Here is a 115343-nt window from a genome sequence, read left to right as displayed (position 1 = left end):
CTGGTTTTCGGGAATGAAGTCAGCGGTGTAGATGCAGAAGTAATGAAACTGGCAGACGGCTGTATCGAAATCCCCCAACTGGGTATGAAACACTCCCTGAATATTTCGGTGACGACCGGTATTGTGGTTTGGGATATCTTTGTAAAGCTGTTAGCTATTAGCCGTTAGCTTTTAGCGATCAGCAGGAAGTATTTACTATTAATAATCAGTTATCAGCATTTTAAGCTAAAAGCTAATAGCTAAAACCTAAAAGCTAGTATGATTTCTACGGTTAATAAATATCTGTCGCTCGTAAAGTTCAGCCATACCATCTTTGCCATGCCTTTTGCATTGACCGGCTTTTTCATGGCTACCACCAAAGGAGGCGGACATTTCAGCTGGGCCACCTTTGGCCTGGTGGTATTATGTATGGTGTTTGCACGGAGTGCCGCCATGGCGTTCAACCGCTGGCTCGATGTGGATATCGACAAATTGAACCCACGTACGGCGAAAAGAGAAATACCGGCAGGTATCATATCTCCTAAAAATGCCATGTTCTTTATTATAGCCAATGTGGTACTGTTTATTATTACTACCTGGTTTATTAACCGCATTTGTTTCTTCCTGTCGCCGGTAGCGTTGCTGGTAGTATTGGGATATAGCTATACCAAGCGTTTTACGGCCTTTTGCCACCTCGTACTAGGCGTGGGACTATCACTGGCTCCCATAGGGGCTTACCTGGCTGTAACAGGCCAGTTTGCCGTATTGCCGGTATTGGTGTCTGTACTGGTACTTTGCTGGGTATCCGGATTTGATATTATTTATTCCTTACAGGACGAAGATTTTGATAAGTCGCAACAGTTGAACTCCATTCCGGCCTGGCTGGGACTTTCCGGTGCGCTTCGTTTTTCAGAACTGTTACACGTAATAGCAGCGGCCCTGGTAGTTACCATTGGTCTTACCGGTGGTTTCCACTGGCTGTTCTGGATAGGCGCAGCCGTATTTGTGGTGATGCTGGTATCCCAGCACCTGCTGGTAAAACCCGATGACCTGAGTAAGGTAAATATTATGTTTATGACCACCAATGGTATTGCCAGCGTAGTATTTGCGGTATTTACCATTGCTGATATGCTCATTTTTATATAAGCTTTTAGCCATTGGCATTAGCTGTTGGCAATGACTAACAGCTAACGCCAATGGCTAAAAACTAACTGCTAACTGCTAAAAGCTTTCTCATGCCCCGTTTAATGGCGATTGATTACGGAAAAAAAAGAACAGGACTGGCCGTAACAGATCCGATGCAATTGATTGCGAGTGGGCTGACTACCATCCCTACACACGAACTGATTCCTTTTCTCAAGAAATATTTTGCCACAGAACCGGTAGAAACAATTGTGATCGGAGAACCGAAAAACCTGGATGGTAATGCTACAGATGCTACGCCATTGGTGATAGAATGTATCCGGATTATTAAAAAGAATTTCCCCGATATCCCGGTGGTAAAGGTAGATGAGCGCTTTACTTCCAAGATGGCCTTCCAGACGATGATTGATAGCGGCCTGAAGAAAAAGGACCGCCGTAATAAAGCCCTGGTTGATGAAATCAGCGCGACTATTATATTACAGGAGTATCTGCAAAATAAAATATAATAAAAAATCAGTATAACGAAGCTGTTTCACGCTTTACAAAGAAGCTTAAAATGTCTATCTTTGCGGATTAAACCAATATTTGAACATGATTTTGCCAATAGTAGCTTACGGGCACCCGGTTTTGAGGAAAGTAGCAGAAGATATCACACCAGAATATCCAAACCTGAAGGAATTAATTGCTAATATGTGGGAAACCATGTATGGTTCAAACGGTGTGGGCATTGCTGCTCCACAGATAAACAAAGCGATCCGCCTGTTTGTAGTAGATAGCGCACAAATTATAGATAACCTGGAAGAAGATGAGAAAAACGATTACCCGGGAGATACCGGCGTGAAAGGCGTTTTTATCAATGCTCATATCGTAGAAACCGGTGGTGAAGATTGGGCGTACAATGAAGGTTGCCTGAGCATCCCTAAGGTACGGGAAGATGTAAGCCGCGCAGAAACCGTTACACTTCGTTATGTGGACGAGAATTTCACCCCACATGAAAGAACTTTTACAGGTGTGACAGCCCGCGTAATCCTGCATGAATATGATCACATCGATGGCATTTTATTTATCGATCACCTGAAACCGCTGAAGCGCAGAATGTTGAAAAGTAAGCTCGACGATATAACCAAAGGTAAAATCAGAGTGGATTACAAAATGACCTTCCCTAAATAGGAAATAATTTTGTAATGTAAAGAAAACCCGTTATTTTGGTATCATAAAGTAAACATCCATATCCTCAAACTTGGGAGCGACCTTAACATACACTGAAGTTGAATTGATTCAGGGCCTTACGGCCAGGGATGAGAAAATATTTACTTACTTGTATGACCATTACTCACCGGCATTATATGGCGTAGCCCTCAAGGTAGTAGGAGAAGAAGCCGCAGCAGGAGACGTTTTACAGGAAGTTTTTGTAAAAATATGGCGTAATATAGATCGTTACGATGCCTCAAAAGGACGTTTGTTTACGTGGATGCTCAATATAACACGTAATACTGCTATTGATAGTCTCCGCTCAAAAAATCACAAACTGGATCAACGGGTACAGGATGTTAACAGCGTGGCGCTGATGTATGAACCACAACTGGCAGTACATCTGTCAGTGGATCATCTTGGCCTCAGCAAGGTGATAGAACGTTTGCAAAAAGATCAACGCATTATAATAGACATGGCTTATTTCAAGGGACATACCCAGGAAGAAATAGCCAAGTCCCTTGAAATACCATTGGGCACCGTGAAAACGCGCATGCGCAATGCCATTATACAATTGAGAACACTCTTAAAACAATTGTAATCACATAACTGTGGACGTCCAACGCTACATATCATCAGGAATTCTTGAAAGCTACGTATTTGGCATGCTACCAGAAACGGAGCAGAGCGAGGTGGAAAAACTTGTCTCCCAATATCCTGATGTAAAAGCGGCATTAGACTCGCTGCAGCAGGACAAGGAACGGTTTGTACAGCTTTATGCAGTAGCACCTCCTACTGCCATTAAGGTCCGGTTAACAGAAATCATCCGTCATGAAAATACGGAAGATGGTAACAATTTACTGCCAGAAGAACTGCGCTCACCTGTTAATGGTGCAAAACTCAACGGGAAAAAAGCAGCAGCTAAACAAACTGCTGTCCATAAAGAAACACCTGTCAAACAATTACCCACTACCAAATCCTCTTCAGACCGCTTCTGGAAATACCTGACAGCGGCGATTGTTATTTTGTTGGTAGGCAGCGTTGTGATGAATTTCTTTTTCTTTAAGAAATCTACTGATTACCAGGGTCGTTATAAATCGCTAATCGCCACCAAAGAAAAACTCGATGCACAGAAAGAACATCAGGCACTTACCAGCTCCAAAGAAAGGGTTCCTGATCCTGTAGATCCTGATCCTTTGAGTAACCCTGATTTTAAATGGATCCAATTGCAAGGTGGTGGTGCATATGCCGGTAAGTCCGTGTCTGTAGGCTGGAATGCCCAAACACAGGCCGTTTACCTGCAGGCAAAGATAATGCCCCTGCCGCCAGCCGGTAAGCAATTCCAGTTGTGGGCCATCGTTAATAAGAAATTGATAGATGCAGGTGTTTTTGACACCGGTGCAGCACTGACGCAACAATTACAGCATATGAAAGCAGTGGCAGTAGCGCAGGGTTTTGCAATTACACTGGAACAAAAGGGCGGCAGCACCGAACCCTCTATGAACCAGGTGTGTATGTCAGCCAAAGTGACAAAGTAATGTGTTGTTAACACACCAATAAAAATCGTTGATCGTTAAGAGTTAGTATATTGCTTATATCATAAGCCCCCGTTAGTTATTAAGACATTTAGAACGTTGTGAAGCAAGTATCCTGAAAGGCCGATGTCATGAAGAGCATGTTCCGTCTTGTCGTGTGTGAAAATCAGTTCCAATATTAAACACCATTAAATCATATCCGGTCCGTTTTGGAATACGCTCCAACATATACAGAAGCAGAGCTGGTACAAGGCCTGAAAGCCCGTGACCAGAAGGTGTTTAGCTACTTATATGACCAGTATTCACCCGCGCTTTACGGGGTGATCGTAAAAGTACTGAACAACGACAGTTCCGCAGGGGATGTGTTGCAGGACGTGTTTTTGAAAATCTGGCGCCACCTCGACCGTTACGACGAGGAAAAAGGCCGGCTCTTTACCTGGATGCTCAATATTGCCCGTAATACCGCCATTGACGTATTACGCTCCAAATCACACAAGCTGGAACAGCGAATCCAAAATATCACGGACAACGTACATGATGTCAACGGGCCATTATCCGTTCATCTGTCGACCGACTACGTAGGCTTCTCCAAAATACTGGAGAAACTCACCAAAGAACAGCGTACCCTTATTGATCTGGCTTATTATAAAGGCTGTACCCAGGAAGAAATATCCCGGGTACTGGAAATTCCGTTGGGTACGGTGAAAACAAGAATGCGCAATGCAATTATTCAATTAAGAACCATTTTAAACAAGTAAATATTTATTGCAATAGTGGACTCACAACATTTCATATCGTCCGGAATTATTGAGCTTTATATGGCAGGCATTGCTACCGAAGAAGAGGTACGCGAGCTGGAAGCCGCTATGGCACAATTCCCGGCAGTGGCGGCCCAGGTAGAAGCCTACCGTCGCAATATGGAAGCGTACATCGAGATGCAGGGGATAGATCCGCAACCGGATATTAAAGCAAGTTTATTCTCTAAAATCAATAATGAACCCAATTTGCAGGAGGAGGTGCCTGTCTCCGATAAAGACCTGCAACAACCAAAAGTAGTGTCCATGCAAGAAACTAAAAGCCTATCCTGGAAATGGATTGCCACAACTGCCGCAGTATTACTGATCGGCAGCCTCATTTTGAACTATGTGTTCTTTAACCGGTACAAGCTATTCAGAGAGTACAAAGACAAGTATGAATCTTTGTTGCTGTCTCAGAATTCCATTTTGTCCAAAAGCAATTTGTACAAAACCCGTTTAGAACAGATGCAGGAATCTATGGAAATTATCCAGGATCCTAAAGTATTGAAAGTGCCAATGCCAGGTACAAAAGCATTCCCTGAAGCATTAGCCACTGTATTCTGGAACCCATCCAGCCAGCAGGTGTATCTGAAAGTAAACAAACTGCCAGAACCATCCGCCGATAAACAATATCAACTGTGGGCTATCGTAGATGGCAAACCAGTAGATATGGGTGTGTTCGAAATGGGTGATACCGCCAGTCTCCTCCAGAAAATGAAAGTAACCGGTAAAGCACAAATGTTTGCCGTTACCCTGGAGAAAAAAGGTGGTGCGGTTTCTCCAACAATGGAACAAATGTATGTGGCTGGGAAAATTCCCGGATGATTTTTGAAGAGCTGAAAGCGTAAAGCAGAAAGCATAAAGCGATTGTAGCGAAGATTTAAGCGACACTATTTAAAATAGCCGCTTTTATCTTCGCTACAATCGCTTTATGCTTTCTGCTTCCATGCAATCCTATAACTTTTTCCTAAATTGCACCCATGTCACATATATGGAAAAGTATAGCCGGAACCGTAGTGCTTTGTGGATTAACCTTCCTGCAACTGACCGCCCAGGATACCGCCCGTTATAAAGGAATGACGGTAAACCTGGATGAGGTGATTGTTGCTGCTAAGCGTATAGGCTTTGACGTTAATAGCTTTATCAAAAGAGTAGAAGAGGATACCACCTTTTATCGTGCATTCAAAAATTTGCACGTAGTAGGTTTCGATGCCGTAAATGATATACAAATACTGGATAAAAAAGCCGCTACACAAGCCTCCCTTTATAATGAAACCCACCAGGAGGTGAAAGGGAAATGCATGACCATGAAAGTGGCCAATGAAAAAGTAACCGGCGACTTCTACACCCGCAAAGGCAATTACAACTATTACACCGCCGAATTATATGCCAACCTGTTTTTTGTAAAAGGAACCGTCTGCGCAGATGATGCCGGCGAAACACCGGAACACTCCGGCGGTAGCCTGGCCCGGCATAAAGCACAACTGAAACAGCTGATTTTTAACCCGGGAAAACCTATCCGTGGCGTACCTATAGTAGGACAAAAAGTAGCCATCTTCAGTTATGAAGTGATGCGCTTTTACGACTTTTCTATTTCTGCACAAAACTATGTGGATGGAACCCCCTGTTACGTATTTACGGCGAAAGCTAAACCGGGACTGAGTCGTATTGACCGGGCGGATGTAGTGATTGATGAACTGATCACCTGGTTCAACAAAGAAAATTTTGAAATTGTAGGCCGCAAATATGCGCTCTCTTATAAAACAATGTTGTTCGACTTTAATGTGAAGATGAATGTACAGATGACCAAATTTAATGGCCTGCTCATCCCTTCACTGGTTACCTATAACGGTACCTGGAATGTACCCTTCAAAAAACGGGAAACAGCCGTTTTTGTGGCAAAATTCCTCAATTTTACAGCACCCCAATAAAAGAATTTAGTTAATTAACGTAATAGTACCGGTCTTATGTACCGGTATTTTTGTTTCTACTTCTTTGTAATCCACAATCCATACATAAGTAGCCACATCGGCGAGTTTGCCGTTCACGCGCCCCGTCCAGCCTATCTGCGGGTCCGTGGTGTAAAATACCCGTTCTCCCCAGCGGTTGTAAATACTGATGGTATAATCGTATATAGGACACCGGTATATTGGCCGGAAGTAATCATTTCGGCCATCACCATTGGGCGTAAAGGCAGTAGGGAAGTAAAGCTGACAGGCACAGTCGTGATATCTTACTACAATAGAGTCGGCTGTTTTACCACAACTATTATAGGCAACAATGGCGTATAAACCTGGCCTGGTAACGGTATACATGGGAGTACTGGTACTGTCCTGCCACTTGTAGTTACCACCACCTGCGCCAGTGGCACGTAGTACATATACTTCATTTTTGCAGAGCAGGGTGTCCGGTCCCAGGTTTACCCGCAGCGTATCATCGAAGGATACAGAAATACTGTCGGTGGATTCACAGCGGCCAATTTTGGCGTCTACATAGTAATAGCCCGGTTTGGTTACATAATAGGTGGCCTGGTCGGAGCCATCTTGCCAGCGGTAGGTGCCGTTGCCGAAGTCGGCGGTCAGTACCAGGAAATTGCCTTTACAGATGGTGGTATCATTACCCAGGTTCAGTTTCTTGAGCCGGTTGTAGTTAATGAAAATGGTATCCACCACACTACAGGTATGATTTATTTCCACTAATGCCCAGAGGTTGGTGGTTGCGTTAATAGTTACTGCCGGTGTAGTAGCGCCGGTACTCCATTCCCACTTGGTGGCCTCCGGAATATTGGGTGCAATCCGGATGCTTTCTCCCGGGCATAATAATGTATCGGGCCCTAAGGAAAAAGGATAGGGGGCACCGGTGAAAGTGATGGTGATCTCGTCGGATATAGGCGCGCAACCTCTTGGAAACACATCTACATGATAGGTGCCAGACGTGGTAACATCCTGTGTGGGCGATGTGTTACCGGTATTCCATTTGTAGGTGCAGTTCTGGGCGGTGGCATCCAGTGCAATGTGCTCCCCGGTGCACAAAATAAGATCCTTGCCCAGGGCTATTTTGGGAATCGGGGTATAAAATACGTTCACGGAGTCCGGGTTAGGACAGCCGTTGATTTTTACTTTATAGGTAGCAGAAGTATCTACGAGTATGCTGCTGCCAGTGGAACCGTCCTGCCAGAGATAGGTGGCGCCAGGTATAACGGGGGCGTTCAGTGTCATGGTAGACCCTTCACACAGGGTAACATCCTGTGGACCCAGGTCAAAAATGACCGGTGTTACAATAGTAATGGGCTGTATGGTGGTATCGGGTACCCCGCCGCGCCATGCTACCAGTGTATCTGAGTAAGTGCCGATGGTTTGATAGATGTGCCAGGCATTGCGGATGCTTTTGGAAGAATCTTTATCGGCCGATAACGGATCTCCAAAAAACCATTTCACAGAATCAATACCTGCTGGTTTATTAATCAGAAAAAACGAAGTATCATTTACACAGGTAGAAGACACCGTAAATGGCGTTTTACCTTGTGCTGTGGCCTTGTTGACGAACAGACTACCTACCAGTAACACTGGTAAAAGATATAGGATGCGAAAGGATTTTGGCAAGTGGCTTCTCATGTATTGACATGGTAATTGCCGCTAAGATAAATTAAAGTATGTAGAATATTTGTAATAATAAAAGGGAATTATTTGATTTTCCGGAAGAAGGAAACTGTAAGTAGTTGAAACTAAAAGGCGTCAGCCCGATAAAACCGCTGCTGACGCCTTTCTGAATTAACAGGAATATCATGTAGGGTCCTCTTCTTTCAGGGGCCTTGCAGCAATATATCTTTTCCATTTTTCCAGTACACTGGTGAAGTCGGCCGGCATAGCGCTTTCAAAATACATTTGCTCGCGGGTGCGGGGATGTATGAAACCCAGCTGCTGTGCATGCAGCGCATGGCGTGGCATAATAGAAAAACAGTTATCAATAAACTGTTTGTATTTAGTATACACGGTTCCCTTTACAATGCGGTTACCACCGTAGGTTTCATCATTAAAGAGGGAGTGGCCGATATGTTGCATATGTACGCGGATCTGGTGGGTACGGCCGGTTTCCAGGCGGCATTCTACCAGGCTTACGTAGTTAAAGCGCTCCAACACACGGTAATGGGTAATGGCTTCTTTACCATATTCTCCATCAGGATAGGCGTCCATGATTTTGCGCAAGCGCTGATGGCGGCCTACGTGGGCTATCACGGTACCTTCCTCTTCTTCAAAATCACCCCATACCAATGCGATATAACGGCGATGTACGGTATGATCAAAGAATTGTTTGGCCAGATCGTTCATGGCCTTGGGTGATTTGGCAATCACCAGCAGGCCGCTGGTATTTTTATCGATACGGTGTACCAGTCCAAATCTTGGTATTTCCGGTTCAATAGCCTGGGTTTTATCGCCCAGGTACCAGGCCAAACCGTTGACCAGGGTGCCATCACGGTTACCACAACCGGGATGTACCACCAGGCCGGCGGGTTTGTCGATGACCATCACGTCGTCGTCTTCAAATACAATATTCAGCGGTAGCTCTTGTGGAATAATGTCCGTGTTCTCCGGGTTCCGGTTGGAAAACACAACAATCCTGTCCAATGGTTTGATCTTGTAATTGGCCTTCACGGGCTTATCATTCACAATCACCATCTCCCCATCCAGGGCTTGCTGTATCTTATTGCGGGTAGCGCCTTCTATGCGGGCGGTAAGGAATTTATCAATACGGATGGGTTCCTGACCTTTGTCTACCACCATATTGATTTTCTCATATAATTCCTCGCTGCCATCACCGTTATCCAGCTCATCTTCCAGTTCCAGCAATTCTTCAGCCATTAATATAATTTTTTGCAAAGGTAAAGCTTAGTTGCCAGTTTAGCAGCCATCTGCGCAAATGTTCTGTATCACGGCGAATTGGCGTACCTTTGCGCAGCTGAAAAGACCAATAATGACCATGGAAAAAGTAAAGCAACAGATTGTAGTAAAAGACCTCGGCGTAATTGAATACCAGGCTGCCTGGGACTACCAGGAGCAGTTGTTGAAGGAAAATGTGCAGTTGAAGTCCCGCGCAGGTGACCAAGCGCCTAAGCCCACCACTAACTACCTGTTGTTTTGCGAACATCCCCCCGTGTATACCCTGGGTAAAAGCGGGCATATGGAAAACCTGCTGATTTCTGAGCAACAGCTGAAAGAGCAGGGTATTGGCTTTGTGCCTACCAATCGCGGTGGAGATATTACCTTCCACGGTCCGGGCCAGGTAGTGGGTTACCCGATTATAGACCTGGAGAATTTTTTTACAGATATCGGGAAATACCTGCGCTGCCTGGAAGAAGTGATTATCCGTACCCTGGCAGATTATGGCGTAACCGGCGACCGCTCCAAAGGAGAAACCGGTGTGTGGCTGGATCCGGATCAACCGGGTAAAGCACGTAAGATATGCGCCATGGGCGTACGTTGCAGCCGTTGGGTGACCATGCATGGCTTTGCATTGAACGTAAACACCCTCATGGACTATTTCAATAATATTATTGCCTGCGGGATTGCAGATAAACAAGTAGCCTCCCTCAACAGGGAACTGGGGCGTGAAGTGAGTATGGAAGAAGTGAAAGTCCGGCTGAGCAAGCACTTCGGCGAAGTGTTTGAAGCAGAAATGATGTAGCGCGAATTTTGTCTTTGTACAGGATTAGGCTGATTATACTGATTTTCTATATAAGACTTAAAAGATGAAGGGGAGATCTTAGCGAGTATATTCGCTTAGATCTCCCCTTCATCTTTCTGAAATCAAAAAAACAAAATCAGTATAATCAGCCTAATCCTGTACAAAGACAAAATTCGCGGCATTACATTTTATAATTTAATGGAATAAACAAATTCCATTTCTCTTTCAACTTACCGTCCTCAAATATTTCAAAGTTAAACCAGCCCGCATGGAGGAAAATTGCTTTCTCCAAAATCAGGAAGGGCGCCTTTACTTGTTCAATATCGAAGAGGAAAGTACCATTAGACTCAAAGAATTTAACGGCGTATTTTTTCTGCGGTGCTTCCGGCAATTTGATATTCACATTACCATCAGCTGTGGTATAAATATAGTTAGACGGATGCCACACCACTCTTTCTGGTTCTTTGTTTTCCTGCTCTTTGCCTCTGAGACCTTTGGCGGCATCTTTAATGTCGGCATATTGCAGCTTCTGGTCAGCGCGGATAGAACTGTCAGACAGGGCTAATACCGTTTTACTGTACATATATCTGCCATTGGTGAATAGAATGAACAAGCGGTAATAGTTGCTGCCAGGTAATGGTTTATTGTCCAGGTAAGCATTTCTTGTTTGGGTAGGATAGCTGGCGTAGCCAATGGTATTAAAGTTCAGTACACTGTCGAGCGACCGCTGTATACCAATTTCCTTTACCTGTGTAAAGCCGGAGATCCAGTCCAGCTGTATTTTGCCGGTTTTAATGGAGGCCGCGAAATTAGGCAGTACCGGTGGAGTATATTCCTGGGCCCGGCCTGTATATGCGGTCAATAAAAACATTCCAATAACAAAAGTTATACGCACAATTTGCTTCATACTGATTATTCCCTGAGCTCTTTAAGTTGGCAAAAATACACTACCGTTCAAATATAATGAACAGTTTTTAAAAGGATAGAACGCCGGGTGCCAGTGAAAGATTGCCCTGTAAGCCACCCGTATGTACCAGTAATACACGGCTGTTCTCCGGAAAATAGCCCTGCTGCACTAAATCACGGAAAGCCATCCCCAGTTTACCAGTATAAATAATATCCGTGGGAATGCCCGTGGCCGCATAAAAGGTATTGATAAAATCTATAAGTGCAGGCGTTTGCTTTGCGTAGCCACCTCCGTGATGATCATGTAGTAATTCCCAGTGGGTAGTAATACCGGGGTGTAGCAGGTCGCGGACTTCCTGTTCCAGGTAATGTGCCCCTTTTAAAACGGGGATGCCAATTACCTGCTGATGTGGTGATGCGCTGTTGATAAGGCCAGCCAGTGTAGTGCCGGTACCTACCGCACAGAGGATATGTGTAAAATGAGTAGTAGGGAAGACAGACAATATTTCTTCGCAGCCTTTGGCGCCCAGGGCATTGTGTCCGCCTTCCGGTACTACGAGGTATTGCGGATACCGGGCGGCCCATTGTGCCTTTATGGCGGAGTTGCGATAGGCTTCGCGGGTAACGAATAACAGTTCCATGCCCAGGTTGGCAGCTGTTTGGAGCGTATGATTCAACCGTGCTGCATTTTCTTCTCCCCGGATAATCCCGGTACAAGCCAGCCCTGCTTCTTTACAGGCCATAGCAGTGGCGGCAATGTGATTGGAGTAGGCACCCCCATAAGTAAGCAGGCCGGGATGGCCTTGTGCCATGGCTTCCCTTATATTCTCCTTTAGCTTAAACCATTTGTTACCGGATATCTCCGGATGAATCTTGTCCAAACGCAGCATGGCTGCCTGAATAGAAGCAGGCAGCCATGCGGTATGAAAGGAATCAAGTGTAATGGAATGGTAACGGAGCATTATTCATTCGTTAAAAAGCCACCCTGGCCTCTGTACAGCTTCACTGGCTTATCCAGCTTCACTTTCAGGACGGTGATGTATTTATCTTGTCCGGTGGCGGGTACATCAATGAATACCAGTCCGGGTACCGCACTCCAGGAGATTTTACCCACTACCTTGTGTTGCAGTGGTTGTCCGCTGCCCAACATGGTAATGCTTTCAATTTTATTGGACAGCCCTTTTACCATTACCTGGCCGCTGGTTTTAGCAGGGAGGAACAGGTAGAGGGTGGTAGAATCTTTGGAAAGGGTAGTAGGGCCATAGAAGTGTCCCTGTGGAATGCCCGCAATGGTATTGAAGATGGCTTCGCCATTGCGTTGGTTCCAGGCACCCAGTTCTTTCAGCATGGTTACTTCCTCTTCCGGGATGGTACCGTCAGCCTTGGGACCGATGTCTAGCAGGAGATTACCGCCGTTGCTGACAGCATCTACGAAGATGGTAATGATCTCGAACGGTGTTTTCCAGTTTTTGTCCTGTGGCTGCCATCCCCAGTTGTTGTTGATCGTCATGCAAAGCTCCCACCAGTGGAACTTCGGACGGGATACCGGGAAGTTTTGCTCAGGGGTTTCATAATCGCCATATCCCTGCAAACGTCCGTTGATAATGGTGTTGGGGTTATGGGTTGTCAGCATGGTACGCATTTTTTGTGCTTCCCATTCATCGGCAGAATGTTCCCAATCGCCGTCAAACCACCACAGATCGGGGTTGAATTGGTTCATGACTTCTGCCATCTGCCCTTCATAATATTTCAGAAAGCGCTGCCATCTTTCCGGTTGTGCTTTGAGCTCATAGCGGTTGCTGTCTTTCAAAAACTGCGGATAATCTTTATGACTCCAGTCAATCAAAGAAAAATAGGCACCACATTTGATGCTATCGCGCCGCAAAGCCGCATAGAAGGGCGTTAGCACGTCTCTTTTGGCGGGTGTACTGTTAGCAACATCCAGTTTACTGAATTTGCTGTCCCATAAAGCCACACCGTCGTGGTGTTTGGTGGTCATTACCGCATAGCGGGCGCCGGATTCCTTAATCAGGTCGGCCCATGCTTGTGGATCATAATTACTTGCAGTAAAGCCTTTCAGCTGCTGCATGTAATCAGGATAGGAGATTTTTTTGTTGTGGAATGACCAGGATTCATCGATCCCGTTGACAGAATAAATGCCCCAGTGGATGAATATGCCCAATTTCGCATCGGCAAACCACTGCATTTTTTTGCTAATTTCTTCTGGATTCGTTTTCTGTTGCGCACGTGTGTTAGTAAAAAACAACGTCGCAAAGGCTCCCAGCACTAAAAATCTCTTCATTGTTCCGTTTAATTAATCTTTAAAAAAGGTGTTCTCCACAAAAAGAAAGTGTGAAAATAGTTTTAATGATTAAATTTAACGCCGATATTTTTAGTAGATAATTGTAATTATAAAACTAATATCAACAAAATGCAACCGACTTTATTGATTTTGGCGGCCGGGATGGCCAGTCGTTATGGCAGTTTAAAGCAAATCCAGGAATTTGGCCCCAGCGGTGAAACTATCATTGATTACTCTATTTACGACGCTATCAGCGCCGGTTTTGGAAAAATAGTGTTCATCATCCGCGAGAATTTTGCAGCGGAGTTCAAAGAAATCTTTGAACCTAAGCTCAAAGGCCGCGTGGCTGTTGATTATGTATACCAGGAAATGAATGCATTTGTAGGGGACCATGCGGTTCCTGCCGACAGGACCAAGCCCTGGGGCACCGCCCATGCGATCCTTTGCGCTAAAAGCGCTATCAATGAGCCCTTTGCGGTAATTAACGCGGATGACTTCTATGGTACCGATTCTTTCGTGAAAATGGCAGCATTCCTGAATAATGACTGCAAACCAGATGTTTACAGCGTAGTAGGCTATGAGCTGGGCAAAACGGTGAGTGAACATGGTTCTGTATCCCGTGGTGTATGCGAAGTGAATACGGCGGGTAATCTGGCGGCCATTAATGAAAGAACAAAAATATACCCGGAAAATGGCCAGATCGTTTACGAAGAAGCCGATGGCAGCAAGCACCCATTGCCTGCTAACACACCGGTATCTATGAACTTCTGGGGATTCCATCCGAGTGTATTTGACCTGAGTCAAACCCTTTTCAACGAGTTCCTGGATAAAAACCTCAGCAACCCTAAATCTGAATTCTTTATTCCGATTGTAGCTGATGAATTTATCCGCCGTGGTAAAGGGGAAGTAAAAGTACTGCCTACCAGCGCTAAATGGTTTGGCGTTACTTACAAAGAAGATGCACCTGGCGTGCAGGCCAGCCTGTCAGCGCTGGTTGCCAATGGAGAATATCCAGACAATTTATGGAAATAAAGCCAAACACGAAGATCCTTCAGGCTTTCGGACTTGAGCCTGAAGGATTAAATGTCCGAAAATTTGGATCAGGACACATCAACAACACTTTTTTGCTGGAAAAAAAGCAGGACGGCAGTAGATACGTTTTACAAAAAATCAATGTAAACGTATTTAAGGAACCAGGAGTAATCGCCGCCAACCAAAGAATGGCAGCAGATTATCTGGCAGCACATCATCCCGGCTATCTGTTTATTACGCCGATCCCCACGGTTAACGGGGAAGAGCTCTTTGTAATTGACAATGAATACTGGAGAATGATCCCTTTTATTGCGGATTCCGTAACGGTAGATCAGGCCGACAACCCAAAGCAGGCGTATGAAGCAGCCAGACAGTTTGGCCGCCTCGCCAGTTACCTTTCGGGAATTGACCTGAAGCCGTTTAAAGCTTCTATTCCAAACTTTCACAACCTGACCTTACGGTACAGCGCCTTCCAGGATGCTATCCGTACAGCAAAGGAAGACAGGAAAGCTGCAGCAGAAGAGATGATTGAAGAATTCCTCCGCTATTCAGACATCGCTGTAACGTATGAACAACTGAAAACAAATCCCGAATTCAGGGACCATCTGATGCACCACGATACCAAAATCAATAACGTATTGCTGAACAAGGATACTTATGAAGGTATATGTGTTTGCGACCTGGATACCCTGATGCCCGGAAAAATCATCTCAGATCTCGGCGACATGGTACGCACCTATGTTTGCCCCGTTTCTGAAGAAGAAAAAGATTTCAGCCAGATCGTTATCCGCGATGAATACTACGAAGCCCTCATGCAGGGGTATCTCGCAGAGATTGGCGGTACTTTAACCAAAGTAGAAAAAGAACAACTGTTCTTTGCCGGGAAGTTCATGATCTACATGCAGGGAATCAGGTTCCTCACCGACTACCTTAACGGTGACGTATACTATCCCATCAAGTACCCAACTCACAACTACAACCGTGCTAAAAACCAATTGGTACTTTTGCAACGGCTAATGGAAAAAGAAACGGTGCTGCAGGAAATTATCGACAAATGCCTGCTCATCAGCGTACCAAGTGAACAGTAAATGAAATCATTTTTTAGAACGTGAACAGTAAATGAAATGAAATCATTTGATCCCGGTGCTTCCCTGCACCGGGATTTTTTTTGCCTGTTCCCTAACCTGCCCGGTGAAATATCAATGTATCACCCATACGCCACTGCACACTGTCCATACTAACCTCATAGGACATTTTAAAAGTGGCAGGCGACAACTTCCGGTAAATAAATTGCTGATAAACTTTTTTATGGTCCGGGTACACTTGTGTGCTCACCAATACCAGGGCATCGTTGGAGGTATAGTGCCCGGTGAATTGCCGGTGCCCGCCAAAGTTATCGAAGATATAAGCAAGCAAGGTACTGTCGTTTCCCACACCCCATAAGGCATGTGCCTTATATACGTTGGGAGCTACATCCACATGATCATATTGCAACCAGCTACTATCCAGCGATAAGGTAAAAGTAGCTGTCGCTGCGATGGGTTTACCATTTGCGAAGGTGCCTGCTCCCTTCCACTGGCCGGCAAAAAACTGTAAAAGATGGGATGGCAGCCTGGGTGGAGCTTGCTGGGCCGCACTGTGGAGAGATAGTCCCAGGCCCAGTAACACAAGGATAGGTTTCATAATGATGTGTTTAATAACAATGATATGTCAATGTAAGCTATTTTTTCCCTCCCGTGGTTCCTGCAAACCCATCGCATTTCCCTCAGAAATTGGCTGATCCGCGTCTTTTGTACACAAAATCAGTAGATTAATTTATAATGATCTGTTGAATTGTTTAGAAATACCGCAACTATTGATCTCTTTTTTTAAATATTTTCAAAAACACTTAATGTGATTAATTTTTTACGAAATATTGGGGAGGATATTGTTTTTTATTTTTTTCACGAATACTTTTGTAGAAACACTAAAGAAAATAAGTCCTCCCATGTGGGTAAATAAAGACAACATAAAACTTAATCACATCGTACCTCAGCTCAACTGGGCTATCACGAAGGTCGTGATTATCGTCGTTGTCATTATTAGCCACCAGTATGGAGGATAGGTAAACGTGCATATAATCACAAAATATAACGCCTTCCTCCGCAAAGAGGAAGGCTTTTTTTTGGACTGTATATTCCTTGTATAATTTCAATTTTATGTATAGCTATTACAACGACAACACCTTTCTTTACATCAACGGTGAGTACACCAAAGCAAACGCAGCAACGACTGACCTGTATGGCCAATCGCTCCACTACGGTTATGCAGTATTTGAAGGCATCCGCGCCTACAAAACAGCCAGTGGTGAAGTAAAAATCTTCAAAGCAAAAGAACACTTTGATCGCCTGAAGCGCTCTTGTGAACTGATCCACATCCCGTACAAATTTGATAACGAAGCGCTGATCGCCGCCTGTTACAAAGTGCTGGAGATGAACAACATGGAAGAAGCCTACATCAGACCCCTCGTTTTCTGTCCGCCTAACATGACACTGAAAGCCGCATCGGAATCTCAAATCCTGATCTGCGCATGGGAATGGGGAGCTTACCTGGGAGAAAAGCTGTTACGCGTAATGACTTCCTCTTACGAACGACCTAATCCCAAAGCGTTCAAGATAGAATCAAAATCAGCTGGTCTTTATGTAAACTCCATACTGGCCTCGCAGGAAGCAAAAGAAAAAGGATACGATGAAGCACTGTTGCTGGATATGAATGGATACGTTGCAGAAGGCCCCGGTGCTAACATCTTCTTTGAAAAAGACGGCAAAATCTACACTCCTCCTGCCGGTAACATCCTCCCAGGCATCACCCGCGCCACTGTTATCGAGCTTTGCCACGAACTGAATATCCCACTGGAAGAAAAATTATTCACCATTGCAGAACTGAAAGAAGCGGAAGCTGCCTTCTTCTGCGGTACCGCTGCAGAAGTGATCGGTCTCGATTCCCTCGATGGTCAGTCTTTCGGTAAACCATGGGCACAATCTCTCGGCAAACTGCTGCAACAAGCATACAAAGCCAGGGTATTGGAAAAAGAATTTCAACGCGAAGCCCAGCTAGCGTAAAGCATAAAGCGCAAAGCAAAAAGCTATTGAAGCGAGTGCTCTTAGCATAAAGTCTTAAGAGGCTGCATATTACACAATAGCTTTTTGCTTTCTGCCTTCAGCTTTCCGCTTTAAAACAAACAGTCTTCCGCATCAACCAAACGCTTTTTGCCCCCGGCTTTCTGCTTTCAGCCCTTTGAAGACTGTAAATCGAAAAACTTACAATCCTTTCCCATAAAGGGTTTGAGCGCTGAAAACGCAGATTTGAAGACCGGTAAATTGGAAATTGTTGGTTTGAATTTGAAGACACGACCCGGTAATTTAGTGGAGAAGTTTTAAAATAGGGTTACTATAAACAAATGGTAAACTCAGGTAATAACTACAAGCAATGGAATTAAATAAGTATAGCAAAACGATCACACAAGATCCTACACAACCTGCCGCACAAGCGCAGTTGTATGGAATTGGATTGACAGAGGAAGACCTGAAAAAAGCACAGGTAGGCATCGTCAGCATGGGCTACGATGGTAACACCTGCAATATGCACCTGAATGATCTGGCACAGGACGTGAAAAAAGGCGTCTGGGCAACTGATCTGGTCGGACTTATTTTCCATACCATTGGGGTCAGTGATGGTATGAGCAACGGTACCCCAGGTATGCGTTATTCGCTCGTTAGCCGTGATCTGATTGCTGATTCCATTGAAACAGTAGCCGGCGCTCAATATTACGATGCGCTCATTACCGTACCTGGCTGCGATAAAAATATGCCTGGTTCCCTGATGGCCATGGGTCGCCTCAATCGCCCATCTATCATGGTATACGGCGGAACAATCGCACCCGGAAAATACAAAGGCCAGGATCTCAACATCATCTCCGCGTTTGAAGCATTAGGTCAGAAAATGGCCGGCAAACTGGATGAAGGCGATTTCAAAGGCATCGTTCAAAATTCCTGCCCCGGTGCAGGTGCCTGTGGTGGTATGTATACCGCTAATACCATGTCTTCCGCTATCGAAGCACTCGGTATGAGCCTGCCCTACAGTTCCTCTAACCCCGCGTTGAGCAAGGAGAAAAAGGAAGAATGCCTCGCTGCAGGTAAATACATCCGCCTGCTCCTCGAAAAAGATATTAAACCAAGAGACATCATGACGAAAGAGGCATTCGAAAATGCACTCACCATCATCATGGCTTTAGGTGGCAGTACCAATGCTGTACTGCATTTCATCGCCATTGCAAAATCAGTTGGCGTTCCTATCAGACTGGAAGATTTCCAACGTATCAGCGACAAAACACCGCTGATCGCCGACCTCAAACCAAGTGGTAAATACCTGATGGAAGACCTGCACAACATCGGCGGCGTTCCTTTGGTGATGAAATACCTCCTGAAGAAAGGTTATATACACGGTCACTGTATGACAGTTACCGGTAAAACAATTGCAGAGAACCTGGAAGACGTAGCAGACATAGATTTCGACACACAAGACATCATTGTTCCGCTCGAAAATCCACTGAAACAAACTGCGCACATACAAATCCTCTACGGTAACCTCGCTACTGAAGGTTCCGTAGCTAAAATCACCGGTAAAGAAGGCGAACGCTTCAGAGGCCCGGCCCGCGTATTTGACGGCGAATTTGAACTGATTGCCGGCATTACTTCCGGTAAAGTGAAATCCGGTGATGTGGTAGTAATTCGCCAGGTTGGTCCTAAAGGTGCACCCGGTATGCCTGAAATGCTGAAACCCACCAGCGCCATCATGGGCGTAGGATTGGGCAAAAGCGTGGCACTGATCACCGATGGCCGCTTCTCTGGTGGTACCCACGGATTTGTAGTAGGTCATATTACCCCCGAAGCTTTTGAAGGTGGTAACATCGCCCTGGTAAAAGACGACGATATCATCGAAATAGATGCAACGAAGAATTATATCAATGTAGAGATCAGTGATGAAGAGCTGGCAGCCCGCAGGGCACAGTGGATACAGCCTGCATTGAAAGCATCCAATGGAATCTTATTTAAGTACGCAAAACTTGTAAAAAATGCAGCAGAAGGATGTGTTACAGATGAAGCCTGAGATAGCAGATGAGCAGTTAACTGCAAAACCTGTGATTACAGGGTCTGAAGCCGTGATCCGCTCCCTTATAGAAGAAGGAGTAGACACCATCTTCGGCTATCCCGGCGGGGCGATCATGCCTATTTATGATGCCCTCTACGATTTTCAGGATCAGGTTCGTCATATACTCGTCCGCCATGAGCAGGGTGCTACACACGCTGCTCAGGGATATGCGCGCAGTTCTGGCAAAGTAGGAGTGGCTTTCGCTACTTCTGGTCCCGGCGCTACCAACCTGGTAACAGGTTTGGCAGATGCATATATGGATAGTACCCCAATGGTATGCGTAACCGGCCAGGTGGCCGCTTCCTTACTGGGTACAGACGCTTTCCAGGAAACCGACGTGATTGGTATCACCATGCCTATCACTAAATGGAACATACAGGTAACCCGTCCGGAAGATATTCCTGCCGCCATGGCAAAAGCATTTTATATCGCCCGTAGCGGCCGCCCAGGCCCGGTACTGGTGGATATTACCAAAAATGCACAATTCGGCGAGTTTGAATATGCCTATAAAAAATGCGAATATATCCGTAGCTACCGCCCCGTTCCTGAATTAAACCAGGACGCTGTCACCGCAGCAGCAGCACTGATCAACAGCGCAAAGAAACCATTCATTCTCTGTGGTCACGGGGTATTATTATCCGGCGCAGAAAAAGAATTGATTGCACTGGCAGAAAAAGCACAGATCCCCGTGGGATCCACCCTGCTGGGCCTTTCCGCTGTACCGGTAGATCACCCGCTGTATGTAGGTTTGCTGGGTATGCACGGCAACTACGGTCCTAACATGCTCACCGGTGAAGCCGATGTTGTGATTGCCGTAGGGATGCGCTTCGACGACCGCGTAACCGGTGATGTAGGAAGCTATGTGCCTAACGCCAAAGTAATCCACATCGAAATCGATGCGGCCGAAATTCATAAAATCATCAAAGCGGATGTACCTGTGCACGCAGATGCCAAAGAAGCACTGGAAGCATTGCTGCCGCAGGTAAACCCTGCGGATCACGGTACATGGCTGCAGGAATTCCGCGATGCCGATAAAAAAGAATACGATAAAGTTCAACACGCTGAACTGTACCCAACGGAAGGTGAACTGAAAATGGCAGAAGTAATTCGCCTCATCTCAGAAAAAACCAACCGCGAAGCAGTATTGGTAACCGACGTAGGCCAGCACCAGATGGTAGCTTCCCGCTACTATCGCTTCAAGAACCCTAATACCAACATCACCTCCGGTGGTATGGGTACCATGGGCTTCTCCCTGCCAGCGGCAATGGGCGCCAAAACAGGTACGCCTGAGAAAGAAGTCGTAGCCATCATCGGCGACGGTTGCTTCCAGATGACCTTACAGGAACTGGGCACTATCCACCAATCACAGATCGGCGTGAAAATAGTGATCCTGAACAACAACTTCCTGGGAATGGTAAGGCAATGGCAGCAGCTGTTTTTCGACAAACGCTATTCCTCTACTGAAATGGTCAATCCCGACTTTGTACAGATTGCCAAAGGATTTTATATCCCTGGTCAAAAAGTAACTACGAGGGAAAATATATCTGCCGCTATCGACGAAATGCTGGCACACAAAGGTGCTTATCTGCTCGAAGTAGTAGTGGAAAAAGAAGATAACGTATTCCCTATGGTGCCTGCCGGCGCTCCTGTTAGCAGCATCCGGTTAGAGTAGTTCCCCGGAGGAAGGATTCATATTGATCATTTGTAATTCACAACAGGTATATGCAAAAAGAATATACAGTAACGGTATATACGGAAGATCGTATAGGTATAACCAACCGTATCACCATTATATTTACCCGACGGGGCATCAATATCACCAGCTTAACCACTGCTGAAACAGAAATTCCCGGCGTATATAAATTCATCATAACGGTGATGTCTACACGTGAGAAGCTGGATAAAGTAGTAGGCCAGATAGAAAGACTCATCGAAATACACCGCGCCTTCGTTCACGAGGAAGATGAAGTGGTGTACCAGGAACTGGCATTGTACAAGATCTCTACCAAATCTTTACATACCGGCGATATAGAAAAACTGATCCGCGAAAATAACGCGCGTATCCTGACTATCACCGCCGATTATTTTGTTATTGAAAAAACAGGTCACCAGGAAGAGTTAACAGATTTCATCAAGAAACTGGAACCATATGGCTTGATCGAGTATTCAAAAAGTGGACGGGTAGCCATTGTAAAATGGAGCCGTCGTTTCCACGAACACCTGAAAGAACTGCAGCAATCCGAAAGTATCAAACAAAAGGCAGAAAGCATTCACTAACAGGTAGCACGCGAGATGCAAACAGCATAAATTATAAATCATTATTCATTCAATCAATCCTCAGCTAATAGCTAACCGCTAATAGCTAACAGCTAAAAAAAACTACACATGGCAACCATCAATTTTGGAGGGGTACTCGAACAAGTAGTAACCAGAGAAGAATTCCCTATGGAAAAAGCAAGGGAAGTGCTGAAGAACGAAGTGATTGCAGTAATTGGCTACGGCGTTCAAGGTCCTGGTCAGGCACTGAACCTGAAAGACAATGGCTTTAACGTTATCGTAGGTCAACGCAAAAACTCTGCAACCTGGGATAAAGCAGTAGCTGATGGCTGGGTTCCTGGTGAAACTTTATTCGATATCGAAGAAGCCGCTCAGAAAGGTACTATCATCCAGTTCCTGTTATCTGATGCCGGTCAAATCACCCTGTGGCCTACCTTAAAGCAACACCTGACTCCTGGTAAAGCATTATACTTCTCCCATGGTTTCGGTATTACCTATAAAGAACAAACTGGTATTATTCCTCCGGCTGACGTAGATGTAATCCTGGTAGCACCAAAAGGTTCCGGTACTTCTCTCCGTCGCCTGTTCCTGGCTGGTCAGGGTCTGAACTCCAGCTTCGCTATCTTCCAGGATGCTACTGGCCGCGCTAAAGAACGCGTAGTAGCACTGGGTATCGGCGTTGGTTCCGGTTACCTGTTTGAAACAGATTTCAAAAAAGAAGTATTCTCCGACCTCACCGGCGAACGTGGTTCACTGATGGGTTGTATCCAGGGTATCTTCGCTGCTCAGTACGAAACACTGCGCAAAAATGGTCACTCTCCTTCTGAAGCATTCAACGAAACAGTAGAAGAACTGACACAATCCCTCATGCCACTGGTAGCAGAAAACGGTATGGACTGGATGTATGCTAACTGCTCTACTACTGCTCAGCGCGGTGCGCTCGACTGGTGGAAGAAATTCAAAACAGCTACCCAGCCAGTATTCGATGAACTGTACGCCAGCGTTGCTGCAGGTAAAGAAGCAGCCCGTTCTATCGCTTCCAACAGCACTCCTGACTATCGTGAAAAACTGAACGAAGAACTGAGAGAACTGCGCGAAAGCGAAATGTGGCAGGCTGGTGCGGCTGTACGTAAGCTGCGTCCTAACAACGCGTAATAGCTAATATTATAAATTACAATGGCAAAGCATTTTCGAATTATTGAAATTATTGGTGCTGGTATTTAGTACAGAAGATTACATTTCTTTCTGATACTGAGTACAGGTTCCATGATTTCGATAATACCGAAGATGCTTTGCCGTTTGTATTAATTACATTTTATGTCTGAAGTAATGAGTAGTGTCAATTCTCTGAATATCCTCGACGCCGCGGTGAAGCTGAAGTCGGTGGTCACGCGTACCCCGCTCATGTATAGCGCCAATCTCTCCCGGCGTTATAACTGTGATGTATATCTGAAAAGAGAGGACATGCAGATTGTACGCTCTTATAAATTAAGAGGCGCCTACAACCTGATCAGCAGCCTCCCCGCCGATATCCTCGCTAAAGGAGTTACCTGCGCCAGCGCTGGTAACCATGCCCAGGGCTTCGCCTACGCCTGTAAAGCCATGAACATTAAAGGCGTGGTATTTATGCCCGTTATTACACCGAAACAAAAAGTTAACCAGGTAAATATGTTCGGCGGCGATAATATCGAAATCTGCCTCGTAGGGGATACTTTCGACGACTGCTCCGCCGAAGCACAGGCTTTTACCAAAGCCAATGGCATGACCTTCATTCCTCCTTTCGATAATCCCAAAATTATAGAAGGACAAGGCACCGTAGCCGTGGAAATACTGGAAGACCAAACTGGTATCGACTACCTCTTTGTGCCCGTTGGCGGCGGCGGACTGGCAGCCGGCTTAGGCACTTACTTTAAAACCTATAGCCCTAAAACCCGCATCATTGGCGTTGAACCGGAAGGCGCTCCCTCTATGCTCCGCGCCCTGGAAAACGGCGGCCCCGTTACCCTCGACGAAATTGAACGCTTTGTAGATGGTGCCGCCGTGAAAAGAGTAGGTACACTCAACTACGATATCTGTAAAGATGTACTGGAAAAAATGCACCTCGTGCCGGAAGGAAAAGTATGCTCTACCATCCTGCGCTTATACAACGAAGACGCCATCGTGGTAGAACCCGCCGGCGCCCTGTCTATCGCAGCACTGGACGATTTCGCAGCAGAAATAAAAGGAAAGAAAGTAGTGTGCGTAATCAGCGGTAGCAATAATGATATTGACCGCATGCAGGAAATAAAAGAACGCTCCCTGCTCTACGAAGGACTAAAGCACTACTTTATTGTACGCTTTGCCCAACGCCCGGGTGCCCTGAAAGAATTCCTGAATCATATCCTCGGCCCCAACGACGATATCACCCGCTTTGAATACATACAAAAGCATAATAAAGAAATTGGGCCTGCACTGGTAGGAATAGAACTGAAGTACCGTGAAGATTATGATACACTAATGGCTAATTTCAAAAAGTATAACTTCCAGGTAACAGAGCTGAATAAAAATGATAGCCTCTTCGGATACCTGGTGTAAAGCGGAGTTTGTCTTTGTACAGGATTAGACTGATTATATTGATTTTTATTTTTTATGATTGTGGAAGATAAAAAAAAGGGAGATATAGGCATTTGCTTATATCTCCCTTCTTCTTTTAAAATCAAAAAATAAAAATCAGTATAATCAGTCTAATCCTGTACAAAGACAAAAAATCGCTATTTCTTCAAACTCGCGATATCAATCACAAACCGGTATTTCACATCACCTTTCAGCATTCTTTCATAGGCCGTGTTGATATCTTTTATATCAATCACTTCCACGTCACTGGTAATATTATGTGCGGCACAATAGTCCAGCATTTCCTGTGTTTCGCGGATGCCACCAATCAATGAACCTGCAATACTTCTGCGGCCCATAATCAGGTTGAAAGCAGGAACGGGAGAAGGTTCCGGAGGAACACCAAGGCAAATCATCACGCCATCCAAATTCAATAAATTCAGATAAGTAGTATAGTCATGTGGTGCGGAGATGGTGTTGATAATAAAGTCAAACTTATTCCGCAGTTTTTTTACCTGCTCTTTATCTGTCATCAATGCAAAATGATGTGCACCCAGTCTTTTCGCATCTGCTTCTTTGGAAGGAGAGGTACTCAGCATCGTCACTTCCGCACCCATGGAAGCCGCCAGCTTCACCGCCATATGCCCCAATCCGCCTAATCCTACTACGCCCACTTTATGTCCTTTTCCTACTTTCCAATGGCGCAGGGGAGAGTAAGTGGTAATGCCCGCACATAATAACGGCGCAACACCTTCTAACGGTAATTTATCAGAAACTTTCAGCGTGTATTTTTCATCTGTTACAATGTGTGTGGAGTAGCCACCATAGGTGGGCGTTTTACGATCCATTTCATACCCATTGTAGGTACTGGCGCCGCCGGTTACACAGTATTGTTCTTCGCCGGCTTTGCAGGGATCACATATCCGGCAGGAATCTACAAAACAACCAATGCCTGCGAGATCGCCTACTTTAAAACGGGTTACATGATCGCCTACTTTCGTAATGCGTCCTACTATTTCATGGCCAGGTACCATTGGGTAAATGGAACCTCCCCATTCATTCCGCACCTGGTGTATATCGGAATGGCATACACCGCAATATAAAATTTCAATCTGTACATCGTGCGGACCTGGTTCCCTGCGCTCAAAGTTCCATGGACCCAGCGGTGAAGCAGCATCCTGCACAGCATAAGCTTTTGTTGCAATCATGGTGTAAAATTTAGGACCCGAAGCTACGTAATTTGTGCAATTGACGATAAGTTCATGGATCGCCTCCCGTCTTTTTACCGTTTTTTCAATAACTTATACCAGGAATCTCCTCACCGTATCTTTTATTTTTGGTATCAAATCGTACAATCATGGAGCTTAACTTAAAAGGAAAGGTAGCCATCGTTACCGGTGGCAGCAAAGGCATCGGGAAAGGCATCGCTGCTGCGTTGGTGAAAGAAAACGCCACCGTGGTAATTACCGCCCGTAACGCCGATGAACTGGAGGATACCGCTGCCATGTTCCGCCTCGATGGAAAGGAGGTGCTGGCCGTGGTAGCCGATATGACTAAAGAAGTCGACCTGCAACATTTGGTCAACACCACCATTCAACATTACGGACATATTGATATCCTGGTCAACAATGCCGGTGGCATTGATACCTTCGGTCCGCTGGAAACCATTACCCTGGATCAATGGCGACAAATTTTCGAAGTCAACTTCTTCGGCCTGGTGGCCCTTACCAACCTGGTGATTCCTCATTTTAAAAAGCAGGGTGGGGGAAGGATTATCAATATCTCCTCAGAAAATGCAGAGCAGCCCGATCCCAATATGGGACATTATAACGCCACCAAAGCTGCGTTGAATAACTATTCCAAAACCTTGTCGCAAAACTATGGTAAGGATAACATACTGGTCAACACCGTATCACCGGCTTTTATTAAAACACCGCTGGTAGATGACATGCTGGATAGCATCTCAAAAGAAAGAGGCATATCCACTGCTGAAGCAGCCCGGCAATTCCTGAAGGAGAACCGCCCTTACCAGGTATTGGGAAGGCCAGGTCTTCCTGAAGAAACCGGTGGCATCGTTGCTTTCCTCGCCTCCAGCGAGGCGGCTTTCATCACCGGGTCTGTTTTCAGGGTGGATGGAGGATCAGTAGGAACGGTGTAAATTACAGGCATGCTCAGTTATTGGGAAAAACAAAGTCTCCTGCAATACGATTATATCGTTATTGGTAGTGGTATCGTAGGATTGTCGACGGCCATCAGCCTGAAGGAACGGGCGCCACAAAGCCGGGTCATGGTCCTGGAAAGGGAAGTATTGCCCACCGGCGCCAGTACCAAGAATGCCGGCTTCGCCTGTATTGGCAGCCTGACCGAAATCCTGGCTGATTTGCAAAACATGCCGGTGGAAGCTGTCCTCAACCTGGTAGACCTGCGCTTATCCGGTTTACGTTTGCTGAGAAAGCGTTTGGGAGATGACCGGATCGGATACCGGGAAAATGGCAGCTTCGAATTAATTGGCGCCCGCGAAGAGTGGGCGCTGCAGCAATTACCAGAGGTAAATAGCATCCTGGGTAACCTGTTTGAGGACCGGCCTGCATTTACTAGGGCCGATCAGCAACTGCCGGCCTTCGGCTTTGCCCCCCGGTTTATAAAAGCCCTGGTCCGTAATAATTTTGAAGGCGAACTGCATACCGGGAAAATGATGCGCGCCCTGATAGACAAGGCCATGGCCAGTGGTGTGGAAATAAAAACAGGTTGCCCGGTTAGCAGTATCGCCGATTTTCATACAGGGGTGAACGTGATTGTACCTCATCATACCCTGAAAGAAGATATTGTGTTCACCGCCCGTAAAGTATTGATTTGTACCAATGCCTTTACCCGGCAGCTCCTGCCGGATGAAGAAGTAACACCAGGGCGTGGACAGGTGCTGATCACTGAACAGGTAAAAGACCTGCCCTTTAAAGGCATCTTCCATCTCGAAGAAGGATATTATTATTTCCGGGAGCTGGATGGCCGTGTACTATTGGGCGGCGGACGTCAGTTGGACTTTACAGGGGAAACCACTACCGCTTTCCAATTCAACGACCGTATCCAGCACGAATTGGAAGTATTACTGCGAACCACCATCCTGCCGGGCCGGGAAGTGGCCATTGCCGACCGGTGGACAGGCATCATGGCATTCGGTAAAACCAAACAACCCCTGGTGAAGATGCATACAAATAATATAGTCATGGGCGTGCGCATGGGAGGCATGGGGGTAGCCATTGGTTCCATGATTGGTGATAAAATTGCCGTAATGGCCTTAAATTGCTAAAATAAACTGCTAAATAGCAGCAGCTGAAAAAAAGAACTTGCTTCCCGAATTTCTCTTTTCTATATTTAATTTTTATTCCACGCTTATCAGGCATTCAGTTGACCGTTCCCACCTTATTAAGAAAGGAAACCCAGCTGAAACTCATTTTTTAAGGATGAACATAGGTACCTTTTGTTGCTGTAAAGGGTATTAATTGTTTCATTTTTATAAATGAGCTATGACAAGAGTTTTAAATGAATAGTTTTATCGGCCAATCCACGGGCAGGTTACTTTTCATTAAAAAAAACTTTGTAAGCGTATTTTTTACATTTATTTGTATATTGATCCGCCAAATTTTTTATAACCACGTTTGAACGTTATGCAAACAAAATCCTTACACATCTTTGACTACCTGGTATTCCTGGTATATTTTGTAATAGTGGCAGGCTACGGCTACTACATTTATCGCAAGAAGAAGAAAGCGACTACAGATTCGAAAGACTTCTTCCTGGCAGAAGGATCGCTTACCTGGTGGGCAATTGGTGCTTCCCTGATCGCTTCCAACATTTCTGCGGAGCAATTTATCGGGATGTCCGGAAATGGCTTCAATATCGGGTTGGCTATTTCTACCTATGAATGGATGGCAGCTGCTACGTTGATTGTGGTGGCAGTATTTTTCCTACCCATTTACCTGAAAAACAAGATTTATACAATGCCCCAGTTCCTGGAGCGAAGGTATAATCAAACGGTAAGTACCATCATGGCCGTATTCTGGCTGTTGTTGTATGTGGTGGTAAACCTTACTTCTATCCTGTACCTGGGCGCCCTGGCAGTATCTACTATCTCTGGTATTAACTTCTATGTGTGTATGGTGGCATTGGCTTTCTTTGCTATTCTCATCACGCTGGGTGGTATGAAGGTGATTGGCTACACAGACGTTATCCAGGTGTTTTTCCTCATCCTGGGCGGATTGGCTACCACTTACCTCGCTTTACAGTTGGTATCTGAGCATTTCGGTACTACCGGTGTATTGAAAGGATTTTCCCTGATGACCCAACATGCCAGTGAACATTTCCACATGATCCTGCACAAAGAAAACCCCAAATACCTGGATCTGCCGGGATTGAGTGTGTTGATTGGCGGTATGTGGATTGTAAACCTGAACTACTGGGGTTGTAACCAATATATTACCCAACGTGCACTGGGTGCGGATCTGAAAACCGCCCGCAGTGGTTTGCTGTTCGCAGGTTTCCTGAAATTGCTGATGCCGGTGATCGTGGTATTACCGGGTATTGCAGCTTATGTGTTGTATTCCCAGAACCACGGCGATTTTGCACAATCCATGATGAAAGGCGGTTCCCTGAATGCCGATAATGCATATCCGGTATTGCTGAACCTCTTGCCTGTTGGCTTAAAAGGGTTGGCATTTGCTGCGTTAACAGCTGCGGTAGTAGCTTCGCTGGCAGGTAAAGCCAATAGTATTTCTACTATTTTCTCTTTGGATATTTATAAGAAGATATATAACAAAGAAGCCGATGAAAAGAAGATCGTGGGCGTAGGACGTACAGTAGTGGTGGTAACCATGATCATTGCCATTGTGATTTCCAACTTCCTGGGTATCGACAAAAAAGGTGGATTCCAGTTTATCCAGGAATATACCGGCTTCGTATCTCCGGGTGTATTCGCCATGTTTGCACTTGGATTTTTCTGGAAACGTACGACCTCCAGTGCTGCCATGTTTGCCATGATTGGTGGTTTGCTGCTGTCCTTCTTCCTGAAATTTATGCCGGCGTGGATCAACCTGGAGCCTTTACACCAGATAGGATTCTCTGCCCTGAATCCTGATAGCGGATTATGGGAAATAGCCTTCATGGACCGTATGGGCCTTGTGTTTGTGGTGTGTGTCATCGGTATGGTGATCATTACCCTGAGCGATAAATCCAGTGTCAACAATCCAAAAGGATTGGCAATCGACAGCACTATGTTTAAACCTAACACCGGCTTCATAGTAGGTGCTTTGCTCATTATAGGTATACTGATTGCATTGTATACCGTGTTCTGGTAGTAGAAATAGATTACTGTTGTCCCGCCCCGCTATATGGCGGGGCGGGACAACAGCTTATTGATGATGGTTAATTTTTCACGTTATGTACTTTATAGGTTATGATATTGGGTCTTCCTCTATCAAGGCAGCGCTGCTGAATGCCGATACCGGTGCCTGTGTAGCTACTGCTACCTGCCCTGAAAAAGAGATGGCCATAGAAGTGCCACACCCCAGCTGGGCTGAACAACAGCCCGAAAACTGGTGGCAGGAAATTATAAACGCTACCGGCATTTTATTAAACCGGTTTCCTGTGGCCCCCGATCAAATCAAAGGCATCGGCATCGCCTATCAGATGCATGGACTGGTATGTGTGGATAAACACCAGCAGGTATTAAGGCCCGCTATTATCTGGTGCGACAGCCGCGCGGTAGATATCGGCAACGCCGCTTTCAAAGCGCTCGGAGAGCAATATTGCCTGGCTCATTTGCTCAATTCTCCCGGTAACTTCACCGCCTCGAAGCTACGCTGGATACAGGAAAATGAACCTCATATTTACGAACGTATCCATAAAGTAATGTTGCCCGGTGATTTCATTGCCATGAAATTAACGGGAGAAGCTTGTACTACTATCTCTGGTCTTTCTGAAGGTACCTTCTGGGACTTTGCAGAAAATGGTGTATCCAAAGCATTACTGAAGCACTATAACATAGACGAAGCATTGCTATCGGCCATTGTACCCACTTTTGGTGTGCAAGGGGAGTTAACAGCTGCTGCTGCTGCCCTGCTAAAACTGGCGCCAGGTACGCCGGTAACCTATCGTGCCGGCGATCAGCCTAACAATGCGTTTTCACTGAACGTTCTGCAACCAGGTGAAGCCGCTACTACAGCGGGCACTTCTGGTGTAGTATATGCGGTGCACGACAAAAATAGTTTCGATCGCCAGAGCCGTGTGAACAGCTTTGTGCACGTAAATAACGATCACGCACACACGAGAAATGGCGTGTTGATGTGCCTGAATGGTACAGGCATTGCCAACAGTTGGCTGAAGAACCTTGTGGGAGAAATCACCTATCCGGAAATGAATGCGCTGGCCGCTCAGGCGCCTATTGGCGCAGATGGCCTGCAGGTATTTCCTTTCGGTAACGGTGCAGAACGTATCCTCGAAAACAGGAGTATAGGCGCCTCCGTTAGTAACCTGAACTTCAACCGCCATCAGCGCAGCCATATAATGCGCGCTGTACAGGAAGGTATTGTATTCGGGCTCAATTACGGCATGGATATCATGGCAGAAATGGATTTAAACATTCATCGCGTAAGGGCCGGACATGCTAATATGTTCCTCAGCCCCCTGTTCCGCGAAGCGTTTGCCAATACAGCCAATGTGGTGATCGAACTATATAATACAGATGGCGCCCAGGGTGCGGCTCGTGGTGCAGCCATAGGCGCAGGTTACGTGAACGCTGCAGATGCTTTTCGTGGTATGGAATGCCTGTCGGTGATAGAACCGGATGCCGCCTTACAAACGCAATACCGCGATGTATATGGCAGCTGGCTAAACGGATTAAGAGCTGCATTGCGATAATATAACAGGATATCAGCACAAGCATCTGTCTTAACCGGCAGATGCTTGTTGTTTATGTACCATCATAGGCGTGTGTTTAATATCCTATCTCACTAAATTTTTATTATTTTGTCTGGAATTCAAAATATTGAACAATGAAATTTGGCATCCATTCTTTTAAAGAGGCAGGATTTGATATCATAGCGCTCCAGGATCTGGCAACAGGCACACAGGTAGAAATCATTCCCGCTTTTGGCGCATTGTTGCATGCTTTTAAAGTTAAGCGTGAACAGGAAACCATTAACCTGATCGATAGCTACCAGGATTTAGCTGACCTTGAAGCAAATCTCCGCAGCAGCTTCAAAAGCGTAAAACTGAGTCCTTATGCTTGTCGCATTAAGGATGCAAAATATACCTGGGAAGGCGCCTCTTTCGAGATCCAGAAAACAATTGCTCCGGGTAATGCCATCCATGGCCTGTTATACGATGCACCGTTTACCATCACCGCACAAGCAGCAGATGATCAACAGGCATCCGTTACCCTGACACATCATTTCAAACAAACCGATGATGCGGGTTACCCGTTTGCCTACGATTGTGTGGCTACGTTCACGTTGCATGCTGGTAATGAACTGCAACTCAGCACCACCATTATCAACCAGAGCGGTACCACTATACCTGTAATGGATGGCTGGCATCCCTACTTCAGCACGGGTACACCAGTTGACGAGCTGGAACTGACCTTCGCCTCCAAACAAATCGTGGAGTTCAATGAAAAGTTACTGCCTACAGGTAACCTGCTCCCTTATACGGAGTTTACCGGCGGTAAATTACTCAAAGGCGTGGAGTTGGATAACTCTTTTATATTGGATCAAAGCAAATCCCAACCGCTTGCAACTATCCACGATCCGAAGAAAAATATCAACATCGCTTTTTATCCCGGCAACAACTATCCCATCCTGCAAATATATATTCCACCACACCGCAACAGTATCGCGGTAGAGAACCTCAGTGGTGCGCCGGATGCCTTTAACAACGGGCTTGGACTGGTTCAGCTGGCTGCTGGTGAAAGCCGGGTTTTTGATACCCGTATCCGGATATCTTTATAGGGTCACCAACCCCATGGCATAGTTGTTGGCTTTTCCCCGGTTGTAAGTAACCAGATTATTCACCTCTTAAATTGAAAAATTATGGACAAGTTACAGCTCAAGGGAAAGTGGAATGAATTAAAAGGTACCCTCAAACAAAAGTATGCTGACCTGACCGACGATGATCTGTTATATGAAGAAGGACAGGAAGATAAGTTGATTGGGAAACTCCAGCAGAAGCTGGGCAAAACCCGCGAGGAAGTGATCAGCTTACTGAAATCAGACTGAGTACATAGATAATATGCAATAAACAGCATCCTTCCGCTTGCGGAAGGATTTTGTTTTTTTAACACGCGGGCATTTCCTTTAATTTGTAACTTCAAATACGGATATGAACAATGTCTATATTGATATGTTTGTAAGGGAGGAAGGGGTTCAGCAGTTAAATTTATTACACTTTATATGAAGGTTTTCTTACGTATTATAGCATTGGGCTGTATTTTCAGTATGGCATTAGTATCCGGGGTAAACGCCCAGGTCACTGTTACCGGGATGATTTCAGACAGTAACAACCTGGTATTACCTTACGCCACCATCAGTAATCTGACAAATGGCAAACGTTCCCTTTCTGACCAGGGTGGGTATTACAAAATAACAGGTAACCGTAACGACCGCATCGTGATTACGTTTGTGGGGTATGTACCAGACACGCTGATTGTTACTCAAAGCAGTGGCACCCAAACATCCAACATCGTATTAGTATCTGCCGGCAAGTTCCTGAAAGGGGTGGAAATCACTTCCCAGTATACGCCTTACCAATTAGATTCCCTGGAAAGACGCAAGCAGTACGGTTATATACTCGATCAGCCTAACCAGCAACTGGCGGGTGGAAGCACGCCACAGGGAGCAGGGATTGTGATCAGCCCTATCACCCGGTTCTCTAAAAAAGAAAAACAAAAACGGCAGTTTAAGGAAAACTACGAGAAGATGGAGAAAGAGAAATTCATCGATTCCCGCTTTACACCACTGTTAGTAAACAAGGTAACCGGCCTTACCGGCGATTCCCTGCACCTGTTTATGCGGGATAATTATCCGGACTACAATACGATGCGTACCATTGCTAATAATGATCTGCTTTATTGGATCACTGATAAATACAAAGCCTGGATGGCGAAAAAGAATTAGGCTTTAGCCTTTAAATAAAAAAGCCGCTACGTCATGGAGTAGCGGCTTTTTTATTTAAAGGCTAATAGTGATTTCAATTATACACTTTCACCATATATACAAAGTCTTCCAGTTTCTTGATCTGATCTACGCGGTTCATACCATCCAGGTGGCTTTTATGGCTCCAGTCTTTCCGGTTTTGTTTGTCTTTCGGCATTTCATCCAGCAGGTGTTTAAGATGTGCTGATTTCACTGCGAAAGCAATACCATCGGAGGTCGTTTGCTTGCCGGTAACGATACCTACTACATCGCCTTTGCTGTCGAGCAGCGGGGCACCGCTGTTACCCGGGTTTACCGGGATAGATACCTGGTAAGCAGTGGTATCACCATTGAAACCGGTTTTGGCGCTGATATAACCTTTGCCATAAACAATTTCATCGCGGGGGAAGCCCATGGTAAATACTTCTTCACCCAGCTTCACGCTTTGTGGCTTCAGGGCGTAGGGGAGTGGCTGGCTCTTAAAAGTGGAGTCGGCAATTTTTAATACCGCCAGGTCACTGGAGATATCTTCAAATACGCTGACCGCTTTAAAAGCTTCGCCTTTATTATTTTGAACATACACAGAGTCGGCGCCGGCTACTACATGATAGTTGGTAACAATGTAACCGTTGCCCGATACCGCAAAACCAGTACCACCATAGGTGCCGGGATTTAACGGTGCTTTGCTCTTGCTGTTCATATCATTAATAAGTGCATTCTGGGAGCGTTGAATATTATTCAGCACCCTTCTTACATCTTCATATTGTGCAGTAGACTTATTACGGGCTACATTCTGTATTACTGCGATGGTAGAAAGGGAGGTTACCAGTGCAATGCAGGCGGCCGCGGCCAGGTTGGTGATTGTTCTGCGACGAATAGATAACCGTTTGGCAGTCTGGTTGTCATCCTGCGCTTGTTTGCGGAGGGATGGCATATCCAGTTGCTGATGTATCTTTTCCAGTTTGGCTTGTAAATTTTGTCGCTGACCATAATTACCCAGGTGTTGGAGGAACAACTGGTGTTCTTCTACCTGCCGGTTAATCAGTGGGTTGGTACGGCGTAATTCGTCGAAAGCAGTTTTTTCCTGTTCGCTCATTTCCCCTTCCAGGTAACGTTCAATGTCACGTAATAAGATCATGTCCTCTTTCATGGCTGCTTTCTCCTTATATTGGTGTGTTGTATTGATCAAAAAATAACTTCTTCAAACGCATCAGGCACTTATACTTCTGGTTTTTGGCATTTTCGGCGTTGGTATATCCAAACTTCTCTGCTATTTCCTGCATAGATTTTTTATGCAGATAATAATCTTCCAGGATGGTTTGGCAGGGTTGGCCAATACTGCTCATCGCCCCTTCCATGATCCTGAATTCCTGGTCCTTTGCATAATGTTCTTCCAGTTCCTCTGTAGCCGGAATGATTTCTTCCAACTCTGGAGATAAGGTATATAGTCCGTAAGTACGTTGCACTTTTTTAAGCCACAAATGGCGGCAAACCGAATAAAGGAAGGTTTTTAGCCTGCTGCTTAGGGTAAAGTCGCTGTTTTGCACTTTTTCGTATAAGACTATAATGGCCTCCTGGAATACATCTTTGGCGTCGTCTTCTGAGCCATTGTGCTGAAGGATCATCCTTAAAACCACTGGGAAATTCTCTGAATAGATGATTTCCAGTGACTTATCCTCACCTTTTGCCAGTCCCAGCAATAATTCCCTATCTCTTGTTATGTCTTGATTTTGCTTCACTCTTAATACAGTTATTAGGCATTTGGTAACCCAAAGTACCGAAAAAAAATATTTTTAAAAGTTTGGGTTACCTTTTGGGTGATCCCGGTATAAAGGTTAAATCATTCAAAAAACAACTTAAATAATTGTAACATGAAGAACGTAATTAAAATCGGTTTCTTAGCTCTGTCTTTCGGTATTTTCGCAGTTGCTTGCGGTGGTGGTGCTGCTAAAACTGAAGGTGATTCTACAGCTACTGCTGCTACTTCAGCTATCGATTCAGCTGCTAAAACTGCAACTAACGCTGTTGATTCAGTAGCTAACGCTGCTAAAGCAACTGTTGATTCTGCTGCTAAAGCTATCGATACAACTGCTGCAAAACACTAATTTAACCTTAGGTTTTATAAATAACCGTCCCGGCTTAGCCAGGACGGTTTTTTTGTGTCCAATAGATTCATAATGTTTGTTTTGTTGAAAGTTATTTAATAAATGGCACTTGTTGTTGAAAAAAGTATATTTTTTGACATTACCCCTTGGATAATTAAAATCGTGCCGTATTTTTGTTCTACACTCAAAAAGAGTTCAAGCAAGCACATGATACAACAAACGAACTTCGGATTTTTTGGCTTTTATTATTTCTGGTACCAGGAATAGGAAGGTCGTTTGTGTAAAATAAAAGATACTACAAAAAGGCCTTCCGAAACCGGAAGGCCTTTTTTAATGACATTAATAAACCGTAAGTATATGTTCCAGCCAGTTTTAGGCAATTCATTTTTTTATTACTTCTCTTACTTCTTTTATGCGAAGAAGCAGGGGACTCGTTTGCAATAATATACTTACCATAAAAGTAACATCGCAAAAAGGGTCCCGGACTGGGACCCTTTCTGTTTTTAATAGCTAGTTGCTACAGCAACTATAAATAAATAAAATCAATCACATACACATGAAAATTGCCATACAAGGGTTTGAAGGATGTTTTCACCAGGTTGCCGCCCAGGAATATTTCGGAAAAAAGATCGAAATAGAGTGCTGTGGCTCATTTGCAGAGCTGGTTAAAAAAGCAAAACAGCAACCCGATGTGGATGCAGGTATCATGGCCATCGAAAACTCCATCGCCGGCAGCATCTTACCTAACTATACCCTCATCAAAAATTCCGGCTTACACATCACGGGTGAAATCTACCTCCAGATTAATCAACACCTGATGGTATTACCCGGTCAAACGATGGAAGACCTCCGCGAAGTGCATTCTCATCCAATGGCATTATTACAGTGCATGGACTTCCTGGAAAAATACCCGCATATCAAGCTGGTAGAAACAGAAGATACCGCCATCAGCGCCAGGCACGTAAGACAAAAGAAACTGAAAAGTACCGCCGCTATCGCCGGTAAGCTGGCCGCGGAAATCTTTGAACTGGATATCATTGCGCCAAATATTCATACCAACAAAAATAACTATACCCGCTTCCTGGCCGTATCCCGCACACCTATTGCTACCGCGGCAGATGCCAACAAAGCCTCCGTATACTTTCAAACCAGCCACGACAGAGGAAGCCTGGCCAAAGTGCTGACACAGATAGCAGTGGCAGGTATCAATCTCTCTAAACTGCAATCCTTTCCTATCCCGGCAAAAGAATGGAACTATTACTTCCACGCCGATATGGAATTCGATAACGCCGCTCACTTTGAAAAAGCACTGGAAAAAATAGCACCATTGACCGAACACCTGAAAGTATTGGGTATTTATAAAAAAGGAAAAACACATTAATCAGTTTTATGCAGATACAGGTTGCTAAAAGATTACAAGGCACAGAAGAATACTACTTCTCCAAAAAACTCAGGGAAATAGAGGAAATGAATCAAACAGGTACCAGGGTAATTAACCTCGGTATCGGTAGCCCCGATTTACCTCCGCATCCTTCTGTGGTGGCTGCATTAAACGAAAATGCTGCTTTGCCTAATACCCACAATTACCAGGGGTATAAAGGTATTCCTGCTCTGCGTAAAGCAATGGCAGAGTGGTATCAGCGCTACTACAACGTAACCCTGAACCCGGATACTGAAGTATTGCCACTGATAGGTTCCAAAGAAGGCATCATGCACATTTGTATGACCTACCTGCAGGAAGGTGATGAAGCACTCATCCCTAATCCGGGTTACCCTACTTACCGTTCTGCGGTAAATCTGAGTGGCGCCACTGTAGTGGATTACGACCTCATTGAAGCAAACAGCTGGTTACCTGATCTCGACGCCCTGGCAAAAAGAGACCTGAGCCGCGTGAAGCTGATGTGGGTAAACTATCCGCATATGCCTACCGGCGCTAAAGTGAATAAAGCATTCGCAGCCAGGCTGATTGCTTTCGCGAAACAACATAATATTCTCATCTGCCACGACAACCCGTACAGCTTCATTTTAAATGAACAACCGGAAAGCCTGCTGCAGTTTGAAGGTGCCAAAGACGTGGTACTGGAATTAAACTCTCTCAGTAAGTCGTCCAATATGGCCGGATGGCGTATAGGCATGCTCGTTGGGAAAGCGGAATGGATCAGCGAAGTATTACGCTTTAAATCCAACATGGATTCCGGTATGTTCCAACCTATGCAAATGGCCGCCGTAAAGGCATTGCAGCTGGGGAAAGACTGGTACGATGAACTGAATAAAATTTATCGCGGCCGCCGGGAAAAGGTATTCCAGTTACTGGACCTGCTGCATTGCACCTACGATAAAAACCAGGTAGGCATGTTCGTATGGGCAAAAATTCCGGCTACTATCGATAACGGCTATACGTTAACAGATGAAATCCTGCAAAAAGCCCGTGTATTCATTACTCCCGGAGGTATATTCGGTAGCAATGGTAACGGATATATCAGGGTGAGTCTTTGCCAGGATGAAAAAGTATTCGAAGAAGCAATAGCACGCATCAAAACAAGCATACAATGATCGTAACAATAATAGGTACGGGTTTAATAGGAGGTTCACTCGCCATTACGCTGAAGGAAAAAGGCGTGGCGGAACGGGTGATCGGGGTAGATCATAGCCAGGAGCACCTGCAACGTGCACTGGACCTTCATATCATTGATGAAGGTGCTACCCTCGAAGCAGCCATGCAGCGCTCCGACCTGGTAATACTGGCCATCCCGGTGGATGGAGTATTACAGGCATTGCCCGGTATCATGGACCAGGCACGCCCCGGCCAGGTAATTATGGATGTAGGTTCTACCAAAGAAAAAATACTGCAACTCGTTGCCGGTCATCCCAACAGAGGTCGCTTCGTGGCTGCCCACCCGATGGCCGGCACCGAGTACTCTGGCCCTGATGCCGCCGTACGCAACTTGTTTGTCAACAAAACCATGGTATTATGCGATGTGAAAAACAGCGATGAAGATGCCCTGGAAGTAGTGGAAAATATGGTAGACCAACTGCAGATGCGCACCGTATATATGAATGCGGAAGAACATGACCTGCACACAGCCTATGTATCACATATTTCTCACATCACCTCTTTCGCACTGGCATTAACCGTGTTGAAAAAAGAGAAAGAGTCAGGCCGCATCTTTGAACTGGCCAGCGGTGGTTTCGAATCTACCGTGCGCCTCGCGAAAAGCTCGCCTGATATGTGGGTGCCTATCTTCAAACACAACCGCAATAATGTGCTGGATGTACTGGATGAACATATCAGCCAGCTACAGCAAATGAAAACATTGCTCGAAACAGAAGACTACGACACTTTCTATAAACTAATTCAAAAATCCAATAAAATCAGGAAGATCCTGAAATAACTTTAATTCTGATAATCTACTTAACTTCAATACTATGGTACAGACAATGGAACAGATTTTATCTAAAACCAAATTCTCCGATCCGTCTTCCGATAAAAAGCCGTTGATCATTTCCGGACCCTGCAGTGCAGAAACCGAAGAGCAGGTATTAGCCACCGCATTGGCCCTGCAAAAAACAGGTAAAGTAGACGTGTTACGCGCTGGTATCTGGAAACCCCGTACCCGTCCCGGTTCCTTCGAAGGTATCGGTACCAAAGGCCTTGCATGGTTGCAGAAAGCCCGCGAAATCACCGGTTTGCCACTGGCAGTGGAAGTAGCTACTGCTAAACAGGTAGAAGATGCATTGCATTTTGGAGTAGATATTCTGTGGGTAGGTGCACGTACCACAGTAAACCCTTTCTCCGTACAGGAAGTAGCCGATGCGCTGAAAGGTGTTGATACTACCGTTTTAATTAAGAATCCTATCAATCCGGACCTCGAACTGTGGATCGGTGCCGTAGAAAGAATTCAGAAAGCCGGTATTAATAAAGTAGGTTTAATCCACCGTGGATTCTCCAGCTATGGCAACACCCAATACCGTAACGCGCCGATGTGGCACCTGGCTATTGAGCTGAAGCGCCGTATGCCTGAACTGCCAATGATCTGCGATCCTTCACATATCTCCGGCCGCCGCGATATTTTACAGGAAGTTTCTCAGGAAGCAATTGACCTGGATTACGATGGTCTGATGCTGGAAACACACGTAGATCCGGACAACGCATGGAGCGATGCCAAACAACAGATTACTCCTGAAAAACTGGCCGAACTGCTCGATGGTATCGTTTGGAGAAGAGAACATACCGATAAAAAAGACTTCAACTCTGCCCTGGAAAAACTGCGTGCGCAAATCAACCAGGTAGATGATGAAATCATGCTGCTGCTCGGCAACCGTATGAAAATTGCGGAGAAAATCGGTACCTACAAGAAAGAAAACAACATCACCATCCTGCAAACAAACCGCTGGAACGAAATCCTGGAGCGCAACATCGCTAAAGGAGAGAAACTGGGCCTCACGAAAGAATTCATCCTGAAATATTTCGATGCAGTTCACCTGGAATCCATCAACCGTCAGAACAAAGTGATGAACGAAGAGAAATAGCGAGTCAGCTGTTAGCTATTAGCTGTTAGCTGTTAGTAAATGCAGCGAAGATGATCATATGTTGGTCTTCGCTGCATTTACTAACAGCTAATAGCTAACAGCCAACAGCTATTTACATATCTTTCTAAAAGCTAACAGCTAAATGCTAAAACAACTCCACCAGTTTGCACAACAGGAAACTACCTATTTTTTAGGCGAAAGCCTGACGCAGCTGGGCAATCATGTAGACCGTAACAGGGCCGTACTGGTGATAGATGAAAATGTGGAAAGACATCATGGTCATCATTTACACGACTGGAAAAAAATTGTGATACCCGCCGGCGAAGAGCTGAAAAATATGGCCACCGTTGAAAAAATCATTGATGGCCTCACGGCATTCGAAGCCGATCGCAAAACCACGCTGGTAGGCATCGGTGGCGGTATGATGACGGATGTTGCCGGATTTGCTGCCAGCATTTATATGCGCGGGATTCCTTTTGGATTTGTACCCACTACTTTATTGGCGCAAGTGGATGCCTCTATTGGCGGCAAAAATGGGGTAAGTCATGGTAAGCATAAAAACCTGCTGGGTATTATCCGCCAGCCGCAGTTTATTTTGTTCGACTATACCTTACCACTCACAATGCCAGCAGAAGAATGGCATAACGGCTTTGCAGAGATCATTAAATATGCCTGCATCATGGATGCCGCATTATTCGATTTCCTGGAGCAAAACAAAGAGAAAGCATTGGCCCGCGATGTAGCGGTACTGGAATACCTGGTGGAGAAATCAGTGGCTGCAAAAACAAAGGTAGTATTGGAAGATGAACTGGAAACGGGTCCCCGTCGCTGGCTGAACTTCGGACATACCCTCGGCCATGCAGTAGAGAAGCTGGAACATATTGCACATGGTAAAGCCGTGGCGATTGGAATGGTAGCAGCTACCCGCTTTTCTGAAAAGTTGATGAACCTGCCTACGGCAGCAACCGTGCGACTGATAAAACTCATCAGCGACTACCAACTGCCAGTAGCCTTTACATCCGATAAAGAAGCGGTGTTTGATATCTTCAAACTGGATAAAAAACGTGAAAAGGATGTGATCCATTTTGTGTTGCTGGAGGAAATAGGTAAAGCTACCACCATGCCCGTACCCATTGCAGAACTGAAGTTGTTACTGCAGGAGTTGTAAAATTTTTTCTAATCAAATTAAAGGCGGACGAAATATATATGCAAGTTACTGTATCACCAGCTACCATTACCGGTACCGTTACGGCAAATCCTTCCAAGAGCGCTATGCAACGCGCCGTGGCAGCAGCTTTGCTGGCAAAAGGAACTACTATCATCCGTAATCCGGGCCTTAGTAATGACTGCCTGGCAGCACTGGAAGTAGCCGAAAATCTGGGTGCTAAAATCAAACGCGAATACGATTATTTTGAAATCACCAGCAATGGCGTAGCGCCGTTTTATGATGAAATCAACTGTGGCGAATCCGGCCTCGGTATTCGTATGTTTACGCCTATCGCTGCATTGTCTTCCCTGCCGATTACCATTGAAGGACATGGTAGCTTAACTACCCGTCCTATGGACTTCTTCGAACAGGTATTGCCACAACTGGATGTAAAATGTACTACGCAGGGTGGTAAGCTGCCCCTGCATATCCAGGGCCCGTTACAACCTAAAGATATTACGATCGATGGATCGCTCAGCTCCCAGTTCCTCACTGGCTTGCTCATGGCATATGGTGCAGCTGCTGAAAATGTGACAATCACAGTAACAGACCTGAAAAGCAAACCATACATTGCGTTAACCCTGCAACTGATGGCACATTTTGGTGTACAGGTAACAGAAAAGAATTTCGAAACATTCCACTTTGGTAGCAAACAGGCGTATAAAGCGGTAGATTATACCGTAGAAGGCGACTGGAGCGGCGCAGCATTCCTGCTGGTAGCAGCAGCCGTAGCCGGTAAAGCGGAAGTACAGCACCTGAATGTAGCCTCTGCACAGTCAGATAAAGCCATCCTGGAAGCACTGGAAAAAGCAGGCGCCCACATGATGTCCGGCGTATTCACCGTGAACATAGAAAAAGGCGGACTCCAACCATTTGAAATAGATGCAACAGATTGCCCCGACCTCTTTCCTCCACTGGTAGCGCTGGCTGCTAACTGCAACGGCACTACGAAAATAAAAGGCGTGAGCCGGCTGGCGCATAAAGAAAGCGATCGCGGGTTAACATTACAGGAAGAATTTGGTAAGATGGGTATTAAAATAGACCTGCAGGGAGATATCATGCTGGTACACGGTGGCACTGGTATTAAAGGCGCCCACGTGCATTCGCATAATGATCACCGCATTGCCATGGCCTGCGCAGTGGCGGCGCTCACCGCAGATGGCCCGGTTACCATCGACAATGCAGAAGCCATCAATAAATCTTACCCGGAATTTTATGATCACCTGGCTTTGTTAGGTGGCCAAGTTGCGGTAAGCGTATAGCGTGCTAGCTGTTAGCTTTTAGCCTTTAGCTTTTAGTCAATGCAGCGAAGATTAACATAGTAGGGTCTTTGCTGCATTGACTAAAAGCTAAAGGCTAAAAGCCAACAGCTGTTTTTTCACTTTAAATCATCAGCGTGTGAACAGTTTTGGCAGATTATTCAGGGTCAACGTTTTTGGAGAATCACATGGCGCCAGTGTTGGCGTAAATATAGATGGCATTCCGGCTGGTTTGCCTTTAAAGCAGGAAGATTTCCTGGCAGACCTGGAACGCCGTAAAGGTGGCTCCAGGGGCACTACCCCCCGTAAGGAGGAAGATTTGCCGTTTATCAAATCCGGTGTGTTTAATGATTATACCACCGGCGCACCCGTGACTATATTGTTTGAAAACAACAATACCCGCAGCGCCGACTACGATAAACTGAGAGAGTTCCCGCGCCCGGGTCATGCAGACTTTGTAGCGACCGAAAAATTCGGCGGCTTCGAAGACTATCGCGGTGGCGGACATTTCAGCGGAAGACTGACCCTCAACCTGGTAGCTGCCGGCGTTATTGCCAAGAAAATTTTAGGCAACGATATCCAGGTAAATGCTACCATCACGGAAGTAGGTGGCTACACTAACGCAGAAGAAGGCCTGGAAGCAGCAATTGCTGCAAAAGACTCTGTAGGCGGTATCGTGGAATGCGTGGTAGACGGACTGCCCATCGGTTTGGGCGAACCCTTCTTTGATTCCCTGGAATCAGCGTTGGCACATGCCGTATTTGCCATCCCTGCGGTGAAAGGTATTGAATTTGGTGCTGGCTTTGCCGCTGCCAAAATGAAGGGATTGGAACACAACGATGCCATCCTGGATAAAACAGGTAAAACCGCTACCAATCACGCCGGTGGCGTGGTAGGAGGTATCACCAACGGTAACCCGCTGGTGTTCCGGATAGCCGTGAAACCTACTTCCAGCACGCCTAAAGAACAACATACCCTGAACATTAAAAGCGGGGAAGTAGAAACTTTCAGCGTGAAAGGTCGCCATGACCTGTGTATTGCACTCCGTGTACCAGTAGTACTGGAAGCCGTGACAGCCATGGTGCTGGCAGATTTTATGCTGCTGGAACAACGCAGACCGAGGAAGCTGAAAGCATAAAGCAAAAAGCATAAAGCTATTGAAGCGAATGATCAATGCGTATATTCGCAAAGGTCATTCGCTTCAATAGCTTTATGCTTTCGGCTTTATGCTTTTATTTACTGCTCAATCGCCAGCAACTCCACATCAAACACCAGCGTGCTGCCAGGGCCGATTTTCGGACCAGCACCACGATCACCATATGCCAGTTCAGACGGGATGAAAAGACGCCATTTAGAGCCTACTGGCATCAGTTGCAGCGCTTCTGTCCAGCCTTTGATTACGCCACCTACCGGGAAGGAGATAGGCTGACCTCTGTCTACAGAGCTATCGAACACGGTACCATCAATTAAAGTACCGTGGTAATGTGTTTTTACTTTGTCGTTAACGGTTGGTTTAGGGCCGTCTCCTGCTTTCAGGATCTGGTATTGTAAACCGTCAGGGAGGGTTACCACGCCTGGTTTTGTTTTGTTTTCAGCGAGGAACTTAAGTCCTGCTTCACGATTTTTGGCAGATTTCTCAGATTTTAACTGCTGCAGATAATTACTTATGCTCATATCACATTGTTCTTTTGACAGTAATAAAGTTTGATTCTTTAGGGCGTCCTGTATGGCTTTGGCCAATACAGTGGGATTGATATTATCAACTCCCTGGGCTTTGAGGTTGTCGGCAATGTTAGCGCCAATACCATAGCTCACGGAATCCAGGCGTGTTTTCAGTACCGATGCTTTGGCTGCTGCGGTTTTAGCGGCCGGTTTTACAGCTGGCTTAGGTGTAGGTTTGGTTTGACTGAAAGCTTGTGTAGACAAACATCCCAGCGCACCGATGAACAGGTATTTCTTGTACATAAAAGCGTTGTTGTCAGTAATAATATTTAAAATAAGGGTTTTATTGCTGCCTGCAAGTTAATCAATAAAATATTTTAGCGGCCACGCTTTTACAGCATTGAACATTCGGCAAAATTGCTTGTTTTTCCCATGGTACGGATGAATCCTTTTTTATGAAGCCATATGCCCTGTTTCTGTTATTATTATTTTTCGGGAGATGTTTGTCGGCACAGGATACCACTGATCTGTGGAAAAGAGCCAGGTTGAACCCTAACCTGGGCAGACATAAATATATTGAACTGAAACTCCACACAGGCTCACACTTGTATACCGGTGAAGAACTGCAAAAAGCGCTGGAGGATGGGTATCAGTCGGTGGAATTGCGCATGGGCTGGCAATCTACCGGTGAAAAAACCTGGCAACGGGTGTTTAATTATCCCAGTTATGGTATTGGTTTTTATACCGGGAATATCGGGAACCCTACTATATTGGGGAATCCCAGTGGGTTGTACGGCTTTTTTTATGCTCCTTTTCACCGGCGGAAGAAAAATTATTTCGAGCTGGGACTGTCCCTGGGCCTCACGTACGACCTCAACCCCTATGATTCTGTCAATAATCCGTCGAATGATGCCATAGGTTCCAAAGTGGATGTATACTTTAATCTTGGCGCCAGCGGGGTACTGAAGCTATCCGATGCTTTTGATTTTCTGTATGGAATAGACCTGACGCATTTTTCCAACGGCCGTACCCACACGCCTAACCTGGGATTGAATATGGCAGGGGTACACCTGGGCGTACGCTTCCATTACAATGTAATTCGCAGTATTGTAGTGCAACAGATTGATCCTACGTATACGGCCCCACGACGTCCTACATTTGTATACAAGTCCGTACCACCGCAGCAACGGTACAATGAAGTCAGTGCCACAGCGGCCTTCGGCGTAGTACAAACCCCCAATGATGAACAGGTGAAAGCCTTTTACGGCACGGCTTCGCTGATATTGGATTATAATCGCCGCCTCACGCATATGAGCAGTATAGGCGCAGGCCTCGACGGATTTTATGATGGCTCCCTGGGCTGGACCTATCATAAGCTGTACACCAATGTGCGTACGACCGACAAAATGCTGATGGGCTTTCATGCGGGTTATGCACTACATATAAAAGACTTTGAAATAAGGGCGCAACTGGGCTCTTATGCCTGGAGACGTAACGAAGAAAAAGGAAATTACTTTATGCGGGTGGCGCTGCGTTATAATATAGGCAAGTACGGATTTGTACAGTTGGCACTTAAAACCCTGGATGGTGGGGCGTCTGATTGGATTGAATGGGGAGGGGGCGGGAAAATGCGCTGGTAAATCATCCCGGCGCCCATTGACTAAGGGCGCCGGGATGATCAGTTATTTTGAAACAGGCAATATCACACTCGAAGGGTGCTGCGCATCGTGGTAGATGCGGATAGTGGCCTTTTTAAAGTCTTTGTCAGTGGCTTTGTAAATATCCATGAACTGTTGTGGATTACGGTCGCTCAGGGGGAACCAGCTGCTTTGTACCTGTATCATGATGCGGTGGCCTTTCTGGAAAGTATGGGCTACATCCGGCATGGTGAACTTTACGTTAGTAGGCTGATCTGGCACGAATGCTTCCGGCTTTTCAAGGCTATTGCGGAATTTACCGCGCATAATTTCTCCACGAACCAGCATCTGGTAGCCGCCCATGGGATAGGTAGAAGATGGAACACGGCGATGTTCGCTGCTGGCGTCTTCTTCATATTTGAAATCATCCGGGAATACATCAATCACCTTTACAATGAAATCCGCATCTGTGGTGCTGGTGCTGGCGATGAGGTCAGCTACTACCGGCCCTGCCAGGGTAATATCGCTGCTGAGCACATCACTTTCAAATACAGCTACATCAGGTCTGCGGGCGGCAAAGCGCTGGTCATCTGTCATGTAGTTGATAGTACGGTTGAAATGTACATCTTCTGTGTAGGGAACAGGTTTGGCAGGATCACTCACGTATTCGCTGAAGTTGTTGCTGCCAGATGGTTTGGTGAAATCGAGTTTGCCATTATCCTGCAGGTAGATAGGCTTTGGTTCCATATCAGCCGGAGGCCATTTGGGTAGTTGTTTCCATTTGTTTTCGCCGGTGAAGAAGATAGTGGCTTCTGCAATGGAAGGAGCTTGTCCTTTGCCTTTCAGGTAATAGTTGAAGAAAGGAATTTCGATGTTGCTGGTATAGTATTCCGCGGTGTTGCTGCCGAAGCGTACATTACCCAGGTGCGTACCATCGTTGGAAGCCCATTGACCATGATACCAGGGGCCCATTACAATGCGGTTGTTGGTAGCCGGGCTTTTTTCTTCGATGGTTTTATAAGTGTTCCAGGCGCCGAAGCAGTCTTCTGCATCAAATACGCCGCCTACTACCAGCATAGCTGGTTTTACGTTCTGCAGGAAGTTGCGCACGTTGCGTGCTTTCCACCAGCTATCGTAAGTTGGATGTGCATACATCTCATGCCAGAAGGTAACGCTGTCGCCGATAATTTTGGCGAAATTAGGCAGGGCGCCGGTTTCCAGGTAATATTTGTAGTTATCGTGTGTGTAGTAGTTGATGCCTTTAGGTCCTTCTGTGGTTGGTTTCGGATGCGGGTGATCGAAAACGGTGTAGAAAGAAAACGCGTCGGAAATAAAGAACGCACCGTTGTGATGGAAGTCATCTCCTATAAACCAATCAGTAACAGGTGCCTGTGGGCTTACGGCTTTCAAGGCAGGGTGGTTGCTCAGGGAAGCCATGGTAGAGTAGAAGCCGGGGTAGGAAATTCCCAGTACACCTACATTACCATTGTTGCCGGCGAGGTTTTTCACCAGCCAGTCGATGGTGTCGTAGGTATCGCTGGCTTCGTCAATGTCTGTTTTCCCTTTTTTAGCAGGGTTAAACGGACGAACGTTCACAAACTTACCTTCACTCATCCAGGTACCTCTCACGTCCTGTGTTACCAGGATATAGCCTTCTTTCAGGTAGTTGTTGTAATAAGTTTTGTAATAAGGACGGAAATTTTTTTCTCCATAAGGCGCGCAGGAATAAGGGGTACGCGTCATCAGGATGGGATGTTTTTCCGATTGATCCTTTGGCAGGTAAACAGCGGTAAATAGTTTCACGCCATCCCGCATAGGAATGTACACTTCTTTTTTGGTGTAGTGTTCGAACATCCAGAGGGAGTCCTGGTTAACGGCTTTACACGCAACGGGTATCAGGAATAGCGCGGTGCAGGCCAGCAGCAGCCATTTTCTCATAAACGGTTTATTTAAGATTTAGATGGCAGCTAAAGTAATAAAAAAAATAAGGATGGCCGGCAGGTATGTGGGGAACGGTTACTGGCCCAGTTTTTCTCTTTCTTTTTTAGGCAAACTGGCAACAACCAGGGCATAAGAATTTTTGATCCATTCCAGTAGGAGTTTGTTAGAAATACCGGAGTGCACATCCACAGTATTCCAATGCTTCTTATTCATGTGATAGCCGGGAATCACGCCTTCATAGCGTTCACGCAGTTCTACGGCTTCTTCCGGATCACATTTCAGGTTAATGGAATGGAAGTCCTCGATACCGCTGAGGGCAAATACTTTACCACTTACTTTATATACAAGGGTTTGATCTCCGAAAGGAAATTCTTCGGTTACACCGGGAAGAGAAAGACAATATTCCTGAAATTGGGCGAGGGTCATGATGAATAACGATTTACTGATTTTTGAATGCAGATCGGCTGCATACAAAAATCAGTAAATTTTTGGATATTATGATGGGTAGATATTTAGGTGAGTGAATACAAACAAACATTCACAAAAACAAAATAGTCCTGTACGTTAGTATACCAACGCACAGGACCCGGCACGTAAAAATCGATCAATTATTTCTTATTAATGCTGATGATTACACGGGAATAACGGGCATACGTAATTTCTACTTCCTGTCCGGCACGATAGCCTTCCAATGCACCACGCATCCAGTAAAACAAACGTTTTTTCTTATTCTCCAGCAGGATCATAATGTTGGTTTGTGAATCATTGTTTTCCAGGTAAACCGCTTCCATTGGCGCCTGCAGGGTACCTTTCTGTAAAGTAGTAAGGTCCTTTTTGATCGCCCAGTAACGGATGTCTGTTACTTTAATCAGCGCAAATACCAGCGCTACCACAAAAGATAACAACCATACCCAGAACCAAAGGTTCTTGAACGACAGGAGCGAATCATCTGCATCACCCATTGTATTATGGGTGTACAAATAAATTTGCGGTATGATGGCAGCTACCAGTAATAACCCAAAACCGATAAGGGCAAATTTGGTTAACTGTTGCTTGTTTCTCTTTAGCGCATCCTGTAGTAAAAAGTGTTCTTCAGTAGTAATAAAGGTGTAGTCGGACATAGTTATTGTATGGTTTTTCAGTAGGCTAATATAAAGATAAACAATTAATTAATTAATATTATATATATAATTTTTTACTCAGTGATTATCAATTTGCGCATTTGATGCTGTTTTGGAATAATATGTGTTAAAATATTATTACATGTTTTGGGAGATGAATACCTGCAGAACCGCTTGTTGCACCGTTTTAATTAACGTATTTATAATTTATTTATGTCGCCCCGAGTGAAAATAGTTACCTAATTTGCCCCACTTATTACAACCCATCATCTGTTTTTCTACCCCATTGTATCATAAAACAACAAATCGTGAAAAGGATTTTTTTATTCGCCGCCGCCCTGCTTTTGATCAGTATCAGCAACTACGCACAGGACACGGCCCAGTTGATTGTAGAGGGACGGAAAAACAGTGCTACGCAACAAACCAGGCCTTATGTTATCATGATATCCGTCGACGGATTTCGCTATGACTATGCAGAAAAATATAACGCCACCCAATTGCTGCAATTATCCGGAGCAGGTGTACGTGCTACCGCCATGCAACCGGCTTTCCCCTCGCTCACTTTTCCCAATCACTATTCACTGGCCACCGGCTTATATCCTGCCCATCACGGCCTGGTAGATAATCTCTTTTATGATCGTAAACGGGATGCTGTATACAAAGTGGGTAACCGCGATGCAGTAGAAGATGGTACCTGGTATAATGGTGTACCATTATGGGTACTCGCAGAAAAACAGCAAATGCTCAGCGCCAGCTATTTCTGGGTAGGCTCTGAAAGCGCTATCCAAAATGTAAGACCTACTTATTCTTTCAAATACCAGGAAAAAACAGGCATTGATCAGCGCATTCAACAAGTGGCAAACTGGCTCCAGTTGCCGGAAGACCAACGCCCTCATCTCATCACTTTCTACTTTCCGGAAGTAGATCACATGGGACACAAATATGGTCCGGACTCCGACAGCGTACGCAGTGCTGTACAATTCGTGGATGCCGCTATCGGTAAAATGGTGGCCGCTGTAAATCAACTGCAACTGCCGGTAAATTTTATCGTGGTATCTGATCATGGTATGCTCGCAGTAGATACAGTAAATACCCTCAAAATACCTGATGCGCCTGAATTACAGCCGCTGAAAATAATGCCTGGTATGGAAAAGATCATGTTATACGGTAAAAATGAAGCCGACATAAAAGCCGCTTACAACTATCTTAAAACACACGAAAATCACTATACCGCTTACCTGAAAAATGAAACACCGGAAAGATGGCATTATGGCCAGGAAGATGTGTATAACCGCATCGGCGATATTATCCTGCTGGCAGAAGCAAATTACGCTTTCGATACCAATGGTAAAAAAATGCACCCCGGACACCACGGTTATGATAATAACCTCACCCACATGAATGCCGTATTCATGGCCTGGGGACCCGCATTTAAACAACATGCCCGCATTGCCACTTTCGAAAACGTACATGTGTATCCGTTAGTAGCAAAAATATTAGGCCTCGATATCACACAACCTATTGACGGTAAACTCGAAGTACTGGAGCCGCTATTGGCTCCCAGCTACTAGCTCATCGAAAATGCAGCGAAAATCACATAAACCACATAACAAAAAGCGGAGAGCACATTACATGCTCTCCGCTTTTTTGCTAACGGCTAATAGCTAACAGCTAAAAGCTGTTTCTTATGCTGTCGCCTCTTCATATGCACTTGCAGGTTCGCAGGTACAAATCAGGTTTCTGTCACCGAACGTATTATTGATACGGCTTACAGAAGGCCAGAATTTATTTGCTTTCACATAATCCAGTGGGAATGCTGCCTGCTGGCGGCTGTATGGACGAGTCCATTCGTCAGCAGTGATCACCGCCTGGGTATGTGGCGCATTTTTCAGTACGTTGTTTTGCTTATCTACGCTACCTTGTTCTACTGCAGCAATTTCAGCACGGATCGCTAACAAGGCATCGCAGAAACGATCCAGTTCACCTTTGTCTTCACTTTCAGTAGGCTCAATCATGATAGTGCCTGGTACCGGGAAGCTCATGGTAGGAGCGTGGAAACCGTAGTCCATCAAACGTTTTGCTACATCTTCCGCTTCAATACCAGCAGATGCTTTGAACGGACGGAGGTCTACAATGAATTCGTGCGCGCAGGTGCCGTTAACACCGGTGTACAGAATATCATATGCTTTTTCCAGTCTTGCCTTCATGTAGTTGGCATTCAGGATCGCGAATTCAGAAGCCGCTTTTACACCATTGGATCCGAGCATGCGGATGTAGGCATAAGAGATGAGCAGGATGCTGGCAGAACCGAATGGAGCGGCAGATACTGCGTTGGATGGCTTACCATCATTCAGCGTAACGTGGCCTGGCAGGAATGGTGTCAGGTGTTTGGCTACGCAGATAGGGCCCATGCCGGGACCACCGCCACCGTGAGGAATAGCGAAGGTTTTGTGCAGGTTCAGGTGACATACGTCTGCTCCAATCAGGCCAGGTGCGGTTAAGCCCACCTGCGCATTCATGTTGGCGCCGTCCATATATACCTGTCCGCCATGTTCGTGTATGGTAGCACAGATTTCTTTCACACTTTCTTCATACACACCGTAAGTAGATGGGTAGGTGATCATGATACCAGCCAGGTCTTTGCTATAAGTAGCTGCCTTGGCTTTCAGATCTTCCACATCGATATAACCGTTTTCCAGTGCTTTTACAATCACAACTTTGTAACCAGCCATTACAGCAGATGCAGGGTTGGTACCGTGTGCACTGATAGGGATCAGCATAATGTTACGGTGGCCCTGACCAATGCTCTTCTGGTATTCACGGATCACCAGCAAGCCAGCATATTCACCCTGTGCGCCACTGTTAGGTTGGAGGCTGCAGGAATCAAAACCGGTAATTTTGCTGAGGTATTCACCCAGTTCGTCCGCCATCTGTAAATAGCCGCCTACCTGGTTTTTAGGTGCAAATGGATGCATTTTGCTCCAGTGTGCCCAGCTTAAAGGAATCATCTCGGTGGCTGCATTCAGTTTCATGGTGCAGGAACCCAGGGAGATCATGGAAGTATTGAGCGATAAATCTTTGTTTTCCAGCATCTTCAGGTAACGCATCATCAGTGATTCACTGTGATGGCTGTTAAACACGATGTTTTGCAGGTAAGGAGAAATACGCTGTAAATCCGCAGCAATACCGGTAGTACCGTTAGATACTTCCGCGGCATCGGTTTTACCTGCGCCGAATACGTGCAGGATATCATTAACATCTGACAGTGTAACTGTTTCATCCAGGGAGATACCAACATTACCGTTGGCGAAATAGCGGAAGTTAATACCCGCTGCTTCAGCAGCAGTTCTAATATCCACGTTCTCCACCACGATGGTGTCAAAGAAGTTGTTGGCTACCAGTTTCAATCCTTTCGCTTTCAGCTTGCCGGCCAGGGTGTTGGTCAGCAGGGCAACGCGGGTAGCAATATTTTTCAAACCTTCCGGACCGTGGTACACAGCGTACATAGCGGCCATGTTAGCCAGCAATGCCTGTGCAGTACAGATATTGGAAGTAGCTTTTTCACGTTTGATGTGCTGCTCACGTGTTTGCAGCGCCATACGGAGTGCGCGGCCGCCATTGGCATCGATGCTCACACCAATGATACGGCCTGGAATAGAGCGTTTGAATTCGTCTTTTACCGCGAAGAATGCAGCGTGCGGACCACCAAAGCCCAACGGAACGCCAAAGCGTTGCGCAGAACCAAAAGCAGCATCAGCACCCATTTCTCCCGGAGAAGTCAGCAGGGTCAATGCCAGCAGGTCTGTTGCCATACCAACAAAAGCGCCTACTGCATGTACACTGTCTATAAATGAGCGGTAATCAGCAGTGGCCCCTACGTTATCAGGATACTGGATCAGCGCGCCAAAATAAGATTCATCAAAAGCAGCAGTTTTGTAGTCACCTACTACTACCTCAATATGCAGTGGGGTAGCACGGGTGTAGATAACATCCACCGTTTGTGGATAAACGTTATTGTCTACAAAGAATTTAGGTCTGGTTACATGATCATGGTCTTTGTTCAACGCGTTGAAGAACATGGTCATCGCTTCAGCAGCTGCCGTAGCTTCATCCAGCAGGGAAGCATTGGCAATAGGCAAGCCTGTCAGGTCAGCTACCATGGTCTGGTAGTTCAGCAGGCTTTCCAGACGTCCCTGCGAAATTTCCGCCTGGTATGGGGTGTACTGGGTATACCATCCTGGATTCTCAAATACATTACGCAGAATAACACTGGGCGTAATGGTATCGAAGTAACCTTGTCCGATATAGTTACGGCAAACCTTGTTTTTCAGTGAAATTTCCTTCAGGTGGCGGAGGTAATCACTTTCACTCATCGCAGCAGGAATAGCCAGTGGCTGTTGCATGCGGATCGCGCCCGGAACTGTTTTGCTGATCAGTTGATCCAGGTTGGAGGCCCCAATGGTTTCGAGCATCTGGTTGGTCTCCGCTTCATTCGGCCCTATGTGACGGTGCACGAATTCATTTTGTTGAATATCAAAAAGATTCATGATGTAAGCAGGTAATTTGAAATAGAATGCGCAAAGCTATGCAGATTTTAAAGAACAGCCAAACAATCAGTGCTGGCGAGGGAAAACAGTGATAAATGATGGATCCTTAAATGATATGTATGTCATACTTTTGTCCAACTACGAAATACCTATCTTTGCAGCAAATGAGCAAAATATTAGAAGACTGGCAACAAAAAGCCCAGGATAAGCAAAAGGCAAACAAACAGTTCCTCGCCAAATTACAAACCCGCCGCGGTAAAGGGGTGGAGAAACTGTTGCCAGAACTGCATGACGAAGCATTCAGCAAAATCGACTGCCTCGAATGTGGTAACTGCTGTAAAACCATCAGCCCCCGCTTCACCGGCCCCGATATCCGGCGCATATCCAAACACCTGGGCATGAAGGAAGGCGATTTCAAAGACACCTACCTCCGCATCGATAAAGACGAGGACTATGTGCTGAAATTTACGCCCTGCCCATTTCTTGGCGCCGATAACTACTGCAGCATCTACGATGCCCGCCCCGGCGACTGCGCCAACTATCCCTACACCGATAGCTACGACTTCTTCAAACGCCCCAATATCACTTACGAAAACAGCACCACCTGCCCCGCAGTGTACTATGTGCTGGAACGTTTGAAAGAATCTATGAAATTATAGAAAAGCATAAAGCATAAAGCGGAAAGCAAAAAGCTATTGTGGCGAAGATATAAGCAGATATTAATTATTTATCGCCTATATCTTCGCCACAATAGCTTTTTGCTTTCCGCTTTATGCTTTCTGCTCCTACGGTTTCAGATCCAATTTCCGCATCGCCGGTGAAATCACATACGTAGTAATCACCACGCCCAATGTTACACATCCTCCAAATACAACAGAAGGCACCAAACCCATGGCCCTGGCCATAAAGCCGCTCTCAAACGCCCCCAGCTCATTGGAAGATCCAACAAACATAGAACTAACCGCCGCTACCCGCCCACGCATATCATCCGGCGTTTTCAATTGCAGAATAGTCTGACGGATAATCACGCTGATGCCATCCAGTGCACCACTGATCAGCAAGGCAAAGATGGACAGGTAAAAACTGGTAGATAATCCAAATAATATAATCGTTAATCCAAAGCCGAAAATCGCCGCCAGTAGCTTGATACCAGGCTTATGCACCAATGGCTTGTGCGCCAGTATAAACATGGTTACCAACGCGCCAACCGCCGGAGCAGAGCGCAATAACCCATACCCCAGTGAGCCTACATGCAGCACATCGGTGGCAAATGCCGGCAACATAGCCACAGCGCCACCAAACAACACCGCAAACATATCCAGTGCCATAGCATTCAATACCACCTTGGTTTTCCATACAAACCGCATCCCCTCCGTTAATCCCGTCACAAAGCTTTCTCCCCTCGATTTATAATAGATAGGCTTGGGCTTTACCTGGATTAAACTATATAAAGGCGCCAGGAAAATGAATACCACTATCAACATGGACCAATGAACCCCAAACCAGTGAATGAAAAGACCTCCTAACGCAGGCCCCAGCACACCACCCACCTGCCACGCAGAACTACTCCAGGTAGACGCATTGGCGTATAATTCACGGGGTACCAGCAAAGACATTAAAGTAAAACTGGATGGACTTGTAAATGCCCGCACAATACCTCCCAGGAATACCAACAGGTAAATCAGGTTGAGGACCCAATGCCTGGAAAAGCCCACCACTGCCTGATCCCAGGTAAGCAAAAATAATCCCGAACTGATAAAAATATAGGCAATCACACATTTGAGCAACATGCCCCGTTTTTCCCGTTTGTCAACCAGGTGCCCTGCAAACGGCGACAATAATACCGCCGGAATTACTTCCGACAAACCAATCAATCCCAGGGAGAAAGGATCTTTGGAAATTTCATATACTTTCCACTCAATAATAGCAAACTGCATAGCCAGCGCAAATACAAGCGCAAAGCGGATAACAAGGTAATAATTGAATTCCGGAAAGCGTAGCGAAGCGTATGGGTCGTTCTTTTTAGGTGCCGTTGTGTCCAACCTGATGAGTTTTGTGCGAAGATACAAAAATAGCTTTTGGCCATTCGCTTTTAGCTTTTAGTCAATGCGGCGAAAATCACCTAACACTATCTCCGCTGCATTGGCTAAAAGCTAACCGCTAATAGCTATCTTTAGCCTGCATCAATACTGCAGCACCATGAAATATTTATTGCCTGCATTACTTTTGTTGGCAGCCTGCGCCGGCAGCGACGCCAAACAAGAACCACAAAAACCGGTAACCCCGGTCCGTAAAGCGAAGCTACAGCTGGTAACAGACAGGTTCCTGTCTCCTGTAAACATGGCAGTACCGGGTGATGGCTCCGGCAGGTTATTCTTTTGTCAGAAAGAAGGCAAAGTGTGGATTGTTCAGCAAAACAAAACCCTACCTACCCCTTTCCTGGATGTCAGTAAGGACATGGTGAGTGTGAATCCCGGCTATGATGAAAGAGGATTGCTGGGAATGGCCTTCCATCCTGACTTTCGGAGCAACCATAAATTTTATGTGTATTACAGCGCACCCACTAAAAAAAACGGATTTAACCATACCAGCCGTTTGGTGGAGTTCACCGTCGCCGCAGGTAACCCGAACATAGCAGATCCGGCTTCCCGGCGCATATTGCTGGAGGTAGACGAACCCGAATCCAATCACAATGGCGGCCAGCTGCAATTTGGTCCTGATGGTTACCTCTACATCGGCCTGGGGGATGGAGGAGGTGGTGGGGATAAACATGGTCCCATCGGCAATGCCCAGGACCTGCGCACCCTGCTGGGTAAGATATTAAGAATAAATGTGGATGGTACACCCTATACCATCCCACCAGACAATCCCTTTGTCAATCATCCCGACGTACGTCCGGAAATATGGGCCTATGGCCTCCGCAATCCATGGCGCTTCTCTTTCGACCCGAAAAGTAAACTGCTTTTTGCAGGGGATGTAGGACAAGATAAGTATGAAGAAGTGGATATTATTGTAAAAGGTGGAAATTATGGCTGGCGTGTGCTGGAAGGGTATCATGACTATAACGTTCCCGCCGGCGCCGATAAATCCCAGTTTATAGCGCCCATCCATGAATATGACCACGATCTGGGGATAAGTATCACCGGTGGCTATGTGTATCGTGGCACCGCCATTCCCTCCCTGCAAGGCTTGTATATTTTTGGGGATTACAATGGCAAAGCTTTCGTGTTGGAGTCAAAAGGAAATCAATGGGAACGTGCGCCACTGGAGCTGTCCGGGCTTCCCAACGGGAATATGCAGTTGCTTAGCTGGGGAGAAGATGAACAAGGAGAACTCTATGCCCTCACCAGCACCTCCGGTAATGATGGTTTTCACGGCGCCGTCTACAAACTGGTGAAAGATTAGTCCCATCCAACATTCCATCCGTTTTGACCGTTATATAACGGGTACCGTACAAACGTGCAGGGTGGCGGAAAACCGGTTATTTTCCGCCGCATATCTCTCCCAGCACCCGTTTGGCCCAATTTTTTGTTAAAAGGAATAAATTACACCCCCAAAGGGTGATTTTATTTTATATTTGATTTGATAACGTTTACGTTCAATTGAGATACATATGAGACTGAAAGTGATTATACCGGTAGTGCTGCTTAGCATCTCCGCAGGCGTGTTAGCTTTTAATAAGCTGGGGCATAACGAAGATCCTCCGGGACGTTATGAGGTGATCATGAACCTGGTGGGGCAAATGCTGAAAGAAGGGCATTATCAGCCGAAAGCTATTGATGATAAATTCTCCACCGAAGTTTTTAATAAATACCTGCGTAGCCTGGATACGGAAAAGAAATTTTTCCTGAGAACAGATGTGGACAAATTAATGCCTTTATCCACCCACATTGATGATGAGCTGAAAGGAGCACCGATCGACTGCTTCCGCAGTATTAACACCCTCATCAAACAACGTGTAGCCGAAGCCGCCGCTATTTACCCGGAAATTCTGGCTAAACCGTTTGACTTCACCGTGGATGAGAAAGTAACCCTCGATCCTGATAAAATCGACTATCCCGCAGATGAAAATGCACGGAAAGAAGCCTGGCGCAAAGTGTTGAAATACCGCACGCTGGAAAAACTGACCGACCTGCAGGAAATGCGCGAAAAAGATAAAGGCAAAGACAGCGTGAAAGTGAAAACCGACGTGGAACTGGAAGCAGAAGCCCGCGTAAAGGTAAAACAACTGTATGATCGCTACTTTGAACGGCTGAAAAACAGGCAGAATGATAACGATCGTTTCAACCTGTATGTAAATGCCATCACCACTACTATGGATCCACATACCGACTACTTCCCGCCTGATGAAAAACGCGCGTTCGAAGAACAAATGGCCGGTAAATTCTTTGGTATCGGTGCACAACTGAAAGAAGAAGGTGATAAAATCAGGGTGGTAAGCATCGTAACAGGTAGCCCAAGCTGGAAACAAGGCCAGTTAAAAGCAAATGATGTGATCCAGAAAGTAGCACAAGGCAACGCAGAATCAGTAGACATCACCGGTTATCCTGTAGAAGATGCCGTGAAACTGATCCGTGGTAAAAAAGGTACACCCGTTAAACTGACCGTAAGAAGTGTGGACGGTACTACCAAAGATATCACCATCATCCGCGATGAAATTGTAACAGAAGAAACTTTCGCGAAATCCGCTATCATCAACGGACAACATAAAATAGGATATATCTACCTGCCTGAGTTTTATGCGGACTTCAACGACCGTAATGGCGCGCGCAGTGCTGAAGACGTAGCCAAAGAAGTGGCGAAGCTGAAAGCAGAGAAAGTAGAAGGCATTATCCTGGATCTTCGCTTTAACGGCGGTGGTTCCCTGCAGGACGTAGTACAAATGGCCGGCCTGTTTATTCCGGAAGGCCCGGTAGTACAGGTACGCTCCAGGGGCGGTGATGCCGTAGTATTACGCGATCGTGATAAAAATGTACAGTACGAAGGTCCGCTGGCTATCATGGTAAATGAATACAGCGCCTCTGCATCTGAAATCATGGCCGCTGCTATGCAGGATTACAAACGCGCAGTAATCATTGGTAGCACACAAACCTTTGGTAAAGGTACCGTACAGCGCCTCTTCAACCTGGATGATTTCTACCCGGTGAAAGACGGTGGCAGCCTCGGCGCCCTGAAACTGACCCAACAGAAATTCTATCGCGCCAACGGTGGTTCTACCCAACTGAAAGGCGTGGCTTCTGATATCGTATTACCAGATCCTTATTATGAAGTAGCAGAACGTAAAGACTCAGATGCCCTGGCATATGATGAAATACCCCGCGCTCCTTTCACTGCCTGGTACAACCCGGTAAACGCGGAAGCACTGAAGAAAAACAGCGAAAAGAGAATGGCTTCCAGCCCGGCTTTCAAACTGCTCAACGAAAACCTGAGTACCCTGAAAAAACTGGAAAAACAGGAAACCTATTCACTGAACCTGCTAACCTATAAATCAGAGCAAAAGTCTAATACCGCAGCTCTGAAGAAATACGATGCAGTAAATGACAAAGTGAAAGAACTGAACATCATCAATATTAAATCTGATATGGAGAAATTTGGAGGAGATTCTTCTAAAATTGCCCGTAATAAAGACTGGCTCAAGATCAGAACAAAAGATATTTACCTCGATGAAGCGGTGAATGTAATGAATGATCTCATTGTTCAGTCACTGCCGAAGATGCAACGTAAAAACCAATAGAAACAAGGTTATCCGATAAAAAAGAGAGAGGAGATGTAGTCGTACATCTCCTCTCTCTTTTTTATGCACTTTAAATAGTTTGGGGAGATGGAAACCATTAACCCGTTTCCATCTCCCCAAATAAAAATTAGTTGAATCCTGTTTTTAGACAATCTGCCGAAGGCAGATCCCTTTACTATTCTTTCTCTTTCTCTACCACTTCCAATGCTTTCTTCACTACCGGATCCTCCGCATTGATCGCTTCATAGTAGCCTTCTGTTCTGTACAGTTGGCGGGCCAACATAGCTTTCAGGCGATTGCGTATTTCTACTTCGTCCTTTGCACCCAGGCGATCCAGGCCAGGTACGCTGTCTTTTTTCGCATAGGCTTTAAAGTCATCCATCAGCGCAGGGGTGGTCTGGAAATTTTTGGCGAAAGACGCCGGATCCTTGTAAGGTGCAAACACTTCTCTATGGGTGGTGTAATATTGATAAGCAAAGTTGCTGAAAGTATTGCGGGTATAAATAGCCGTGAGGGTAGGCGTGAACCGGGAGGTATCAAACGGAATAAAAATGTCCGGTGTAATACCACCACCACCATACACGCGGCGGCCTGCTGCTGTTTTATACGGAACGGTATCCGTGATTTTGATACTGTCTTTGTTCACCATTTCTCCATGATGATAGCGCTCTGCGATGTCGTCATCATAGTCCAGTCCTTTACCATAGGGCTTCTGAATGCTTCTGCCGGAAGGGATATAATAACGGGCTACCGTGAGGCGCAGTGCGCCGCCGTTGTCGAGATCATATTGTTCCTGCACCAGTCCTTTACCAAAAGTACGACGGCCTATGATGGTGCCGCGATCCCAGTCCTGTACGGCGCCGGCCAGAATTTCGCTGGCAGAGGCAGAGCCCTCATCGGTGAGGACAGCCAGTGCACCTCTTTCAAACATACCAGGACGCTTGGTTTTATAGTCGGTTCTTGGAAAGTCTTTACCCTTGGTGTAAACAATCAGTTTCTGATCTTCCAGCAGTTCATCTGCGATGCGGGTAGCCGCATCCAGGTAACCACCGGGGTTTTGCCTGAGGTCGATCACCAGTTTCTTCATGCCTTGTTTTTCCAGGCTACGGATGGCTTTCATAAACTCATCGTAGGTGGTGGCGGAAAATTTGCTGATTTTAATATAGCCCACACCTGGTGCAGCCATGTAACTGGCATCCACACTATATAATGGAATCACTCCCCTGGTAATGGGGATTTTAAGTGCTTTTTGTTGTCTTAATATTAATGTGTTCACAACGGAACCGGCCGGACCGCGCAGTAATTTGCGGATTTTATCCGGGGTAATGTTGTTGCCAGCAATGAGGCTATCGTTTACTTTCAGGATTTTATCGCCGGTTTGGAGACCTGCGCTTTCGGAAGGACCGCCACTCAGTACACTGATCACATTCACAGTATCTGCGGTGATGTTGAATTCTACGCCTATACCTTCAAAGTTACCTTCCATATCTTCATTTACCCGTTGCAATTCTGCAGGAGGGATATAGATAGAGTGTGGATCCAGGTGGGCGAGGATACCTTCGATGGCTTCCTGTTGTAAATCTTCGGTATTGAGAGAATCTACATATTTAGCTTTGATCAGGTCCATTACTTCCTGCAAGGGTCCCCGGTTAGGTTTGTTAAAAAATACAGTGGCGCCTCCATTGTTCGATCCCGGCATTTTGTGACCAAGGAACATGCCCAGGGCTAATACAACTGCAAAGAGAAGAGGTAAAAAAACATTCAACTTCCTGTTAGACATAATCAGATTATTATCCCGCTAATTTTATATGACCAATCTTTATCCATGTAGTATTGGCACCTGGCGGAAAGCAAACTGCCGCATACATGTATCATCATCATTTAAAGTAAAAAGGGGCTATTTGTTTATATGATACCCTTTTGTTTAAATTGTGACAAAAATAGCATAAATCAGGTGCAAACTTTTAGGATTCTTTAATTTCATAAATAACCGGATATGGGTGCTGGAATAAAGTTGATAGCAGACAGCGGATCTACCAAGACAGAATGGGGCGTGCTGGGCGCAGATCAGCCACTAACTTTGAAAACGCAGGGTGTAAGTCCCTATTTTCAAACGGCAGAACAGATAAAAGCCATCCTGGATACGGAGTTGGCGCCTCAGTTGCCGGCCGGCAGCCATGTAGACGCCGTGTATTTTTATGGAACAGGCTTATCGCAACCTAAAAACATCCAGTTGGTATCAGACGCTATAAAAGCGGTATGGCCCGATGCGGCGGCCGATGTGCAGCATGATCTGATGGGGGCGGCGCGCTCCCTGTGCGGTCATGAAGCCGGCGTAGCCAGTATTTTAGGTACGGGATCCAATTCCTGTTTTTATGATGGGGAGAAGATAGTAAAGAACAACCCCGGCCTGGGCTACGTACTGGGCGACGAGGGCAGCGGGGCCTATTTGGGCCGGAAAGTGCTGCAGTACTACCTGTATCAGAGTTTTGATGAAGACCTGCTCGCCCGGTTTGAATATAAGTATCATACCAATAAAGATGAAATCCTGGAAAACGTATATCGTAAGCCGTTAGCCAACCGCTACCTGGCCGGATTCGCCACTTTCCTGTCAGAAAACCGGGAGCACTTCATGATCCAGAATATCCTGGAAGATGGACTGAACGATTTTTTCTTTAATCATATTTACAAATACCGCGAAAGCTGGACAACGGCCCTGCACTTTACCGGTGGCATTGCCTGGCATTTCCGCGACATCCTCACAGAGCTGTGCGAACTATATGAGTTGCCTATGGGAAAAGTGCTGCGGACCCCTATGGAAGGCCTGGTGGAGTATCATCGTTAATCATTTTCAACAAATAAGTATGTCATTTATAAGAGTAACGGAACAAACATCTCATTACCACCACCTGGAGAAGATGAGTGTAAATGAGTTACTGGTAAATATGAACCAGGAAGACCAAACCGTTCCGTTGGCGGTGGCAAAGGCAATTCCGCAAATAGAAAAACTGGTCACTGCCGTGGCTGATAAAATGCTCGCCGGTGGACGCCTGTTTTATGTGGGAGCAGGTACCAGCGGACGTTTAGGCGTAGTAGATGCTTCTGAATGCCCACCAACATTTGGTGTGCCGCAAGGCCTGGTAGTGGGATTAATTGCCGGTGGCGACTCTGCCATCCGTAAAGCAGTGGAGTTTGCAGAAGATGATCGCCAGCAGGGTTGGGCAGATTTGCAGGCGTATAATATTACCAACAAAGATGTGGTAGTAGGGATTGCCGCCAGTGGCACCACCCCTTATGTAATTGGTGCATTGGATGAATGCCGCCGTCATGGTATCGTTACCGGTAGCATCAGCTGTAACCCGGATACGCCGGTATCGGCAGCTGCCGATTTCCCGGTAGAAGTAGTGGTAGGCCCCGAATTTGTGACCGGTAGTACCCGCCTGAAAAGCGGTACGGCGCAGAAATTAGTATTGAACATGCTTTCCACCGCTGTGATGATACAGTTAGGTAGAGTGGAAGATAATAAAATGGTGAACATGCAACTCAGCAACGAAAAACTGGTAGACCGCGGTGTAAAAATGCTGATGGAACAGTTGTCGCTCACCGACTATCAACAGGCACAGGAACTGCTGTTAAAAGCAGGCAGCGTAAAAAAAGCGGTAGATGATTTTGATAAAAAATGATTTAACCTGACCTTTGGTCATTGATAAACCAGGTATGCATAACATAGAGCCTTATTATAACTGGCGGCATTTGTACGCTGCCGAAGAAGATGAGTATTCTCCTTTCTATGGGAGAGAATACAGCGAATTTGAATATTCCAATTCTGTATATAATTATTATATACATCCACAATGGGATGAATTTGGTGCACGCAACTTATACATGAAAATCCTGTATACAGATTACCAGTTCAATTTTACAATCATTGAATTGTTGGGAGAATGGAATGATGCAATCGACAATGATATCATGACCCTGAAGCGTAATATTATTGATACGCTCATCGCACAAGGCATCACGAAATTTATCCTTATTACGGAAAATGTGATGAACTTTCATTCTTCCGATGATTGTTATTATGAAGAATGGTGGGAAGATATCCGCGATGATGGCGGCTGGATTGTAAGTTTGAATATGCCCATACAAACCCGTGAAGAATTTGAGAAAGCACGGCTAAACTACTATGTTCACTTATTGGATGATGATAAATGGCGAACATATCAGCCAATGCATCTGTTTAACATGGTGGATAACATTATGCTGAAGCGGTTGGAATGATATTAAATTTTCAGTAAAAAATGAAAGATATTCACTTTGAATTCTTTGATTTTCAATAAATAATACATTTTATCAATCGTCTATACAGTTGAAAACCTGATAAATATCATTTTTTTTTATTTTTCCTGCGTTAAATTTGCGCGACATTTCAATCATCTTTTTATACTAGGAAGCTTAGATTTTTACTTATGAAGTGGTCACAGTTCTTTAATACCTCTATCGGTAAGAAGTTATTGGTAGGTGCTACCGGCTTGTTTCTTTGCAGTTTCGTGATCGTACATCTGGCGGGAAATTTCCAGTTATTGTACAACGACGAAGGTAAAGCCTTTAACGCGTATGCCGCGTTCATGGGACACAACAGCCTGATTCAGTTTATTGCCTGGGGGCTGAAAATTGTGATAATCCTGCACGCATTTATTGCGCTACAGCTCACATTTAGCAACAGAGCAGCCCGTCCGGTGAAATACGCCGTTAATCCGGGTAATCAAACATCTTCCTGGTTCAGCCGTCAGATGGCGATCATGGGAAGTATTCTCCTTATCTTCATTATTATTCACCTGGCTAACTTCTGGGCAAAATTCCACTACGGTGAAATGCCGCTCCACACTTATCCAGGTCAGGAAGAACCACTGAAGGATTTGTACCTGGTGTCTCAGGAAACGTTTAAAAATGTTTGGTTGGTGGCGTTATACGTAGTAGGTATGATTGGCTTGTCCTTCCACCTGATCCATGGCTTTAAAAGTGCCTGCCAGACCTTTGGTTTAAATCACAAGAAATATAATGGCTTACTGAGCTTTATCGGTATCTGGCTGTTTGGAATAGCAATCCCTGTTGGTTTTGCCATCATTCCTGTTCTAATCTATTTCAAATAATTCTGTAAAGTAAGGATATATGTTTGACGCAAAAATTCCTGCCGGACCATTAAATTCCAAATGGGAAGACTACAAAGGGCATTGTAAATTGGTGAACCCTGCCAATAAGCGTAATCTGGAAGTGATTATCATTGGTACTGGTTTGGCTGGTGCTTCCGCAGCGGCTTCATTGGGAGAGTTGGGATATAAAGTAAAAGCATTCTGCTTTCAGGATAGTCCGCGCCGTGCACACAGTATCGCTGCCCAGGGTGGTATCAACGCGGCGAAGAATTATCAGAACGACGGTGACTCCGTGTTCCGTTTGTTCTACGACACAGTAAAAGGTGGTGACTACCGCGCACGTGAAGCCAACGTACACCGTTTGGCTGAAGTGAGTGGTAATATTATAGATCAGTGCGTGGCACAAGGTGTTCCTTTTGCACGTGAATACGGTGGCCTGTTAAGTAACCGCTCTTTCGGTGGTACACAGGTACAACGTACTTTTTATGCTGCCGGGCAAACCGGTCAGCAGCTGCTCCTCGGCGCTTACTCCGCACTGGAACGCCAGGTAGCATTGGGCAACGTGAAGATGTACAATCGCCACGAAATGCTCGACATCGTGAAAATTGATGGTAAAGCACGTGGTATCATTGCCCGTGACCTCATCACTGGTGAACTGGAACGTCACTTCGGCCATGCTGTACTGATTTGCAGTGGTGGTTATGGTAACGTGTTCTTCCTGTCTACCAACGCAATGGGTTCTAACGTAACCGCAGCCTGGAAAGCTACCAAAAACGGTGCTTACTTCGCAAACCCTTGCTACACACAAATTCACCCCACCTGTATCCCTGTTTCCGGCGATCACCAGTCTAAACTGACCCTGATGTCAGAATCACTGCGTAATGATGGTCGTATCTGGGTGCCTAAGAAACAAAACGATACCCGCAAAGCCAGCGATATTCCTGAAGAAGAAAGGGACTATTACCTGGAAAGAAGATATCCTGCCTTCGGTAACCTCGTTCCCCGTGACGTGGCTTCCCGTGCAGCAAAAGAAAGATGTGATGCAGGTTATGGTGTGGGTACTTCCAAACAGGCGGTATACCTCGACTTCGCCGCTGCCATTGAACGCTATGGTAATGTGGAAGTAGGTAAACGCCAGATGGGCAACGTCTCCAAAGAAGAAATTATTAAACTGGGTAAAGAAGTAGTAGCCGAGAAATATGGTAACCTGTTCGACATGTATGCCAAAATCACCGGTGAAAATCCTTACGAACTGCCGATGCGTATTTACCCTGCGGTACACTACACCATGGGCGGACTTTGGGTAGATTACGAGCTGGGTACTACCGTTCCCGGATTATACTCCCTGGGAGAAGCTAACTTCTCTGACCACGGTGCAAACCGTTTGGGTGCATCGGCACTGATGCAGGGGCTGGCAGATGGTTACTTCGTAATTCCTTACACATTAGGTAACTACCTGGCAGATGAAATCCGTGTTAAAGCAATCCCTACAGATCACCCTGCTTTCGTGGAAGCAGAAAAGAATGTAAGAGATACCATCAACAAATTCTTCGCTACCAAAGGCACCAAATCCGTTGATTATTTCCATAAAAGACTGGGAAAAATCATGTGGGACAAATGCGGTATGGCGCGTAACGAAAAAGGATTGCTGGAAGCCATCGAAGAAATCAAAGCACTGCGTGCTGAATTCTGGAGCAACGTACGTGTACCGGGTGAAGCCAACGAATTTAACCCTGAACTGGAAAAAGCCGGTCGTGTGGCCGACTTCCTGGAACTGGGAGAATTAATGTGTATGGATGCACTCAATCGTCGCGAATCCTGTGGTGGTCACTTCCGTGAAGAATCACAAACAGAAGATGGGGAAGCACAACGTGACGACGTAAACTTCAGCTACGTGGCTGCATGGGAATACAAAGGCGAAGGCAAGTATGAACTGCACAAAGAACCACTGGTATTCGAAGAATGTAAACCTACACAACGTAGCTACAAATAATGGTTATTGGCCGGCTGCTTAACAGCTGACCAGGATTATAAATCAAATAATTGTCCAAGGTATATGGAACATTATAACATGAACCTCACATTAAAAGTGTGGAGGCAGAAAAACAAAAACGATCAGGGTAGATTTGAAACTTTACAGGCTAAAAACATTTCTTCTGAAATGTCTTTCCTGGAAATGTTTGATGTGGTGAACGAAGAACTGATCAACGAAGGAAAAGAACCAATCGCTTTTGATCACGATTGCCGCGAAGGTATCTGTGGTATGTGCTCTATGCACATCAATGGCCGTGCACACGGTCCCTGGGACGGTACTACCACCTGCCAGCTGCACATGCGCGCTTTCAAAGACGGCGATACCATTACCGTAGAACCATGGAGAGCAGGTGCTTTCCCGGTAGTAAAAGATCTGACAGTAGACAGATCCGCTTTCGACCGCATTATTGAAGCAGGCGGTTATATCTCCGTGAATACCGGTAACGCACAGGATGCAAACTGTATCCCGGTAGATAAAACCAAAGCTGACCTCGCATTTGCTGCTGCAGCCTGTATTGGTTGTGGTGCCTGCGTAGCCGCTTGTAAAAACTCTTCTGCAATGCTGTTTGTATCTGCTAAAGTATCTCAGCTGGCATTGTTGCCACAGGGGCATCCGGAAAAACAATCCCGTGCACTCAACATGGTGGCACAAATGGATAAGGAAGGTTTTGGTAGCTGTACCAATACCGGCGCCTGCGAAGCAGAATGTCCCAAAGAAATTTCCCTCACTAATATCGCCCGCCTCAACAGGGAGTTCATTGGTGCCGGTTTTTCTTCCGAAAAATAACATTCGTCGTATTCTTTATAAAAGCCTTTCCGGTAACGGGAAGGCTTTTTTTATGGCCAGCTTTCCGTTCATCCTTTGAAAAGGTATCTTTTTAAATTTTTTAACTATTATGTGGAATCGATCTATCCCTTTTAAATAAAACCATATGTCTGAACAATCACGCAGAAAATTTATAAAACACGTTAGTAGCACCGCAGCCCTGCTGGGAATTGGGCAGTTAGCCGCTATGGCAAAAACGCCGGAGCAAGTACAGTTACTGCAACCCGAAAAAAGAATATCTCCTAATGATAAAATACGCATTGCCTGTGTAGGGATGGGCATCATGGGATTTGGCGATGTGGATGCCGCCATCAAAGTACCCGGTGTTGAATTTGTAGGCGCTGCAGATTTGTATGATGGTCACCTGGCTCGTGTAAGGGAAGTATACGGCTCCCACATTTACACCACCCGCGATTACCGCGAACTGCTGAAAAGAAAAGATATTGATGCCATCATTGTGGCTACACCCGACCACTGGCACGACACCATCGCTATTGATGCCATGGAAGCCGGTAAGGCAGTATACTGCGAAAAACCAATGGTGCAGCAGATTGAAGAAGGCCATAAGGTGATTGCCACACAGCAACGCACTAAAGCCGTATTCCAGGTGGGTAGCCAGCGCGTTAGCAGCGTTGCCTTGGCGGAGGCCCGTAAACGTTACCAGGCTGGCGAAATAGGGCAGCTAAACGTTGTAGAAGCAAGGATGGACCGCCACAGCGCATTGGGCGCCTGGCAGTATTCTATTCCTACAGACGCTTCTCCCGCTACCATCGATTTTGATACCTTCCTGAAAGACACCGCCAAACTGCCTTTTGACCCGGTACGCTTTTTCCGTTGGCGCAATTATAAAGCCTATGGTACGGGCATTCCCGGCGATCTTTTCGTGCATTTGATTACCGGTCTGCACTTCATCACCGGCTCCCTGGGACCCACTTCTATCTATGCCAGCGGTAACCTGGTACAATGGAAAGATGGCCGCGATGTACCAGATACGGTGGTGGCTATTTTCGATTACCCGGCAACAAAAGAACATCCTTCCTTCCAGATGACCCTGCGCGTTAACTTCGCGGATGGCAGCGGCGGTGGGGAATACACCCGCCTCATTGGTACAGACGGCGTACTGGAACTGGGTTGGAACGATTTTAAAATCAAAAAACATAAACTGCCGGAAGCTCCCGGATATGGGGGATGGGATACCTTCAACACCTTTACCAAAGCACAACAGGCCGCTTACGTAGCGCAGTATAATACCAAATACCCGGCAGATAAAAGAAATACCATCGAAAGCTCCAGCGCTTTTGCTGCACCCAAAGGCTACGACGACAGGCTGGAACACTTCGCCAACTTCTTCGAATCTATGCGCACCGGCAAACCGGTAGTGGAAGATGCCGTATTTGGCTTACGTGCCGCCGGCCCCGCTCTCCTGACCAACGAAAGCTATTTTAGCAAGAAACTGGTGAACTGGGATCCGGTAAACATGAAAATAGTGTAAAGAGAATTCGTAATTTGTAGACCTGTTTACATTTACCATACTATTTAAAACTATTCCCTATGTTAAAGAACTTCCAGGGTAATATATTGTTGCTTTTGGGAACGGTCCTTTTGTCTTGTAACGAAAAGAAGCATACTATGAATGACCAGGTAGATATTAAACCTCCTGTAGCAGAAAAAATAGCCAAAGAATTCAATATCCACGGTGATAAACGCATCGACAATTATTACTGGATGAATGAACGCGAAAACCCAAAGGTATTGGCATGGCTCAATGCGGAAAATGCCTACCTGGACACCGTCATGGCGCCGGAGAAAAAGTTACAGGAGAAGCTCTTTGATGAAATGAAATCACGCATCAAAGAAACGGATATGAGCGTGCCCTATCTTAAGAATGGCTACTATTATTACACCCGTTTTGAAGAAGGTAAAGAATACCCCGTTTATTGTCGTAAGAAAGGAAGCCTGGAAGCAACAGAACAGGTGATCCTCAATGTAAACGAACTCGCAGCCGGACATGCTTTCTGTAACGTAACCGGCGTAACCATCAGCCCGGACGCTACTTTGATGGCATATGGTTTAGATACAGTGAGCCGCAGACAGTATGTGATCCACATTAAAAACCTGGAAACAAACGAAACGCTGACAGACGTTATCCGCCAAACAGACGGTACCAGTGTTTGGGCCGGAGATAACAAAACCCTGTTCTATACCCGTAAAGATACGGTTACCCTGAGGTCCGACCGTGTGTTGCGGCATACACTGGGTGTATCTTCCGACAAAGAAGTGTTTCATGAAACAGATGAAACCTTTGATGTTGACATCTCAAAAACAAAATCCGGAAAATACATCGTTATCAGTAGCGGAAGCACCTTGTCTTCCGAAAGCCGTATACTTGATGCCAGCAAGCCCAATGAGGCATTCCGGGTATTTCAGCCCCGCGAAAAAGACATGCTGTATTCCATTGATCACCGCGATGATAAATTCTATATCGTTACCAACTGGGATGCACTCAACTTCCGTTTAATGGAATCCCCGCTGGATAAAACTTCCCGCCAGAACTGGAAAGAACTGATCCCTAACCGTCCGGACGTATTGCTGGAAGGACTGGAGTTGTTCAAAGACTTCACCGTACTGGAAGAAAGAAAAGGTGGCTTAACCATGATACGGGTCATCAATGATAAAACCCATACAGATAAATACCTGCCCTTCGCAGAACCAGCTTACGATGCATCTGTTGGCGTAAATCCGGAAATGGATAGTAAAGAGTTGCGGTATAACTATACTTCCCTGATTACCCCTAACTCTGTTTACGACTACAACCTGGAAACTGGTAAAAGTGAATTGAAGCGGCAACAGGAAGTACTCGGCGGATATGATCCCAAAGATTATGCATCAGAAAGAGTTTTCGCTACCGCGTCAGATGGTACAAAGATTCCTGTTTCCATTGTGTACAAGAAAACATTTGAGAAGAATGGAAAAGGCCCGTTGTTGCTGTATGGATACGGATCTTACGGTGTTAGTACCAACTGTACTTTTCGTTCCAATATGTTAAGTTTGCTGGATCGTGGTTTTGCATTTGCCATTGCACACGTACGGGGCGGACAGGAAATGGGTCGGCAATGGTATGAAGATGGAAAAATGTTTAAGAAGAAAAACACTTTTACCGACTTCATCTCCTGTGCCAATTTCCTGGTAACAGCACATTATACAGATTCAGCACACTTATATGCCATGGGCGGCAGCGCCGGTGGTTTGTTAATGGGTGCAGTGGCTAATATGGCGCCACAGCTGTTTCATGGCATCATTGCGCAGGTACCCTTTGTAGATGTGGTCACTACCATGCTGGATGAAACGATTCCGTTAACCACCAGTGAATTCGATGAATGGGGGAATCCAAAAAACAAGGATTCGTACGACTATATGAAGTCTTATTCACCTTATGATAATGTAACGGCAAAGGCATACCCGAATATGCTGGTCACTACCGGATTGCACGATTCGCAGGTACAATATTTTGAGCCGGCAAAATGGGTGGCCAAATTGAGAGAATTGAAAACAGATCATAACTTGCTGTTGCTGCAAACTAATATGGAAGGCGGGCATGGCGGGGCTTCCGGACGATTCAAATCCCTGAAGCTGGTGGCGTTGGAATATGCTTTTTTATTGAAGCTGGAAGGAAAATAGCACGAGTTTTGGTCTTTGTACAGGATTAGACTGATTAGACTGATTTTCATTTTTGATTTTAAAAAATTAGGGGAGATATAAGCGAATGCTTACATCTCCCCTAACTTTTTATTTTTCTAAATTATAAAAAACAAAAATCAGTCTAATCAGTCTAATCAGTCTAATCCTGTACAAAGACCAAAACTCGCGTTATTTGGTCTGCATCTTTTTTGAGGTAACTGTTTTACCGAAAAATATCTCCGCCATTTTATCAAAAATGGCCGGATCATCGGTGGTGTAAAACTGCTGTTGCTGTTGCTTGCTCAACCGGCTTTCCATTTCCGGATGCCGCTTCAGATAGTCTTTCAGGCTATGGGCCACAATTTTACCCTGCGATAATAAGTTAATGCCACCAGGTAAATACTGTTTGATTTTTTTCAACAGTAATGGATAGTGGGTACAACCTAATACCAGCGTATCGATGTCGGTAGAGATGGATAAAATTTTATCCAGGTATTCTTTTACAAAGTAATCGGCGCCGTCACTTTCATGTTCATTATTTTCTATCAGTGGTACCCACATCGGGCAGGCCAGCTGGTAGGTTTTTACATGTGGAAAAAACTTATGAATTTCCAGTGGATAAGACTCGGAAGATACCGTGCCGTTGGTAGCCAGGATGCCTACTTCCCCGGTTTGCGTAAGGGTACCTACCATTTCTGACGTAGGACGAATAACGCCCAGCACGCGGTTATCCGGTGCTATACGCGGTAAGTCCTTTTGCTGAATAGTGCGGAGAGCCTTGGCAGATGCGGTGTTGCAGGCAATGATCACCAGTGGGCAACCCAGGTCAAACAGCTTTTGCACACATTCCAGCGTATAGGCGTGAATGGTATCAAAGCCACGATTGCCATAAGGGGCACGGGCATTATCTCCCAGGTAAATATAGTCGTATCCCGGAAGTTCATTTACAATTTCCTTCAGTACGGTTAAGCCGCCGTATCCGGAGTCAAATACGCCAATCGGACCCATTGTTATTCAGTATCTTTTTGCATCAGGCCGGAACCTGTGAGGTCATAAATTTTTTGTATTTCGTGCAGTACACCTTCGAAGTCGATTTTCAGATCTTTCAGGATACCGTTTTTCAGATCATATACCCAGCCATGTACAGTAGGGAAGCCGTTAGCCACATAGGATTTCTGTACAGCAGCGGTTTTAATAACATTGATGCATTGTTCCTGTGTATTCAGTTCTACCAGGCGGTTATAACGTTCATGCTCATCTGTGATTGCATTGAGTTCGTCCATATGCAAACGGTATACATCCCGGATATTACGTAACCATGGATTCAGGATACCGAGGTCTTTAGCCTGCATGGCGGCTTTCACCCCACCGCAGTTATAGTGTCCGCAAACAACAATGTGTTTTACTTTCAGGTGTACTACCGCATAGTTGATCACACTCATGACGTTGAGGTCGGTATTAGGTACCAGGTTGGCGATATTACGATGTACAAATACTTCACCTGCTTCCAATCCCATGATTTCGTTGGTTGGTACCCGGCTGTCGCTGCAGCCAATATAAAGGTAATCCGGGCTTTGGGAGTCCGCCATTTTATCGAAAAACTCTGTATCTGTGGCTAATTTAGAAGCGATCCATTGCCGGTTATTCTCGAAAATCTGGTTGTATGCTGTCATCGGGTATCAATTTTTATGCGCTAAAGATACGGTAAGAAAGGTTATACATATCAAGCGGAGATGTGATGAAATAATGAAAGATAGCCTACCGGGGCATTCGCTATTTTTTTGTTACCGGTAGCGAGGTGATAGGTAGGGTACCTGGATTAGTTGGGAGATCGAAAATATATAATTAAATATTAAGAAGATGATTAAGTATTGTTTTTAATGGTTATATGAAGATCGCTGTCGGCTTGGAAAGCCCGCATAAAATCTGTATCTTTGCGGCTTCAAAATTTACATAGCCAGCATGATCAGTGTTAAAAACGTAACGCTCTCTTTTGGTAAGAGAGTATTGTTTGACGAAGTAAACCTCAATTTCACAAAAGGGAACTGTTATGGTGTGATTGGGGCCAATGGAGCAGGGAAGTCTACTTTTCTGAAGATATTGTCCGGTGAAATAGAACCGAATAAAGGTACTGTGGAAATCACTCCCGGTGAGCGTATGAGCGTACTCTCGCAGAACCACTTTGGATTTGATGAGGTTACAGTACTGAATGCCGTATTAATGGGTAATAAGAAGCTTTGGCAGATAGCAGCAGAAAGAGATGCTATTTATGCGAAGGAAGATTTTACCGAAGAAGACGGTATGCGTGCAGGTGAATTGGAAGCGGAATACGGTGAAATGGGTGGTTATACCGCGGAAAGCGATGCAGGTGTACTGTTGAGCGATCTGGGTGTAAAAGAAGAGCTGCATAGCACCCTGATGAAGGATATTGCTGGTAGCCTGAAGGTGCGTGTTTTGCTGGCGCAGGCCCTGTTTGGTAACCCGGACATCCTGTTACTGGATGAGCCTACGAATGACCTTGATGTGGAAACCATTGGCTGGTTGGAAAACTTCCTGGCTGACTATGAAAACATCGTGATCGTAGTATCGCACGACCGTCACTTCCTCGATGCTGTATGTACGCATGTGGCTGATGTGGATCGCGCCAAGATCCAGATCTTCAGTGGTAACTATACTTTCTGGTACGAATCATCCCAGTTGATGGCCCGCCAGATTGCTGATAAGAACAAGAAAATGGAAGATAAGCGTAAAGACCTCCTGGACTTTATCGCCCGATTCAGTGCCAACGCTTCCAAAAGTAAACAGGCTACTTCCCGTAAGAAAGCTTTGGAAAAACTGGTGGTGGAAGATATTCAGCCATCTAACCGTAAATATCCGGGTATCATCTTCAAGCAACAGCGCGAAGTAGGTAACCAGATTCTGAACGTAGAAAAGCTGGAGAAACTGGTAGATGGCCGCAAACTCTTTACAGATGTAACCTTCTCCGTGAATAAAAACGATAAGATTGCATTCCTGTCTAAAGATCACCTGGCGCTGACTACTTTCTTCGAAGTGATCAACAACGAAGTACCCGCAGATGGTGGTAAATTCGAATGGGGTACCACTGTTACCAGTGCTTACCTGCCCAACGATAATGCCGCTTTCTTTACCAATAAAGACCTGAACCTGATGGATTGGTTACGTCAGTATGTACCACCACACGTTACAGATGTGGATGAGCCATTCCTGCGTGGTTTCCTGGGTAAGATGTTATTTGGTGGAGATGAAATCATGAAGAAAACTTCCGTATTGAGTGGAGGAGAAAAAGTACGTTGTATGACCAGCCGCATGATGCTGCAGGATCCTAATGTACTGGTACTCGATGAGCCTACCAACCACCTTGATCTGGAATCTATCCAGTCGTTCAACGAAAGCATGATTAACTATAAAGGCGTGGTGTTGTTTACTACACATGACCATACCTTTATGCAGTCAGTAGCGAACCGTATTATAGAATTAACGCCTAAAGGCATCATTGACCGACTGATGACGTTTGATGAGTACCTGGCCGACGAACGTGTGAAAGCATTGCGTGAAGAAATGTACGGCAACGCCGTGTTAGCATAAAAGAAATTACGAATTTCAAATTACGAATTACGGCTTAATTAGAAGATGGTAAACGCGAAGAGTATTCGCTGTTGTCTTCTGATTAAGCCGTAATTCGTAATTTGAAATTCGTAATTATTTATAAATATTCTTCAATTACTTTGAGCTTATTTTTATCCAGCGGCTTGGTAATATAAGCCATCAGTTCCGGTGTATGCTGTACTTTTTGCATATCCCTTACATCTACGGAGGAGGAACACATGATAATCGGAATTGTATTTTTAAGCGACGTCTTTAATCCCCTGTACGCTTCAATAAAATCCCATCCGTTCATCCGTTGCATATTCATATCAAGAATAATAAGAGAGGGCAATGTAGGCTGGGGATTGCTCGAAAGCTGCTCGAGGGCCTCTTCTGCGCAGAGGAAAGAGGTAACTACCAGGTCACTGCTTTGCTGCCCCAACATTTTTTTGATAATGAAATGAAAAATCTCATCATCATCTACAACGTACACTATTTTACTCATGTCTTCCATGCTTCAGTTTTAATTGGGCTTCTTATCTGATCCGTTAATAACAAAAGGCTGCGCCGATAGACGATGGTTTGAGGGAAGAACCTATTACTTTGTTACCTTTTCTACAGCAATATAAAACCATTGACTTCAGATGCTACAAGTGGCTGAAATCAGTTTTCATAACTGTAAATACGGGTCTAATTGGGCATTATAAATTGCCTGTCACATTCTTCTTCTCAAGCATTGGTCTTGGTACACAGTGGCCTCCGGCTATCTTTAATTATGTGAGCAAAGAACGTTAATTTAATTTTATTTTTATATATATCTTTTTGTCAATAACTAATCGTTAACAAAATAGATAAGCGAAAAAAATATCAGGGGAACAGTGTAGAAGGCGTAAAAATGAGATCGGAAAGCTATAAAACGGAAAATTTGAGCAAATATTACAAAAACAAAAGACCGGAGTAAGGATTCATATCCACTCCGGTCTTTCGCTTTTATGTTAACAGCGATTAGCTATTAAAATAATCCACCTTTCTTCAGTGTCACTTTACCCTGGCCAATTTTGTAGCCATTGTGGTAAATCTCAACGGCGTAGTCACCTGGTTTGAAGTCAGAATTCTGTTTCCAATCCATGGAAATGGTTTGTTTCTGACCAGTTACATAGGCTACTGTTTTCTTGGCAGTATATAACTTCTCAGTACCATCTTCCAGTGTAAAACGGCCAGAACCTAATGCTTCTACAGCCAGCGGTGCACCATCAGGAGCAGTAATCGCTACAAAGATTTCTTTGTCGCCGGTAGGAGCAATGCGGTTGTCGTCCAGGTCAAAGGTTACCCGCATCATATCTGCGCGTTTTGCTTTGCTGGTTTCTACTTCTTTGCCATTGTGTTTAACACGGATAGGCTGCAGCTTAATGTTGGAAGCATGCAATACAGATCCGAGGTCCACTTTCTTATTCAAACTGTCTTTCACAGTAGATACAGAGTCGCGTTCTTTGCGCGCTACATCTCTTTCACCAGCCAGTACAATTTTTTCACCCTCCAGTCGCTCAATGGTTTGCTGATAACCTTCGATATTGGATTTCAGTTGCTCAATCAAACGACGGGCTTCTGCCAGTTGCGCCTGCGTAGCATTTTTGTTGGTCAGGATGCTGGAGATCCTGGCTTTCATATCCTGTATTTCCTTATCTTTTGTTTTAACAAGACTATCCATCCGGGTATTCTGTGAAATCAGATCATCCAAACGGGCATTCGCTGCGTTATATTCTTGTTGTAAAGCGTCACGTGAAGAAGAGATAGAATCTATCTGTGTGTTCTTTTGTACGAGTTGATCGCTGGTTTTGTTCTTATCGTATAACATATATATCCACGTACCGGCTAATGCTGCGATTAAAATACCGTAAATTAGACCATTGCGACTACGTGGTTTTTCTGGTCCGGGTGATCCCGGCGCAGGGGTGTTAAATGTGTTCTCCGTCATAGTTGTGAGTTTTATGTTTAATTGTTATATGGTTAAAAATCGTTATTCAAAAGTAGTTATATTATTCATATTTTATAAATAGATATAAAACAGTTTTTCAATCGTGCTTCCAAATATTGCGTTAGATCAATTATTGCTGTTGGACATAGAGACAACCCCGGCTGCTCCTGCGTTGGAACAATTATCTGATGATATGCAACAGCTCTGGCGTGACAAAATTGCAAAAACTGCGCCAGTTTCCGGAAATGAGGATGCTACATACGCCGACAGGGCCGGCATCTACGCTGAATTCGGGAAAATCGTCTGCATTTCTGTAGGCTTCTTCAGCCTCGAAAATAATCGATATACTTTACGGCTGAAATCGTTTTATAATGATGATGAATCAGTTGTACTCAGCGGATTTTTAGAATTAATTAATAAATTCTATGCGAAACACCCCCGCTTCCAGTTTGCAGGACATAATATCAAAGAATTTGATATTCCTTTTATTTGCAGGCGGTCTGTTATCCATCAATTATCTTTGCCCCAGCCTTTACAGCTGCACGGATTCAAACCCTGGGAAGTTCCCATGCTGGATACCCTGCATCTATGGCGCTTCGGGGACTTTAAACATTATATCTCCCTGAAACTCCTGACCGCCGTTATGGGCATTGAAACGCCTAAAGACGACATAGACGGCAGTATGGTAGCCAGCGTATACTGGGAACAAAAGGACCTCGAACGCATCGCCGCCTATTGCCAGAAAGATGTTCTCGCAGTAGCACAGCTCATGCTGAAATTTAAACGACTGCCGGTGCTCAAACAGGAAGACATCGTTATTGTAAAATAAATCGCTAAAAGCTGCTAACTGCTAACTGCTAAAGGCTAAAAGCTAATATAATACATGGATTACCAGGATATCATCAGGGATTGGAAACAACAGAAATTTAAGTCGCTATACTGGCTGGAAGGTGAGGAAGACTTTTTTATTGACCAGGTAACCAGCTATGCCGAACACGAACTGTTGCCGGAAGCCGAAAAAGGATTTAACCTCACCGTGCTTTACGGGAAAGATACCGATTGGAGCACCGTTATCAACGCCTGCCGCCGGTATCCCATGTTTGCAGAACGACAAGTGGTATTGCTCAAAGAAGCACAGGCCATGCGCGACCTGCTTAAACTGGAAGCCTATATCGACAACCCCCTGTCTTCCACCATATTTGTGGTAGCACACAAACAAGGCAAAATTGATGGCAGGAGCAAAATGGCGAAGCTCATTAAGGATAAGGGCGTACTCCTGTCTACCAAAAAATTATATGATAACCAACTACCTGCCTGGGCAGAATCTTATGTGAGCAGCCGCGGACTGGCCATCTCACAAAAAGCAGCTATCCTCCTGGTAGATCATATCGGCAACGACCTTTCCCGTATCGCCAATGAAATAGATAAGCTGCTGGTAAACCTGCCCGCCCAAAAGAAAATTGACGAAGGCGATATTGAGAAGTATGTGGGAATCAGTAAAGAATACAACGTATTTGAATTGCAAAATGCCGTTGGACAAAAAAATACCGCTAAAGTATTTAAAATCATCGCCTATTTTGCCGCCAATCCTAAGGCAGCGCCTATACAAATGACCCTGCCTGCACTCTATAACTTCTTCGCGAAAGTAAATCTCATCTTCAGCGTAAAAGGGGCAGAGAAAGAAGTGGCCGCCGCACTGGGCGTACATCCCTTCTTTGTAAAAGACTACATGAACGCCGCCCGGCAATATGGTCCGGAAGGCACGGAAAAAGCAATCCTGCTATTACATCAGTATAACCTGCGGAGTATAGGCATTAACGATAGTGGGGTAGAAGATGGAGAACTCATGAAGGAATTGATGTACAAGGTGATGAATTAATGTAGTATCATTGCATTATAAATATTTATCATGCAAAGAACCTATGCTGTACTGAAGTGTATTATAGCCTTTTTCTCCGTAACAACAGGTGTGTTCCTGGTGATTAGTGTCTTCCACCTCATATTTTACACAGAGAACCTTAGTCAATTTCATGGGATAGGAGAAAAAACGCTTGCTACCCTGACGTTACTGGGCCTTTTCTGGCTGGCCTACATTATGTGCCGGTTTGGGTACCGCTTGTTTATGCGTGTGAAATCATCCGGAGACCTGGAACGTAAAAAGCCACTGTCACCAATGGGCAGAAAATTATGGGCGGCGGTATACTTTGTATCAGGTACTTTACTGATGATTGGATTTTTAGGTGCTATAGACAAAGATCCTGCAGTAGTAGTTAAGAACCTGAAGCCAGGTGATAATCTGTTATTGCGGTTCTGGGGCACACTGGCAGTTATGCTGGTAGGCAGTGTGTTACTATTAAGAAGTGGATATAAATTATCCAGGCCGGTGAAAGAAAAAGTGGTATTACCGGTACAACAGGGCTAGACTTCTTTTGCCAATATCTCCTTTGCCTGTGCTGAATCCTTATCCATCTGTACAATCAAAGCATCAATATTATCAAACTTCAGGTTGGAGCGGATATATGATTCGAAGTATACCGTCAGTTCCTGTCCGTACAAGTCTTCGTTAAAGTCAAAAAGATGCACTTCCAGTCGCAGGTCCGTACCATTGAAGGTAGGGCGGAAACCGATGCTCATCACGGCCGGCAGCAGGTTGTTATGGCCGTTTAATCCTACGCGAACGGCATAAATACCTTCTGCAGGAATCAGTTTTCTTTCATCGTTCAGGTGCAGATTGGCAGTGGGATAGCCCAGTTGACGGCCCATTTTATCACCATGCACTACGGTGCCGGTCATGAAATAGGAGTAATCCAGTAGTTCATTAGCAAGGCTGATATGGCCTTCCTGCAGGCTTTTACGGATTTTGGTAGAGCTCACCGTCAGGTCGTGTACTACCTGCTGTGGGATTTCTATCAGCTTAAAGCCATATTGTTGTTGCTCTGCTTCCAGCAGTTCCAGTCCGCCTTCGCGGTTATGGCCAAAGCGATGGTCATAGCCAATGATGATGGTATGAGGACGGAAACGGGCCACCAGGAAGTCTTCCAGATAGCTGCGGGCGGGCATTTCAGAAAATGATTTAGTAAAGGGAACTACTACCAGGTGGTCAATACCAGCACGCTCCAGCAGGGCGATCTTCTCCGGTAAGGTGGTGAGTAGCCGGATATTATTCGGGCTGGGTAGCAATACTTCCCGTGGATGCGGGTCAAAAGTAACAATCACCGTTTCGCCGCCACACTCACGGGCAGCCTGCTCCAGTTGCTGGATAATGAAGCGATGGCCGGCATGTACGCCATCGAAAGTGCCGATGGTAACAACCGCATTTCGAAATTCCGGTAAGTGTTCTAAGTCCCTGTGAACCTGCATAAAAATCAATACTATCAAAAACGCCGTGCAAATCTAACACATTCGGCGGGCATTCTGCGCGGAATCTGTTACTTTTGCAGCCTGAAGAGCGTCTTTATTCAGTTTATTTTTTATTTACATACTTATTTATTTCCCGGTGGATAATAATATTTACGCCAAGCGCGGTGTTTCAGCAGGTAAGGAAGATGTGCATAATGCCATTAAAAATATTGATAAGGGACTTTTCCCTAAAGCATTCTGCAAAATAGTCCCTGATATTTTAGGGGGCGACGATGCATATTGCAATATTATGCACGCAGATGGTGCCGGTACCAAATCCTCCCTGGCTTACATTTATTGGAAAGAAACCGGTGATCTGGGCGTTTGGAGAGGCATTGCACAGGATGCTATTATCATGAACATGGACGACCTGCTCTGTGTAGGCGCCACGGATAATATCCTGTTATCTTCCACTATTGGCCGTAACAAACAGTTGTTGCCAGGAGAAGTGATTGCCGCTATCATTAACGGTACAGAAGAAATTCTCGCGGAATTGCGCAGCCATGGTATCAGCATTTATTCTACCGGTGGTGAAACGGCGGATGTGGGCGACCTGGTTCGTACCATCATCGTTGACTCTACCGTTACCTGCCGCATGAAAAAATCTGATGTGATTTCCAACGATCGTATCCAGGCAGGTGATGTGGTGGTAGGATTGGCTTCTTACGGACAGGCTACCTACGAATCTGAATATAACGGTGGTATGGGTAGTAATGGTTTAACCAGTGCCCGTCATGATGTATTTAACAAGGCAGTAGCGGCAAAATATCCTGAAAGTTTTGATCCGAATATTCCTGTTGAACTGGTGTTCAGCGGTAAAAAATCCCTGACAGATAAAATAGATATCGAAGGATTTGGTACAATCGATGCCGGCAAGCTGGTATTATCACCGACCCGTACCTACGCGCCGGTGATCAAAAAAGTGCTGGAACAATTCCGTCCGCAAATTCATGGTATGGTGCATTGCAGCGGCGGTGCGCAAACCAAGGTGCTGCACTTTATTGAGCAGCTGCATGTGATAAAAGACAACCTGTTCCCGGTGCCTCCGTTGTTCCGGTTAATCCAGGAACAATCCGGTACGCCATGGAAAGAAATGTACCAGGTGTTTAACATGGGCCATAGAATGGAACTGTATGTACCTGCTGAAATTGCGGATGATATCATCGCTATTTCCAAAAGCTTTAATATCGATGCGCAAATTATAGGTAGAGTAGAAGCCGCACCAGAGAAGAAAGTAACGGTGATTGCACCTGCAGGTACATTTGTGTACTAATATAAAAAATTACTAAAAACCCGTCCTGCCATTTAGCGGGACGGGTTTTTTATTTTATGGAATAGAGAATTTGATAGGGAGCATAAACTTCACATTGACGGCTTTGCCTTGCTGGGTGCCAGGCTCCCAGCGTTTCATTTTCTGGATTACCCTTGTAGCCTCTTCTTCCAGTCCATATCCGAGGCTATCCAACGCTTGTACATTCGTTACCTGCCCCGTGGAATCCAGTACAAAGCTAACCCTAACGGTACCGCTTACACGTGCTTTGTACGCAGCTTTAGGATAACGGATATTGTCAGACAGGTACTGGCCAATTTTCTCCCATCCTCCGGGATAGGCAGGAGGTCTTTCTACAAAGGCCCATCCATTGTCATAAAAAGTAGTATCTCCGCTTCTGCGTATAGGGCGTGGGGTGGAGTCCGTGGCTGCGGCAGTTGATGCAGCCACATGATCGCTTGCTGGCGTTTGCGTAGCGGCCAATGTAGCCAATGCGACCAGGGGAAACAGATATTTGAAAGGCATGGGAATTGGGTATATATGCCAGCAAAGATGCTGTTAAAGAGAGAGAATAACAAATTATGGATGGCACTGGCCGTCATCAACTTTAGGTGTTATCACCAGTCCTTTTTTAGTGGTATCCGTAGCGCAAACGCTCAGTGCAGCCAGGAGGCAGGAGAGTAGCAGCATAAAGTAATTTTTTAAATAGATGAACACGCCGCCTGATTCCATAAAAAAGTCCCGGTAGAAACCAGGACTCCTGTTGATTGATGTTTTAGTGTTGCTGTTCTTATAATGTTATTCTACCAGTGTAAATCTTATTGGCAAATTATATTGTACCGTTACCAGGCGCCCGTTTTGTTTACCGGGTTTCCATCTAGGCATTGCTTTCACTACCCTGATGGCTTCTTCTTCCAGTCCATAGCCCTTTTTGGCGCCTACAGTGGCAACATCTCTGAGGGTACCGTCATTGTTGACAATGTATTGTACAAATATGGTTCCTTTTGCACCATGCTCCTGGGCAGCTCTTGGATAGCGAATGTTTTTAGAAAGATATTTTGCCATTGCTTCTTCACCACCCGGGAATGTAGGTGGTTGATCTACGAAGGTGAATATTTCTTCCTTGCTGTTGGGTGGGGTGAATTGCACATTGGCTGGTTCCAACACAAAACGTATAGGTAAATTGAACTGCACAGCTACGTTTCTACCGTTTTGGCGGCCAGGTGTCCATTTAGGCATGCTTTTTATCACACGTATGGCTTCTTCTTCGAGGCCATTTCCCTTTTTAGCGCCTATTGTTTTGACGTCTTTGATAGTGCCATCTTTATCTACTACAAACTGAGCGAAAACTGTTCCGGCAGTATTTTTTTCGTAGGCAATTTTTGGGTACCGGATGTTGTGTGACAGATAATGTGCGAGTGAGTCTTCACCGCCTTTGAACATCGGGGGATGTTCTACGAAGGTGAATATTTCATTGGAGGTGTTGACTGGTTTGGGCTTTTTAACAGGGGTGGTATCGCCCAGAGGTGCGGTAGCCGCCACTTCCGGCGTTATTGGTTCATGGTTGCTGGTGGTGGCAAGCACCCGAATGGCGGATGGGTGCTTGTCAGCCACAAAAGCGAGGGAACAGAAAATGAATGCAGCCAGCGGCAGTACCAGTATACGTCTGAGGTAACTGAACCTGGGTGTGTAAAATTGTGTAAGCATAAGGATTCTTCGTTTTATTGGCGGATGGAAAAAATCGTTGGTAAAACTGAATTGCTTGCTTTGAAAGGCCATCTGTAAAATAGTTTGGGCGTAGCCGGCTACTTCTTCTCCGGCTGCTTTTTTATCGGCCAGGAATTCGTGTACAAGGGCCAGTTCCCGTTTGATCAGGTGGAAGAAGGGATTGATCCAGAAAACGGCTGTTACGATTTCCATAAAAAGCTTATCCGTGCTGTGTTTTTCCTGCAGGTGTACCAGTTCGTGTTTCAGGATTTGTTGTCCTTCGGGACTGTTCAGCGAGGTGCTGGATCCCCAGAATATATAGGTAAAGAAGGAGAACGGTGCTTTAATGTCTTCGTTTTCCACAAAGCGGTAGGGTGGTACCTGTTGTACCTGGCTGCGTTTGATCAGTTTTTTGATCTTTACCAGGCTTACCAGGATACGGGTAATCAGCAAGGCGATGACCAGCATATACCCGATGTTCATCAGCATGGCGGAGCTGATCACCGGGCTGGCGGGGGGGATTACTGATTCGCGCAGGGTAATGATGCGGTTAGTGTAAGTGAGTACGGCGGAGGGTTCCGGTGTTTCCTGGCCGGGTAATGGAATCTGCAACAGTGGTGTTAGCAGGGATACGATGGTGATCAGTACCAGGTAATAACGGTTCCACTGGTGGAAGCGGTTATTACGTAACGCTATATAATAATATGCATACAATACAGCGGAGCATACAATCACTTTGGCGAGGTAGGTGAGCAGCACGGTCATGATTTGGGTTTTTGTGCGTCTTTAATATTTTGTACCAGTTTCTCCAGTTCAGAGATGCTTAATTCTTTTTCTTTCACAAAAAAAGACACCATATTACTGAAGGAGCCATCGAAATAACCTTTTACGATGTTGTTCACGGTTTTATGGCTATAGGCGTCTTTAGTAACAAGTGCAAAGTATTGGTGTGATTTGCCATAGGCTTTGAAGTCTACAAATCCTTTTTCAATCAGGATTTTTATCAGGGTAGATACGGTGTTGTAATGGGGCTTGGGTTCCGGCATTACTTCGATGATGTCTTTTACAAAGGCGGGACCTGTTTCCCAGAGTGCCTGCATAATCTGTTCTTCGGCTTTGGTAAGCTGTTTCATAACAAGTACAATTAGTCATTCTAAATTATAACTAATTATTTAGTTTAACAACTATTTTTTTAGTTTTTGTGAGATGGATACCTGCGGGGAATATTTGACATTAACACAACGAGTTATTTTTTAATTAGTTATTTTTGTCCGCAACAGATGTAAAAACAGCAAGGACATGACGCCTGAACAACCTATCATACAATTAACCAACGCCAGCATATACCAGGGGCATTCATTGATTTTATCAGATGTGAATATCACGGTGAATAAGGGAGAATTTGTTTATCTCATTGGAAAAACCGGTACGGGGAAATCCAGTCTGTTAAAGACTTTGTATGGTGATTTGCCATTAAACGATGGTACGGGTCAGGTAGTAGGTTTTGACCTGAAGAAGATGGATTGGAAAAAAGTGCCGTATCTTCGCCGGAATCTGGGTGTGGTATTCCAGGATTTTCAGTTATTGACAGACCGCAATGTGCATGATAACTTAAAGTTCGCTTTACGGGCTACTGGCTGGCAGGATCCGAAGGAGATGGAGAATAAGATTGCCGATGTACTGGAGAAGGTAGGATTGGGTACCAAGGGTTTTAAGATGCCTTATGAGCTTTCCGGTGGGGAGCAGCAGCGTGTAGATATAGCGCGTGCGATGCTCAATTCGCCTAAGCTGATCCTGGCAGATGAGCCTACGGGTAACCTGGATCCGGAAACTTCTGATGGTATTATGCAGTTGTTATTCCGTATTTGCCGGGAAGGAACTGCCATTGTAATGGCCACACATGATTATATTGTATTACAAAAATTCCCGTCGAGAGTACTGCGTACTGAAAATGGGCATGTAACAGATAATGCGGCTGTGAATTTTTCTTCTTAGGAGTTGTTGAAGGAGAAATATTTACAAATGATTATTATCTCTCATTTATTATTAATTTCCTGTTAATTGGTAATTCCTATTTTTTAAATTACCTTTGCACCGGAAAAATAGCGACAAAAAACATTATTATTACTTATTATTTTAAAAGATGTCTTACTTAACTGTTGAAAAGAAAGCCAATATTTTTAAAGAATTTGGTGGAAGCGAAAAAAATACAGGCTCTGTAGAAGCACAAATAGCGCTGCTGACTGAGCGTATCAACAGCATTTCAGGTCACCTGAAACAAAACAAAAAGGATTTTTCTACCCACCGCGGTTTGATGAAAATGGTTGGCCAGAGAAAGCGTTTGCTCTCTTATTTGTCTAAAACCAACCTCACAGGCTATCGTGCCCTCATCGAGAAGTTAGGTATCAGAAAATAACCACGACTTATTTATAGCGCTATTCCCAACTTTTTAGGTTGGGAATAGTTTTTTTGTATGTATACCTTTTGTTATTCCTTAGGGATCAAAAAAGGATAACTTTATTTTTAATCCTCACTTTATTATGAATCTGACACCTATTTCAGTGAAGTTCGATATAGGAGACGGTCGTATGGTGACCATCGAAACCGGCAAATTGGCCCGTCAGGCTGATGGTGCGGTGACGGTGCGTTTAGGGAATGCAATTTTGCTGGCCACAGTGGTAGCAAATAAAGATCCCAAGCCAGGCCAGTCATTCTTCCCCCTTACAGTTGATTACCAGGAAAAATTCGCTTCTGCCGGCCGCATACCCGGTTCCTTTTTTAAGCGTGAAGGCCGGTTGTCTGATTCTGAGGTACTGATCTCCCGTTTGATTGACCGCGCATTGCGCCCCCTGTTCCCCGATAACTATTTTTGTGAAGTACAGGTACTTGTTACCCTGATATCTTCCGATCCTGAAGTAATGCCAGATGCACTCGCATGTTTGGCGGCTTCAGCTGCACTGGCTGTTTCCGACGTTCCCATCCAGGAAATTATCTCCGAAGTACGTGTTGCACGTATCGATGGTAAACTCGTGATCAACCCTAACCGTACTGAACTGGCCAAGGCCGACATGGACTTCATTATCGGTGCTACCGATAAGAACATCATGATGGTGGAAGGTGAAAGTAAAGAATGCCAGGAAGAAGACCTGATCAGCGCTATTGAGGCTGCACACGCTGCTATCAAAGTACAGGTAAAAGCGCAGGAAGAACTGCGTGATCTGAAAGGTGTGAAAGGTAAACGTGAATACGCTCAACCTCACCAGAACGAAGAACTGAAAGCGAAAGTGGAAGCTTTTGCTAAAGATAAAATTTACCAGGTAGCTAAATCCGCTTCCGCTAAGCACGATCGCAGTGATGCCTTCGCAGCTATCGGCGATGAGCTGAAAGAACACCTGGGCGAATTGCCGGAAGAAGATCAACCGCTGGTAAAAGAATACCTGCATGATCTGGAAAAAGAAGTGATCCGTAACATGATCCTGGATGAATCCGTTCGTCTGGATGGTCGTGCACTGGACCAGGTTCGTCCGCTGGCAATGGAAACAGATATCCTGCCTTCTCCGCACGGTTCTGCCCTGTTTACCCGTGGTGAAACACAGTCACTGACTACTGTTACCCTCGGTACACCGGAAGATGAACTGTTGATCGAATCAGCAGCTGTTTCCAACTACTCCAAATTCATCCTGCATTACAATTTCCCTCCGTTCTCTACCGGTGAGGTGAAAATGATGCGCGGCCCTGGCCGTCGTGAAGTTGGACACGGTAACCTGGCAATGCGCTCCCTGAAGCAAATGATGCCAGGTAGCGACTACGCTTACACCGTGCGTGTAGTATCTGATATCCTCGAATCAAACGGTTCTTCCTCCATGGCTACTGTATGTGCTGGTTCACTGGCACTGATGGACGCAGGCGTACCTTTGCCTAAACACGTTTCCGGTGTGGCAATGGGGCTGATCTCCCGCGCTTCCGATGGTAAATGGGCGGTATTAACCGACATCCTTGGTGATGAAGATCACCTGGGTGATATGGACTTTAAAGTAACTGGTACCCGCGATGGTATTGTGGGCATCCAGATGGACATTAAAGTAGATGGTTTAAGCATGGATGTAATGCGCTCTGCGCTGGCTCAGGCTAAGAAAGGCCGCTTACACATCGTGGAAGCTATGTACGAAGTAGTACCTGCTGCCCGTCCTGAACCTAAACCACATGCACCACGCATGGAGAAGATTATCATCGACCGTGAATTTATCGGCGCTGTAATCGGACCCGGTGGTAAAATTATCCAGGAAATTCAACGCGAAACCGGTACTACCATCAACATTGAAGAAGTGGGTGAAACCGGTGAAGTAAGCATCTTCTCTGCACAGAAAGAAAGTCTCGATAAAGCAGTAGCATGGGTGAAAGGCATCATTGCAGTACCTGAAGTAGGGGAAGTATATGAGTCTGTAGTAAAATCCATCATGCCTTATGGCGCCTTTGTTGAGTTCATGCCTGGTAAACAAGGCTTGCTCCACATCTCTGAAGTTTCCTGGAAACGCCTGGAAACCATGGAAGGTGTGCTGACAGAAGGTGAAAAAGTAAAAGTGAAACTGACTGGTACCGATCCTAAAACCGGTAAGTTTAAGCTGAGCCGCAAAGTGCTGATGCCTAAACCAGAAGGTTATGTAGAAAGACCAGAACGCGAAGAACGTGAGTATCGCGACGATAGACGCGGTGGTGATGACAGACGTGGTGGTGGCGACAGACGCGGTCCCCGTGACGACAGACGTGGCGGTGATGACAGACGCGGTGGTGGCGACAGACGTGATTTCAACCGTGACGGTAACCGTGGTGGCGGAGGAGATTACAACTCCCGTAATGAGAAGCCACAGGAGCCAACCTTTGATGCTGAATAAGCACTGTTATAGCTAGCAGATAACTGAAATTAAATACAAAAAGAAAGCAGTCACTTTAGTGGCTGCTTTTTTTTTAGCAGAAAGCGGAAAGCAGAAAGCGAAAAGCTATTGTAGCGAATGATTAAAGCGTATATAAAATCCGCAAAGATCATTCGCTATAATAGCTTTTTGCTTTCTGCTTTCCGCTTTCCGCTATCTTTTAGTAAGTTGTTCTACGCGGAAAGTACTTTCTCTGAAAATCTCTTTGCCGCTGTTGAGGCGGAATACCCGGTAATTACTGCCATCAATTGGTTCTGCAATCATTTTGTAGGCAGGCTGCACAGCTTTCGTTTGTCTGTCTATCACTCTCAACGAACCGGCCGCGAGCAGGTCCGGGAGTATTTCTTCCACATAGGGCAACATAATACCGCCATCTTCTGCCCATAACATATTCATTCTGCCGGTGCTGTAGTTGAAATCTTTGTTGGTGCTGTCTTCCAGGTAGCAATACGCTTTCAGGAAGTGGTTGCCCATATCAATGGCATTTAAGCGGGAAAGCTGAACGCTGCTAAATACTTTATTGCTGTATCTGGCATTACGGAGCGTGGTATCCATTGTAACCATATAGTCCCGGAGATGGCTGCGATCGAAAATCAGGATTACATTTTCGGTTTGATACACAATAGAGTCAGCGATAGGTTCCAGCGGTTGGCGAACTTTAATCACCTGGGCCATGCCGGACAGGGATAATACCACGCCGGCCAGCAGGAGGAATAGTGCTTTCATAGGATATTTAATATTATTTATTAATCAAATATAAGAAGAAAGCGGAAAGCACAAAGCTATTTTAGCGGTGGTTAACGGATAACATTAATATCCGCTCCGATCATTCGCTAAAATAGCTTTTTGCTTTCCGCTTTGTGCTTTCTGCTTACCTTTGTAAGCTATGTCTTATATTGCTATTACGATGCGTACGGGTGCAGAGCAGTCCGACCTGTTGATTGCGCAGTTATCTGAGCTGAATTATGAAGGGTTTGAAGAGCAGGCTGATCACCTGATTGCCTATATTCCGGAAGCGGATTTTGAGGAAGCCGCATTGCAGGATATCCTGGGTAGCCACGGTGTTACCTATACGAAGGAAACGATCTTGCCGGTGAACTGGAATGCGGTGTGGGAAAGCAACTTCGAGCCTGTACAGGTAGATGATTTTTGCGGAATCCGGGCAGATTTCCATCCACCGTTTACGCCAGCTCCCACTTATGAAATTGTGATCACGCCTAAAATGGCATTTGGTACCGGGCATCATGCCACCACGGCTTCCATGATCAAATTAATGCAGGATATTGATTTTTCCGGTAAGAAAGTGTTTGATTTTGGTACTGGTACAGGTATCCTGGCGATCCTGGCTGAGATGATGGGAGCCGCCACTGCAGATGCGATTGACTATGATGAATGGGCAGTTAACAACACGCAGGAAAATATCGGCGCCAACCAGATGCGCAAAGTAAAAGTTTGGCAGGCAGACCAACTTGATGCTATTACCGAAAAATATGATATATTGCTGGCGAATATCAACTGTAACATCTTATTACGGTTTATGGGGGATATGTACAGCCTGATTGTACCTGGAGGCAAATTACTGTTGAGTGGCATTTTACCAACCGATGAAGCCGTTATCGTAGCAGCGGCAGAAGCCCAGGGCTTTAGGAAAGAAAAGAAAATTGAGAAGGATAACTGGCTGGCCCTGCAATTTGCAGTCCCTGTATCGTAATAGATTAAAAGTTACATATAAAAAGTGTTGATAATCCAACTTTTGTGTTACAATCTTTTCTAATATTGTCACTATTTTAACACAGAATTTGTTATCTTAGCATTCCTAACTTGTAGTGATGGTAGAAATTTTATTGCTTATTTGTGCTTATCTGATTGGATCTGTTCCCACAGCTGTCTGGGTAAGTAAGGGCGTTTTTGGTATGGATATCAGGGAGTATGGTAGCGGCAATGCCGGTGCTACCAATACTTTTAGGGTACTTGGTCCTAAGGCCGGTACATTTGTAATGGTGGTAGACATGCTGAAAGGTGTGTTAGCCGTGCGTTTAGCTTATCTGGCTCCTTATTATCACGATCCGGCCAACCTCACACAGCTGGTGAATCTTCAGATAGGACTTGGCCTAGCAGCCGTAGTTGGCCATATTTTCCCAATTTGGGCAAATTTTAAGGGTGGTAAAGGGATTGCTACCTTGTTTGGTCTGGTGCTGGCTATTCAGCCACTGGTAGCATTATGCTGTGTAGGTGTATTCTTAATGATCCTGTTTTTAACAAGATATGTATCTCTCAGTTCTATTATTGCCAGTATCGCCTTCCCGATATTGATTTTATATATTTTTAATGAACCTGAGATATTTTATCGCATCTTTGCAATAGCGGTAGCGCTGATGGTGGTATTAACCCACCAGAAAAATATTACACGGTTGTTGAAAGGAGTAGAAAGCAAAGTACCGTTGTTTAAGAATAAGAAAGAGAAGAACTAGTTGATAGTTACATAAACGCAAAAAGCAAAAAGCCATGGCCAACAATTTGTGCATGCTTTTTGCTTTTTGCGTTTAGCGCAATTTAAAATTAATGCTCCCATGAAAAAGTATGTTTTATTTTTTACTGTCAGCCTTGTTGCCTGGGCTGCATGTAAAACTGTAGCCATTACAGGTCGTCGTCAGTTGAACCTCCTGCCGGAAAGCACTATGGAGTCAATGGCCTTACAGGAATATCAATCGTTTTTATCCTCCAATAAGGTAGTTGCTCAAACCACCAGCAGGGACGCTGAAATGGTAAAAAGAGTAGGTCAGCGTATCGCTGCTGCTGTTACCAGGTATATGACCCAAAATAATATGGGAAGTGAAGTAGCCAGCTATAAGTGGGAATTCAATCTCGTTGACAATAAAGAAGTAAACGCCTGGTGTATGCCAGGTGGTAAAGTAGTAGTATATACAGGTCTGTTGCCAGTTACACAAAATGAAACTGCATTGGCTTGCGTAATGGGACACGAAATCGCCCACGCTATTGCCCGTCATGGTAACGAACGTATGAGCCAGGGGCTGGTAGTGCAAGGTATACAGGTAGCCGGTGCGGTAGCCCTGAACAAGAACCCTACTGCGGTAAACCTGTTTAACCAGGCCTTTGGTGTTGGTGGTAATTTAGGTATGCTGGCATTTTCCCGTGGCAATGAACTGGAAGCAGATCACCTGGGTGTGATATTCATGGCGATGGCCGGATACAATCCACAGGAATCCATCCCCTTCTGGACCCGTATGGCCAATATGAGCCAGGGACAAAAGCCACCTGAGTTTTTAAGCACGCACCCAAGCGATGCTACCCGCGTGCAAAAGCTGCAGCAGCTGATGCCGGAAGCAATGAAATATTATACACCCGCCAGGAAATAAGGCATAAAGCAAAAGTGCTAAAGCACCTGTAAACAAAGCCGAAAGCAAAAAGCTATTAAATCGAATGACCAGAGCGGATATTATTCCTTTGCTCTGGTCATTCGATTTAATAGCTTTTTGCTTTGTTTACAGGTGCTTTAGCACTTTTGCTTTATGCCTTATGATCGGCTAATATTTCAATAACTTTTTTGTTCTTCTGCACTTTCATTTTCTCGGGTACATGTAACAGTATTTCCTTCTTAAATGCCTCTATCAGCGCCTGTTTAATGAAATGGCGATGTGTTACCAGGCTGACTTCCCTTACCGGCTCAGGCGCCTTAAAATAACGCACCATATTCAATTGACGGGTGGTCAGGTCCTGTAAAGACAACTCCGGTAAAATGGTATAGCCTTCGTTGAGGTCCACCATCCGTTTCAGTGTTTCCACGCTGCCGGTATTGTATTCGAGGTTTTTGTTATCGCCCATGGTAAATTTATCCTTGCAGATATTGAGTACCTGGTTACGCATGCAGTGCCCCTCGTTGAGCAACCATACATCTTTGATATCCAGTTCTTCTGCCTTCACTATTTTCTTTTCAAATAAGGCACTGCTTTTAGAAGTATACACCACAAAAGATTCATAGAAAAGGGGATGTTCTTCCAGGTGTGGGTTATGCAGCGGAGTAGCCAGCAGGCCGCAATCCAGCAGCTCTTGTTTTAGCTGCTGCATAATTTGTTCTGTAGGATATTCCCAGACCTCCAGTTTTACCTTCGGGTATTTTTTCATAAACCCGGTGAGAATGCGGGGAAGCAGGTAAGGCGCCAGGGTAGGGATAATGCCTACTTTCAGGTTGCCCTGTACTTCTTTTTTCTGGTCGGCAATAATTTCGCGGATACGCGCATTTTCCTTGATGATAATCCTGGCTTGTGCTACTACTGACACACCAATTTCTGTGGGGACTACCGGCAATTTGCTACGATCAAACAATTTAATGCCTAATTCATCTTCCAGTTTTTGTATCTGCATGCTAAGTGTTGGCTGGGTCACAAAGCACTTCTCCGCTGCCATGATAAAACTTCTGTAAGTATCTACCGCAACAATATACTCCAATTGAACTGTTGTCATGTTCCTCTAATTGATGGGGTAAAGGTATCAATAAAATCTATAGGAAAGCGAATAAAGTAAAAAGCTATTGAGGCGAAGGACCACTGCGGATATTAACACGCTTAGGTCATTCGCCTCAATAGCTTTTTATTTTCCAATAGTCTTCCGGCTATTAGAATATTCTGTACCGGTACTTGATTTTCTCCGTATTGCTATACAATTCGCGGATGTTGATAGAGGCTTGTATTTCGCCTACGGCTTCTGTTTTCAGGTTTCTGAACTCCGCCTGTTTGGTATCGATAATGCTTTTATCTGCTAGACCGTTGTCCTGTGCAATTTTCAGCGAACTGTTTACTTTGGTATAGTAAGAATCCAGCAGGGTGAAATATTCATTATACAGGTTTTCAAATCGTTTGGTTTGTAACACCAGATCTTCCAGCTGGTTGTTTACTTCCTTCAGGGAAGAGTTCTCCCGCAGCAGGGATTCGTAATCGATCCGTTTGCCTTTGGAATATTTTTCTTCCAGTTTATTGAAGTAGTCTACTACTTTTTCCTTCCTGAAATCAATGAAGTATTCATTCATCGTTTGGCTCAGGCTCTGATTGCCTTTTTGAGGAGCCGGGAACTTCATGGAAGTAGCGGTGAAAGAGAGGTGATCAAACAGGTTATCCTGCAGGAGGCTGAGCTGATCTTTATTAAAGTTCAGGCCGTATTCGAATTTCTGATTCGCATCATTTAACGCTGTATAATATACCACGTATTTGTTGAGTTCTTTCTCGAAATCCTGCAGCGACTTCTGGTTAATCTGTTTGTTATTTACACTCACACTATGCAGGAAGTTCATCACAGAATTAGCGATGGCCAGCGGTGGTGTGAGTGAAGTAAAGCTTTGGAAGATGGGACTGTTGATAATCGATTTGGTAGATTCAACAATTTTAGAATTCTTCTCGCTTTTATCTCCTTTATTTTTAAGAATGATTTTCTCTACCAGTTCTACGATGCGGTCACTCAGAGAAAAACCGAGCGCTTTACTTTCCGGGTTGTTGAGGGAAGTAATGAATACATCCAGGTTGTTGGTAGTAGTACGCGACTTGAGATCTATTATTTTTTTATTCAGGAGATAATAGGTTTCACTGGCATTGATAATATTATTCTTGATCAGGTCATATTTGGTCATATTATCAAAGTCCTTTCCCTGCAGCAACGCTTGAATAGCGTTGGAATTCTGCTTGTCGTTATCAGTGATCCGTTGTACTTCTTCCATTAATTTACGAATGGTGGTATCCTGGGTTTTGATAACAGGGGATACGGTTCCTTTCAGCTCCGGATCCTGTGCATAGGCAGTCTGGAGTGTAAAAAGTAAAACAAGAGGTGCTGATATAAATTTAATCCATCCTGTAGCAACGCGTCTTAAGGCCAGGTGTACTAACGGTAACGACTCATCGGGCTTGTGTGTCAAGCGTTTAGCATGCTTCATTTCCGTTGGTAGGTGTTTTAACATGTTGTTTTTGCTTTTTGTTAACAAAAATTTAAGAAAATATGATGCCAAAAACATCATCAGGCAAAGATAAATAATTAATAACAGTTAAAATTAAATCATGATGGGTGGTGAAATAATGGTTTTCAATGATATATTTTGAATTATCGGCAGGTGACTTACCTTTGCGTCCAAATTTGATCCACTTTCATGCTGAATAACAAAAAGATTGTGGTTGTATTACCGGCCTACAACGCAGCGCTTACGCTGGAAAAAACATTCCGGGAAATTCCATTTGAAATAGTCGATGATGTAGTACTGGTAGACGATGCCAGTAAGGACGAAACCCTGGAAGTAGGGCGACAACTAGGCATTAAACACCTGATTCGTCACGACAATAACAAGGGATATGGCGGGAACCAGAAATCCTGTTACAATAAGGCACTGGAATTGGGAGCAGACATCGTAGTAATGCTGCATCCTGACTACCAGTATACGCCTAAGCTGATTATGGCGATGTGTAGTATCATTGCCAACGACGTATACCCGGTGGTATTTGGATCCAGGATCCTGGGTAAGGGCGCACTGAAGGGTGGAATGCCGATGTATAAGTACATATTTAACCGTTGCTTAACATTAACCCAGAACATCCTGATTGGCCAGAAGCTGAGTGAATATCATACCGGTTACCGGACTTTTTCTGCTGAAGTATTGCGTAATATCAACTATATGGCTGATAATGACGATTTTGTGTTCGATAATGAGATGATTTCGCAGATATTTATGAAAGGATATGATATTGCTGAGGTAACCTGTCCTACCAAATATTTCGATGAAGCCTCCAGTATCAATTTCAAGCGCAGTGCTATTTATGGCCTGGGAGTATTAAGGGTATCCCTGCAGCATCGCTTGCATATGTGGGGTTTGATGAAAGGAAAGATTTATTAAAATTTAAGATAGCCAGTGGGTTTAGCGCAACAGTATAATTTAGCGGGGAAATATCTGAAGTATTATTTTACTTCAGACAATCGTCACGACGTGCATTCACCTTTTGTGTATGCACTGATAGAAGACGTATTGCTGGACAAAAAGCAGCATGCTGCTTTCAGGGAGATAGAACAGTTGCGCAAACAACTACTGAAAAGTGAGGAAACACTCCAGGTTACCGACCTGGGCGCTGGGTCCCTGATATCAGCCGGTAATGAACGTCGCGTCCGGGACATTACCCGTTATGCGGCCAAACAGCCTAAATTCGGGCAGTTATTTTACCGGCTGATAAAATACCTGCAACCGGGCAGGATCCTTGAACTGGGGACCTCTATGGGCCTTTCTACTGCCTATATGGCTAAGGCTGCACCACATGCCCGCATTTACACCATTGAAGGCTGTCCTAACATTGCTGCCCGTGCTGCCAAAAATTTTGAAGCACTGCATATCAACAACATTGAGCAGATCACCGGTAACTTTGATACGGTGCTCCCGGATGTATTAAAGCGAATGCAGTTACCGGACTGGGTTTATATAGACGGCAACCACCGTAAAGAGCCCACGTTGGCATATTTTGAACAATGTCTGCAGTTTACAGACGAGTACTCTGTTTTAATATTTGACGATATCCACTGGACACCCGATATGGAAGCCGCCTGGCATACCATCCAGGATCACCCGCAGGTGACCATGACTATTGATCTGTTTTTCATTGGGTTAGTATTTTTAAGGAAAGATTTTAAGGTCAAACAACACTTCACATTGAAATACTGATTTTCCGGTAGTATATTAGGTACTAAAATCCTAATATGCGTTATCTGAAAAACTTTCTCCTGGGCTGCCTGCTCCTTACCGGGCTGGTGGCTGCTGCACAGGATCTTCCACAGTATACCTATCAAACGTTTAGCCGTAAAGGTAATGTGCTTCGGTACCGTTTACTGTTGCCGGCAAACTATGATGCACATAAGAAATATCCCCTGGTTATTTTCCTGCATGGATCAGGAGAAAGAGGTACTGATAATAATGCACAGCTACTGCATGGCGGCGATATGTTCCTGCGTGATAGTATCCGCGCCAATTACCCGGCTTTTGTCCTTTTCCCGCAGTGTCCGCCGGATCAGATATGGGCGCCTATGAAATTTGACCGCGACAGCAGCGGCAAAATTACCCGGGGCGATTTCCCGCTGAATGAAGGACCTACACCGCCTACCGCCTTGTTGAATTCTTTACTGGATAGCCTGCTGGCAAGTGGAAAAGTAGATACCAAACGGGTATACATCGGTGGTTTATCACTGGGTGGTATGGGCACTTTTTATATGATCAGTACACGCCCCAAAACATTTGCGGCTGCCTTCCCTATTTGTGGCGCCGGCAATGTGGCGGAAGCAGGTCGCTTTGCGAAAAAAGTGCCGGTATGGATTTTTCATGGAGGAGAGGATAAAGTAGTACCCCCGGAAGCTTCCCGCGCATATGATGCCAAACTGAAAGCATTGGGAGCTGAAGAGAAGTATACTGAATATCCCGGTGTAGGGCATAATAGCTGGGATAATGTATTTGTAGAACCGGGGGTAATGACCTGGTTGTTTTCGCATAAGAAGAAATAAGCGAGTTTTTGTCTTGTTCAGGATTAGACTGATTAGACTGATTTTTATATTTTGATTTTTGGAAATCGGGAAAAATTTGGAAGATATACGCGAATTTATTCCGTTATATCTTCCAAAATCTAAAAGTAAAAATCAGTCTAATCAGTCTAATCCTGAACAAGACAAATTCCGCTGCATTAGCCTCCCCCCAGTGCTCGATACAGGGATACCATTCCCTGGTAAACATTCCGGCGGGTACTCACCAACGCCAACTCTGCTTCCAGCACATTTTTTTGTGCAGTAATCACCTCGAGATAGTTCGCATACCCGGTAGTGAACAATACATTTGCTGTAGACACGGCTTCCTGTAATACCAACACTTCCCTGTTTTTCAGGGCAAAAGCTTGCTGTTGGTTATCTACTTTATTCAACGCCGAAGCAATTTCCTGGTACCCGTTTACGATGGCCTGCTGATAATCATAGAAAGCGGTAAATGCAGTGGCCGTGCTGATGTTATATTGTGCCTTTAACTGTTTTTTATTGAAGACGGGAGCCATTAAGTTTCCTGCTGCGCCCCAGGCAATGGACGCGGGCGACTGAAACAGCAGTCCTGCTTTAAACGCGTTGAATCCTGCATAAGGCGTAATGGTAAAGGAAGGGAGGAAAGCCGCCCTTGCCGCTTTAACATCCGCTTTTGCGGCCTTTAATTCCAGTTCTGCCCGTTGTACATCCGGACGTTGCAGCAACAGGTGTCCCGGTATACCATTTTGGATGGCGCCCGGCAGGGCCTGCACCTCTTTCGGATGACTACGGGTAATGGATTGTGGCAGCCTTCCCAGCAACGCATTGAGTTGGTTTTCCAGTGCGGCAATTTCCTGTTTTACCCCAAACTCCAATGCCTGTGTGCTGAGCAGTTGTGCGGTAAACTGTTGTACTGCCAGTTCTGTGGCGCGTCCACCGTCTTTCTGGATATGTACAGTGGACACTGCTGATTCCTGCAGTTTGATATTACGTTGTATGATGGCCAGTTCATTGTCCATAGCAATTAGTTCGTAGTAGAGACCGGAAACACCTGCTACTATTTGTGTGGTCAGCAGGCGGCGTCCCTGCTGGCTACCCAGGAAGCGGGCATACGCCGCCTGGCGCTGGCTTTTTAGTTTACCCCAGAGATCTATTTCCCAGCTGCTTCTCAAACCCGCGAAGTACTCCGGGGTAGGACCCGGAATGCGTTGGTCCTTACTAATGTTGGGCGACAGGTTAGTATCGAAGTTACCCACACCATTGAGGGTATAGTCCGCATATTTATCCACGCCGGCAGACAATGCCACGTTGAGTGTGGGCAGCCAGGCATTTTTAGCCATCATCAGGTTGGCTTGTGCGGTAGTGACACGTTGTGCCGCTGATAACAGGTCGAAGTTATTGTGCAGTGCAGTATCAATCAACGCACGTAAATGCGGATCACTGAATACCTGCGAAAACTGCCGGAGGGAAAGAGTGTCCCCATCAGTTGTGGAGCTAACGGGAACGGTAATACGTTCCGGTAGCTGCACTTCCTTTTGGGTACTGCAAGCCATGGCCGTAGTGGCCAGGCAGGCGTATAAGGTATATTGACGAATACGTTTATTCATTAGTGTAAGCTTTAAGTGAGACCTTTTTTTGCGGGATCATGGAAGCAAACAGGACATACAATCCGGGGATAATGAGCACCCCGAAAATAGTACCGATGAGCATACCGCCGGCGGCGGCTGTACCAATGGAACGGTTACCCATGGCTCCTGCTCCGGAGGCAATACAAAGCGGAATCAATCCCGCAATGAATGCAAAGGAGGTCATGAGAATAGGACGTAAACGGGATACGGCTCCTTCTTTGGCGGCGGCCAGTACTGTAGCGCCGTGTTTATTTTTCAGGATGGCAAATTCCACGATGAGGATGGCGTTTTTACCCAGCAACCCAATCAGCATCACGAGGGCTACCTGCGCGTAGATGTTGTTTTCCAGTCCCAGTAATTTGAGTGAAAGGAAAGCACCGAAGATCCCTGCGGGCAGGGATAACAATACCGGCAACGGCAGTAGGAAGCTTTCGTATTGTGCTGCCAGCAACAGGTATACGAACACCAGTACGATCATGAAAATATAGATGGCCTGGTTACCGGAAAGAATTTGTTCTCTTGTCATACCGCTCCATTCATAGCTATAGCCCCTGGGTAATTCTTTGGCGGCTACTTCCTGTACTGCGGCAATTGCCTGGCTGCTGCTGAAGCCTGGTTTGGCGTCGCCGTTGATCATGGCGGCGGTATACATATTGTAGCGGGTGAGTTGCTCTGGTCCGTATACCCGTTCCAGTTTGACGAAGTCGGAGTACGATACCATTTCACCCCGGTCATTTTTTACGTACAGGCGTAGCAGGTCGTCCGGTTTGGTGCGATAGTGCGGATCTGCCTGTACCATCACTTTATACATTTGTCCGAAGCGGATAAAGTTAGAGGCATAGAAGCTACCCATTAACGTTTGCAGGTTGCTCATGGCATTTTCTATGCTCACGCCTTTTTTGGCAGCCATGGCCTGGTCCACATGAATCAGGTATTGAGGAAACTCTGCATCAAAGCTGGTGAAGGCGCTTCCTATTTCCGGCCGTTTTTTTAACGCATCAATGAATTGGTTGGTGATTTGGGCGGTTTGGCGTAAGTCGCCGCTGCCGCTCTTATCCAGCAGGCGTAATTCAAATCCGCTGGAGTTACCGAAGCCGGGAACCGTAGGCGGAGGGAAGAATTCAATGCTGGCGTCGGCAATGCCCGCGGTGAGCTTTTGTAGTTGCTCGATCATGTCCTGTACAGATGCCTTTCGCTGATCCCAGGGCTTAAGGTTGACCATGCCCATACCATAAGAGGCGCCGGCTACTTCATTGACGAGGCTGTAACCGGCCAGGGTAGATACTGATTCTACTTCGCCCAGTTTGGCGGCAATCGCCTGTACCTGGTCCAGCACTTCTTCTGTACGTTCCACGGTGGCACCGGGAGGTGTGGTTACGTTCACATAAATCATTCCCTGATCTTCTGTTGGAATAAAGCCGGAAGGGAGGATGGCACTGATGCCCCAGGTGGCTGCGAAGAAAAATACCAGGCAGGCCAGTGTGATCAGTCTTCTGCCGGCGATGAAGCTGATCAGTTTAGCATATTTATTTTCTGTTGCGTTGTAGCCTTTGTTGAAACCATTGAAGAGCCGCTGCAGCCAGCTCTTTTTGCGGGGTTTACCGTGCGTGTCTTTCAACATGATGGCACAGAGTGCAGGCGTTAACGTTACCGCATTGATACCGGAAATAACAATGGAAATGGCTAAGGTGAGTGAAAACTGACGATAGAATACGCCTACCGGTCCGGATAAAAATGCTACCGGAATAAACACTGCCGACATCACCAGTGTGATGGCTACCAGCGCGCCGCTGATTTCCTTCATGGCCGCCAGCGTGGCTTCCATGGGAGGTAGGTGTTCTTCACTCATTTTTACGTGTACGGCTTCCACCACCACAATGGCGTTATCTACCACAATACCAATGGCCAGTACCAGAGCAAAGAGGGTAAGCAGGTTGATAGAGAAGCCCATCATCTGCATAAATGCGAGAGTACCGATCAGTGCTACGGGTACAGCCAGCGCAGGGATGAGTGTAGAGCGGAAGTCCTGCAGGAAAATAAACACCACGATGAATACCAACAGGAATGCTTCAAACAAGGTGCGTACTACTTCATGAATAGAAGCATCGAGGAAGCGGGATACATCGTAATTAAAGTTGAAGGTCATGCCGGGCGGGAAAGAAGTATTTTTCATTTCTTCCATCTTCGCTTTCACATTGTTAATTACTTCGCGGGCATTGGAGCCGGGGCGTTGTTTGAGCATGATAGAGGCAGAGGGCTTGCCATCTGTTTTGGATACCATGCTATAGGTGAGTGAGCCAAACTCTACGTCGGCTACGTCTTTGAGGTGGAGCACGGAGCCATCCTGTCCGGCGCGGAGTACAATTTGCTGATATTGTTCCGGTTCAAAGAATTTACCGGTATATCGTAACACATACTGCAGCATCAGCGGATTTTTATCGGAGCTTTCGCCGGTTTTACCGGGGGCGGCTTCAATATTTTGTTTGCGGATGGATTGGATCACTTCATCGGCGGAAACGTTGTAAGCCAGCATACGGTCGGGTTTCAGCCATACGCGCATGGCGTATTCCTTGGCGCCCATGATTTCTGCGCGACCTACGCCATCAATACGTTTCAGTTCCTGGAGTACGTTGATATCTGCAAAGTTGTAGATGAATTGTTCATTCAGCGTGGTGTCTTCACTCATGATATTGAGGTAGAGCAGCATGCTGTTGACTTCCTTTTCAGTGGTTACACCGGCTTTAATAACTTCTTCCGGTAATTCATCAATAATGGTGGCTACCCTGTTTTGTACGTTTACGGCGGCCTGATCGGGGTCTGTACCTACCTGGAAAAATACCTGGATAACGGTGATCCCGTCGTTACTGGATACAGACGACATATACGTCATCCCAGGTACCCCGTTGATAGCCCTTTCCAATGGGGTGGACACGGCTTTGGCCGATACTTCTGCGTTAGCGCCGGTATATTTGGCCGTTACCGTTACAGAAGGCGGCACAATATCCGGGAACTGGGTAACCGGCAGGGTGAACAAGGCGAGCAAGCCTACCAGTGTGATAATAAGCGATATGACCAGTGATAGCACCGGTCGTTTTATAAAAGTGTCAAACATTGATTCCTTGATTGCAGCTGAAAAGCTGGTGATTATAAAGTCAGTAAACTATCCATGGGCAGGCTGCGCGGGGCGATTTCAATGCCATCGCGGATATTGCGTACGCCTTCACATACAATTCGTTCGCCGGGTTGCAGACCGGATTTAACGATGTAGAAATGTGCAAAGCGGGCAGCTGGAATAAAGTTTTTCATCTTCACTTTATTGGCGGCATCTACTACGAATACGTAGTTTTTGTCCTGCATTTCGAATACTGCTTTCTGCGGAATAATCACTGCGCTATCCATTTCGGTGGTGAGCCGTACTTTACCACTGGCGCCATGTTTGAGGAGTTTGGAAGGGTTGGGAAAGCGTGCCCGGAACGCAATAGAGCCGGTGTTTTCCTCAAATTCGCCTTCTATGGTTTCTATGTGGCCGGTGTGGTGATAATCGGAGCCATCTGCCAGCACGAGGGCCACCTGGCGATAACTGTTATCTCCTTTTGCCAATGCTTTATTGTATTGGAGGTATTCTGTTTCCGATACGTTGAAGTAGGCATATATTTCACGTGTATCCGACACCGTAGTGAGCAGGGTACCTTCACTGATGAGACTTCCTTTTTTCAGTGGAATACGATCTACAATACCATCGAAAGGTGCGCGGATGCTGGTGTAAGACAAGTGCATTTCCGCATTGTCGGCGGCAGAGCGGGCTTCTTCAATTTTAGCCTGGGCCGCAGCGAGTTTGGCTTTGGCTACTTCCAGTTCGGAGGCGGCTACTACTTTTTTCTCTACCAGCATGGTAACCCGATCCAGCTCCAGCGCAGCGGCTTTGCTTTCTGCAATCATGCTACTCAGTACTGCTTTTGCTTTGGTGAGTTCTGCACGGTATTCTGCGTCGCTGATGCCAAAAAGCAATTGCCCTTTTTTTACTTCCTGGCCTTCATCGATGTATATTTTATCGAGGAAACCGTTTACCCGTGCACGTATTTCCACGTTTTGCACGGCCTGTATATCTGTTACATAGGAACGGTGCAGGATGGTATCTTTAGTAACCAGTACCGCAACCGGCAATGTTTTTAAGTCTTCTTTATGAGTACTTTCTCCTTTGGTGGCACAACCAGCCATAAAAAGGGCGCTCAGCGATGCAAGGATCCCTGTATATTGACGCATAGCAATAAAATATTGATCCCGGTTTGCCCGGAATAGGTGAATACAACACAGTAAGATGCTATTCCGCTATGGTAGCAGAAAAGGTAGGCATCTCCCTAAAAAAAATTACAAACAAAAATGCTGGTGTAGTGTATTCAGAAGGGGGTAAACCGGAAGAGGAATGAGTAGTACGCCGGCAAAAAGGATTTCTGACGTTCGTATTCTCCGGTTTTGTTAACAGGAATATATATGCTGCGAGCAGTATTGTCTGCATCGAGGTATACGATACGGGTGGCGGTACTCACCTGTGGTGCGGTAGCAGAGATATACCAGCGGGTTTTACGCCGGTGTTTTGTTACCTGCCATACATCGATACCATCATCATCGGCTTCCAGTTGTATAGGAAGTTTCTGAACGAGGTTTTCCAGTTGATTTTGCTGCGTTTGTTGTAGTGCGATATCGCGCAGCATCAAATGGCGATGCGCTGAAAACACAGGCAGGGTACCGGTTACCAGCTGTAAACACAGCAGGAAGCAAACCGTTGTCCAGTGTTTTAATATGTGTAAGCGCTCGCTCATGAATCAACGAAATTAATTATTTTAAATTTATTTGTCCGTTAGTTTATTGTAAAGGAAATATTTTTGGATGACCGGTAAGCACAAAATAAAAGGCCGTCTCGAGAGAGACAGCCTTTTCCACTCAGCACAGGATTGAATTGTTAACTATTTGATAGCCTGCATCGCTGATTTAGCTGCGGCGATGGTAGCGTCGAGATCTTCAGTAGTGAGTGCATTACACATGAACCAGCTTTCAAAAGCAGAAGGCGGCAGGTATACACCACGTTCCAGCATAGCATGGAAGAAGCGTTTAAATAATTCATTATTGGCGGCAGAAGCAGCAGAAAAATCAACGATCGGATATTCGGTGAAATGTGCACTCAGCATGGATCCCATTTGATTAATGCTGTGTACAACACCTGCAGCACCGAAGGCTTCTTTTAATCCGTTTACCAGGTAACTGGCTTTTTCTTCCAGTTGCTGATAGATAACAGGATTATCGTTGAGGGTGTTTAACAGGGTATATCCGGCAATCATGGCAATCGGGTTACCACTTAAAGTACCTGCCTGGTATACTTTTCCGGCAGGGGCCAGGTTTTCCATGATTTCTTTCGGACCTGCTACAGCGCCCACCGGCATACCGGCGCCAATAATTTTTCCGAAGGTAACGAGGTCGGCTTTGATGCCCAGTAATTCCTGAGCGCCGCCACGAGCCAGCCTGAAGCCGGTCATTACTTCATCAAATATCAGGAGGATGTTATTGGCATCACAAATTTTGCGCAGTCCTTCCAGGAAGCCGGGCTGAGGTAAAATACAACCCATATTACCGGCTACCGGTTCTATGATAATGGCGGCAATTTCAGCGCCATGTTCTGCTACCAGTTGCTCTACGGCAGGTAAGTTATTATAAGGAGCGGTAAGGGTATCTTCTGCTACCGTAGCGGTTACGCCAGGAACAGATTGAATGCCCAATGTAGCCACGCCACTGCCGGCGCTTACCAGGAACGCATCTGCGTGACCATGGTAGCAGCCTTCAAATTTGATGAACTTGTTACGGCCGGTATAGCCTCTTGCCAGCCTGAGGGCGGTCATACAGGCTTCTGTACCTGAGTTCACCATGCGTACCATGTCGATATTAGGTACCATGGATACGATCAGTTCCGCGATTTTAATCTCCAATTCAGTGGGTGCACCAAAAGAGGTGGAGTAGGTAGCATATTCCTGAATGGCTTTGATCACCGGCTCATAGGCATGGCCAAGGATCATGGGGCCCCAGGAGTTGATGTAATCGATATATTTGTTGCCATCTACATCGTACATGTAGGCACCCTTTGCGCGTTCCATAAAAATGGGTGTGCCGCCTACACTTTTAAATGCTCTTACGGGAGAATTCACACCGCCGGGAATTACCTGCTTTGCTTTCCCGAATAACATTTCACTTTTGCTGTACATCTGGTGGTGATTTATTATTTTATGCAAGATAGGAAATTATGCATTGAGCAGTCGCACCGCATCTTTTGCGAAGTAGGTGGCAATCAGGTCGGCACCTGCGCGTTTCATGCTGGTCATCGTTTCCAGGATGGCTTTGTTTTCATCGAGCCAGCCTCTTTCTGCTGCTGCTTTTATCATTGCATATTCTCCGCTCACATGATAAGCGCTAACGGGAACGGTAGTACGATCTTTAATGATGCGCATAATATCCAGGTACGCCATCGCTGGTTTTACCATCACGATGTCGGCTCCTTCTTCAATGTCCATCAATGTTTCCTTGATGGCTTCGCGGGAATTGGCGTAATCCATCTGGTAGGTTTTTTTATCACCAAATCCGGGTGCAGAATCCAGTGCATCACGGAAAGGACCGTAGAAACAGGAAGCATATTTGGCGCTATAGGCCATGATACCGGTTTTATCGAAACCATTTTCTTCCAGGATGTTACGGATGGCAAGGATACGGCCGTCCATCATATCGCTGGGTGCTACGAAGTCGGCGCCGGCTTGTGCATGGCTGAGGCTCATGCGTGCCAGTACTTCCACAGTACGGTCGTTCACAATTTCGGTGCCTTCTACAATACCGTCATGACCATAAGAAGAATAAGGATCCAGGGCTACATCGGTCATCACTACCATATCAGGAATGGCATCTTTGATACCACGGATGGCGCGTTGCATTAACCCGTTAGGGTTTACTGCTTCTGTTCCTTTATTATCTTTTACACTATCCGGTGCTTTTACAAATAGTAATACACTTTTAATACCCAGGCTCCAGAGTTCTTTGGCTTCCTTAATGGTAAGGTCCAGTGAATACCTGAAATAACCTGGCATAGAGCTGATCTCGTCCTTCACATTTTCTCCTTCGGTAATGAATAAGGGGGCAATAAAATCGCTGGGCCTTACTATTGTTTCCGCTACCATTGCACGAATGGCGGGAGATACTCTTAAAATTCTGTTTCTTCTGATCATCTTTATAAAAATTTATAGTTTTTATATAGTGGGCTTTATCCAGTCGCGTGGTTTCAGGAATTCCTGTAATTGCGCTTCCGGGCTACCGGGCACCGTATGGAAGTCGTATTCCCAGCGGGCTACCGGCGGCAGGCTCATCAGGATAGACTCCGTGCGGCCATTGGTTTTTAAGCCAAAGAGGGTGCCTCTGTCGTGGATGAGATTGAACTCCACGTAACGACCACGTCTATACGCCTGCCAGCTTCTGTGGGCTTCGGTGTAAGGTACCTGTTTGTTTTTTTCCACGAGCGGGAGATAGGCTTCCAGGAAAGCGTTTCCATTGGCTTTGGAGAAGGCCAGTCTTTCTTCCGCGGTGGTATTGGCGTCCGGGCGCAGGTAGTCGTAGAATATACCGCCTATGCCACGGGCTTCATTGTCGCGATGTTTATTCACAAAATATTCATCGCAGTGTTTTTTATATTTTGGGTAGAGGTCTGCTCCGAAAGGATCACAGGCATTTTTGAAGGTTTGATGAAAATGAATACCATCTTTTTCCTCCAGGTAGTAAGGGGTGAGGTCAGCGCCGCCACCAAACCAGCTGTCTTTCAGTGTTCCATCTTGTTCGTATAATTCGAAGTAGCGGAAGTTGGCATGTACGGTAGGTACAAAAGGATTCACCGGGTGGATCACCAGGGAGATACCGCAGGCCATGAATTTGCTGTTGGTAACGCCAAACTGTTGTGCCATTACTTCCGGTAGTTCGCCATGCACGATAGAAGTGCTGACGCCGCCTTTTTCAAATACATTACCATTGGCAATTACGCGCGATTTGCCACCACCGCCGCCGGGGCGTTCCCAGAGGTCTTCCCGGAAAGTAGCTTTCCCGTCTGCTTTTTCCAGTGCGGCGCAGATTTGATCCTGCAGGCCGTGGATAAAGGTGATGAATTGATCTTTTAGCATTTAGCAGTTAGCATTTAGCTTTTAGAGTGTTTTGTTGTTTAATTTTTTAGTATTAGCTGTTATGAGTTATTAATAGCTAACAGCTAATGGCTAACAGCTGCACTTATCCGTGTGCTTTAACTGTTTCCACAAATGCTTTGGCGTGATCTACCGGTACGTTTGGTAAGATGCCGTGTCCGAGGTTAGCGATGTAACGTTGTCTGCCAAAGCCTTTCAACATTTCTTTCACTGCCTTTTCAATTTCAGGGATAGGCGCCAGCAATTTAGCCGGATCGAAGTTACCCTGCAGGGTGATGTTATCGCCGGCAAACTGACGCGCTAAATGCGGCTTAATGCACCAGTCGATGCCCAGACCATGTGCGCCGGTAGCGGCCATATCTTCCAGTGCAAACCAGGCGCCTTTGGCGAATACAATCGTAGGGCAAACATCTTTCATGGCGGCTACGATCTGGCGGATATATTGTAAAGAGAATATTTCGAAATCCTGCGGACTGAGTAAGCCACCCCAGGAGTCAAATACCTGTACAGTATCGGCGCCTGCTGCTACCTGTGCTTTCAGGTAAGCAATGGTGGTATCAGTAATCATTTGCAGCAGCTGATGTGCTACGGCTGGTTGTTGGTAGCAGAATGCTTTTGCTTCATCGAACGTTTTGGAGCCTTTACCCTGCACCATGTAGCAGAGAAGGGTCCAGGGAGCGCCACCAAAGCCAATCAGGGGCACCCGGCCATCCAGTGTTTTTTTGGTGAGTTTCAGGGCATCGAATACGTAGTGTAATCTTTCCTGAACATCGGGAACGCATAAACGCTGCAGGTCTTGTGCCGATTTGATAGGGGCAGGGAGTAAGGGGCCTACTTTTTCTACCAGCTGTACTTCCATGCCCATGGCTTGTGGCACAACAAGGATGTCAGAAAAAATAATGGCAGCATCTACACCTACCTGGTCCACCGGCATCACGGTTATTTCTGTGGCCAGTTCCGGGTTTTCGCAGCGTTCAAAAAAGGAATATTTATCACGCAGTTTGATATAGTCCGGGAGATAGCGACCAGCCTGACGCATCATCCATACGGGTGTGCGGGAAACGGTTTCACCTTTAAGGGCCTTCAGCAATAAGTCGTTCTTCAATGCGCTCATTCGTAGCAGTTAAATGTTGTTAAAATAAAATATAGCTGTTTGCACCATACTGGCTTCATCAGTACCAGTGCTTGTAATAATCTTGTTGTTGGTATGCCCCTGCAGTGCTTTGGCGGTAGTGGTGCCGATAGCGAAGCATACGGTGTCCCATGACGGCGTGTTATTGGTAAAGTAGCTTTTAACCGCACTGGGACTGAAAAAAAATATCCCGTTGTAATCTGTTGCCACCACTTCAGCCGTGGGAATATTTTCGTAAATCACATATTCGGTGACGGCGATGTTGGCCGCTTTGAGCATGTCAGGTAATTCGTCTCTGCGTTGATTACCGCAGAAGAAATTTACCGCTTTGATATCGCCCCGTTGAATAATGGCGTTAGCGAGGTCTTTGCCATAGTCGGCTTCTGCCAGTATTTGAGGGTCGAAGAATTTCTCTTCCACTGTTTTCCTGGTATTGCCGGCGATACAACATACTTTGGCGTTCGGAATCAGGAACCACTGGCCTTCCTGTGAAAAGTAATATTCGACCAGGATTTTTACCGCATTAGCGCTGGTGAATACCTGCACGTTATTAGTATCAAATACCTGCAGGATTCTTTCTTTGCCTACCAGTGCTTCATTGAATAGTGGCTTTATCTGGATAAAGTCTTTTACTTCGATGTGCACACCTCTCTCAGCAGCTGTAGCGATGGTGCTGGCAGCGAGTGGTCTGGTGCATAATATGCGGTATTTATCATTTGACATTTCTGATCTGTGCTACAATTTGAGCGCCGCCTTGCGCCATAATTTCTTCTGCTGCCGCCTGACCGAGGTGTTGTGCCTGGTCCAGAGGCACTTCCCGTGAAGTGCTGAAAAAGCTGCTGCCATCGAGGCTGCAAAGTTCACCGCTGAAATGTACGGTATTATCTTTTATGTAAGCGTAAGCGCTGATAGGGGTGGTGCAGCCGCCCATCAGGGTACGTAAAAATTCGCGTTCAATATGGGTGGCGAGGGCGGTAGGCGCATCGTTAAATGCAGCGCAGGCGTCACGACAGAAAGTATCATCTTCCCGGCAAACAGCTACCACTGCGCCTTGTGCGGGAGCGGGTAACATCCAGTCGAGGTCGATGGAGTTAGCGGGGCGTACATTGATCCTTTCCAGTCCGGCTACGGCAAAGATGGCGCCGTCCCAGTGTTCATTCGCCAGTTTTTGCAGGCGGGTATTCACATTGCCACGGAGGTTATGCAGCTGGTGCTGTGGATATTTCCGAAGCCACTGTGCTTTCCGGCGAACACTGCTGGTGGCAATGTTGGCGATATAGCCTGGTTGTTCCAGGAAATCAGTATTGGTTTTATATACCAGCAAATCTTTTACAGGACCACGTTTTAGGATGGCGCCATGTACTATTTGCTGTGGTAATTGTGTAGGAACGTCTTTGAAAGAGTGAACAGCAATGTCGATACGATTATTGAGCAATGCGAGGTCCAGGCTTTTAGTGAAGATGCCTTGTACGCCTATTTCGTACAGGGGAGTAACGAGGTCAATATCGCCTTCGCTTTTAATGGGCACCAATTCGGTGCGGTAATCTTGTGCGGTGAGCAAATCATTTACCTGGTGTGCCTGCCATAAGGCCAGTTGACTTTCCCTGGTGCCTATCCTGATAACTTTATCCATTGGTTTATTCCTGGTTAACGCCGGTCTCAAAAATATCGTTGATCATGGCAATGTATTGGTCGCTTTTATCTGTTTCTTTGCGGACCTTTCCTGCCATGAGATTAATCATTTTCTGTATAATGCGGGAGGATACCAGTTCAATATCTTCTATGTTGTAGTGGCCTCCGTTTTTCTGTTGTTGTATTTCACGGGTATGTATTTCGTGCAGTTTATCTTTTACTGCTTTCAATACTACCGCGTGTTTACGCATTTTATACCAGTAGAGGAATTCCTCCATGTGTTCATCAATGATAGCAATGGCTTTTGGCACTTCGCCCAGCCTGTTTTGCAGGGTTTCATCCTGTACTTTCGACAGTTCATCCACATTTACCAGGGTAATATGCGGAAGGTCGCCCACGGCCGCTTCTACGTTAAATGGAATAGAGAGGTCTACAATGAGTTTGGGGGATGTTTGGTGTAGGTGATGTGTTAATACAGTGGGGTGTGGCGCATTGGAGGCCACCAGTATTACATCTGCTGCCTGCATTTCACTGACCATGTTTTCGTAAGGGGCGTATTTCAATCCGTGTTGATCGGCGAAATCCGCTGCCACTTGCATGGTGCGGTTAATGAGGGTGACTTCTTTTACACCCAGGTATTCAATCATGTTTTTGCAGGTATTGCGGCCTATTTTGCCTACACCCAGCAACACAACTTTTTTATCTTTTATATCAGGACAAATGCGTTCCAGCATCCTAACGGTGGCGAAAGCCACAGATACAGTGCCTTTGCTGAGTCCTGTTTCTGTTTTAATGAGTTTGGAAACCTGTAATACGCTGTTTACGAGTCTTTCCAGGAAACTGCCGAGGCATTGATGTGCTTTGGCAAATTTGGTGGCATTGCGTATCTGTCCGATAATTTCATAATCGCCCAGGATCTGGGAATCCAGACCGGTACCTACCTGGTATAAATGTCTTACTGCTTCTTCTCCTGACTTGATATAGGCTAATTCTTCGAGTTGGCTTCTATCTCCGTTAGATTCCGTGCATAGTAAGTCTATCAGCTGCCCGGGATTGGCCGCAAATCCGTATACTTCTGTTCTGTTACACGTGGATAGTACAAAGAGATCGTCTAGTTGCACCGTCCTGGCATGCTCCAGGAGTTGTTGATACTGTGCCGGATTGATGGCGTATAATCCCCTGATAGCAGCGTCTGTTTTCTTATAGTTGATGCCAACGATATGAAAATTTGCTATTTCTTTTGAATGACTGACCTGCATGTTTTTGTATAAGCTTCCGGTTGCAAAAGTACTTTCATACGTTCCAAACAAGTGGGTTTAGGCTGTCATTAGTGTGTCATTTCTACTACTGGTAATCAGTACGACGAAAAAATGATTTTTATCAGTTTTTATTCTTTACAAAAGGATGACAAGAGAGAAGCGCGCGCCGAAAGCTGAAAGCAGAAAGCAAAAAGCCATGGAAGCGAGGATCAGCGTGGGTATTGAAATAGTTAAACGCGTTGGTAGCTTTTTGCTTTTTGCTTTCAGCTTTCGGCTTTTTCCTTAGCTTTGCCCCAATTTATAAAAGGAAATGGTAGCTAAATCTGATGTTGGAATAGTATTGATGAATCTTGGATCGCCTGATTCTACGGCTGTACCGGATGTAAAGCGTTATCTGATAGAGTTCCTCATGGACAAGCGCGTGATCGACTATCCATGGTTATTCCGTAAGATATTGATAGAAGGTATCATTGTACCGAAACGCGCTGAACAATCTGCGAAGGCCTATGCGTCTATCTGGTGGGAAGAAGGGTCTCCGCTGGTAGCATTAACCAGGCAATTACAGATGGCTGTGCAGAATGATATGGAGATACCGGTGGAAATAGCCATGCGTTATGGCAATCCAAGCCCGGAAGTAGCGTATAACAACCTGTTGAAGCAGCATCCGGATTTGAAGGAAGTGGTGTTGTTGCCATTGTATCCGCATTATGCCATGTCTTCTTATGAAACGGCGGTGGAGTATGCACAGGAGATTTACCGTAAGAAGAAATATAAATTTAAGTTATCTACTATTCCGCCATTTTATGATGAGCCGGACTATATCAATGCATTAAGTGAAAGTATGCGTCCATATCTCCAGCAGGAGTATGATTACGTATTATTCAGCTATCATGGTTTACCGGAAAGGCATATGCGTAAAGCTGATCCTACCGGGGCACATTGTATGAAAGTGACAGATTGTTGTCATGTGAAGTCGGCCGCCTCTCCTTTCTGTTATCGTCACCAGATCACGGTCACCACCGAACTGGTAGCGGAGCAGTTGGGATTACCCCGCGAAAAATGGGGGATCTCTTTCCAGTCGCGCCTGGGACGTGAAGAGTGGTTGAAGCCTTATACGGCCGGGTTGTTGGAAACGTTGCCTGCTGAGGGAAAGAAAAAGCTGTTGATTGTATGTCCGGCGTTCGTATCTGATTGCCTGGAAACGCTGGAGGAGATTGCAGTAGAAGGAAAGCATTCCTTCCTAAGCAGCGGAGGGGAAACGTTTACCATGATCCCTTGTTTGAATATACATCCGATGTGGGTAAAAGCCGTCGTGAAATATTGCACGGAAATCATTGCCAAAGAACAAGTAGTCTAATCTTTCCATATGTCTGAACAACCCGTTTTGATCATTGGCGCCGGCATCGCCGGGCTGAGTATTGCATATGAACTGCAAAAGTTGCAGGTGCCTTACCTGGTGCTGGAAGCAGCTGATCATTCGGGTGGTGTGATGCATTCTTTCCGGGAAAATGGGTTTGAGCTGGATGCCGGCGCCAATACCATTGCCGCTACGCCCGAAGTATTGGCATTTTTCCGGGAACTGGGGCTGGAAGCGGATATACTGGAAGCCAGTGCTGCCAGTAAAAATCGCTTCCTGGTCAGAAACAATCAATTGCATGGGGTTTCCCCACATCCTTTCAAAATCATGGCTTCGTCTTACCTGAGTAGGGGCAGCAAATGGCGGCTGTTTACGGAGAGCTTTCGTAAATCCGCTCCTGTTGCGGGTGAAGAGAGTGTGACTGATTTTGTGAGCAGACGATTTAATAAAGAAATTGCGGATTATGTATTTGATCCGGTATTATCCGGTATTTATGCGGGACATCCTGACCGCATGAGCATTGCCGAAGTATTGCCCGCTTTACCGCGATGGGAGCAGGAATACGGCAGTGTTACCAAAGGATTGATGAAGAATAAAGCCGCTATGGGGGGCAGAAAAATCATCAGTTTCAAAGGTGGCAACCAGGTACTCACCCATCGTTTAACACAGTTACTGACCACACCTGTACGTTTTAATTGCAACATCACTGCTATTAGTCGCACCAATGACGGCTATATGGTAAACGCTGTGGAAAACGGCGTTTCAACCAGCATTGCGGCTGCCAAAGTAGTGATTACTACGCCAGCTTACAGCACGGCAAATATGATTACCGCGCTGGACACTACTACTGCCACACTTTTACGTGAAGTGCCTTATCCCCGCATGGGCGTATTACACCTGGGGTTTGACGCTTCTGCGCTACCACAGCCGCTGGAAGGTTTCGGCTTTTTGGTGCCACATGCAGAAAATAAGCATTTCCTCGGGGCGATCTGCAATTCTGCTATTTTCCCGGAGAAAGCACCTGCAGGAAAAATATTGTTTACTGTATTTATGGGCGGCGCCAGGCAGGAGCTGTTGTTTGATCAGCTGAATACTACTGCATGGCAGCAACAGGTGGTGAAAGAAATCACCACTATCCTGCATTTAACGGCTCCTCCGGTGATGCAGCGATTTAGTACCTGGCCCAAAGCGATTCCTCAATTGAATGTCGGGCATGCAAAGTTGCGCGGTGCGGTGGCTGATTTTGAAAAACAATATCCAGGCATATTTATCCAGGGAAACTACCTGCAAGGCGTAGCTATCCCGGCTTTACTACAAAATGCGGCCACTTTCGCCGCTTCACTCACTAAAAATTAATTCCGGAAAATAGTTCGTTGTTGGCGTTTTTTCTTTAAATTCCATTATAAATTTCCACCAGATGATTGCAGGAATTTTAAAGGAAAAAAACAGCGAAACCAGGGTATCTCTTGTCCCTGAAGTAGTAAAGCAACTGCAGCAAATGTCGGTAACCGTGTGGGTGGAGCAGGGAGCCGGCAACAATGCGTTCTATAACGACGAAGCCTATATGCAGGCGGGAGCATTGATAAAAACAGCGGCAGACATCCTTTCCGGTGCAGACATCATTTTTACGCTGCAGCCTCCTTCCCGGGAGCTGGCAGACCAGGTGCCAGCAGGAAAAATCATTGTTGGTATACTGCAACCACTGTATCGTGTAAACGAAGTGGAATACTGGGCTTCCCGTAACATTACTTCTTTCAGTTTAGATACTATTCCCCGCACCACCCGGGCACAGGTCATGGATGTACTCAGTTCCCAGGCCAATATTGCCGGCTATAAAGCCGTATTGCTGGCAGCGTATAGTTATGGGCGTTATTTTCCCATGTTAATGACTGCGGCAGGTAGTATTGCGCCGGCGAAAGTGTTGATATTGGGAGCGGGCGTGGCCGGATTGCAGGCCATTGCTACTGCCCGTCGTTTGGGAGCGGTGGTAGAAGTATTTGATACCCGTCCGGCGGTGAAAGAAGAGGTGATGAGCCTGGGGGCGAAATTTGTGGAAGTAGCAGGAGCTGCGGATGCATCTGCTGCCGGCGGTTATGCGGTAGAGCAAACAGAAGCCTATAAACAACAACAGCAACAACGGATTGCAGAAAGTATTGCCAAAGCAGATATTGTGATTACCACGGCACAAATTCCCGGCAGGGCAGCGCCTATATTGGTAAGCAATGAAATGATGGACCGTATGCGGGCAGGCTCCGTGATTGTGGACCTGGCAGCCGCCACCGGTGGTAATACCAGTCAAACAAAGAACAATGAAACCGTGCATTATAACGGCGTTACCATTATCGGTGACTCCAATCTGCCCGCTACCATGCCTGCCGATGCCAGCAAGTTATATGCAAAGAATGTATTCAATTTTCTGAAACTGATCCTTACCAGGGAAGGCGTCCTGCACCTGGATTTTGAAGATGATATCGTACGCGGCGCCTGTATCACACATAACGGAGCAATAGTGAATGACCGCGTGAAAAGCATGATGCAGCCTGCTTAATAGCCTCACTGGGATTGTAAATACCTGTTCAACATGGAATATATTTTTGCTTTTCTTCACCAGCATATTGACCTGATTTACATTGTTATCCTATCTGTTTTTTTGGGGGTGGAAGTCATTTCAAGAGTACCATCTGTATTACATACGCCGCTGATGAGTGGTGCCAACGCCATTCACGGCGTGGTGATCATAGGGGCCATTATTGTAATGGGAAAAGCGGAGCCGGATAATTATATAGCATTGGTTATCGGTTTTCTGGCCGTGATATTGGGCACTATCAACGTGGTGGGCGGCTTTGTGGTAACAGACCGCATGCTGGAGATGTTTAAGGGTAAAAAGAAATGAACCAGTGATTAGCCATTAGCTTTTAGCTGCTAGCAAATGCAGCGAAGAAGGTAATAGGTTAATCTCTGCTGCATTTGCTAACAGCTAATGGCTAACGGCTAAAATAATCAATATGGGATCCAGCATTTTATCAATTATCTACCTGATCGGCTCTGTTACTTTTATCCTCGGACTAAAGATGTTAAGCAAACCGGATACTGCCCGTAAAGGCAATCTGATAGCGGCTGGGGGGATGTCATTGGCGATTGTGGGCACTATCTTTCTTTACCGGGTAAATGATGCCCCTCTGCATAATTATGGCTGGATATTTTCCGGGTTGTTGATTGGAGGGGTGATTGGAGTATTGTCTGCCAAAAAAGTAAAGATGACCGCCATGCCGGAAATGGTGAGTATGTTCAATGGCATGGGAGGTGCTTGTGCGGCGTTAATTTCTATTGTAGAATTTAATCATATTCATGCACTGATCCGCAATTTATACGCACCTGTTTCAGATGATCACCTGGTGTTGCAATTGCTGGAATCATCTGCTTCCAGGGGCACTGTACTGATTATATTACTCAGCCTGGT

103 protein-coding genes (2 of these 103 only partly in view) are annotated in these 115343 nt (G+C 45.6%); 65 read left to right on the top strand and 38 right to left on the bottom strand.

Annotation, left to right across the window (positions count from 1 at the left end):
* From AC5ZC7_RS23580 to AC5ZC7_RS23540, 9 genes are all read left to right on the top strand, one after another.
* On the top strand, window positions 1–168 hold the 3' end of the coding sequence (locus AC5ZC7_RS23580) for a TrmH family RNA methyltransferase (protein WP_496158578.1). The gene continues 372 nt to the left of window position 1, outside the view; the window shows 168 of its 540 coding nt (coding positions 373–540); its start codon lies off the left edge, out of view; the stop codon is at window positions 166–168.
* A 90-nt stretch (window positions 169–258) separates the two neighbouring features.
* Entirely contained in the window at window positions 259–1125 is an 867-nt protein-coding gene (locus tag AC5ZC7_RS23575) for a UbiA-like polyprenyltransferase (RefSeq protein ID WP_496158579.1), read from the top strand.
* 89 nt (window positions 1126–1214) lie between these two features.
* Window positions 1215–1628: a Holliday junction resolvase RuvX gene (ruvX, locus tag AC5ZC7_RS23570; RefSeq protein WP_496158580.1), complete on the top strand. Its 414-nt coding sequence runs from the start codon at window positions 1215–1217 to the stop codon at window positions 1626–1628.
* A gap of 85 nt (window positions 1629–1713) precedes the next feature.
* Window positions 1714–2292 carry a peptide deformylase gene (gene def / locus AC5ZC7_RS23565; protein WP_496158581.1) on the top strand — a complete coding sequence of 193 codons (579 nt, stop codon included), beginning with the start codon at window positions 1714–1716 and terminating at the stop codon, window positions 2290–2292.
* Window positions 2293–2395: 103 nt separating this feature from the next.
* Window positions 2396–2914: a sigma-70 family RNA polymerase sigma factor gene (locus AC5ZC7_RS23560; RefSeq protein ID WP_496158582.1), complete on the top strand. Its 519-nt coding sequence runs from the start codon at window positions 2396–2398 to the stop codon at window positions 2912–2914.
* A 64-nt stretch (window positions 2915–2978) separates the two neighbouring features.
* A complete protein-coding gene (locus AC5ZC7_RS23555; RefSeq protein ID WP_496158583.1) occupies window positions 2979–3851 on the top strand; it encodes an anti-sigma factor domain-containing protein in 873 nt (290 codons plus the stop codon).
* 206 nt (window positions 3852–4057) lie between these two features.
* Window positions 4058–4606: a sigma-70 family RNA polymerase sigma factor gene (locus AC5ZC7_RS23550; protein ID WP_496158584.1), complete on the top strand. Its 549-nt coding sequence runs from the start codon at window positions 4058–4060 to the stop codon at window positions 4604–4606.
* Between the two features lie 60 nt (window positions 4607–4666).
* Window positions 4667–5470 carry an anti-sigma factor domain-containing protein gene (locus AC5ZC7_RS23545; protein WP_496158585.1) on the top strand — a complete coding sequence of 268 codons (804 nt, stop codon included), beginning with the start codon at window positions 4667–4669 and terminating at the stop codon, window positions 5468–5470.
* Between the two features lie 155 nt (window positions 5471–5625).
* Window positions 5626–6576: a hypothetical protein gene (locus tag AC5ZC7_RS23540; RefSeq protein WP_496158586.1), complete on the top strand. Its 951-nt coding sequence runs from the start codon at window positions 5626–5628 to the stop codon at window positions 6574–6576.
* 6 nt (window positions 6577–6582) lie between these two features.
* Here the strand turns inward: AC5ZC7_RS23540 and AC5ZC7_RS23535 are convergent, their stop codons facing one another.
* Both AC5ZC7_RS23535 and AC5ZC7_RS23530 read right to left on the bottom strand, forming a co-directional pair.
* On the bottom strand, window positions 6583–8259 hold the full coding sequence (locus AC5ZC7_RS23535; RefSeq protein ID WP_496158587.1) for a T9SS type B sorting domain-containing protein: 1677 nt from the start codon (window positions 8257–8259) through the stop codon (window positions 6583–6585).
* Window positions 8260–8427: 168 nt separating this feature from the next.
* A complete protein-coding gene (locus AC5ZC7_RS23530; protein WP_496158588.1) occupies window positions 8428–9504 on the bottom strand; it encodes an RluA family pseudouridine synthase in 1077 nt (358 codons plus the stop codon).
* Window positions 9505–9622: 118 nt separating this feature from the next.
* Between AC5ZC7_RS23530 and lipB the strand changes: the two genes are divergently transcribed.
* Window positions 9623–10327: a lipoyl(octanoyl) transferase LipB gene (gene lipB / locus AC5ZC7_RS23525; protein WP_511911273.1), complete on the top strand. Its 705-nt coding sequence runs from the start codon at window positions 9623–9625 to the stop codon at window positions 10325–10327.
* A 181-nt stretch (window positions 10328–10508) separates the two neighbouring features.
* Here lipB and AC5ZC7_RS23520 read toward each other — a convergent pair whose 3' ends face one another.
* From AC5ZC7_RS23520 to AC5ZC7_RS23510, 3 genes are all read right to left on the bottom strand, one after another.
* Window positions 10509–11198: a hypothetical protein gene (locus tag AC5ZC7_RS23520; protein WP_496158590.1), complete on the bottom strand. Its 690-nt coding sequence runs from the start codon at window positions 11196–11198 to the stop codon at window positions 10509–10511.
* A 103-nt stretch (window positions 11199–11301) separates the two neighbouring features.
* Window positions 11302–12195, bottom strand: coding sequence for a pyridoxal-phosphate dependent enzyme (locus tag AC5ZC7_RS23515; protein ID WP_496158591.1), 894 nt, complete (start codon window positions 12193–12195; stop codon window positions 11302–11304).
* On the bottom strand, window positions 12195–13535 hold the full coding sequence (locus AC5ZC7_RS23510; protein WP_496158592.1) for an alpha-L-fucosidase: 1341 nt from the start codon (window positions 13533–13535) through the stop codon (window positions 12195–12197). Before AC5ZC7_RS23510 ends, AC5ZC7_RS23515 begins: the two co-directional genes overlap by 1 nt.
* Before the next feature lie 129 nt (window positions 13536–13664).
* Between AC5ZC7_RS23510 and AC5ZC7_RS23505 the strand changes: the two genes are divergently transcribed.
* Together AC5ZC7_RS23505 and AC5ZC7_RS23500 are read left to right on the top strand one after the other, a co-directional pair.
* A complete protein-coding gene (locus AC5ZC7_RS23505; protein WP_496158593.1) occupies window positions 13665–14567 on the top strand; it encodes a sugar phosphate nucleotidyltransferase in 903 nt (300 codons plus the stop codon).
* The gene (locus AC5ZC7_RS23500) at window positions 14558–15655 is read left to right on the top strand and encodes a phosphotransferase (RefSeq protein ID WP_496158594.1); all 1098 of its coding nucleotides are present in this window, start codon (window positions 14558–14560) and stop codon (window positions 15653–15655) included. The genes AC5ZC7_RS23505 and AC5ZC7_RS23500 overlap by 10 nt, the downstream gene beginning before the upstream one ends.
* Before the next feature lie 91 nt (window positions 15656–15746).
* On the opposite strand, the gene AC5ZC7_RS23495 is transcribed toward AC5ZC7_RS23500, so the two are convergent.
* Entirely contained in the window at window positions 15747–16250 is a 504-nt protein-coding gene (locus AC5ZC7_RS23495; protein WP_496158595.1) for a hypothetical protein, read from the bottom strand.
* Between the two features lie 515 nt (window positions 16251–16765).
* Between AC5ZC7_RS23495 and AC5ZC7_RS23490 the strand changes: the two genes are divergently transcribed.
* The 6 genes from AC5ZC7_RS23490 (at window position 16766) to ilvA (ending at window position 24608) form a co-directional block, all read left to right on the top strand.
* Entirely contained in the window at window positions 16766–17668 is a 903-nt protein-coding gene (locus AC5ZC7_RS23490) for a branched-chain amino acid transaminase (RefSeq protein ID WP_496158596.1), read from the top strand.
* 367 nt (window positions 17669–18035) lie between these two features.
* The gene (gene ilvD / locus AC5ZC7_RS23485) at window positions 18036–19715 is read left to right on the top strand and encodes a dihydroxy-acid dehydratase (protein ID WP_496158597.1); all 1680 of its coding nucleotides are present in this window, start codon (window positions 18036–18038) and stop codon (window positions 19713–19715) included.
* Window positions 19681–21429 carry a biosynthetic-type acetolactate synthase large subunit gene (gene ilvB / locus AC5ZC7_RS23480; protein ID WP_496158598.1) on the top strand — a complete coding sequence of 583 codons (1749 nt, stop codon included), beginning with the start codon at window positions 19681–19683 and terminating at the stop codon, window positions 21427–21429. The genes ilvD and ilvB overlap by 35 nt, the downstream gene beginning before the upstream one ends.
* A gap of 50 nt (window positions 21430–21479) precedes the next feature.
* Window positions 21480–22034 (top strand): acetolactate synthase small subunit, encoded by a 555-nt coding sequence (gene ilvN / locus AC5ZC7_RS23475; RefSeq protein WP_496158599.1) that lies wholly within the window; start codon window positions 21480–21482, stop codon window positions 22032–22034.
* Window positions 22035–22142: 108 nt separating this feature from the next.
* Window positions 22143–23189, top strand: coding sequence for a ketol-acid reductoisomerase (ilvC, locus tag AC5ZC7_RS23470; RefSeq protein ID WP_496158600.1), 1047 nt, complete (start codon window positions 22143–22145; stop codon window positions 23187–23189).
* Between the two features lie 162 nt (window positions 23190–23351).
* Window positions 23352–24608: a threonine ammonia-lyase IlvA gene (ilvA, locus tag AC5ZC7_RS23465; protein ID WP_496158601.1), complete on the top strand. Its 1257-nt coding sequence runs from the start codon at window positions 23352–23354 to the stop codon at window positions 24606–24608.
* Window positions 24609–24784: 176 nt separating this feature from the next.
* Here the strand turns inward: ilvA and AC5ZC7_RS23460 are convergent, their stop codons facing one another.
* Window positions 24785–25834: a zinc-binding dehydrogenase gene (locus AC5ZC7_RS23460; protein WP_496158602.1), complete on the bottom strand. Its 1050-nt coding sequence runs from the start codon at window positions 25832–25834 to the stop codon at window positions 24785–24787.
* Between the two features lie 149 nt (window positions 25835–25983).
* Between AC5ZC7_RS23460 and AC5ZC7_RS23455 the strand changes: the two genes are divergently transcribed.
* From AC5ZC7_RS23455 to AC5ZC7_RS23425, 7 genes are all read left to right on the top strand, one after another.
* Entirely contained in the window at window positions 25984–26784 is an 801-nt protein-coding gene (locus AC5ZC7_RS23455; RefSeq protein WP_496158603.1) for a glucose 1-dehydrogenase, read from the top strand.
* Between the two features lie 9 nt (window positions 26785–26793).
* Window positions 26794–27933 (top strand): FAD-dependent oxidoreductase, encoded by a 1140-nt coding sequence (locus tag AC5ZC7_RS23450; RefSeq protein WP_496158604.1) that lies wholly within the window; start codon window positions 26794–26796, stop codon window positions 27931–27933.
* A gap of 358 nt (window positions 27934–28291) precedes the next feature.
* Window positions 28292–29977, top strand: coding sequence for a sodium:solute symporter family transporter (locus tag AC5ZC7_RS23445; protein WP_496158605.1), 1686 nt, complete (start codon window positions 28292–28294; stop codon window positions 29975–29977).
* Window positions 29978–30059: 82 nt separating this feature from the next.
* On the top strand, window positions 30060–31538 hold the full coding sequence (locus AC5ZC7_RS23440; RefSeq protein ID WP_496158606.1) for an FGGY family carbohydrate kinase: 1479 nt from the start codon (window positions 30060–30062) through the stop codon (window positions 31536–31538).
* A 134-nt stretch (window positions 31539–31672) separates the two neighbouring features.
* Window positions 31673–32626, top strand: a complete 954-nt coding sequence (locus AC5ZC7_RS23435) for an aldose epimerase family protein (RefSeq protein WP_496158607.1) — start codon at window positions 31673–31675, stop codon at window positions 32624–32626.
* An 81-nt stretch (window positions 32627–32707) separates the two neighbouring features.
* The gene (locus AC5ZC7_RS23430) at window positions 32708–32893 is read left to right on the top strand and encodes a CsbD family protein (RefSeq protein WP_496158608.1); all 186 of its coding nucleotides are present in this window, start codon (window positions 32708–32710) and stop codon (window positions 32891–32893) included.
* Window positions 32894–33067: 174 nt separating this feature from the next.
* Window positions 33068–33790 carry a carboxypeptidase-like regulatory domain-containing protein gene (locus AC5ZC7_RS23425; RefSeq protein WP_496158609.1) on the top strand — a complete coding sequence of 241 codons (723 nt, stop codon included), beginning with the start codon at window positions 33068–33070 and terminating at the stop codon, window positions 33788–33790.
* Between the two features lie 73 nt (window positions 33791–33863).
* On the opposite strand, the gene AC5ZC7_RS23420 is transcribed toward AC5ZC7_RS23425, so the two are convergent.
* A complete protein-coding gene (locus tag AC5ZC7_RS23420) occupies window positions 33864–34997 on the bottom strand; it encodes a trypsin-like peptidase domain-containing protein (RefSeq protein ID WP_496158610.1) in 1134 nt (377 codons plus the stop codon).
* Window positions 34972–35547: a sigma-70 family RNA polymerase sigma factor gene (locus AC5ZC7_RS23415; protein WP_496158611.1), complete on the bottom strand. Its 576-nt coding sequence runs from the start codon at window positions 35545–35547 to the stop codon at window positions 34972–34974. Before AC5ZC7_RS23415 ends, AC5ZC7_RS23420 begins: the two co-directional genes overlap by 26 nt.
* Before the next feature lie 132 nt (window positions 35548–35679).
* Here AC5ZC7_RS23415 and AC5ZC7_RS23410 point away from each other — a divergent pair, with 132 nt between their 5' ends.
* From AC5ZC7_RS23410 to AC5ZC7_RS23375, 8 genes are all read left to right on the top strand, one after another.
* Window positions 35680–35913, top strand: coding sequence for a hypothetical protein (locus AC5ZC7_RS23410; protein ID WP_496158612.1), 234 nt, complete (start codon window positions 35680–35682; stop codon window positions 35911–35913).
* Between the two features lie 556 nt (window positions 35914–36469).
* On the top strand, window positions 36470–37294 hold the full coding sequence (locus tag AC5ZC7_RS23405; protein ID WP_496158613.1) for a prephenate dehydratase domain-containing protein: 825 nt from the start codon (window positions 36470–36472) through the stop codon (window positions 37292–37294).
* An 8-nt stretch (window positions 37295–37302) separates the two neighbouring features.
* Window positions 37303–38466 carry an aminotransferase class I/II-fold pyridoxal phosphate-dependent enzyme gene (locus AC5ZC7_RS23400; RefSeq protein WP_496158614.1) on the top strand — a complete coding sequence of 388 codons (1164 nt, stop codon included), beginning with the start codon at window positions 37303–37305 and terminating at the stop codon, window positions 38464–38466.
* Window positions 38463–39305, top strand: a complete 843-nt coding sequence (locus tag AC5ZC7_RS23395; RefSeq protein ID WP_496158615.1) for a prephenate dehydrogenase — start codon at window positions 38463–38465, stop codon at window positions 39303–39305. Before AC5ZC7_RS23400 ends, AC5ZC7_RS23395 begins: the two co-directional genes overlap by 4 nt.
* Before the next feature lie 34 nt (window positions 39306–39339).
* The gene (locus AC5ZC7_RS23390; protein WP_496158616.1) at window positions 39340–40443 is read left to right on the top strand and encodes a chorismate mutase; all 1104 of its coding nucleotides are present in this window, start codon (window positions 39340–39342) and stop codon (window positions 40441–40443) included.
* 142 nt (window positions 40444–40585) lie between these two features.
* Window positions 40586–41611, top strand: a complete 1026-nt coding sequence (gene aroB / locus AC5ZC7_RS23385; RefSeq protein ID WP_496158617.1) for a 3-dehydroquinate synthase — start codon at window positions 40586–40588, stop codon at window positions 41609–41611.
* A 38-nt stretch (window positions 41612–41649) separates the two neighbouring features.
* Complete coding sequence (aroA, locus tag AC5ZC7_RS23380; protein WP_496158618.1) at window positions 41650–42912, top strand: 3-phosphoshikimate 1-carboxyvinyltransferase; 1263 nt, start codon at window positions 41650–41652, stop codon at window positions 42910–42912.
* A gap of 136 nt (window positions 42913–43048) precedes the next feature.
* Window positions 43049–44047, top strand: coding sequence for a chorismate synthase (locus tag AC5ZC7_RS23375; protein ID WP_496158619.1), 999 nt, complete (start codon window positions 43049–43051; stop codon window positions 44045–44047).
* A 98-nt stretch (window positions 44048–44145) separates the two neighbouring features.
* Here AC5ZC7_RS23375 and bamJ read toward each other — a convergent pair whose 3' ends face one another.
* Window positions 44146–44874, bottom strand: coding sequence for a BamJ family beta-barrel-assembly machinery protein (gene bamJ / locus AC5ZC7_RS23370; protein ID WP_496158620.1), 729 nt, complete (start codon window positions 44872–44874; stop codon window positions 44146–44148).
* Window positions 44875–45026: 152 nt separating this feature from the next.
* Here bamJ and AC5ZC7_RS23365 point away from each other — a divergent pair, with 152 nt between their 5' ends.
* Window positions 45027–46211 carry an acyloxyacyl hydrolase gene (locus AC5ZC7_RS23365; protein WP_496158621.1) on the top strand — a complete coding sequence of 395 codons (1185 nt, stop codon included), beginning with the start codon at window positions 45027–45029 and terminating at the stop codon, window positions 46209–46211.
* Between the two features lie 42 nt (window positions 46212–46253).
* On the opposite strand, the gene AC5ZC7_RS23360 is transcribed toward AC5ZC7_RS23365, so the two are convergent.
* From AC5ZC7_RS23360 to AC5ZC7_RS23350, 3 genes are all read right to left on the bottom strand, one after another.
* A complete protein-coding gene (locus AC5ZC7_RS23360; protein WP_496158622.1) occupies window positions 46254–48146 on the bottom strand; it encodes a CocE/NonD family hydrolase in 1893 nt (630 codons plus the stop codon).
* A 78-nt stretch (window positions 48147–48224) separates the two neighbouring features.
* Window positions 48225–48575, bottom strand: coding sequence for an MmcQ/YjbR family DNA-binding protein (locus AC5ZC7_RS23355; RefSeq protein ID WP_496158623.1), 351 nt, complete (start codon window positions 48573–48575; stop codon window positions 48225–48227).
* A gap of 182 nt (window positions 48576–48757) precedes the next feature.
* Window positions 48758–49270: a hypothetical protein gene (locus AC5ZC7_RS23350; RefSeq protein WP_496158624.1), complete on the bottom strand. Its 513-nt coding sequence runs from the start codon at window positions 49268–49270 to the stop codon at window positions 48758–48760.
* A gap of 308 nt (window positions 49271–49578) precedes the next feature.
* Between AC5ZC7_RS23350 and AC5ZC7_RS23345 the strand changes: the two genes are divergently transcribed.
* On the top strand, window positions 49579–50841 hold the full coding sequence (locus AC5ZC7_RS23345; RefSeq protein WP_496158625.1) for an alkaline phosphatase family protein: 1263 nt from the start codon (window positions 49579–49581) through the stop codon (window positions 50839–50841).
* A gap of 114 nt (window positions 50842–50955) precedes the next feature.
* On the opposite strand, the gene gcvP is transcribed toward AC5ZC7_RS23345, so the two are convergent.
* Window positions 50956–53817, bottom strand: a complete 2862-nt coding sequence (gcvP, locus tag AC5ZC7_RS23340; RefSeq protein WP_496158626.1) for an aminomethyl-transferring glycine dehydrogenase — start codon at window positions 53815–53817, stop codon at window positions 50956–50958.
* 164 nt (window positions 53818–53981) lie between these two features.
* Between gcvP and AC5ZC7_RS23335 the strand changes: the two genes are divergently transcribed.
* Window positions 53982–54476 carry a YkgJ family cysteine cluster protein gene (locus AC5ZC7_RS23335; protein WP_496158627.1) on the top strand — a complete coding sequence of 165 codons (495 nt, stop codon included), beginning with the start codon at window positions 53982–53984 and terminating at the stop codon, window positions 54474–54476.
* Window positions 54477–54602: 126 nt separating this feature from the next.
* Here the strand turns inward: AC5ZC7_RS23335 and AC5ZC7_RS23330 are convergent, their stop codons facing one another.
* Complete coding sequence (locus tag AC5ZC7_RS23330; protein ID WP_496158628.1) at window positions 54603–55859, bottom strand: MFS transporter; 1257 nt, start codon at window positions 55857–55859, stop codon at window positions 54603–54605.
* Between the two features lie 157 nt (window positions 55860–56016).
* Between AC5ZC7_RS23330 and AC5ZC7_RS23325 the strand changes: the two genes are divergently transcribed.
* Window positions 56017–57222 (top strand): PQQ-dependent sugar dehydrogenase, encoded by a 1206-nt coding sequence (locus AC5ZC7_RS23325; RefSeq protein WP_496158629.1) that lies wholly within the window; start codon window positions 56017–56019, stop codon window positions 57220–57222.
* Between the two features lie 208 nt (window positions 57223–57430).
* On the top strand, window positions 57431–59551 hold the full coding sequence (locus tag AC5ZC7_RS23320; RefSeq protein ID WP_496158630.1) for a carboxy terminal-processing peptidase: 2121 nt from the start codon (window positions 57431–57433) through the stop codon (window positions 59549–59551).
* A gap of 175 nt (window positions 59552–59726) precedes the next feature.
* Here AC5ZC7_RS23320 and AC5ZC7_RS23315 read toward each other — a convergent pair whose 3' ends face one another.
* A complete protein-coding gene (locus AC5ZC7_RS23315) occupies window positions 59727–61331 on the bottom strand; it encodes a S41 family peptidase (RefSeq protein ID WP_496158631.1) in 1605 nt (534 codons plus the stop codon).
* A 216-nt stretch (window positions 61332–61547) separates the two neighbouring features.
* Here AC5ZC7_RS23315 and AC5ZC7_RS23310 point away from each other — a divergent pair, with 216 nt between their 5' ends.
* The 8 genes from AC5ZC7_RS23310 (at window position 61548) to AC5ZC7_RS23275 (ending at window position 71242) form a co-directional block, all read left to right on the top strand.
* Window positions 61548–62396, top strand: coding sequence for an N-acetylglucosamine kinase (locus AC5ZC7_RS23310; RefSeq protein WP_496158632.1), 849 nt, complete (start codon window positions 61548–61550; stop codon window positions 62394–62396).
* Between the two features lie 19 nt (window positions 62397–62415).
* Window positions 62416–63234: an N-acetylmuramic acid 6-phosphate etherase gene (murQ, locus tag AC5ZC7_RS23305; protein WP_496158633.1), complete on the top strand. Its 819-nt coding sequence runs from the start codon at window positions 62416–62418 to the stop codon at window positions 63232–63234.
* A 34-nt stretch (window positions 63235–63268) separates the two neighbouring features.
* Window positions 63269–63832 carry a hypothetical protein gene (locus AC5ZC7_RS23300; protein WP_496158634.1) on the top strand — a complete coding sequence of 188 codons (564 nt, stop codon included), beginning with the start codon at window positions 63269–63271 and terminating at the stop codon, window positions 63830–63832.
* Between the two features lie 188 nt (window positions 63833–64020).
* Window positions 64021–64704, top strand: coding sequence for a succinate dehydrogenase cytochrome b subunit (locus AC5ZC7_RS23295; protein WP_496158635.1), 684 nt, complete (start codon window positions 64021–64023; stop codon window positions 64702–64704).
* A gap of 19 nt (window positions 64705–64723) precedes the next feature.
* On the top strand, window positions 64724–66697 hold the full coding sequence (locus AC5ZC7_RS23290; RefSeq protein WP_496158636.1) for a fumarate reductase/succinate dehydrogenase flavoprotein subunit: 1974 nt from the start codon (window positions 64724–64726) through the stop codon (window positions 66695–66697).
* Between the two features lie 63 nt (window positions 66698–66760).
* Entirely contained in the window at window positions 66761–67525 is a 765-nt protein-coding gene (locus AC5ZC7_RS23285) for a succinate dehydrogenase/fumarate reductase iron-sulfur subunit (RefSeq protein ID WP_496158637.1), read from the top strand.
* Between the two features lie 145 nt (window positions 67526–67670).
* Window positions 67671–69056: a Gfo/Idh/MocA family oxidoreductase gene (locus AC5ZC7_RS23280; RefSeq protein ID WP_496158638.1), complete on the top strand. Its 1386-nt coding sequence runs from the start codon at window positions 67671–67673 to the stop codon at window positions 69054–69056.
* 59 nt (window positions 69057–69115) lie between these two features.
* On the top strand, window positions 69116–71242 hold the full coding sequence (locus tag AC5ZC7_RS23275; RefSeq protein ID WP_496158639.1) for a prolyl oligopeptidase family serine peptidase: 2127 nt from the start codon (window positions 69116–69118) through the stop codon (window positions 71240–71242).
* 189 nt (window positions 71243–71431) lie between these two features.
* Here the strand turns inward: AC5ZC7_RS23275 and murI are convergent, their stop codons facing one another.
* Together murI and AC5ZC7_RS23265 are read right to left on the bottom strand one after the other, a co-directional pair.
* Complete coding sequence (murI, locus tag AC5ZC7_RS23270) at window positions 71432–72250, bottom strand: glutamate racemase (RefSeq protein ID WP_496158640.1); 819 nt, start codon at window positions 72248–72250, stop codon at window positions 71432–71434.
* Between the two features lie 2 nt (window positions 72251–72252).
* Complete coding sequence (locus AC5ZC7_RS23265; RefSeq protein ID WP_496158641.1) at window positions 72253–72915, bottom strand: carbonic anhydrase; 663 nt, start codon at window positions 72913–72915, stop codon at window positions 72253–72255.
* 289 nt (window positions 72916–73204) lie between these two features.
* Between AC5ZC7_RS23265 and AC5ZC7_RS23260 the strand changes: the two genes are divergently transcribed.
* Window positions 73205–74848, top strand: coding sequence for an ATP-binding cassette domain-containing protein (locus AC5ZC7_RS23260; RefSeq protein WP_496158642.1), 1644 nt, complete (start codon window positions 73205–73207; stop codon window positions 74846–74848).
* Between the two features lie 118 nt (window positions 74849–74966).
* On the opposite strand, the gene AC5ZC7_RS23255 is transcribed toward AC5ZC7_RS23260, so the two are convergent.
* Both AC5ZC7_RS23255 and AC5ZC7_RS23250 read right to left on the bottom strand, forming a co-directional pair.
* Entirely contained in the window at window positions 74967–75362 is a 396-nt protein-coding gene (locus AC5ZC7_RS23255; RefSeq protein WP_496158643.1) for a response regulator, read from the bottom strand.
* Window positions 75363–75860: 498 nt separating this feature from the next.
* Window positions 75861–76823, bottom strand: a complete 963-nt coding sequence (locus tag AC5ZC7_RS23250; RefSeq protein ID WP_496158644.1) for a DUF8428 domain-containing protein — start codon at window positions 76821–76823, stop codon at window positions 75861–75863.
* Window positions 76824–76926: 103 nt separating this feature from the next.
* Between AC5ZC7_RS23250 and AC5ZC7_RS23245 the strand changes: the two genes are divergently transcribed.
* Genes AC5ZC7_RS23245 through AC5ZC7_RS23235 form a run of 3 tightly spaced genes read left to right on the top strand, consistent with a single transcriptional unit; the run spans window position 76927 to window position 79245 of the window.
* Window positions 76927–77652, top strand: a complete 726-nt coding sequence (locus AC5ZC7_RS23245; RefSeq protein WP_496158645.1) for a ribonuclease H-like domain-containing protein — start codon at window positions 76927–76929, stop codon at window positions 77650–77652.
* A 54-nt stretch (window positions 77653–77706) separates the two neighbouring features.
* The gene (gene holA, locus AC5ZC7_RS23240) at window positions 77707–78702 is read left to right on the top strand and encodes a DNA polymerase III subunit delta (RefSeq protein WP_496158646.1); all 996 of its coding nucleotides are present in this window, start codon (window positions 77707–77709) and stop codon (window positions 78700–78702) included.
* A 30-nt stretch (window positions 78703–78732) separates the two neighbouring features.
* Window positions 78733–79245 (top strand): hypothetical protein, encoded by a 513-nt coding sequence (locus AC5ZC7_RS23235; RefSeq protein ID WP_496158647.1) that lies wholly within the window; start codon window positions 78733–78735, stop codon window positions 79243–79245.
* On the opposite strand, the gene AC5ZC7_RS23230 is transcribed toward AC5ZC7_RS23235, so the two are convergent.
* Window positions 79242–80183: a bifunctional riboflavin kinase/FAD synthetase gene (locus tag AC5ZC7_RS23230; RefSeq protein WP_496158648.1), complete on the bottom strand. Its 942-nt coding sequence runs from the start codon at window positions 80181–80183 to the stop codon at window positions 79242–79244. The genes AC5ZC7_RS23235 and AC5ZC7_RS23230 overlap by 4 nt on opposite strands.
* 136 nt (window positions 80184–80319) lie before the next feature.
* Here AC5ZC7_RS23230 and AC5ZC7_RS23225 point away from each other — a divergent pair, with 136 nt between their 5' ends.
* A complete protein-coding gene (locus tag AC5ZC7_RS23225; RefSeq protein WP_496158649.1) occupies window positions 80320–81495 on the top strand; it encodes an AIR synthase related protein in 1176 nt (391 codons plus the stop codon).
* A 54-nt stretch (window positions 81496–81549) separates the two neighbouring features.
* On the opposite strand, the gene AC5ZC7_RS23220 is transcribed toward AC5ZC7_RS23225, so the two are convergent.
* The 3 genes from AC5ZC7_RS23220 to AC5ZC7_RS23210 form a co-directional block, all read right to left on the bottom strand.
* Window positions 81550–82017 carry a TonB family protein gene (locus AC5ZC7_RS23220; RefSeq protein ID WP_496158650.1) on the bottom strand — a complete coding sequence of 156 codons (468 nt, stop codon included), beginning with the start codon at window positions 82015–82017 and terminating at the stop codon, window positions 81550–81552.
* 273 nt (window positions 82018–82290) lie between these two features.
* A complete protein-coding gene (locus AC5ZC7_RS23215; protein WP_496158651.1) occupies window positions 82291–83964 on the bottom strand; it encodes a TonB family protein in 1674 nt (557 codons plus the stop codon).
* A complete protein-coding gene (locus AC5ZC7_RS23210; protein WP_496158652.1) occupies window positions 83961–84332 on the bottom strand; it encodes a BlaI/MecI/CopY family transcriptional regulator in 372 nt (123 codons plus the stop codon). The genes AC5ZC7_RS23215 and AC5ZC7_RS23210 overlap by 4 nt, the downstream gene beginning before the upstream one ends.
* Before the next feature lie 166 nt (window positions 84333–84498).
* Between AC5ZC7_RS23210 and AC5ZC7_RS23205 the strand changes: the two genes are divergently transcribed.
* The 3 genes from AC5ZC7_RS23205 (at window position 84499) to AC5ZC7_RS23195 (ending at window position 88091) form a co-directional block, all read left to right on the top strand.
* Window positions 84499–85194: an ATP-binding cassette domain-containing protein gene (locus AC5ZC7_RS23205; protein WP_496158653.1), complete on the top strand. Its 696-nt coding sequence runs from the start codon at window positions 84499–84501 to the stop codon at window positions 85192–85194.
* A 148-nt stretch (window positions 85195–85342) separates the two neighbouring features.
* Window positions 85343–85615 (top strand): 30S ribosomal protein S15, encoded by a 273-nt coding sequence (gene rpsO, locus AC5ZC7_RS23200; RefSeq protein WP_079470431.1) that lies wholly within the window; start codon window positions 85343–85345, stop codon window positions 85613–85615.
* A gap of 124 nt (window positions 85616–85739) precedes the next feature.
* Complete coding sequence (locus AC5ZC7_RS23195) at window positions 85740–88091, top strand: polyribonucleotide nucleotidyltransferase (RefSeq protein WP_496158655.1); 2352 nt, start codon at window positions 85740–85742, stop codon at window positions 88089–88091.
* Window positions 88092–88283: 192 nt separating this feature from the next.
* Here the strand turns inward: AC5ZC7_RS23195 and AC5ZC7_RS23190 are convergent, their stop codons facing one another.
* Window positions 88284–88856, bottom strand: a complete 573-nt coding sequence (locus AC5ZC7_RS23190) for a hypothetical protein (RefSeq protein WP_496158656.1) — start codon at window positions 88854–88856, stop codon at window positions 88284–88286.
* Window positions 88857–89016: 160 nt separating this feature from the next.
* Between AC5ZC7_RS23190 and prmA the strand changes: the two genes are divergently transcribed.
* The 3 genes from prmA to AC5ZC7_RS23175 all read left to right on the top strand — a co-directional run bounded on the left by prmA (window position 89017) and on the right by AC5ZC7_RS23175 (window position 91507).
* The gene (gene prmA / locus AC5ZC7_RS23185; protein ID WP_496158657.1) at window positions 89017–89841 is read left to right on the top strand and encodes a 50S ribosomal protein L11 methyltransferase; all 825 of its coding nucleotides are present in this window, start codon (window positions 89017–89019) and stop codon (window positions 89839–89841) included.
* A 118-nt stretch (window positions 89842–89959) separates the two neighbouring features.
* Window positions 89960–90601 (top strand): glycerol-3-phosphate 1-O-acyltransferase PlsY, encoded by a 642-nt coding sequence (plsY, locus tag AC5ZC7_RS23180; protein ID WP_496158658.1) that lies wholly within the window; start codon window positions 89960–89962, stop codon window positions 90599–90601.
* Window positions 90602–90700: 99 nt separating this feature from the next.
* A complete protein-coding gene (locus tag AC5ZC7_RS23175) occupies window positions 90701–91507 on the top strand; it encodes a M48 family metalloprotease (protein WP_496158659.1) in 807 nt (268 codons plus the stop codon).
* A 151-nt stretch (window positions 91508–91658) separates the two neighbouring features.
* Here the strand turns inward: AC5ZC7_RS23175 and AC5ZC7_RS23170 are convergent, their stop codons facing one another.
* Both AC5ZC7_RS23170 and AC5ZC7_RS23165 read right to left on the bottom strand, forming a co-directional pair.
* The gene (locus AC5ZC7_RS23170; RefSeq protein ID WP_496158661.1) at window positions 91659–92612 is read right to left on the bottom strand and encodes a LysR substrate-binding domain-containing protein; all 954 of its coding nucleotides are present in this window, start codon (window positions 92610–92612) and stop codon (window positions 91659–91661) included.
* A 151-nt stretch (window positions 92613–92763) separates the two neighbouring features.
* Window positions 92764–94092: a hypothetical protein gene (locus AC5ZC7_RS23165; RefSeq protein WP_496158663.1), complete on the bottom strand. Its 1329-nt coding sequence runs from the start codon at window positions 94090–94092 to the stop codon at window positions 92764–92766.
* 186 nt (window positions 94093–94278) lie between these two features.
* Here AC5ZC7_RS23165 and AC5ZC7_RS23160 point away from each other — a divergent pair, with 186 nt between their 5' ends.
* Genes AC5ZC7_RS23160 through AC5ZC7_RS23150 form a run of 3 tightly spaced genes read left to right on the top strand, consistent with a single transcriptional unit; the run spans window position 94279 to window position 96659 of the window.
* A complete protein-coding gene (locus tag AC5ZC7_RS23160; protein WP_477075444.1) occupies window positions 94279–95016 on the top strand; it encodes a glycosyltransferase family 2 protein in 738 nt (245 codons plus the stop codon).
* 15 nt (window positions 95017–95031) lie between these two features.
* Window positions 95032–95829: a class I SAM-dependent methyltransferase gene (locus AC5ZC7_RS23155; RefSeq protein ID WP_496158664.1), complete on the top strand. Its 798-nt coding sequence runs from the start codon at window positions 95032–95034 to the stop codon at window positions 95827–95829.
* A gap of 35 nt (window positions 95830–95864) precedes the next feature.
* Window positions 95865–96659 carry a dienelactone hydrolase family protein gene (locus AC5ZC7_RS23150; RefSeq protein ID WP_496158665.1) on the top strand — a complete coding sequence of 265 codons (795 nt, stop codon included), beginning with the start codon at window positions 95865–95867 and terminating at the stop codon, window positions 96657–96659.
* Between the two features lie 176 nt (window positions 96660–96835).
* Here the strand turns inward: AC5ZC7_RS23150 and AC5ZC7_RS23145 are convergent, their stop codons facing one another.
* From AC5ZC7_RS23145 to hemA, 11 genes are all read right to left on the bottom strand, one after another.
* Entirely contained in the window at window positions 96836–98266 is a 1431-nt protein-coding gene (locus AC5ZC7_RS23145) for an efflux transporter outer membrane subunit (protein ID WP_496158666.1), read from the bottom strand.
* Complete coding sequence (locus AC5ZC7_RS23140; protein ID WP_496158667.1) at window positions 98259–101399, bottom strand: efflux RND transporter permease subunit; 3141 nt, start codon at window positions 101397–101399, stop codon at window positions 98259–98261. Before AC5ZC7_RS23140 ends, AC5ZC7_RS23145 begins: the two co-directional genes overlap by 8 nt.
* A gap of 32 nt (window positions 101400–101431) precedes the next feature.
* The gene (locus tag AC5ZC7_RS23135) at window positions 101432–102550 is read right to left on the bottom strand and encodes an efflux RND transporter periplasmic adaptor subunit (protein ID WP_496158668.1); all 1119 of its coding nucleotides are present in this window, start codon (window positions 102548–102550) and stop codon (window positions 101432–101434) included.
* Window positions 102551–102684: 134 nt separating this feature from the next.
* Entirely contained in the window at window positions 102685–103107 is a 423-nt protein-coding gene (locus AC5ZC7_RS23130) for a hypothetical protein (protein ID WP_496158669.1), read from the bottom strand.
* A gap of 144 nt (window positions 103108–103251) precedes the next feature.
* Complete coding sequence (gene hemL / locus AC5ZC7_RS23125) at window positions 103252–104538, bottom strand: glutamate-1-semialdehyde 2,1-aminomutase (RefSeq protein ID WP_496158670.1); 1287 nt, start codon at window positions 104536–104538, stop codon at window positions 103252–103254.
* Window positions 104539–104574: 36 nt separating this feature from the next.
* Entirely contained in the window at window positions 104575–105546 is a 972-nt protein-coding gene (hemB, locus tag AC5ZC7_RS23120; protein ID WP_496158671.1) for a porphobilinogen synthase, read from the bottom strand.
* A 21-nt stretch (window positions 105547–105567) separates the two neighbouring features.
* Entirely contained in the window at window positions 105568–106485 is a 918-nt protein-coding gene (hemF, locus tag AC5ZC7_RS23115) for an oxygen-dependent coproporphyrinogen oxidase (RefSeq protein WP_496158672.1), read from the bottom strand.
* A 103-nt stretch (window positions 106486–106588) separates the two neighbouring features.
* The gene (gene hemE / locus AC5ZC7_RS23110; protein WP_496158673.1) at window positions 106589–107617 is read right to left on the bottom strand and encodes a uroporphyrinogen decarboxylase; all 1029 of its coding nucleotides are present in this window, start codon (window positions 107615–107617) and stop codon (window positions 106589–106591) included.
* 9 nt (window positions 107618–107626) lie between these two features.
* Entirely contained in the window at window positions 107627–108358 is a 732-nt protein-coding gene (locus tag AC5ZC7_RS23105) for a uroporphyrinogen-III synthase (protein WP_496158674.1), read from the bottom strand.
* Window positions 108348–109268 (bottom strand): hydroxymethylbilane synthase, encoded by a 921-nt coding sequence (gene hemC, locus AC5ZC7_RS23100; RefSeq protein WP_496158675.1) that lies wholly within the window; start codon window positions 109266–109268, stop codon window positions 108348–108350. Before hemC ends, AC5ZC7_RS23105 begins: the two co-directional genes overlap by 11 nt.
* Window positions 109269–109272: 4 nt before the next feature.
* Window positions 109273–110526, bottom strand: coding sequence for a glutamyl-tRNA reductase (gene hemA, locus AC5ZC7_RS23095; RefSeq protein ID WP_496158676.1), 1254 nt, complete (start codon window positions 110524–110526; stop codon window positions 109273–109275).
* A gap of 310 nt (window positions 110527–110836) precedes the next feature.
* Here hemA and hemH point away from each other — a divergent pair, with 310 nt between their 5' ends.
* From hemH to AC5ZC7_RS23070, 5 genes are all read left to right on the top strand, one after another.
* Window positions 110837–111883, top strand: a complete 1047-nt coding sequence (gene hemH / locus AC5ZC7_RS23090; RefSeq protein ID WP_496158677.1) for a ferrochelatase — start codon at window positions 110837–110839, stop codon at window positions 111881–111883.
* A 9-nt stretch (window positions 111884–111892) separates the two neighbouring features.
* Complete coding sequence (gene hemG / locus AC5ZC7_RS23085) at window positions 111893–113239, top strand: protoporphyrinogen oxidase (RefSeq protein WP_496158678.1); 1347 nt, start codon at window positions 111893–111895, stop codon at window positions 113237–113239.
* A 61-nt stretch (window positions 113240–113300) separates the two neighbouring features.
* Complete coding sequence (locus AC5ZC7_RS23080) at window positions 113301–114431, top strand: Re/Si-specific NAD(P)(+) transhydrogenase subunit alpha (RefSeq protein ID WP_496158679.1); 1131 nt, start codon at window positions 113301–113303, stop codon at window positions 114429–114431.
* A gap of 33 nt (window positions 114432–114464) precedes the next feature.
* Window positions 114465–114776, top strand: a complete 312-nt coding sequence (locus tag AC5ZC7_RS23075; protein ID WP_496158680.1) for a proton-translocating transhydrogenase family protein — start codon at window positions 114465–114467, stop codon at window positions 114774–114776.
* A gap of 112 nt (window positions 114777–114888) precedes the next feature.
* Window positions 114889–115343, top strand: partial view of an NAD(P)(+) transhydrogenase (Re/Si-specific) subunit beta gene (locus AC5ZC7_RS23070; protein WP_496158681.1) — the 5' end (the start) only. 1012 nt of this gene lie beyond the right edge of the window; the window shows 455 of its 1467 coding nt (coding positions 1–455); the start codon lies at window positions 114889–114891; its stop codon lies beyond the right edge, outside the window.

The sequence above is a fragment of the Chitinophaga sp. 9-1-y genome (assembly GCF_059511905.2).
This window is presented reverse-complemented; position numbering and strand designations above follow the sequence as displayed.

Excerpts from the sequence above, each read along its gene's own strand:
- AC5ZC7_RS23575 (WP_496158579.1), top strand. The coding sequence starts at position 259 with ATGATTTCTACGGTTAATAAATATCTGTCGCTCGTAAAGTTCAGCCAT.
- ruvX (WP_496158580.1), top strand. The coding sequence starts at position 1,215 with ATGCCCCGTTTAATGGCGATTGATTACGGAAAAAAAAGAACAGGACTG.
- def (WP_496158581.1), top strand. The coding sequence starts at position 1,714 with ATGATTTTGCCAATAGTAGCTTACGGGCACCCGGTTTTGAGGAAAGTA.
- AC5ZC7_RS23555 (WP_496158583.1), top strand. The coding sequence starts at position 2,979 with ATGCTACCAGAAACGGAGCAGAGCGAGGTGGAAAAACTTGTCTCCCAA.
- AC5ZC7_RS23545 (WP_496158585.1), top strand. The coding sequence starts at position 4,667 with ATGGCAGGCATTGCTACCGAAGAAGAGGTACGCGAGCTGGAAGCCGCT.
- AC5ZC7_RS23540 (WP_496158586.1), top strand. The coding sequence starts at position 5,626 with ATGTCACATATATGGAAAAGTATAGCCGGAACCGTAGTGCTTTGTGGA.
- AC5ZC7_RS23535 (WP_496158587.1), bottom strand. The coding sequence starts at position 8,259 with ATGAGAAGCCACTTGCCAAAATCCTTTCGCATCCTATATCTTTTACCA.
- AC5ZC7_RS23530 (WP_496158588.1), bottom strand. The coding sequence starts at position 9,504 with ATGGCTGAAGAATTGCTGGAACTGGAAGATGAGCTGGATAACGGTGAT.
- lipB (WP_511911273.1), top strand. The coding sequence starts at position 9,623 with ATGGAAAAAGTAAAGCAACAGATTGTAGTAAAAGACCTCGGCGTAATT.
- AC5ZC7_RS23520 (WP_496158590.1), bottom strand. The coding sequence starts at position 11,198 with ATGTTTTTATTGACCGCATATACAGGCCGGGCCCAGGAATATACTCCA.
- AC5ZC7_RS23515 (WP_496158591.1), bottom strand. The coding sequence starts at position 12,195 with ATGCTCCGTTACCATTCCATTACACTTGATTCCTTTCATACCGCATGG.
- AC5ZC7_RS23510 (WP_496158592.1), bottom strand. The coding sequence starts at position 13,535 with ATGAAGAGATTTTTAGTGCTGGGAGCCTTTGCGACGTTGTTTTTTACT.
- AC5ZC7_RS23505 (WP_496158593.1), top strand. The coding sequence starts at position 13,665 with ATGCAACCGACTTTATTGATTTTGGCGGCCGGGATGGCCAGTCGTTAT.
- AC5ZC7_RS23500 (WP_496158594.1), top strand. The coding sequence starts at position 14,558 with ATGGAAATAAAGCCAAACACGAAGATCCTTCAGGCTTTCGGACTTGAG.
- AC5ZC7_RS23495 (WP_496158595.1), bottom strand. The coding sequence starts at position 16,250 with ATGAAACCTATCCTTGTGTTACTGGGCCTGGGACTATCTCTCCACAGT.
- AC5ZC7_RS23490 (WP_496158596.1), top strand. The coding sequence starts at position 16,766 with ATGTATAGCTATTACAACGACAACACCTTTCTTTACATCAACGGTGAG.
- ilvD (WP_496158597.1), top strand. The coding sequence starts at position 18,036 with ATGGAATTAAATAAGTATAGCAAAACGATCACACAAGATCCTACACAA.
- ilvB (WP_496158598.1), top strand. The coding sequence starts at position 19,681 with ATGCAGCAGAAGGATGTGTTACAGATGAAGCCTGAGATAGCAGATGAG.
- ilvN (WP_496158599.1), top strand. The coding sequence starts at position 21,480 with ATGCAAAAAGAATATACAGTAACGGTATATACGGAAGATCGTATAGGT.
- ilvC (WP_496158600.1), top strand. The coding sequence starts at position 22,143 with ATGGCAACCATCAATTTTGGAGGGGTACTCGAACAAGTAGTAACCAGA.
- ilvA (WP_496158601.1), top strand. The coding sequence starts at position 23,352 with ATGTCTGAAGTAATGAGTAGTGTCAATTCTCTGAATATCCTCGACGCC.
- AC5ZC7_RS23460 (WP_496158602.1), bottom strand. The coding sequence starts at position 25,834 with ATGATTGCAACAAAAGCTTATGCTGTGCAGGATGCTGCTTCACCGCTG.
- AC5ZC7_RS23455 (WP_496158603.1), top strand. The coding sequence starts at position 25,984 with ATGGAGCTTAACTTAAAAGGAAAGGTAGCCATCGTTACCGGTGGCAGC.
- AC5ZC7_RS23450 (WP_496158604.1), top strand. The coding sequence starts at position 26,794 with ATGCTCAGTTATTGGGAAAAACAAAGTCTCCTGCAATACGATTATATC.
- AC5ZC7_RS23445 (WP_496158605.1), top strand. The coding sequence starts at position 28,292 with ATGCAAACAAAATCCTTACACATCTTTGACTACCTGGTATTCCTGGTA.
- AC5ZC7_RS23440 (WP_496158606.1), top strand. The coding sequence starts at position 30,060 with ATGTACTTTATAGGTTATGATATTGGGTCTTCCTCTATCAAGGCAGCG.
- AC5ZC7_RS23435 (WP_496158607.1), top strand. The coding sequence starts at position 31,673 with ATGAAATTTGGCATCCATTCTTTTAAAGAGGCAGGATTTGATATCATA.
- AC5ZC7_RS23430 (WP_496158608.1), top strand. The coding sequence starts at position 32,708 with ATGGACAAGTTACAGCTCAAGGGAAAGTGGAATGAATTAAAAGGTACC.
- AC5ZC7_RS23425 (WP_496158609.1), top strand. The coding sequence starts at position 33,068 with ATGAAGGTTTTCTTACGTATTATAGCATTGGGCTGTATTTTCAGTATG.
- AC5ZC7_RS23410 (WP_496158612.1), top strand. The coding sequence starts at position 35,680 with ATGAAGAACGTAATTAAAATCGGTTTCTTAGCTCTGTCTTTCGGTATT.
- AC5ZC7_RS23405 (WP_496158613.1), top strand. The coding sequence starts at position 36,470 with ATGAAAATTGCCATACAAGGGTTTGAAGGATGTTTTCACCAGGTTGCC.
- AC5ZC7_RS23400 (WP_496158614.1), top strand. The coding sequence starts at position 37,303 with ATGCAGATACAGGTTGCTAAAAGATTACAAGGCACAGAAGAATACTAC.
- AC5ZC7_RS23395 (WP_496158615.1), top strand. The coding sequence starts at position 38,463 with ATGATCGTAACAATAATAGGTACGGGTTTAATAGGAGGTTCACTCGCC.
- AC5ZC7_RS23390 (WP_496158616.1), top strand. The coding sequence starts at position 39,340 with ATGGTACAGACAATGGAACAGATTTTATCTAAAACCAAATTCTCCGAT.
- aroB (WP_496158617.1), top strand. The coding sequence starts at position 40,586 with ATGCTAAAACAACTCCACCAGTTTGCACAACAGGAAACTACCTATTTT.
- aroA (WP_496158618.1), top strand. The coding sequence starts at position 41,650 with ATGCAAGTTACTGTATCACCAGCTACCATTACCGGTACCGTTACGGCA.
- bamJ (WP_496158620.1), bottom strand. The coding sequence starts at position 44,874 with ATGTACAAGAAATACCTGTTCATCGGTGCGCTGGGATGTTTGTCTACA.
- AC5ZC7_RS23365 (WP_496158621.1), top strand. The coding sequence starts at position 45,027 with ATGAAGCCATATGCCCTGTTTCTGTTATTATTATTTTTCGGGAGATGT.
- AC5ZC7_RS23360 (WP_496158622.1), bottom strand. The coding sequence starts at position 48,146 with ATGAGAAAATGGCTGCTGCTGGCCTGCACCGCGCTATTCCTGATACCC.
- AC5ZC7_RS23355 (WP_496158623.1), bottom strand. The coding sequence starts at position 48,575 with ATGACCCTCGCCCAATTTCAGGAATATTGTCTTTCTCTTCCCGGTGTA.
- AC5ZC7_RS23350 (WP_496158624.1), bottom strand. The coding sequence starts at position 49,270 with ATGTCCGACTACACCTTTATTACTACTGAAGAACACTTTTTACTACAG.
- gcvP (WP_496158626.1), bottom strand. The coding sequence starts at position 53,817 with ATGAATCTTTTTGATATTCAACAAAATGAATTCGTGCACCGTCACATA.
- AC5ZC7_RS23335 (WP_496158627.1), top strand. The coding sequence starts at position 53,982 with ATGAGCAAAATATTAGAAGACTGGCAACAAAAAGCCCAGGATAAGCAA.
- AC5ZC7_RS23325 (WP_496158629.1), top strand. The coding sequence starts at position 56,017 with ATGAAATATTTATTGCCTGCATTACTTTTGTTGGCAGCCTGCGCCGGC.
- AC5ZC7_RS23320 (WP_496158630.1), top strand. The coding sequence starts at position 57,431 with ATGAGACTGAAAGTGATTATACCGGTAGTGCTGCTTAGCATCTCCGCA.
- AC5ZC7_RS23315 (WP_496158631.1), bottom strand. The coding sequence starts at position 61,331 with ATGTCTAACAGGAAGTTGAATGTTTTTTTACCTCTTCTCTTTGCAGTT.
- AC5ZC7_RS23310 (WP_496158632.1), top strand. The coding sequence starts at position 61,548 with ATGGGTGCTGGAATAAAGTTGATAGCAGACAGCGGATCTACCAAGACA.
- murQ (WP_496158633.1), top strand. The coding sequence starts at position 62,416 with ATGTCATTTATAAGAGTAACGGAACAAACATCTCATTACCACCACCTG.
- AC5ZC7_RS23300 (WP_496158634.1), top strand. The coding sequence starts at position 63,269 with ATGCATAACATAGAGCCTTATTATAACTGGCGGCATTTGTACGCTGCC.
- AC5ZC7_RS23295 (WP_496158635.1), top strand. The coding sequence starts at position 64,021 with ATGAAGTGGTCACAGTTCTTTAATACCTCTATCGGTAAGAAGTTATTG.
- AC5ZC7_RS23290 (WP_496158636.1), top strand. The coding sequence starts at position 64,724 with ATGTTTGACGCAAAAATTCCTGCCGGACCATTAAATTCCAAATGGGAA.
- AC5ZC7_RS23285 (WP_496158637.1), top strand. The coding sequence starts at position 66,761 with ATGGAACATTATAACATGAACCTCACATTAAAAGTGTGGAGGCAGAAA.
- AC5ZC7_RS23280 (WP_496158638.1), top strand. The coding sequence starts at position 67,671 with ATGTCTGAACAATCACGCAGAAAATTTATAAAACACGTTAGTAGCACC.
- AC5ZC7_RS23275 (WP_496158639.1), top strand. The coding sequence starts at position 69,116 with ATGTTAAAGAACTTCCAGGGTAATATATTGTTGCTTTTGGGAACGGTC.
- murI (WP_496158640.1), bottom strand. The coding sequence starts at position 72,250 with ATGGGTCCGATTGGCGTATTTGACTCCGGATACGGCGGCTTAACCGTA.
- AC5ZC7_RS23265 (WP_496158641.1), bottom strand. The coding sequence starts at position 72,915 with ATGACAGCATACAACCAGATTTTCGAGAATAACCGGCAATGGATCGCT.
- AC5ZC7_RS23260 (WP_496158642.1), top strand. The coding sequence starts at position 73,205 with ATGATCAGTGTTAAAAACGTAACGCTCTCTTTTGGTAAGAGAGTATTG.
- AC5ZC7_RS23255 (WP_496158643.1), bottom strand. The coding sequence starts at position 75,362 with ATGGAAGACATGAGTAAAATAGTGTACGTTGTAGATGATGATGAGATT.
- AC5ZC7_RS23250 (WP_496158644.1), bottom strand. The coding sequence starts at position 76,823 with ATGACGGAGAACACATTTAACACCCCTGCGCCGGGATCACCCGGACCA.
- holA (WP_496158646.1), top strand. The coding sequence starts at position 77,707 with ATGGATTACCAGGATATCATCAGGGATTGGAAACAACAGAAATTTAAG.
- AC5ZC7_RS23235 (WP_496158647.1), top strand. The coding sequence starts at position 78,733 with ATGCAAAGAACCTATGCTGTACTGAAGTGTATTATAGCCTTTTTCTCC.
- AC5ZC7_RS23230 (WP_496158648.1), bottom strand. The coding sequence starts at position 80,183 with ATGCAGGTTCACAGGGACTTAGAACACTTACCGGAATTTCGAAATGCG.
- AC5ZC7_RS23220 (WP_496158650.1), bottom strand. The coding sequence starts at position 82,017 with ATGCCTTTCAAATATCTGTTTCCCCTGGTCGCATTGGCTACATTGGCC.
- AC5ZC7_RS23215 (WP_496158651.1), bottom strand. The coding sequence starts at position 83,964 with ATGACCGTGCTGCTCACCTACCTCGCCAAAGTGATTGTATGCTCCGCT.
- AC5ZC7_RS23210 (WP_496158652.1), bottom strand. The coding sequence starts at position 84,332 with ATGAAACAGCTTACCAAAGCCGAAGAACAGATTATGCAGGCACTCTGG.
- AC5ZC7_RS23205 (WP_496158653.1), top strand. The coding sequence starts at position 84,499 with ATGACGCCTGAACAACCTATCATACAATTAACCAACGCCAGCATATAC.
- rpsO (WP_079470431.1), top strand. The coding sequence starts at position 85,343 with ATGTCTTACTTAACTGTTGAAAAGAAAGCCAATATTTTTAAAGAATTT.
- AC5ZC7_RS23195 (WP_496158655.1), top strand. The coding sequence starts at position 85,740 with ATGAATCTGACACCTATTTCAGTGAAGTTCGATATAGGAGACGGTCGT.
- AC5ZC7_RS23190 (WP_496158656.1), bottom strand. The coding sequence starts at position 88,856 with ATGAAAGCACTATTCCTCCTGCTGGCCGGCGTGGTATTATCCCTGTCC.
- prmA (WP_496158657.1), top strand. The coding sequence starts at position 89,017 with ATGTCTTATATTGCTATTACGATGCGTACGGGTGCAGAGCAGTCCGAC.
- plsY (WP_496158658.1), top strand. The coding sequence starts at position 89,960 with ATGGTAGAAATTTTATTGCTTATTTGTGCTTATCTGATTGGATCTGTT.
- AC5ZC7_RS23175 (WP_496158659.1), top strand. The coding sequence starts at position 90,701 with ATGAAAAAGTATGTTTTATTTTTTACTGTCAGCCTTGTTGCCTGGGCT.
- AC5ZC7_RS23170 (WP_496158661.1), bottom strand. The coding sequence starts at position 92,612 with ATGACAACAGTTCAATTGGAGTATATTGTTGCGGTAGATACTTACAGA.
- AC5ZC7_RS23165 (WP_496158663.1), bottom strand. The coding sequence starts at position 94,092 with ATGTTAAAACACCTACCAACGGAAATGAAGCATGCTAAACGCTTGACA.
- AC5ZC7_RS23160 (WP_477075444.1), top strand. The coding sequence starts at position 94,279 with ATGCTGAATAACAAAAAGATTGTGGTTGTATTACCGGCCTACAACGCA.
- AC5ZC7_RS23150 (WP_496158665.1), top strand. The coding sequence starts at position 95,865 with ATGCGTTATCTGAAAAACTTTCTCCTGGGCTGCCTGCTCCTTACCGGG.
- AC5ZC7_RS23145 (WP_496158666.1), bottom strand. The coding sequence starts at position 98,266 with ATGAATAAACGTATTCGTCAATATACCTTATACGCCTGCCTGGCCACT.
- AC5ZC7_RS23140 (WP_496158667.1), bottom strand. The coding sequence starts at position 101,399 with ATGTTTGACACTTTTATAAAACGACCGGTGCTATCACTGGTCATATCG.
- AC5ZC7_RS23135 (WP_496158668.1), bottom strand. The coding sequence starts at position 102,550 with ATGCGTCAATATACAGGGATCCTTGCATCGCTGAGCGCCCTTTTTATG.
- AC5ZC7_RS23130 (WP_496158669.1), bottom strand. The coding sequence starts at position 103,107 with ATGAGCGAGCGCTTACACATATTAAAACACTGGACAACGGTTTGCTTC.
- hemL (WP_496158670.1), bottom strand. The coding sequence starts at position 104,538 with ATGTACAGCAAAAGTGAAATGTTATTCGGGAAAGCAAAGCAGGTAATT.
- hemB (WP_496158671.1), bottom strand. The coding sequence starts at position 105,546 with ATGATCAGAAGAAACAGAATTTTAAGAGTATCTCCCGCCATTCGTGCA.
- hemF (WP_496158672.1), bottom strand. The coding sequence starts at position 106,485 with ATGCTAAAAGATCAATTCATCACCTTTATCCACGGCCTGCAGGATCAA.
- hemE (WP_496158673.1), bottom strand. The coding sequence starts at position 107,617 with ATGAGCGCATTGAAGAACGACTTATTGCTGAAGGCCCTTAAAGGTGAA.
- AC5ZC7_RS23105 (WP_496158674.1), bottom strand. The coding sequence starts at position 108,358 with ATGTCAAATGATAAATACCGCATATTATGCACCAGACCACTCGCTGCC.
- hemC (WP_496158675.1), bottom strand. The coding sequence starts at position 109,268 with ATGGATAAAGTTATCAGGATAGGCACCAGGGAAAGTCAACTGGCCTTA.
- hemA (WP_496158676.1), bottom strand. The coding sequence starts at position 110,526 with ATGCAGGTCAGTCATTCAAAAGAAATAGCAAATTTTCATATCGTTGGC.
- hemH (WP_496158677.1), top strand. The coding sequence starts at position 110,837 with ATGGTAGCTAAATCTGATGTTGGAATAGTATTGATGAATCTTGGATCG.
- hemG (WP_496158678.1), top strand. The coding sequence starts at position 111,893 with ATGTCTGAACAACCCGTTTTGATCATTGGCGCCGGCATCGCCGGGCTG.
- AC5ZC7_RS23080 (WP_496158679.1), top strand. The coding sequence starts at position 113,301 with ATGATTGCAGGAATTTTAAAGGAAAAAAACAGCGAAACCAGGGTATCT.
- AC5ZC7_RS23075 (WP_496158680.1), top strand. The coding sequence starts at position 114,465 with ATGGAATATATTTTTGCTTTTCTTCACCAGCATATTGACCTGATTTAC.